Source organism: Kocuria marina, assembly GCF_000786655.1.
GTDB classification, from domain to species: Bacteria; Actinomycetota; Actinomycetes; order Actinomycetales; family Micrococcaceae; genus Kocuria; species Kocuria marina_A.
In genome coordinates this window covers 288,358-403,700 of record NZ_JROM01000016.1, presented here as the reverse complement: position 1 = coordinate 403,700, position 115,343 = coordinate 288,358, and the positions used below count along the sequence as shown (strand labels likewise).

91 protein-coding genes, 1 tRNA gene and 2 pseudogenes (2 of these 94 only partly in view) are annotated in these 115,343 nt (G+C 67.7%); 56 read left to right on the top strand and 38 right to left on the bottom strand.

What is annotated here, in order from left to right; translation table 11 throughout:
• From coaE to AS25_RS04430, 4 genes are all read left to right on the top strand, one after another.
• Positions 1-262, top strand: partial view of a dephospho-CoA kinase gene (gene coaE / locus AS25_RS04445; RefSeq protein ID WP_052160688.1) — the end only. 365 nt of this gene lie to the left of the window's left edge; 262 of the gene's 627 nt are visible here — the last part of the coding sequence; its start codon lies off the left edge, out of view; the stop codon is at positions 260-262.
• 62 nt (positions 263-324) lie between these two features.
• Positions 325-2,472 (top strand): excinuclease ABC subunit UvrB, encoded by a 2,148-nt coding sequence (uvrB, locus tag AS25_RS04440; protein ID WP_035962083.1) that lies wholly within the window; start codon positions 325-327, stop codon positions 2,470-2,472.
• A 104-nt stretch (positions 2,473-2,576) separates the two neighbouring features.
• The gene (locus tag AS25_RS04435; protein ID WP_035962081.1) at positions 2,577-3,788 is read left to right on the top strand and encodes a TerC family protein; all 1,212 of its coding nucleotides are present in this window, start codon (positions 2,577-2,579) and stop codon (positions 3,786-3,788) included.
• A 331-nt stretch (positions 3,789-4,119) separates the two neighbouring features.
• Positions 4,120-5,502, top strand: a complete 1,383-nt coding sequence (locus AS25_RS04430; RefSeq protein ID WP_084117993.1) for a TerC family protein — start codon at positions 4,120-4,122, stop codon at positions 5,500-5,502.
• Positions 5,503-5,562: 60 nt separating this feature from the next.
• Here AS25_RS04430 and AS25_RS04425 read toward each other — a convergent pair whose 3' ends face one another.
• From AS25_RS04425 to AS25_RS04405, 5 genes are all read right to left on the bottom strand, one after another.
• The gene (locus AS25_RS04425) at positions 5,563-6,063 is read right to left on the bottom strand and encodes a hypothetical protein (RefSeq protein ID WP_035962080.1); all 501 of its coding nucleotides are present in this window, start codon (positions 6,061-6,063) and stop codon (positions 5,563-5,565) included.
• Positions 6,060-6,788 (bottom strand): sigma factor-like helix-turn-helix DNA-binding protein, encoded by a 729-nt coding sequence (locus tag AS25_RS04420; RefSeq protein WP_035962078.1) that lies wholly within the window; start codon positions 6,786-6,788, stop codon positions 6,060-6,062. The genes AS25_RS04425 and AS25_RS04420 overlap by 4 nt, the downstream gene beginning before the upstream one ends.
• An 85-nt stretch (positions 6,789-6,873) precedes the next feature.
• Positions 6,874-9,486, bottom strand: coding sequence for a DEAD/DEAH box helicase (locus AS25_RS04415; RefSeq protein ID WP_035962076.1), 2,613 nt, complete (start codon positions 9,484-9,486; stop codon positions 6,874-6,876).
• 135 nt (positions 9,487-9,621) lie between these two features.
• Positions 9,622-10,608, bottom strand: coding sequence for a bile acid:sodium symporter family protein (locus tag AS25_RS04410; RefSeq protein ID WP_253270470.1), 987 nt, complete (start codon positions 10,606-10,608; stop codon positions 9,622-9,624).
• Entirely contained in the window at positions 10,605-11,261 is a 657-nt protein-coding gene (locus AS25_RS04405) for an MBL fold metallo-hydrolase (protein WP_035962074.1), read from the bottom strand. Before AS25_RS04405 ends, AS25_RS04410 begins: the two co-directional genes overlap by 4 nt.
• 320 nt (positions 11,262-11,581) lie before the next feature.
• On the opposite strand from AS25_RS04405, the gene AS25_RS04400 reads away from it, so the two are divergent.
• The 13 genes from AS25_RS04400 to secG all read left to right on the top strand — a co-directional run bounded on the left by AS25_RS04400 (position 11,582) and on the right by secG (position 27,588).
• Positions 11,582-12,133, top strand: coding sequence for a MarR family winged helix-turn-helix transcriptional regulator (locus AS25_RS04400; RefSeq protein ID WP_035962072.1), 552 nt, complete (start codon positions 11,582-11,584; stop codon positions 12,131-12,133).
• A complete protein-coding gene (locus AS25_RS04395; protein WP_052160687.1) occupies positions 12,130-13,938 on the top strand; it encodes an MDR family MFS transporter in 1,809 nt (602 codons plus the stop codon). Before AS25_RS04400 ends, AS25_RS04395 begins: the two co-directional genes overlap by 4 nt.
• A gap of 200 nt (positions 13,939-14,138) precedes the next feature.
• Positions 14,139-17,246, top strand: a complete 3,108-nt coding sequence (gene uvrA / locus AS25_RS04390) for an excinuclease ABC subunit UvrA (protein WP_437123707.1) — start codon at positions 14,139-14,141, stop codon at positions 17,244-17,246.
• Positions 17,243-17,932, top strand: a complete 690-nt coding sequence (locus tag AS25_RS04385; RefSeq protein ID WP_035962070.1) for an HAD family hydrolase — start codon at positions 17,243-17,245, stop codon at positions 17,930-17,932. The genes uvrA and AS25_RS04385 overlap by 4 nt, the downstream gene beginning before the upstream one ends.
• A 14-nt stretch (positions 17,933-17,946) precedes the next feature.
• Positions 17,947-18,633, top strand: coding sequence for a lysophospholipid acyltransferase family protein (locus AS25_RS04380; RefSeq protein ID WP_052160721.1), 687 nt, complete (start codon positions 17,947-17,949; stop codon positions 18,631-18,633).
• Positions 18,626-20,689: an excinuclease ABC subunit UvrC gene (gene uvrC / locus AS25_RS04375; protein ID WP_035962068.1), complete on the top strand. Its 2,064-nt coding sequence runs from the start codon at positions 18,626-18,628 to the stop codon at positions 20,687-20,689. The genes AS25_RS04380 and uvrC overlap by 8 nt, the downstream gene beginning before the upstream one ends.
• A gap of 58 nt (positions 20,690-20,747) precedes the next feature.
• Complete coding sequence (rapZ, locus tag AS25_RS04370) at positions 20,748-21,665, top strand: RNase adapter RapZ (RefSeq protein ID WP_035962066.1); 918 nt, start codon at positions 20,748-20,750, stop codon at positions 21,663-21,665.
• Positions 21,666-21,692: 27 nt separating this feature from the next.
• The gene (locus AS25_RS04365; protein ID WP_156960891.1) at positions 21,693-22,766 is read left to right on the top strand and encodes a gluconeogenesis factor YvcK family protein; all 1,074 of its coding nucleotides are present in this window, start codon (positions 21,693-21,695) and stop codon (positions 22,764-22,766) included.
• 51 nt (positions 22,767-22,817) lie between these two features.
• On the top strand, positions 22,818-23,807 hold the full coding sequence (whiA, locus tag AS25_RS04360; protein ID WP_035962064.1) for a DNA-binding protein WhiA: 990 nt from the start codon (positions 22,818-22,820) through the stop codon (positions 23,805-23,807).
• A 237-nt stretch (positions 23,808-24,044) separates the two neighbouring features.
• Complete coding sequence (gene gap / locus AS25_RS04355) at positions 24,045-25,052, top strand: type I glyceraldehyde-3-phosphate dehydrogenase (protein WP_035962062.1); 1,008 nt, start codon at positions 24,045-24,047, stop codon at positions 25,050-25,052.
• Between the two features lie 85 nt (positions 25,053-25,137).
• Positions 25,138-26,361 (top strand): phosphoglycerate kinase, encoded by a 1,224-nt coding sequence (locus AS25_RS04350; RefSeq protein WP_216594104.1) that lies wholly within the window; start codon positions 25,138-25,140, stop codon positions 26,359-26,361.
• A gap of 96 nt (positions 26,362-26,457) precedes the next feature.
• Positions 26,458-27,276 carry a triose-phosphate isomerase gene (gene tpiA, locus AS25_RS04345; RefSeq protein WP_035962058.1) on the top strand — a complete coding sequence of 273 codons (819 nt, stop codon included), beginning with the start codon at positions 26,458-26,460 and terminating at the stop codon, positions 27,274-27,276.
• Between the two features lie 57 nt (positions 27,277-27,333).
• On the top strand, positions 27,334-27,588 hold the full coding sequence (gene secG / locus AS25_RS04340; protein ID WP_035962057.1) for a preprotein translocase subunit SecG: 255 nt from the start codon (positions 27,334-27,336) through the stop codon (positions 27,586-27,588).
• 198 nt (positions 27,589-27,786) lie between these two features.
• Here secG and pgl read toward each other — a convergent pair whose 3' ends face one another.
• The 6 genes from pgl to tkt form a co-directional block, all read right to left on the bottom strand.
• Complete coding sequence (gene pgl, locus AS25_RS04335) at positions 27,787-28,593, bottom strand: 6-phosphogluconolactonase (RefSeq protein ID WP_035962054.1); 807 nt, start codon at positions 28,591-28,593, stop codon at positions 27,787-27,789.
• Positions 28,586-29,608: a glucose-6-phosphate dehydrogenase assembly protein OpcA gene (locus AS25_RS04330; protein ID WP_035962466.1), complete on the bottom strand. Its 1,023-nt coding sequence runs from the start codon at positions 29,606-29,608 to the stop codon at positions 28,586-28,588. Before AS25_RS04330 ends, pgl begins: the two co-directional genes overlap by 8 nt.
• Positions 29,605-31,143 (bottom strand): glucose-6-phosphate dehydrogenase, encoded by a 1,539-nt coding sequence (gene zwf / locus AS25_RS04325; protein ID WP_035962051.1) that lies wholly within the window; start codon positions 31,141-31,143, stop codon positions 29,605-29,607. Before zwf ends, AS25_RS04330 begins: the two co-directional genes overlap by 4 nt.
• 33 nt (positions 31,144-31,176) lie before the next feature.
• Positions 31,177-32,781, bottom strand: coding sequence for a phosphoglucose isomerase-related protein (locus tag AS25_RS04320; protein WP_035962049.1), 1,605 nt, complete (start codon positions 32,779-32,781; stop codon positions 31,177-31,179).
• A 120-nt stretch (positions 32,782-32,901) separates the two neighbouring features.
• Positions 32,902-34,008 (bottom strand): transaldolase, encoded by a 1,107-nt coding sequence (tal, locus tag AS25_RS04315; RefSeq protein WP_035962046.1) that lies wholly within the window; start codon positions 34,006-34,008, stop codon positions 32,902-32,904.
• 79 nt (positions 34,009-34,087) lie between these two features.
• Positions 34,088-36,199 (bottom strand): transketolase, encoded by a 2,112-nt coding sequence (tkt, locus tag AS25_RS04310; RefSeq protein ID WP_035962044.1) that lies wholly within the window; start codon positions 36,197-36,199, stop codon positions 34,088-34,090.
• Between the two features lie 421 nt (positions 36,200-36,620).
• Here tkt and AS25_RS04305 point away from each other — a divergent pair, with 421 nt between their 5' ends.
• Both AS25_RS04305 and AS25_RS04300 read left to right on the top strand, forming a co-directional pair.
• A complete protein-coding gene (locus tag AS25_RS04305; protein WP_052160719.1) occupies positions 36,621-37,517 on the top strand; it encodes a heme o synthase in 897 nt (298 codons plus the stop codon).
• Positions 37,518-37,691: 174 nt separating this feature from the next.
• Positions 37,692-38,615 (top strand): dihydrodipicolinate synthase family protein, encoded by a 924-nt coding sequence (locus AS25_RS04300; RefSeq protein WP_035962042.1) that lies wholly within the window; start codon positions 37,692-37,694, stop codon positions 38,613-38,615.
• Between the two features lie 16 nt (positions 38,616-38,631).
• On the opposite strand, the gene AS25_RS04295 is transcribed toward AS25_RS04300, so the two are convergent.
• The 3 genes from AS25_RS04295 to AS25_RS04285 all read right to left on the bottom strand — a co-directional run bounded on the left by AS25_RS04295 (position 38,632) and on the right by AS25_RS04285 (position 41,548).
• Complete coding sequence (locus tag AS25_RS04295) at positions 38,632-39,657, bottom strand: COX15/CtaA family protein (protein ID WP_052160686.1); 1,026 nt, start codon at positions 39,655-39,657, stop codon at positions 38,632-38,634.
• A gap of 95 nt (positions 39,658-39,752) precedes the next feature.
• Complete coding sequence (locus AS25_RS04290; protein ID WP_253270469.1) at positions 39,753-40,553, bottom strand: ABC transporter permease; 801 nt, start codon at positions 40,551-40,553, stop codon at positions 39,753-39,755.
• Positions 40,550-41,548 carry an ABC transporter ATP-binding protein gene (locus AS25_RS04285; RefSeq protein WP_035962040.1) on the bottom strand — a complete coding sequence of 333 codons (999 nt, stop codon included), beginning with the start codon at positions 41,546-41,548 and terminating at the stop codon, positions 40,550-40,552. Before AS25_RS04285 ends, AS25_RS04290 begins: the two co-directional genes overlap by 4 nt.
• A gap of 234 nt (positions 41,549-41,782) precedes the next feature.
• Here AS25_RS04285 and AS25_RS04280 point away from each other — a divergent pair, with 234 nt between their 5' ends.
• From AS25_RS04280 to AS25_RS14115, 6 genes and pseudogenes are all read left to right on the top strand, one after another.
• A complete protein-coding gene (locus AS25_RS04280) occupies positions 41,783-42,544 on the top strand; it encodes a helix-turn-helix transcriptional regulator (RefSeq protein WP_035962038.1) in 762 nt (253 codons plus the stop codon).
• Complete coding sequence (sufB, locus tag AS25_RS04275) at positions 42,541-44,016, top strand: Fe-S cluster assembly protein SufB (RefSeq protein ID WP_035962036.1); 1,476 nt, start codon at positions 42,541-42,543, stop codon at positions 44,014-44,016. The genes AS25_RS04280 and sufB overlap by 4 nt, the downstream gene beginning before the upstream one ends.
• A gap of 1 nt (position 44,017) precedes the next feature.
• Positions 44,018-45,310, top strand: a complete 1,293-nt coding sequence (gene sufD / locus AS25_RS04270) for a Fe-S cluster assembly protein SufD (RefSeq protein ID WP_052160685.1) — start codon at positions 44,018-44,020, stop codon at positions 45,308-45,310.
• Between the two features lie 98 nt (positions 45,311-45,408).
• Positions 45,409-46,173, top strand: a complete 765-nt coding sequence (sufC, locus tag AS25_RS04265) for a Fe-S cluster assembly ATPase SufC (protein ID WP_035962034.1) — start codon at positions 45,409-45,411, stop codon at positions 46,171-46,173.
• Between the two features lie 31 nt (positions 46,174-46,204).
• Entirely contained in the window at positions 46,205-46,564 is a 360-nt protein-coding gene (locus AS25_RS04260) for a metal-sulfur cluster assembly factor (protein WP_035962032.1), read from the top strand.
• Positions 46,565-46,887: 323 nt separating this feature from the next.
• Positions 46,888-47,058 (top strand): annotated as a pseudogene (locus tag AS25_RS14115) (alpha-hydroxy-acid oxidizing protein); the annotation flags it as partial.
• A gap of 72 nt (positions 47,059-47,130) precedes the next feature.
• On the opposite strand, the gene ypfJ reads toward AS25_RS14115, so the two are convergent.
• From ypfJ to AS25_RS04240, 4 genes are all read right to left on the bottom strand, one after another.
• Positions 47,131-48,036: a KPN_02809 family neutral zinc metallopeptidase gene (gene ypfJ / locus AS25_RS04255; protein WP_035962030.1), complete on the bottom strand. Its 906-nt coding sequence runs from the start codon at positions 48,034-48,036 to the stop codon at positions 47,131-47,133.
• 99 nt (positions 48,037-48,135) lie between these two features.
• Positions 48,136-48,753 (bottom strand): energy-coupling factor transporter transmembrane component T family protein, encoded by a 618-nt coding sequence (locus tag AS25_RS04250; protein ID WP_035962028.1) that lies wholly within the window; start codon positions 48,751-48,753, stop codon positions 48,136-48,138.
• Positions 48,750-49,493 (bottom strand): energy-coupling factor ABC transporter ATP-binding protein, encoded by a 744-nt coding sequence (locus AS25_RS04245; protein WP_084117991.1) that lies wholly within the window; start codon positions 49,491-49,493, stop codon positions 48,750-48,752. The genes AS25_RS04250 and AS25_RS04245 overlap by 4 nt, the downstream gene beginning before the upstream one ends.
• Positions 49,494-50,126, bottom strand: a complete 633-nt coding sequence (locus AS25_RS04240; protein ID WP_035962026.1) for a biotin transporter BioY — start codon at positions 50,124-50,126, stop codon at positions 49,494-49,496. It abuts the gene before it with no gap.
• 347 nt (positions 50,127-50,473) lie between these two features.
• Between AS25_RS04240 and AS25_RS04235 the strand changes: the two genes are divergently transcribed.
• A complete protein-coding gene (locus tag AS25_RS04235; protein WP_035962025.1) occupies positions 50,474-52,072 on the top strand; it encodes an ABC-F family ATP-binding cassette domain-containing protein in 1,599 nt (532 codons plus the stop codon).
• A gap of 115 nt (positions 52,073-52,187) precedes the next feature.
• On the opposite strand, the gene AS25_RS04230 is transcribed toward AS25_RS04235, so the two are convergent.
• The 4 genes from AS25_RS04230 to AS25_RS04215 form a co-directional block, all read right to left on the bottom strand.
• Entirely contained in the window at positions 52,188-53,297 is a 1,110-nt protein-coding gene (locus tag AS25_RS04230) for an alcohol dehydrogenase catalytic domain-containing protein (protein ID WP_035962023.1), read from the bottom strand.
• 109 nt (positions 53,298-53,406) lie between these two features.
• Positions 53,407-54,381: an SURF1 family cytochrome oxidase biogenesis protein gene (locus AS25_RS04225; RefSeq protein ID WP_035962021.1), complete on the bottom strand. Its 975-nt coding sequence runs from the start codon at positions 54,379-54,381 to the stop codon at positions 53,407-53,409.
• Positions 54,381-54,833 (bottom strand): hypothetical protein, encoded by a 453-nt coding sequence (locus AS25_RS15205; protein ID WP_172644400.1) that lies wholly within the window; start codon positions 54,831-54,833, stop codon positions 54,381-54,383. Before AS25_RS15205 ends, AS25_RS04225 begins: the two co-directional genes overlap by 1 nt.
• A gap of 57 nt (positions 54,834-54,890) precedes the next feature.
• The gene (locus AS25_RS04215) at positions 54,891-55,361 is read right to left on the bottom strand and encodes a DUF3099 domain-containing protein (RefSeq protein WP_259864961.1); all 471 of its coding nucleotides are present in this window, start codon (positions 55,359-55,361) and stop codon (positions 54,891-54,893) included.
• A 160-nt stretch (positions 55,362-55,521) separates the two neighbouring features.
• Between AS25_RS04215 and fabG the strand changes: the two genes are divergently transcribed.
• From fabG to AS25_RS04200, 3 genes are all read left to right on the top strand, one after another.
• Positions 55,522-56,247 (top strand): 3-oxoacyl-ACP reductase FabG, encoded by a 726-nt coding sequence (fabG, locus tag AS25_RS04210; RefSeq protein WP_035962016.1) that lies wholly within the window; start codon positions 55,522-55,524, stop codon positions 56,245-56,247.
• Between the two features lie 43 nt (positions 56,248-56,290).
• Positions 56,291-57,046, top strand: coding sequence for an SDR family oxidoreductase (locus AS25_RS04205; protein WP_035962015.1), 756 nt, complete (start codon positions 56,291-56,293; stop codon positions 57,044-57,046).
• A gap of 146 nt (positions 57,047-57,192) precedes the next feature.
• A tRNA-Leu gene (locus AS25_RS04200) sits at positions 57,193-57,278 on the top strand.
• A 224-nt stretch (positions 57,279-57,502) separates the two neighbouring features.
• Here AS25_RS04200 and AS25_RS04195 read toward each other — a convergent pair.
• Positions 57,503-58,258, bottom strand: coding sequence for a TVP38/TMEM64 family protein (locus AS25_RS04195; RefSeq protein WP_253270467.1), 756 nt, complete (start codon positions 58,256-58,258; stop codon positions 57,503-57,505).
• Positions 58,259-58,436: 178 nt separating this feature from the next.
• On the opposite strand from AS25_RS04195, the gene AS25_RS04190 reads away from it, so the two are divergent.
• The 5 genes from AS25_RS04190 (at position 58,437) to AS25_RS04170 (ending at position 64,438) form a co-directional block, all read left to right on the top strand.
• Positions 58,437-60,668, top strand: a complete 2,232-nt coding sequence (locus AS25_RS04190; RefSeq protein ID WP_084117990.1) for an MMPL family transporter — start codon at positions 58,437-58,439, stop codon at positions 60,666-60,668.
• A gap of 110 nt (positions 60,669-60,778) precedes the next feature.
• Positions 60,779-61,708 (top strand): phosphoserine phosphatase SerB, encoded by a 930-nt coding sequence (gene serB, locus AS25_RS04185; protein WP_035962013.1) that lies wholly within the window; start codon positions 60,779-60,781, stop codon positions 61,706-61,708.
• A 66-nt stretch (positions 61,709-61,774) separates the two neighbouring features.
• Complete coding sequence (locus tag AS25_RS04180) at positions 61,775-62,557, top strand: ABC transporter ATP-binding protein (RefSeq protein ID WP_035962011.1); 783 nt, start codon at positions 61,775-61,777, stop codon at positions 62,555-62,557.
• 9 nt (positions 62,558-62,566) lie between these two features.
• Entirely contained in the window at positions 62,567-63,472 is a 906-nt protein-coding gene (locus AS25_RS04175; RefSeq protein WP_035962009.1) for a sulfite exporter TauE/SafE family protein, read from the top strand.
• Positions 63,473-63,607: 135 nt separating this feature from the next.
• Complete coding sequence (locus tag AS25_RS04170; RefSeq protein ID WP_035962007.1) at positions 63,608-64,438, top strand: TrmH family RNA methyltransferase; 831 nt, start codon at positions 63,608-63,610, stop codon at positions 64,436-64,438.
• Positions 64,439-64,577: 139 nt separating this feature from the next.
• Here the strand turns inward: AS25_RS04170 and AS25_RS04165 are convergent, their stop codons facing one another.
• Both AS25_RS04165 and AS25_RS04160 read right to left on the bottom strand, forming a co-directional pair.
• On the bottom strand, positions 64,578-66,578 hold the full coding sequence (locus tag AS25_RS04165; RefSeq protein WP_172644406.1) for a S8 family serine peptidase: 2,001 nt from the start codon (positions 66,576-66,578) through the stop codon (positions 64,578-64,580).
• 195 nt (positions 66,579-66,773) lie between these two features.
• Positions 66,774-67,034, bottom strand: a complete 261-nt coding sequence (locus tag AS25_RS04160) for a type B 50S ribosomal protein L31 (RefSeq protein WP_035962003.1) — start codon at positions 67,032-67,034, stop codon at positions 66,774-66,776.
• A gap of 150 nt (positions 67,035-67,184) precedes the next feature.
• Here AS25_RS04160 and AS25_RS13730 point away from each other — a divergent pair, with 150 nt between their 5' ends.
• The 11 genes from AS25_RS13730 to AS25_RS04105 all read left to right on the top strand — a co-directional run bounded on the left by AS25_RS13730 (position 67,185) and on the right by AS25_RS04105 (position 83,151).
• Positions 67,185-69,212 (top strand): hypothetical protein, encoded by a 2,028-nt coding sequence (locus tag AS25_RS13730; RefSeq protein WP_156960890.1) that lies wholly within the window; start codon positions 67,185-67,187, stop codon positions 69,210-69,212.
• Complete coding sequence (gene lplAB, locus AS25_RS04150; RefSeq protein WP_035962001.1) at positions 69,213-70,277, top strand: lipoate-protein ligase LplAB; 1,065 nt, start codon at positions 69,213-69,215, stop codon at positions 70,275-70,277.
• A 144-nt stretch (positions 70,278-70,421) separates the two neighbouring features.
• Positions 70,422-71,444 (top strand): LCP family protein, encoded by a 1,023-nt coding sequence (locus AS25_RS04145; protein WP_035962425.1) that lies wholly within the window; start codon positions 70,422-70,424, stop codon positions 71,442-71,444.
• 116 nt (positions 71,445-71,560) lie between these two features.
• Entirely contained in the window at positions 71,561-72,976 is a 1,416-nt protein-coding gene (locus AS25_RS04140; RefSeq protein ID WP_253270466.1) for a glycosyltransferase family 4 protein, read from the top strand.
• Positions 72,973-74,928, top strand: a complete 1,956-nt coding sequence (locus AS25_RS04135; RefSeq protein WP_084117988.1) for a glycosyltransferase family 4 protein — start codon at positions 72,973-72,975, stop codon at positions 74,926-74,928. The genes AS25_RS04140 and AS25_RS04135 overlap by 4 nt, the downstream gene beginning before the upstream one ends.
• Positions 74,921-75,823 (top strand): ABC transporter permease, encoded by a 903-nt coding sequence (locus AS25_RS04130; protein WP_253270465.1) that lies wholly within the window; start codon positions 74,921-74,923, stop codon positions 75,821-75,823. Before AS25_RS04135 ends, AS25_RS04130 begins: the two co-directional genes overlap by 8 nt.
• A complete protein-coding gene (locus AS25_RS04125; RefSeq protein WP_253270464.1) occupies positions 75,813-76,775 on the top strand; it encodes an ABC transporter ATP-binding protein in 963 nt (320 codons plus the stop codon). Before AS25_RS04130 ends, AS25_RS04125 begins: the two co-directional genes overlap by 11 nt.
• Positions 76,772-78,697 (top strand): glycosyltransferase family protein, encoded by a 1,926-nt coding sequence (locus tag AS25_RS04120; RefSeq protein ID WP_035961999.1) that lies wholly within the window; start codon positions 76,772-76,774, stop codon positions 78,695-78,697. Before AS25_RS04125 ends, AS25_RS04120 begins: the two co-directional genes overlap by 4 nt.
• A gap of 88 nt (positions 78,698-78,785) precedes the next feature.
• Positions 78,786-80,033 carry a UDP-N-acetyl-D-mannosamine dehydrogenase gene (gene wecC / locus AS25_RS04115; protein ID WP_035961997.1) on the top strand — a complete coding sequence of 416 codons (1,248 nt, stop codon included), beginning with the start codon at positions 78,786-78,788 and terminating at the stop codon, positions 80,031-80,033.
• A gap of 80 nt (positions 80,034-80,113) precedes the next feature.
• On the top strand, positions 80,114-80,464 hold the full coding sequence (locus AS25_RS04110) for a hypothetical protein (RefSeq protein WP_035961995.1): 351 nt from the start codon (positions 80,114-80,116) through the stop codon (positions 80,462-80,464).
• Positions 80,428-83,151 (top strand): glycosyltransferase, encoded by a 2,724-nt coding sequence (locus AS25_RS04105; protein WP_253270463.1) that lies wholly within the window; start codon positions 80,428-80,430, stop codon positions 83,149-83,151. Before AS25_RS04110 ends, AS25_RS04105 begins: the two co-directional genes overlap by 37 nt.
• Before the next feature lie 317 nt (positions 83,152-83,468).
• Here AS25_RS04105 and AS25_RS15605 read toward each other — a convergent pair.
• From AS25_RS15605 to wecB, 8 genes and pseudogenes are all read right to left on the bottom strand, one after another.
• Positions 83,469-84,558, bottom strand: a pseudogene (locus AS25_RS15605) (IS3 family transposase).
• Between the two features lie 123 nt (positions 84,559-84,681).
• Positions 84,682-86,904 carry a hypothetical protein gene (locus tag AS25_RS14550; protein WP_156960889.1) on the bottom strand — a complete coding sequence of 741 codons (2,223 nt, stop codon included), beginning with the start codon at positions 86,902-86,904 and terminating at the stop codon, positions 84,682-84,684.
• Positions 86,901-88,253, bottom strand: a complete 1,353-nt coding sequence (locus tag AS25_RS04090; protein ID WP_172644405.1) for an ATP-grasp fold amidoligase family protein — start codon at positions 88,251-88,253, stop codon at positions 86,901-86,903. The genes AS25_RS14550 and AS25_RS04090 overlap by 4 nt, the downstream gene beginning before the upstream one ends.
• Before the next feature lie 106 nt (positions 88,254-88,359).
• Positions 88,360-89,343: a glycosyltransferase family 4 protein gene (locus AS25_RS04085; RefSeq protein WP_035961992.1), complete on the bottom strand. Its 984-nt coding sequence runs from the start codon at positions 89,341-89,343 to the stop codon at positions 88,360-88,362.
• Entirely contained in the window at positions 89,343-90,767 is a 1,425-nt protein-coding gene (locus tag AS25_RS04080) for a glycosyltransferase family protein (protein ID WP_035961991.1), read from the bottom strand. The genes AS25_RS04085 and AS25_RS04080 overlap by 1 nt, the downstream gene beginning before the upstream one ends.
• Positions 90,768-91,285: 518 nt before the next feature.
• Positions 91,286-93,271: a hypothetical protein gene (locus AS25_RS04075; RefSeq protein WP_052160682.1), complete on the bottom strand. Its 1,986-nt coding sequence runs from the start codon at positions 93,269-93,271 to the stop codon at positions 91,286-91,288.
• A gap of 117 nt (positions 93,272-93,388) precedes the next feature.
• Positions 93,389-94,735 (bottom strand): UDP-glucose dehydrogenase family protein, encoded by a 1,347-nt coding sequence (locus tag AS25_RS04070; protein WP_035961989.1) that lies wholly within the window; start codon positions 94,733-94,735, stop codon positions 93,389-93,391.
• Positions 94,736-94,777: 42 nt separating this feature from the next.
• The gene (wecB, locus tag AS25_RS04065; protein WP_035962390.1) at positions 94,778-95,914 is read right to left on the bottom strand and encodes a non-hydrolyzing UDP-N-acetylglucosamine 2-epimerase; all 1,137 of its coding nucleotides are present in this window, start codon (positions 95,912-95,914) and stop codon (positions 94,778-94,780) included.
• A gap of 353 nt (positions 95,915-96,267) precedes the next feature.
• Between wecB and AS25_RS04060 the strand changes: the two genes are divergently transcribed.
• On the top strand, positions 96,268-96,993 hold the full coding sequence (locus AS25_RS04060) for a hypothetical protein (RefSeq protein WP_052160681.1): 726 nt from the start codon (positions 96,268-96,270) through the stop codon (positions 96,991-96,993).
• A gap of 64 nt (positions 96,994-97,057) precedes the next feature.
• On the opposite strand, the gene AS25_RS04055 is transcribed toward AS25_RS04060, so the two are convergent.
• From AS25_RS04055 to glgC, 4 genes are all read right to left on the bottom strand, one after another.
• Complete coding sequence (locus AS25_RS04055; protein ID WP_035961984.1) at positions 97,058-98,755, bottom strand: ABC1 kinase family protein; 1,698 nt, start codon at positions 98,753-98,755, stop codon at positions 97,058-97,060.
• A 17-nt stretch (positions 98,756-98,772) separates the two neighbouring features.
• Positions 98,773-99,951 carry a hypothetical protein gene (locus AS25_RS04050; RefSeq protein WP_035961982.1) on the bottom strand — a complete coding sequence of 393 codons (1,179 nt, stop codon included), beginning with the start codon at positions 99,949-99,951 and terminating at the stop codon, positions 98,773-98,775.
• Between the two features lie 115 nt (positions 99,952-100,066).
• Positions 100,067-102,763: an aminopeptidase N gene (gene pepN / locus AS25_RS04045; protein ID WP_035961980.1), complete on the bottom strand. Its 2,697-nt coding sequence runs from the start codon at positions 102,761-102,763 to the stop codon at positions 100,067-100,069.
• A 208-nt stretch (positions 102,764-102,971) separates the two neighbouring features.
• Entirely contained in the window at positions 102,972-104,216 is a 1,245-nt protein-coding gene (glgC, locus tag AS25_RS04040; RefSeq protein ID WP_035961978.1) for a glucose-1-phosphate adenylyltransferase, read from the bottom strand.
• A 178-nt stretch (positions 104,217-104,394) separates the two neighbouring features.
• On the opposite strand from glgC, the gene glgA reads away from it, so the two are divergent.
• The 5 genes from glgA (at position 104,395) to AS25_RS04015 (ending at position 108,258) form a co-directional block, all read left to right on the top strand.
• On the top strand, positions 104,395-105,588 hold the full coding sequence (glgA, locus tag AS25_RS04035; RefSeq protein ID WP_035962379.1) for a glycogen synthase: 1,194 nt from the start codon (positions 104,395-104,397) through the stop codon (positions 105,586-105,588).
• A gap of 77 nt (positions 105,589-105,665) precedes the next feature.
• Complete coding sequence (locus AS25_RS04030) at positions 105,666-106,124, top strand: YflT domain-containing protein (RefSeq protein ID WP_052160680.1); 459 nt, start codon at positions 105,666-105,668, stop codon at positions 106,122-106,124.
• Between the two features lie 369 nt (positions 106,125-106,493).
• Positions 106,494-106,745: a hypothetical protein gene (locus tag AS25_RS04025; RefSeq protein ID WP_035961976.1), complete on the top strand. Its 252-nt coding sequence runs from the start codon at positions 106,494-106,496 to the stop codon at positions 106,743-106,745.
• Positions 106,746-107,431: 686 nt separating this feature from the next.
• Positions 107,432-107,881 (top strand): DUF3054 domain-containing protein, encoded by a 450-nt coding sequence (locus AS25_RS04020; RefSeq protein WP_084117985.1) that lies wholly within the window; start codon positions 107,432-107,434, stop codon positions 107,879-107,881.
• Between the two features lie 95 nt (positions 107,882-107,976).
• On the top strand, positions 107,977-108,258 hold the full coding sequence (locus tag AS25_RS04015) for an Lrp/AsnC family transcriptional regulator (RefSeq protein ID WP_155384267.1): 282 nt from the start codon (positions 107,977-107,979) through the stop codon (positions 108,256-108,258).
• 113 nt (positions 108,259-108,371) lie between these two features.
• Here the strand turns inward: AS25_RS04015 and trpD are convergent, their stop codons facing one another.
• Positions 108,372-109,427, bottom strand: a complete 1,056-nt coding sequence (trpD, locus tag AS25_RS04010) for an anthranilate phosphoribosyltransferase (protein WP_035961971.1) — start codon at positions 109,425-109,427, stop codon at positions 108,372-108,374.
• A gap of 175 nt (positions 109,428-109,602) precedes the next feature.
• Here trpD and ctaE point away from each other — a divergent pair, with 175 nt between their 5' ends.
• The 5 genes from ctaE to AS25_RS03975 all read left to right on the top strand — a co-directional run.
• Entirely contained in the window at positions 109,603-110,241 is a 639-nt protein-coding gene (ctaE, locus tag AS25_RS04005) for an aa3-type cytochrome oxidase subunit III (RefSeq protein WP_035961970.1), read from the top strand.
• Positions 110,242-110,298: 57 nt separating this feature from the next.
• A complete protein-coding gene (gene qcrC / locus AS25_RS04000) occupies positions 110,299-111,090 on the top strand; it encodes a cytochrome bc1 complex diheme cytochrome c subunit (protein WP_035961969.1) in 792 nt (263 codons plus the stop codon).
• 70 nt (positions 111,091-111,160) lie between these two features.
• Positions 111,161-112,255 (top strand): cytochrome bc1 complex Rieske iron-sulfur subunit, encoded by a 1,095-nt coding sequence (qcrA, locus tag AS25_RS03995; RefSeq protein WP_035961968.1) that lies wholly within the window; start codon positions 111,161-111,163, stop codon positions 112,253-112,255.
• Positions 112,255-113,922 carry a cytochrome bc1 complex cytochrome b subunit gene (qcrB, locus tag AS25_RS03990; protein WP_035961967.1) on the top strand — a complete coding sequence of 556 codons (1,668 nt, stop codon included), beginning with the start codon at positions 112,255-112,257 and terminating at the stop codon, positions 113,920-113,922. The genes qcrA and qcrB overlap by 1 nt, the downstream gene beginning before the upstream one ends.
• A gap of 882 nt (positions 113,923-114,804) precedes the next feature.
• Positions 114,805-115,343, top strand: partial view of a hypothetical protein gene (locus tag AS25_RS03975; RefSeq protein ID WP_437123704.1) — the 5' portion only. 112 nt of this gene lie beyond the right edge of the window; only the first 539 of its 651 coding nucleotides appear in the window; it begins with the start codon at positions 114,805-114,807; the stop codon falls past the right edge of the window.

Here is a 115,343-nt window from a genome sequence, read left to right as displayed (position 1 = left end):
CCACGACATCCCGCTGCTCGTGGAGACCGGTCAGCACGAGGCGATGGACGAGGTGCTCGTGGTGCAGGCGCCCGAGGACGAACGGGTGCGGCGGATGGTCGAGGACCGCGGGATGAGCCCGGAGGACGCCCGCCGCCGGATCGCGGCCCAGGCCACGGACGAGCAGCGCCGAGCGGTGGCCACGGCCGTCCTCGACAATTCCACGACCATCGAGGACCTGCTCGCGCAGGTGGACGAATGGTGGCGCACGCGGGTCCTGTGAGCCGTCCCGGGGCGGTGCGAGCCGCCCGGATCCGTGTCTGAGTCGGCGCGTACGCTGGGGCCATGTCGCTCGCGCAGAAGATCAATCGTGTGGTCGCCCCGTTCGAGGTCGTGTCCGAGTACCAGCCCGCCGGTGACCAGCCCAAGGCCATCGCGGACCTGTCCCGCCGGATCAAGGGCGGGGAGAAGGACGTGGTACTCATGGGCGCCACGGGCACGGGTAAGTCCGCGACCGCCGCGTGGCTCATCGAGGCCGTCCAGCGGCCCACGCTGTTGCTCGTGCAGAACAAGACCCTGGCCGCCCAGCTGGCCAACGAGCTGCGCGAACTGCTGCCCCACAACGCCGTCGAGTACTTCGTCTCCTACTACGACTACTACCAGCCGGAGGCCTACGTCCCCCAGACGGACACCTTCATCGAGAAGGACTCCTCGATCAACGAGGAGGTCGAGCGGTTGCGACACTCCGCCACCAATGCCCTGCTGACCCGCCGCGACACCGTGGTGGTCTCCACCGTGTCCTGCATCTACGGTCTGGGCACCCCGGAGGAGTACGTCAAGCAAATGGTCACCCTGGCCGTGGGCCAGGAGATGGACAGGGACACCCTGCTGCGTCAGTTCGTGAACATGCAGTATGTGCGCAACGACGTGGACTTCCACCGCGGGACGTTCCGCGTGCGCGGGGACACCGTGGAGATCATCCCCATGTACGAGGAACTCGCGGTGCGTATCGAGTTCTTCGGGGACGAGATCGAGGCGATCTACACGCTGCACCCGCTCACGGGGGAGATCGTAAACGAGGAGCAGGAGATGTACGTCTTCCCCGCCTCGCACTACGTGGCCGGTGCGGAACGCATGGCCTCGGCGATCGAGTCCATCCAGAAGGAGCTGCAGGAGCGGCTGCAGGAGCTCGAGTCGCAGAACAAGCTCGTGGAGGCCCAGCGGTTGCGCATGCGCACCACGTACGACCTCGAGATGATGGAACAAATGGGCTACTGCAACGGGATCGAGAACTACTCGCTGCACATTGACGGCCGCCCGCGCGGTTCCGCTCCCCACTGTCTGCTGGATTACTTCCCGGACGACTTCCTGCTCATCATCGACGAGTCCCACGTGACCGTGCCGCAGATCGGTGGCATGTACGAGGGGGACATGTCCCGCAAGCGCACGCTGGTGGAACACGGCTTCCGGTTGCCGTCCGCCATGGACAACCGCCCCCTGAAATGGGACGAGTTCCTGGAACGAATCGGGCAGACCATGTACATGTCCGCGACCCCGGGGCCGTACGAGATGTCCAAGGTGGACTCCGTGGTGGAGCAGATCATCCGCCCCACGGGACTCGTGGACCCCCAGGTGATCGTCAAACCCACCAAGGGTCAGATCGACGACCTGCTGGAACAGATCGAGTTGCGCGTGGAACGCGACGAACGCGTCCTGGTGACCACGCTGACCAAGCGCATGGCGGAGGACCTCACCGAGTACCTCATGGAACACGGTGTGCGGGTCCAGTACCTGCACTCGGACGTGGACACCCTCAAGCGCGTGGAACTGCTGCGGGACCTGCGCATGGGCACGTTCGACGTCCTCGTGGGCATCAACCTGTTGCGCGAGGGCCTGGACCTGCCCGAGGTCTCCCTCGTGGCCATCCTGGACGCGGACAAGGAAGGCTTCCTGCGTTCCACCACGTCCCTGATCCAGACGATCGGTCGCGCCGCCCGTAACGTCTCGGGTGAGGTCCACATGTACGCGGACAAGATCACCAATTCCATGAACGTTGCGATCGAGGAGACCAACCGCCGCCGGGAGATCCAGGTCGCGTACAACGAGGAACACGGGATCGATCCGCAACCGCTGCGCAAGCGGATCGCGGACATCACCGATCAGTTGGCACGCGAGGACGAGGACACCCGCACCCTGCTGGCCCAGCGCGCCGCCGCCAACAATCACACCGCTCCCGTCAAGGGCGGTAAGGGCAAGGCCACAGGCAAGGCCACGGGCAAGGATCAGGCCGCGGCCGCCGCGGAGTCCAAACTGCTGCGCGACGGTGTCGCGGCCGCACCCGCCGAGGACCTCGTGGATCTGATCGAGGACCTCAGTGAGCAGATGCGCAACGCCGCCGCCGAGCTGAAGTTCGAGCTGGCCGGGCGGCTGCGGGACGAGATCGCGGACCTCAAGAAGGAACTGCGGCGCATGAAGGACGCCGGCCACGCGTGAGCCGATCGCACCCCTTACGGCGAGTTGTTAGTCAGGTAAACTTCCCAAGTTACCCAGCCCGTTCCCGGGCTGCTGCATGCTTCGTTCTCGCCTAAAGGGTACTCGTGGAAGTTTCCGGTCTGCAATGGGGGATCACCATCGCGGTGATCGTGGGGTTGCTCGCGTACGACTTCATCTTCCACGCGCGTAAACCGCACGAGCCCAGCATCAAGGAAGCGGCGCTGTGGACCAGCCTGTACGTGTCCCTGGCCCTGATCTTCGGGCTACTGATCCTGTTCTGGGACGGTCCGGGTTTCGCGGCGCAGTACTACGCGGGTTTCGTGACCGAGCAGGCCCTGTCCGTGGACAACCTGTTCGTGTTCCTGATCATCATGGCGTCCTTCAAGGTGCCCCGCGCGGATCAGCAGAAGGTGCTGTTGTTCGGCATCGTGGTGGCGCTGATCGCCCGCACGGTGTTCATCTTCATCGGCGCGGCCGCGATCAACCGGTGGTCCGCACTGTTCTACGTGTTCGGACTGTTCCTGCTCTACACCGCGGGCAACCTGGTCAAGGGTGAGGTCACGGACAAGGACGAGGGGGACGAGGCCAACAACGTGATGGTGCGCCTGGCCAAGCGCTTCCTCAAGACCACGGACGAGTACGACGGCGACAAGCTGTTCACCGAGGTCGACGGCAAGCGCGTGATGACCCCCATGCTGCTGGTCATGGTGGCCATCGGGCTCACGGACATCATGTTCGCCCTGGACTCCATCCCCGCGATCTTCGGTCTCACCCAGGAGACCTACATCGTGTTCACCGCCACGGCGTTCTCGCTCATGGGTCTGCGCCAGCTCTACTTCCTGATCGACGGTCTGCTGGACCGGTTGATCTACCTCTCGTGGGGTCTCGCGATCATCCTGGGGTTCATCGGCGTGAAGCTCATCCTGCATGCGCTGCACGAGAACACCCTGCCGTTCATCAACGACGGCGAGCCCGTGCATGTGGTCGAGGTGACCACCGGGTTCTCCCTGGCCGTGATCCTGGGTGTGTTGGTCGTGACCGTGCTCGCGTCCCTGTTCAGCCCCAAGGGCCGCGCGGTGCGCATCGTCAACGGTGCGCGCGACTGGGCCGAACGCTACCTCGACCTCCCCGAGGACGCCCCGCGGGACGAGCGGGTCGAGGCGGCCGAGAAGATGACCAAGTACCGGGACCTCCTTCCCACCGTGAAGGAGAAGTACCGGGACGAGCTCATCGAGTCCGAGGCCCGCTACCACGACCTGCTCGAACGGGCCCACGGCCTTAAGCAACACCGGATCGCGGAGACCGGGACCCGCTGAGCCCGCGTCCCGTATCAGGGTCGCACCGCCCTTCGCACCCGGCCTTCACACCGGACCCGATTGAGGGTCTCCCGCCCGGGCCCGCACAAGGCCCCTGTCACGCCCCGCCGGTGCACCGGCGGGGCGTGATCCGTCACCGGGTGCTTCGACCCCCGGAAACCGGTATGCTCTTGCCTGATCAAGGGAGTATCCCACCATCTCCGTGCACGTCAGTACGTCGGGCGCCGTCGCCGGGCCGGGCACGGACCACGCGGCACCCCGTCCTCCACGCGAGGGTCGGCGCGTGGGGGAGAGACTTGTGCAATACACCTCACCCACAAGGAGACCCTCCGTGGAGATCACATCCTTCCAATGGGGCATCACGATCGCCCTGATCGTGGGCCTGTTGGCTTACGACTTCATCTTCCACGTGCGCAAGGCGCACGAACCGTCGATCAAGGAAGCCGCGATCTGGTCCGCGGCGTACGTGGGCATCGCGTTGCTGTTCGGCTTCGTAATCCTGTGGCTGGACGGCCCCACGCTCATGGCCGAGTACTACGGCGGTTACGTCACGGAGAAGGCGTTGTCCGTGGACAACCTCTTCGTGTTCCTGATAATCATCGGCTCGTTCGCGGTGCCCCGGGCGGAACAGCAGAAGGTGCTGCTGTTCGGCATCATCTTCGCGTTGATCGCCCGCACGGTCTTCATCTTCATCGGCGCCGCCGCGATCAACACCTTCGCGTGGGTTTTCTACCTCTTCGGCCTGATCCTGATCTTCACCGCGGGCAACCTGATCAAGGGCGAGGTCACGGACGACAAGTCGGACGAGGCCAACAACATCGTGGTGCGCCTGGCCAAGAAGGTCTTCCACACCACGGACTACTACGACGGCGACAAGCTGTTCACGAGGCACAACGGCAAGCGCGCGCTGACCCCCATGCTGCTCGTGATGGTTGCGGTCGGTGGCACGGACATCCTCTTTGCCCTGGACTCGATCCCCGCGATCTTCGGCCTCACGCAGGAGCCGTACATCGTGTTCACGGCCACCGCGTTCTCCCTCATGGGTCTGCGCCAGTTGTACTTCCTGATCGACGGTCTGCTGGACCGGTTGATCTACCTCTCGTGGGGCCTGTCCATCATCCTCGCGTTCATCGGTGTGAAGCTCATCCTGCACGCGCTGCACGAGAACACCCTGCCGTTCATCAACGACGGCGAGCACGTGGCCGTCGCCGAGATTGGGATCGGCACGTCCCTCACGGTGATCATCTCCGTGCTCGTGCTCACCGTCCTCATCTCGCTGTACAGCCCCAAGGGCCGCGCGCTGCGCACCATCCAGAAGACGCAGGACCTCACCGAGAAGTACCTGGCTCTCCCGCAGGACGCGGACGCCGAGGAGCGTCACAAGATCGCCGGGGAGCTCGCGCGGCTGCAGAAGCGTTTCCCGCGGATCTCGGAGAAGCACAAGAACGAGCTGATCGATTCCCGCGCTCGGTTCCGTAAGATGCTCGAGACCGCCCGGGGTCAGCACCGCGAGTTCGAGGAGACCGGCCGGGTGCAGACCCCTTCCCCGGACTTTGCCGAAGAGAGCCACCGCGACGACACCGCCTCCCCGGCCGCCCCGGGGGCCAACACGGGCAAGGCCGCTCCGGCGGGTGAAGCGGCCGCGGACGCCACGCCGGGTGCGGGGACCGCCCGCGGCGACTCCTCGGGCGGGGGCTCCACCGCGGCGCGGTAGCCACCCGGCTGCCCGAGGCGTACGACGACGCCGCTCGAACCGGTCCGCGGGGCCCGTTCCCTATCCTGGGAACGGGCCCCGCGGCGTCGTGCACCACAGCGCAGCACCGGCGAACAACGCGGCCCATAGCAGGGACACGAGGGTGCCGATGATGAACTGTTCGCGCTGCTGGGCGTTGGTGAACTCGCCGTAGCGGGCCAGGCCCTTGATCGCCACGACCACGCCGATCCCGGCGACCATGCCCGTGAGCAGCGAGACGATGGCGCCGGCGCGTTCCAGCGCACCGATGACCAGACCTCCGCGCAGCGGCGGGTCCACGGGTTCCGCCGTGGCCTCGGAGTCGTCCCACGGGCTCTTCGCCGGACGCAGGCGTTCGTGGGAGACGTCTGCGAAACGGAAGACCCCGCGCACCACAGGGTCGCCGGACAGGGCCCCGGCGATCAGCAGCGCGGGATAGGCCCATTCCCGGGGCACGGTCCCCGCGAGCACGGTCCAGATCGCGGTGGTCAGCACCAGGGCTGCGGGGAGGACCGCGGTGGTGAGCGGGCGCAGGAAGCTCACGCGTCACCGCCCGAGGTGGTGTCGCCGCTCGAGGCGACATCCTCCGGCGAGGAGACGTCCTTCAATGGGTGGGCGTCCTGCGAGGAGGTGGCGTCCTGCGCTGAGGGGGCCGCGGCGTCCGGAGCGTGGCCAGAGGGGGAGTGCTCGTCCGCGAGTCGGAACAACGCCTCGAGGGTCTCGTGGACCGTGTGTTCCTCGTGCCACAGCGCTGCGCTGAGCCGCCGGGACACCGAGGACTGGGTGATCCCGAGCCCCTCGGCGATCTCCTGTTGCGTGAGCCCCCGGTCGGCGAGTTCCGTGGCCTGCGCCCCGGCCTCGGAACGCCGGGCCCGCACGGCGCACACCAGATCCACCACGCTGCCCGCGCGCCGCGCCCATTCGTTGCCGGCCACGACCGGACGGCCGCGCTCCTTCGCGGCGTTCACGGCATCCCGCGCCGCCACGAAGGCCTCGCCCGTAGCTTCGCGCACGGACGACGGCAGGGGGTCGTCCACCGCGCCGATGCCCACGCCCACGTGCCAGTGCCCGGCGTCGGCGAGCGCGAGGACCGCACGGACGATCGCGGCGGCGTCGTCGTAGAGCGCCTGCAGCTCATCGCCCGCGCTGATCTCCCAGTCGAGGACCGGGCGGGGGAGTTCCTCCTGCAGAGCCGTGCGCTGCCGTCCCATGTGCAGCTCGGCGGCGCGGCCGCGGGAATCGCGGCGGTCGATCGTCAGGGCGAACACGAACTCCTCCTCACCCTATGCATCCTAAAGTGCATATTATCCGATGATGCGTCTCCACATGCATGGCTTCCGGGATGACCGGTGCTCAGCGTCTCGTGTCGGTGATGGGACCCACGTTGTCCACGAGGACCACGGGGAAGCCGTCCTCGTCCGACGCCGCGAGGTCGACGCGCGCGTTTATACCCCAGTCGTGGTGCCCGTCCGGATCGTCGAAGACCTGCGTGACGGTCCAGAACCCGGTCATTCCCTCGGGGTCCTCGGTGATGCGGATCAGAGACGGCCCGCGGGACTGGGCGTCCGTGTAGATGTCCTCGTACTCGTCGAAGTACGTGTCCATCGCGTCCGCCCAGCGGTCGCGGTCCCACCCGGTTCTCTCGTCCAGGGCCCCGAGCACCTTGTCCTTCTCCTGCGCGAACAGTTCCACGCGCTGGAACAGGGCATTACGCACCATCACGCGGAACGCACGGGGGTTCGCGGTGACGCCTTCCGGCTGTTCGGCCACGAGTTCCTTGAGGGAGTCCGCGCCCGTGCCCATGGGGGATTCCTCCCCGGAGGCCAGCTTCTCCCATTCGTCCAGCAGGGAGTTGTCGGTCTGGCGGATGCTCTCCCCGAGCCATTCCACCAGGTCGGTGAGCGACTCGGTCGTGGCGTCCACCGGGACCGTCTGGCGCAGGGCCTTGTACGCGTCCGAGAGATAGCGCAGCAGGATGCCCTCGGAGCGGGCGAGACCGTAGAACTGCACGTAGTCCCCGAACGTCATGGCGCGCTCGTACATGTCCCGCACCACGGACTTGGGGGAAAGCTCGAACTGTGCGACCCACGGGGCGGAGGATCGGTAGGTCTCGAACGACTGCTCGAGCAGTTCCCGCAACGGCTGGGGGTACGTGATCTCGTCCAACTCGCGCATGCGTTCCATGTACTCGAGGCCGTCGGCCTTCATGGTCGCGAGCGCCTCGCCCTTGACCTTCTTCTCCTGCAGGTTCAGCACCTGGCGCGGTTTCTCCAGCGTGGCCTCGATGACCGAGACGACATCGAGCGCGTACGTCTCCGACTCCGGGTCCAGCAGGGTGAGCGCGGCCAGCGCGAACGGGGACAGCGGCTGGTTCAGCGCGAAGTTCTCCTGCAGCTCGACCGTGAGCCGGTAGCGGCGCCCGGTCTCGTCCGGCTCATGCAGGCGTACGACGACGCCCGCGCGCAGCAGTTCCTTGAGGATCGCGAGCGCCTGGCGCAGCAGCAGGCGTTGGCGCGGCCGTGGTTCGTCCACGCTCGTGAGCAAGCGGTACCCGGCGCCGATGTTGTCCCCGGGCCGCTGCAGCATGTTCAGGACCATGGAGTGGGTGATCGCGAAGGAGGACGTGAGCTGTTCGGGCTGGGCGGCCACGAGCGACTCGAACGTCTTACGGCTCCAGGACACGAAACCCTCCGGCGGCTTCTTCTTGGGCACCTGACGCAGTTTCTTCTGATCGTCCCCGTGCTTGGCCCGGGCCTTGGCCATGGCGCGTTCGTTCTCGATGACGTGCTCGGGGGCCTGGACCACCACGGTCCCCGCGGTGTCGTAGCCGGCGCGGCCCGCGCGGCCCGCGATCTGGTGGAACTCGCGGGCGCTGAGCCGGCGGGTGCGGCGACCGTCGAACTTGGACAGCGCCGTGATCAGCACGGTGCGAATGGGCACGTTGATCCCCACGCCTAGGGTGTCCGTCCCGCAGATCACCTTGAGCAGCCCGGTCTGGGCGAGCTGCTCCACGAGGCGGCGGTACTTGGGCAGCATGCCCGCGTGGTGCACCCCGATCCCGTGCCGCACGAGCCGGTTGAGCGTCTTGCCGAAGCCCGCGGAGAAGCGGAAGTCCTTGATCAGCTCCGCCACGCGCTGCTTCTCGTCCTTGCTGAGGACGTCCACGGACATCAGGTTCTGGGCCTGTTCCGCGGCCTGCAGCTGCGAGAAGTGCACCACGTACACCGGGGCCTGGTGGGTGCTGAGCAGTTCCTCGAGCTCCTCGTGGACGGGGCGCTCGGAGTAGTAGTGGTGCAGGGGGATGGGGCGTTCCGCGGAGGAGACGAGCGCGGTGGAACGGCCCGTGGTCTCGTTCAGGCGGTTCTCGATGCGGGTGACGTCCCCGAGGGTCGCGCTCATGAGCAGGAACTGCGCCTGGGGCAGTTCGATGAGCGGCACCTGCCACGCCCAGCCGCGCTGGGGATCGGAGTAGAAGTGGAACTCGTCCATGATCACCACGCCGAGGTCCGCGTCCGCACCCTCACGCAGGGCCACGTTCGCGAGGATCTCCGCGGTGCAGCACACGATCGGGGCGTTCTGGTTGACCGCGGAATCACCCGTGACCATGCCGACGTTCTCGGCGCCGAAGATCTCGCACAGGTCGAAGAACTTCTCGGACACCAGGGCCTTGATGGGCGCGGTGTAGTACGAGCGAGCCCCGCGAGCGAGCCCCGCGAAGTGCGCGGCCACGGCCACGGTGGACTTACCCGATCCCGTGGGGGTCGCGAGGATCACGTTGGACCCGTTGGCGACCTCCAGCACGGCTTCGTCCTGGGCGGGGTACAGCTCCATGTCCCGTGAGGCGATCCAGCCGAGGAACCCCTCGTAGATCTCGTCCTCGCTCAGGGGGTTGGACGCGAAATCACCGCGCAGGTACCGGTGCCCGGGGGCGGAGAGATCGGGGGCCAGGGAATCGAGGAGTTTCATCCCCGTCAGCCTATCGGCCCCCGCGGACACGCACACGGGCGCGTCCGCGGGGGTGCCAGGGCGACGTCGCCCGCTCACCGCAGTGCCGGGCGGCTGGGTCGACAGTGGCCGGGTGCGCCCGACGCCGCGACGTCGTCAGATGTTCGCGCGCCGCGCCGCGGCCGAATCCGCCCGACGGCACAGCAGCGCGAAGACCGCGCCGGAGAGGTTGTGCCACACCGAGAACACCGCGCCGGGCAGGGCCGCGAGCGGGGACATGTACTGCGCCGCGAGACCCGCGGCGAGTCCGGAGTTCTGCATGCCGACCTCCACCGCGGTGGTCCGGCGCACGGGAGCCGGCTGTCCGGTTACCCGGCCGACCGCGTAACCCAGCAAATACCCGAGCACGTTGTGGATCGCGACGGCGGCGAGCACGAGCAGTCCCGCCTGGATGATCTTGTCCGCCGAGCCAGAGACCACGACCGCCACGATCACGGCGATGCCGAGTACCGAAACCCACGGCAGCACGGGTAGCAAACGCTCGACCACGCGGGGTAGCGTGAGGCGCACCACGAGTCCCGCGAGCACGGGCAGGAGGACGATCAGGGCGATCGACGTGGCCATGGCGGCGCCGTCGAGCGGCATATACGCGCCCGCGAGCCACAGCGTGAGGAACGGGGTGAGCAGCGGGGCGAGCAGCGTGGAGATGGACGTCATGGTCACGGACACAGCCACGTCACCGCGGGCCAGGTAGGACACCACGTTGGAGGACGTGCCGCCCGGGGCGCAGCCCACGAGGATCACGCCGGCCGCGATCTCCGGGGGCAGTCGCAGCAGCCAGGTCACGAGCAGCGCGATGATCGGCATGAGGACGTACTGGGCCAACACACCCACGACGATCGGGACCGGGCGCTTGGCCACGAGCGCGAAGTCCACGGGACGCAGAGTGAGTCCCATCCCGAACATCACGAGACCCAGCAGGGGATTCGTCCAGCCCGCGGCCTGGTGCACCGTGGGGGCGAACGCGTATCCGACCACCCCGCCCGCGAGCACCAACAGGGGGAAGGCCAAGACGGCGACGTACGCGGCCCGGTCCGCCGTGTTACGCGCCGGGGCCGCGGCCCCGGACGAGGCGGCGCTCACCAGCCGCGTTCTTTCCACTCCTGCAGGTGCGGGCGTTCGGCGCCCAGGGTCGTGGGGACACCGTGGCCCGGGTGGATCACGGTGTCGTCCGGGAACTCGTCGAAGATCCGCTCGGTGACGTCCTGGTAGAGCTGCTGGAAGTCATCGGGGGAGTTCGTCTTGCCGAGACCGCCGGGGAAGAGGGAGTCACCCGAGAAGATGTGGGCGGGCCCGGACGGGTCCCGGTACACCACCGCGATGGAGCCTGGGGTGTGCCCGCGCAGCTCGATGATGTCCAGCTCGAAACCGTCGAGTTCGGCGGTGTCCCCGTTCTCGAACGTGATGTCCATGGGCACCGAGATGTCGTTCTCGTCCGCGGCACCGCACGCCGTCATGGCCTCCGAATGCGAGGCCACGGACTCCAGCGCGCGCACGTGGTCCCAGTGCGAGTGGGTCGTGATGATCAACTGCAGGTTCCCCCAGTCTGAGCAGTCCCCGGACCCGGCGGCCACGAGACCGGCGATGGCGCGGGCGTCGTCCGCGGCGTCGATGAGCACCTGCGTGCCGTGCTCCTTGGAGGTGAGGAGGTACACGTTGTTGTCCATCTCGCTCACCGAAATGCGGCGGATGGTGATGTCGGCGAGTTCCGTGATCTCGGTCTGGGTAGCGATCATGCCCACGATTCTAGGCCGCCGAGTCACGCCGGGCTAATACGCGCCCGCGCGTCCACGCACCCTGTGGTGGAGACGACACGCCCGGGGGATGGACTCCCGTGCCGGACGGATATATAGTTGCGCGAAGCAAATAAATGAGCTGCGGGGTGCGTGAGCGACGCGATCTCCCGACCGAGCGGCGTCGTCCGCCGGAACGCGCGAGCGCCGGACCGAGCGCGACGAAACGCGCACATGGGCCCATCGCCGTGCGAGTACGCACTGACTCGGCCCGCACCGGTCATGGAAGGCGCACCCCCGGCACCCGAGGAACGGGGGAGTGGATGGGCGTGTCACACGCGACCGCCGAGGAGCTCGTACGCGACTTGTTCGAGCTGCAACGCGTGACCCGCAAGGTGCTCAAGGCAGCGGCGCTGCACCGGGAACTGTCCATGGTGCACACCAACATCCTGAGCTATCTCGCGTGCGTGCCCGGACGCCGGGCCAAGGACATCGTGGCCGAGTCCGGCCTCGGGGCCTCGGGGATGAGCCGGCACCTGAGCGCCCTCGAACACTTCGGGTACGTGACCCGCACCCGGGACCTCGAGGACGGACGCGCGCAGATCGTGGAGATCACCCCCGAGGGTCGCAAGGCCCTCGAGGCGAACCTGCGCGCGGACGCCGAGACCCTCGTCGCCCGCCTGGGCGACCTGGGCGAGGACGAGGCCGAACGCACGCGCTCGGACCTCAACCGGCTCACCGAACTCTTCCTGACATCACTGGGCATGTCCCGGGTCACGGCGGCCACGACCGCGCCGGAACCCGGGGCGCAGCCCGGATCCCCGCACCCCACGGCGCCCGGTGACCCCGGTCGCGGAAAGGAGAACAGCCCGTGACGGCAGCCCAGGACACGCGCGGCAAGGCGCGTGCTACGCGAACGAGCGACCAGGAGCACCGGGACGTCCTGCGGGCGTTGACCGGCATCCTGGCCGCGTTCTTCATGGCCATGGTCACCCTGACCATCATCGGCACGGCTCTGCCCGTCATCATGGCGGACCTGGGCGGGGACCAGACGGCACTGTCCTGGACGGTCACCGGCACCCTGCTGGCCAATGCCGTCACGACCCCCGTGTGGGGCAAGCTGGCGGACCTCTTCGACAAGAAGAAGCTGCTGCTCATGGCCATCGCGATCTTCGTGATCGGTTCCGCCGCCGCGGGTCTCGCGGGGTCCATCATCATGCTCGTGGTGGCCCGCGTGATCCAGGGCGTGGGCATGGGCGGCCTGATGGCGCTGGCCCAGACGATCCTGGGCACGATCATCCCGCCGCGCGAGCGCGGCCGGTACGCCGGGTACATGGGCGCGGTCATGGCCGTGGCCACGTCCGTGGGCCCGCTGTTGGGCGGGCTGATCGTGGACGCGTTCGGGTGGCGCTGGTGCTTCCTGATCCCCGTGCCGCTGTCGATCCTCGCGGCCGTGCTGATTGTGCGCACGCTGCACCTGCCCGAGACCACGCGTGAGACGGCGCCCAAGGTGGACTTCCTGGGCATGGCCCTGCTCGCGGTGGCCACGTCCTCCCTGCTGTTGTGGGTGTCCTTCGCGGGCAAGCTCTTCGACTGGGGCTCGTGGGAGTCCATCCTGCTGATCGCGGTGGGCGTGCTCAGCACCGTGGCGTTCATCCTGGTGGAACGGCGCGCGAGCGAACCGACCATGCCCCTGCACGTGGTCACCGAGCGCACCACCGTGCTCGCGATTATCGCGGCGATCGCCACGGGTGCCGCCATGTTCGCGTCCACGACGTACCTGGGCCAGTACTTCCAGTTGGGCCAGGGCTACACCCCCACCGAGTCCGGGCTGCTCATGCTCCCGCAGGTCGTGGGATCGTTCCTGGGTTCCATGATCGCGGGCCAGCTCATCACGCGCTTCGGCCGGTGGAAGCGGGTGTTGATCGTGGGCGCGGTGATCCTCGCGATCGGTCTGTTCCTGGCGTCCCAGCTGACCCACACGACGCCCGCGTGGCTCGTGGGCATCTTCATCTGCCTCGTGGGTCTGGGCGTGGGCACGCTGAACCAGAACCTCGTGCTCGCCGTGCAGAACACCGTGGGCCTGAAGGACATGGGCTCCGCGTCCTCCGCGGTCGCGTTCTTCCGCACCGTGGGTGGTGCGGTGGCGGTGTCCCTGTTCGGGGCGCTGCTCACGCGCCACCTCTCGAGCGAGATGTCCCGGTTCGCCGCGGACCACGGTCTGGATGCCCACCAGACGCCCGACGCTGCGTCGATCGACCTCGCGGGGCTGCCGCCGGCCGTGCTCGAGGCCATTCGTGAGGCGTACGGGACCGGGACCGGGCTGCTGTTCCTCGTGGCCGGGATCGCGTCGCTGGTGACCCTGGTGTGCGTGCTGCTCATGAAGGAGGTGCCGCTGCGCACCACGGTGGACGTCGCGGAGGTGGACCCGGAGACGGGTGAGATCACCATGGTCACCAAGCGCGTCAACCCCGTGGAAGCGGCCGGGCTGCGCATGCAGCACGCGGAGACCGGTGAGCTGCCCGTGGTCGATCCCAAGGCCTCCGGGCTGCGGCGCTCCCACGGCGAGCGCGCCGAGGAGACGGCGCGTTCGGCCCGCGGGGCACACGCCGCACCGGTCGAGCCCGACGTCGCGGGTACCGCGCACCCGCATCCCCACCCGAGGCACCGGGCCGAGTAGGGTGCCCCGCTGCCGGGCGGCTCTCCCGCTCGTAGGGGACATGACGGACGACGGCGCAGCGCACGATCCGGCCGGGAGGTCGCATTGCGCGCTGCGCTGATTCGTCCCCGGACCCGCTCGTCGTGTCGGCCCCTGGTAATAGAGTGACTGCCGTGTCTGAGCAAACCCGCCGAACCCCCAGTGACCGTCCGTCGAGCTCCGTGCTCGCGGAACGAGTGGCCCACGACCGTGCCCCGCGCACCCGCGCCTCCGGTGTCTCGGACCTGACCGAGATCGTGGTGCAGGGTGCCCGCGAGCACAACCTCAAGAACGTGGATCTGACCATCCCCCGCGATTCCATGGTCGTGTTCACGGGATTGTCCGGGTCCGGGAAGTCCTCCCTGGCCTTCGACACCATCTTCGCCGAGGGTCAGCGCCGCTACGTGGAGTCGCTGTCCTCCTACGCCCGGATGTTCCTGGGCCGCGTGGACAAGCCGGACGTGGACTTCATCGAGGGGCTGTCCCCGGCGGTGTCCATCGACCAGAAGTCCACCTCGCGCAACCCGCGCTCCACGGTGGGCACGATCACCGAGATCTACGACTACATGCGTCTGTTGTGGGCACGGATCGGCCACCCGCACTGCCCGGTGTGCGGTGAGCCCATCACCAAGCAGACGGCACAGCAGATCGTTGACCAGCTGCTCGAGCTGCCCGAGCGCACTCGGTTTATGGTGCTCGCCCCCGTGGTCAAGGGCCGCAAGGGCGAATTCCAGGACCTGTTCCAGCAGCTGAGCACCCAGGGGTACGCGCGCGCCGTCGTGGACGGCGAGACCGTCCAGCTCGAGAACGCGCCCAAGCTCAAGAAGCAGTACAAGCACACGATCGACGTGGTCGTGGACCGCCTCACCGCCAAGCCGGACGCCCGGCAGCGGCTCACCGACTCGGTCGAGACCGCCCTGAACCTCGCGGACGGACGCGTGGTCATCGAGCTCGTGACCCGCGAGGGCGAGCAGTCCCCGTGGCACGAGACCCGCCGCACGTTCTCCGAGAACCTCGCGTGCCCCAACGAGCACGAACTGCAGACGGACGAGATCGAACCGCGCTCGTTCTCGTTCAACGCCCCGTTCGGTGCGTGCCCCGAGTGCGACGGCATCGGTTCGCGCCTCGAGGTGGACGAGGACCTCGTGGTGCCCAACCCGGACCTGTCCCTCGTGGAGGGCGCCATCGCCCCGTGGTCCCTGGGCAAGGCCACGAGCGACTACTGGAACCGGCTGCTCGCCGGACTCGGGGAGGAGGCCGGATTCGACCTCGTGACCCCGTGGAAGGGCCTGCCGACCAAGGCACGCAAGGCCATCCTGCACGGCAAGGACTACAAGGTCACCGTGGCCTACCGCAACCGGTGGGGTCGCGAGCGCCGGTACACGCAGGGCTTCGAGGGTGTGTTCGGTTACATCAAGCGCAAGCACGAGGAGACCGAGTCCGATCACGCCAAGGACCGCTACGAGCAGTACATGCGCCAGGTGGCGTGCCCCGAGTGCGGGGGAGCGCGGCTGAATCCCACGATCCTCGGGGTCACCGTGGGCGGGAAGAACATCGCCGAGGCCACCCGCCTGCCCATGCGCGATTCCCTCGCGTTCTTCCAGCAGCTGGACCTGGACACCCGCGAGGCAAAGATCGGTGATCAGGTGCTCAAGGAGATCATCGCGCGCCTGACGTTCCTGATCGACGTCGGGCTGGACTACCTCAACCTGGAACGGGCCGCGGCCACGTTGTCGGGTGGGGAGGCGCAACGCATCCGGCTCGCCACCCAGATCGGTGCGGGGCTCGTGGGCGTGCTCTACGTCCTGGATGAGCCGTCCATCGGGTTACACCAGCGCGACAACCGCCGGCTCATCGACACCCTGCTGCGGCTGCGGGACATGGGCAACACCCTCATCGTGGTCGAGCACGACGAAGACACCATGCGTGAGGCCGACTGGATCGTGGACGTGGGTCCGGGAGCGGGCGTGCACGGCGGTGACGTGGTCCACTCCGGGACCTACGACCAGCTGCTCGAGAACCGCCGGTCGATCACGGCCGACTACCTCACCGGGCGCAAGCTGATCGAGGTCCCCGCGAAGCGGCGTCCCGTGGACAAGAAGCGCCAGCTCACGGTCGTGGGCGCGCGGGAGAACAACCTGCAGAACCTCACGGTGGACTTCCCGCTGGGGGTCTTCGTGGCGGTCACGGGCGTGTCCGGTTCCGGGAAGTCCACGCTCGTCAACGACATCCTCTACACGAGCCTGGCCAATCAGCTCAACGGCGCCAAGCAGGTGCCCGGGCGTCACAAGCGCATCGACGGGCTCGAGCACCTGGACAAGGTCGTGCACGTGGACCAGAGCCCCATCGGGCGCACCCCGCGCTCCAACCCGGCCACGTACACGGGCGTGTTCGACCGGATCCGCAAGCTGTTCGCGGAGACCCAGGAGGCCAAGGTCCGCGGCTACCAGCAGGGCCGGTTCTCGTTCAACGTCAAGGGCGGGCGCTGCGAGGCGTGCTCGGGTGACGGGACGCTGAAGATCGAGATGAACTTCCTGCCGGACGTCTACGTCCCGTGCGAGGTGTGCAAGGGTGCGCGCTACAACCGCGAGACCCTCGAGGTGCACTACAAAGGCAAGAACATCGCCGAGGTCCTGGACATGCCCATCGAGGAGGCGGCGGAGTTCTTCGCGCCGTTCACCGCGATCGCGCGCTACCTCACCACGCTCGTGGAGGTGGGCCTCGGGTACGTGCGGCTGGGCCAGCCCGCCACCACGCTCTCCGGCGGTGAGGCGCAGCGCGTCAAGCTCGCCGCGGAACTGCAGAAGCGTTCCAACGGGCGCACGATCTACGTCCTGGACGAACCCACCACGGGTTTGCACTTCGAGGACATCCGGAAGCTGCTCATGGTGCTGCAGAGCCTGGTCGACAAGGGCAACAGCGTCATGACCATCGAGCACAACCTGGACGTCGTGAAGTCGGCGGACTGGATCGTGGACCTGGGCCCCAACGGGGGTTCCGGCGGTGGCACGGTCGTGGCACAGGGCACCCCGGAGCAGGTCGCACGCAACAAGGACAGCTTCACGGGGCAGTTCCTGCGCGAGGTGCTGGAACACTCCGCCGCCCGGGAGGCCGCCCACCGCACCGACGCGGACGGCACCGCGAGTGCTGGCGACGCCGCGGGCCCGGGGGACGTTGCAGACCCGAGCAGCACCGGGGACGGTGCGGACGCCCCGGATGACGGGGAACCGGCCGACGAGGCGCAGGAGAACCGGCAACGCGCCGGGACCGCGGTGGGGGACCGGGCATGAGCGTCCAAAGCGCCATCGTCCTGTGGGACCTGGACGGCACGGTCCTGGATCCCGCCGGGGCGATCACGGACGGGATCGCCGACGCCCTGCGCTCGTGCGGCTTCACGGTGCCCGAGAACCTCGGGCGCTTCGTGGGACCGCCGATCGGGGAGTCCCTACGCCGGTTCACGGACGTCCCCGAGGACCGGATCGCGGAGGTCGTCTCGGTGTACCGCGCTGGGTACCTCGCGGAGGGCCTGGACCGCTCGCGTGTCTACCCGGGTGTCCGTGAGGTGCTGGGGGCGCTGCGCGAGCGCGGCGTGCGTCAGGCCGTGGCCACTCAGAAGCCCGAACACATCGCCGTGGAGGTCGTGTCGCGTTTCGGGCTGGACGAGTACTTCGAGACCGTGAGCGGCGCCGCGGACGATCTCGCGCAGCCCGGCGGTGGGTCCGGGCGCCTGCACGACAAGCCCGCGATCATCGGGGAAGCACTGCGGCGCATGGGCGCGCTGCCCCCGGACCCCGCACGCACCGTGATGATCGGGGACCGCAGCTACGACGCCGACGGCGCCCGCAGCCACGGCATCGACTGCCTCGGCGCGGGGTGGGGCTTCGCGCAGCCCGGTGAACTGCAGGACGTGTGTGCCGCTGTCGCTCGTGAGCCCGGGGATTTGGCACACTTGCTCCAGCAATATACGGACCGGTAGGGGAGCCAGCAGTGATCACGAAATACGACCTGACCAAGGCCTCGGTGGCGCGCGCCCTGCGGCTGCTGTGTCGTCCCGTGATCACGGGTCTGGAGAACCTCCCGCAGGACGGCCCCGTGATCATCGCGTCCAACCACCTGTCCTTCCTGGACTCGGTCATCATCTCCGCGTTCATGCCCCGCCGGGTCAAGTTCATCGCCAAGGCGGAGTACGTCAACAGCCCCGGGATCAAGGGCAAGCTCATGCGCGAGGCCTTCGAGTTCATCGACATCATCCCCGTGACCCGCGGTCAGCAGAGCGAGTCCGTGGCGGCCCTGGATCCCGCCGTGGAACACCTCAAGCAGGGCAACGTGTTCGGGATCTACCCGGAGGGCACGCGCTCTCGGGACGGCTACCTGTACCGCGGTCACTCCGGCGTGGCCTACCTGGCCTACGTCACGGGCGCCCCGGTGGTGCCCGTGGGGCTGATCGGCACCCAGCGGCTGCAACCGCCCGGGGCCACCATGATCCGCCCCGCCAAGTTCGAGATGCACGTGGGGGAGCCCATCCCCACACCGGAGTCCGGGGGTCACCAGACGGGCAAGCTGCGCAAGGCCCACGTGGAGCAGATCATGACCACGATCGCGGGACTGTCCGGGCAACCGCGCAAGGACGTGTACAACGTGTCCCCGTCCGCGCAGAGGGACGCCGGGCGTGGCTGATCCGGCGAGCTACAAGCCGGCCCGGCAGGACATCCCCACCAATCCGGGCGTCTACCGGTTCCGGGACGAACACGGCCGCGTGATCTACGTGGGCAAGGCCAAGAACCTGCGCAACCGGCTCTCCTCCTACTTCGCGCCGCTGCACCAGCTGGCGCCCAAGACGCGCACCATGGTCACCACGGCCGCGGCGGTGCAGTGGACCGTGGTGGGCTCGGAGTTCGAGTCCCTGCAGCTCGAGTACACGTGGATCAAGGAGTTCGCGCCCCGGTTCAACATCGCCTACCGGGACGACAAGTCCTACCCGTACCTGGCGGTGACCATGTCCGAGGACGTCCCACGGGCCATGGTCACGCGCGGGGAGAAGAAACCGGGCAACCGCTACTTCGGTCCCTACTCCCAGGCGTGGGCCATCCGGGACACCCTGGACGCCCTGTTGCGGGTCTTCCCCGTGCGCACGTGCACCAAGGGTGTGTTCCAGCGCGCCGAGCGCAGTGGCCGGCCGTGCCTGCTGGGTTACATCGACAAGTGCTCGGCGCCGTGCGTGGGGGAGATCTCCCGCGAGGACCACCGCCGGCTCGCCGACGACCTGTGCCGCTTCATGGCCGGACACGCCAAGCCGTACATCCGGGAGCTCACGCGGCAAATGAACGAGGCCGCCGAGCGTATGGACTTCGAGACCGCTGCGGCACGCCGCGACGACGTCGGCGCGCTCGAGCGGGCTTTCGAGCGCAACACGGTGGTGCTCGCGGACACCACGGACGCGGACTTCTTCGCGATCGCCGAGGACGAGCTCGAGGCCGCGGTCCAGGTGTTCTACGTGCGCGGCGGCCGGATCCGCGGTCAGCGCGGGTGGATCACCGAGAAGGTCGAGGATGTCACGACCGCCCAGCTCATGACCCACCTGCTGCAACAGGTCTACGGCGAGGCGCAATCGGAACTGGCCCCCGCGCCGTCGGCCCTCAGGAAACAGACCGCGGGCGGGAGCACGGACGTGGTCGCCAAGCACCGCCGCACGTCCGAGCTCGCGTACCGCCAGGACACGATCCCGCGCACGGTGTACGTGTCCGCGGAACCGGACGAGGCGGACGAGCTGCGCAACTGGCTCAGTGAGCTGCGCGGTTCCCAGGTGGCCATCCAACGGCCCCAGCGCGGTGACAAGGCGCAGCTGCTCGAGACCGTCGCGGAGAACGCGCGCCAGGCGCTGGCCCTGCACAAGTCCCGCCGCGCGGGAGACCTGACCACGCGCTCGGCGTCCCTGCAGCAGTTGCAGGAGGCCCTGGACCTCCCGGACGCCCTCATGCGCATCGAGTGCTACGACATCTCCCACGTTCAGGGCACCAACGTGGTCGCGTCCATGGTCGTATTCGAGGACGGTCTGCCGCGCAAGTCGGAGTACCGCAAGTTCTCGATCACTGGCGACGCCGCACGGGACGACACCGCGTCCATGTACGACGTCATCCACCGCCGGTTCTCCCGCCACCTCGAACAGCAGCGCCGCGCCGCGGAGAAGGGCATGCACAGCGGGGAGGTGGCCCCGGACACCGACGACGCGCCCGCGCGCGCCTTCGCGTATCCCCCCAATCTCGTGATCGTGGACGGCGGCCCGCCCCAGGTCGCGGCGGCCCAGCGCGCCCTGGACGACCTCGGCGTGGACGACGTCCACGTGGTGGGTCTGGCCAAGCGGCTCGAAGAGGTGTGGGTGCCCGACGACGAGTTCCCGGTCATCCTGCCCCGCGCCTCGGAAGGGTTGTTCCTCATGCAGCGCGTGCGCGACGAGGCCCATCGTTTCGCGATCACGTTCCACCGGCAGAAGCGCTCCAAAGCCATGACGGTCTCCGCGCTCGACGACGTGCCTGGGCTGGGCCCGGCCAAGCAGAAGGCCCTGCTCAAGCACTTCGGCTCGGTCAAGAAACTGCGCGCCGCCACCGCGGAGGAGATCCTCGAGGTCAAGGGCTTCGGGCCCGCGTTGGCCACCAAGGTCGCGCAGACCCTCGGGGGCGGCACCGAGGCCCGGGAGCCCGCTGTGGACACCGAGACGGGCGAACTGCTCGACTGAAACTGGTCTACCCTGGAAACGAACCCTGCAGTCGGAAGATCAGGCGGTCCGTGACCACATGAGCAGCCCACCCCCGGAAGCCACGCCCTCCACCCTGGAACCGGTGAAGCCCCCCACGGCGGAGTTGCTGATCGTGACCGGGATGTCCGGGGCGGGTCGCTCCACGGCGGCCAACGCGCTCGAGGACCTCGGGTGGTACGTCGTGGACAACCTGCCCCCGCAGATGCTCGGGACGCTGGCGGACCTCGTGTCGCGGACCCCGCAGACCCTGCCCAAGCTCGCCGTGGTGATCGACGTGCGTGGCAAGGCACTGTTCAACGACATGCGTGAGACCCTCGCCGCGCTCGAACGCTCGGGCGTGGAGTTCTCGGTGCTGTTCCTCGAGGCCTCGGACGAGGTGCTCGTCTCGCGCTACGAGCTCCAGCGCCGCCCCCACCCCCTGCAGGCGGGCGGCCGGATCCTGGACGGGATCCGCGCCGAGCGCGAGCTGTTGCGCGATCTGCGCGAGACCGCCGACTCCGTGCTGGACACCTCGTCCTTCAACGTGCACGCGCTGACCAAGGCCGTCGCGGACATGTTCTCCACGAGCGGTCCGGTGGTGCTGCGACTCACAGTCATGAGCTTCGGGTTCAAGTACGGCGTGCCCGCGGACGCGAACTTCCTCGCGGACGTGCGTTTCATCCCCAATCCCCACTGGGTCCCCGCGTTGCGCCCACGCACGGGCAAGGACCCCGAGGTGCGGGACTACGTCTTCGGCCACCCCGGCACGCCGACCTTCGTGGACCGCTTCGTGGCCATGCTCGAACCGGTGTTCGCCGGCTACCGCACCGAGAACAAGCACTACGCGAGCATCGCCATCGGGTGCACGGGAGGCAAGCACCGTTCCGTGGCGATCACCGAGGAGGTCGCGCGGCGGCTCAGCAAGTCCCCCCGCGTGACCGTCAACATCCAGCACCGGGACCTGGGCCGAGAGTAGTCCCGCCCCCCAGAAATTACGGATTCCATGACTAACTTTCCTCCGACGGGTGCGTTGCCCCGGTTGCCGCTGAGCAGCCGACGCGACGTGGACCCCTACCACTCGTTGGACGCCTCCGCGCGCGCGTCCCTGACGGATGCCGATTCCGTGGTCGCCCTGGGTGGCGGTCACGGGTTGTCCGCGAGCCTGTCCGCCTTGCGTCTGCTAGCGCCGGACCTCACGGCCGTGGTCACGGTCGCGGACGACGGCGGATCGTCCGGTCGACTGCGCAACGACCTGGGCGTCCTGCCGCCCGGCGATCTGCGGATGGCGCTGGCGGCGCTGTGCGACGACTCCCAATGGGGTCGCACGTGGAGCGACGTGATGCAGCACCGGTTCAGCATCAAGACCCACCCGGACGAGGGTCTGGACAACCACGCCCTGGGGAACCTGCTGATCGTGACGTTGTGGGAGCTGCTCGGCGACCCCGTGGAGGGACTGCGCTGGGCCGGTGCGCTGCTGGGTGCGCGCGGCCAGGTGCTGCCCATGAGTTGCCTCCCGCTCGTGATCGAGGGGGATGTCTCGCCCGGGAGCAATCCCACGCAGGAGTGCCCCCCGGAGAAGATTACGCGCACCGTCACGGGCCAGTCACGGCTCGCCAAGGAGGCGGACGTGTGCAACGTGCGCCTGTCCCCGGCGGATGCCCCCGCGTGCCCGGAGGCCGTCACCGCGATCGAGGAGGCCGCGTGGGTCGTGCTCGGTCCCGGGTCATGGCACACCTCCGTACTGCCGCACCTGTTGCTGTCCGAACTGCGGGACGCGATCTGCCGGTCCCCGGCCAAGCGTCTCGTCACGCTGAACCTCTCCCGGGATTCCGAGACCCTCAGCATGGGATCGGGGGACCAGCTGCGCGTGCTCAAGCGCTACGCCCCGGACCTGCGTCTCGACGTGGTGCTCGCGGACCCGTCCGCCGCGGAGTCCCCCAAGGACGTCGAGGCGGCGGCCGCCCAGCTCGGCGCCGTCGTGCACTGGGACTCGCTGCGGGACACGAGCGGCAGTTCGGTGCACAACCCCTTCAAACTGGCCGCGGCCTATCAACAGATCATGAACGCGCAGCGCTGAGCGGGAGCCCCCGCCGCGCAGCACACGTACTCGGCAAGGAGATCGACAACCATGGCATTGACCGCTTCGGTCAAGGAAGAACTCTCGCACCTGCAGGTGCGCAAGTCCGCGGTGCGCGCGGCGGAGCTCTCGGCGCTGTTGCGCTTCGCGGGCGGGCTGCACATCGTGGGCGGGCGGATCGTGGTGCAAGCGGAGCTGGACACCGAATCGGTCGCGCGCCGCGCGGCACGCGCCGTGGGGGAGGTCTTCGGCCACGAGTGCGAGCTCGGGGTGATCAGCGGCGGTGGTCTGCGCCGGGACCGTACGTGGGTCGTGCGGGTTGCCCGCGACGGTGAGGCGCTTGCCCGGCGCACCGGGTTGCTGGACGCCCACGGTCGTCCCGTGCGCGGTCTGCCGCCCACCGTAGTCAACGGCAGCGTCGAGGAGTCCGCCGCCGTGATCCGAGGTGCCTTCCTGGCCCACGGTTCGCTCACCGAACCGGGGCGGGCCGCGGCGATGGAATTCACGTGCCCCGGTCCCGAGGCGGCGCTCGCGCTCGTGGGTTCCGCGCGTCGGCTGGACGTGCTCGCCAAGGCGCGGCAGGTGCGCGGGGCGGACCGCGTCGTCGTGCGCGACGGGGACACGATCGCCACGCTGCTCACGCGCCTGGGCGCGCACCGCGCGCTGCTGCAGTGGGAGGACCGCCGGATGCGCAAGGAGGTGCGCGCCACGGCCAACCGGCTCGCGAACTTCGACGACGCCAACCTGCGCCGCTCCGCGCAGGCCGCGGTCACAGCGGGGGCCAAGGTCGAGCGTGCCCTGGACCTGCTCGGGGACGACGCCCCGGAGCATCTGCGGGCCGCCGGCCGGCTCCGGGTCGCCAACAAGCAGGCGAGCCTGGACGAGCTGGGTCGGTTGTCGGACCCGCCCCTGACCAAGGACGCGATCGCCGGGCGGATCCGCCGACTGCTCGCCATGGCGGACCGCCGTGCCGAGGAACTGGGTGTGGCCACGACCGCCGAGTTCGCCGCGCACGCTGGGTCGGAACAGCGCCGCGCATAGTAGCGCCCGCAGGCAACACGCCGGTGCTGTGGGTTTGTGTGGGGTTTACGGGAGAGTCGCCTGAATCTGCGTCGAGCCCCTGTCGAACCGCGTCAATTCTCGGTAGAATAAAACCGGAAGACCCGGCGGGCCTCGGACAACGTCGAGAACAGAGTGTGGGATTTCTACCGTTTGGTTTGGATCCCACATCTCGACGGACCGGTACCCGCCAACCCCCGACAGACAGAGGAGATCGCAGTGACAGTCAAGGTTGGCATCAACGGTTTCGGACGGATCGGACGCTGCTTCGCGCGGGCCCTGTACAACGAGCACGGCCACGACATCGAGTTGGTCGCGGTGAACGACCTCACGGATCCGGAGACCTTGAAGCACCTGTTCGAGTTCGACTCCGTCATGGGCCGGCTCGGCGCGGACGTCACCCTGGACGGTGACATGATGACCGTGAACGGCCACCAGGTGAAATTCCTGGCCGAGGCCGATCCCTCCAAGCTGCCCTGGGGCGAGCTCGGCGTGGACATTGTGATCGAGTCCACTGGCAGGTTTACGACCGGCCCCAAGATGCAGGCGCACCTGGACGCCGGTGCCAAGAAGGTCGTGCTCTCCGCACCGGGCAAGGAAGTGGACGGCACGTTCGTCTACGGCGTGAACCACGAATCCTACGACTCGGCCAGCATGAACCTGGTCTCCGCCGCGTCCTGCACCACCAACTGCCTCGCGCCGCTGGCCAAGGTCATCAACGACGAGTTCGGCATCGAGCGCGGTCTCATGACCACGATCCACGCCTACACGGGTGACCAGCGCCTGCACGACGCCCCGCACAAGGACCTGCGCCGCGCCCGCGCCGCCGCGCTGAGCATGATCCCCACGACCACCGGTGCCGCCGCCGCCGTGGGCCTCGTGCTGCCCGAGCTCAAGGGCAAGCTGGACGGCTTCGCCGTGCGCGTCCCGGTTCCCACCGGCTCGCTCGTGGACCTCACCGTGGACGTGGAGAAGGACGTCACGGTCGAGTCCGTGAACGCCGCGATCAAGCAGGCCGCCGAGGGCCCCTACAAGGGCATCATCGAGTACTCCGAGGAAGCGCTCGTCTCCAAGGACATCGAGGGCTACGACGTCTCCACCGTGTTCGACGCGCCCCTGACCAAGGTCATCGACAACCAGGTCAAGGTCATCGCGTGGTACGACAACGAGTGGGGCTACACCCTGCGTCTCGTGGACTTCGTCTCCCACGTAGCGGATAAGCTCTGAGTCAGACCGCTCAGTGGCGCCGGTGCCCGCAGGTACCGGCGCCATTGTCATCAGTACGGCATCACCACAGGAAGGGATGACGGATATGGCCAAGTCACTGGACGATCTCATGGCGGAGGGGGTCGCGGGTCGCCGCGTGCTCGTGCGCTCGGACCTCAACGTTCCACTTGACGGTTCCACCGTGACCGACGACGGTCGCGTGCGCGCGTCCTTACCGGTGCTCACCAAGCTCGCGGATGCCGGCGCACGCCTGATCGTCATGGCGCACCTCGGGCGCCCCAAGGGCACCGTGGACCCCAAGTACTCGATCGAGCCGGCCGCCGCGCGCCTGGCCGAGCTCGCGGACGCGGACGTCGTCGTCGCTTCGGACGTGGTGGGTCAGGACGCCCACGAGAAGGCCGAGGCCTTGCAGGACGGACAGATCCTCGTGCTCGAGAACGTGCGCTTCGACCCGCGCGAGACGTCCAAGGACGACGCCGAGCGGGAGGAGTTCGCGGCCGAGCTCGCGTCCCTGGCGGGGGAGAACGGTGCGTACGTGGATGACGCCTTCGGGGCCGTGCACCGCAAGCACACCTCCGTGTACGACATCGCGCGCGCGCTGCCCGGTTACCTGGGTGACCTGGTCAAGACCGAGGTGGACGTCCTGCGCAAGGTTATCTCCGATCCCGAGCGCCCGTTCGTGGTGGTCATGGGTGGGTCCAAGGTCTCCGACAAGCTGGCCGTGATCGACAACCTGATCGGTAAGGCGGACTCGCTGCTCATCGGCGGCGGCATGGTCTTCACGTTCCTCGCGGCCCAGGGTCACGCGGTGGGTTCGTCTCTGCTCGAGAAGGACCAGATCGACACCGTCAAGGGTTACCTGGACCGCGCCGCCGAGGCGGGCACCGAGATCGTGCTGCCCGTGGACGTTGTGTACGCCTCCGAGTTCTCCAAGGACGCCGAGCACGAGGTCCGCCCGGTCTCGGACATCGAGGGTGGGAAGATCGGTGACTCCGGCCTGGGCCTGGACATCGGCCCCGAGTCCGCCGAACTGTTCGCGCGCACGATCGCCGAGGCGAAGACCGTGTTCTGGAACGGCCCCGTGGGCGTGTTCGAGATGCCGGCGTTCGCCAACGGCACCAAGACCGTGGCGCAGGCCCTCGTGGACTCCGACGCCATGAGCGTGATCGGCGGCGGCGACTCCGCCTCCGCCGTGCGCAACCTGGGATACCGGGACGACCAGTTCGGCCACATCTCCACGGGGGGTGGCGCGTCGCTCGAGTACATCGAGGGTAAGGAACTGCCGGGCCTCGTGGCGCTGGGCGCCTGAGCCGCCACACACCGTGATGCGTGGGGCCCGCCGCCGCGGACCCCACGTGCCCGCCCCCGTCCACAGCCACGCCGCACGACCGAAGGAGATCCAGCCATGACCACCCAGACCAACGGTGTCTTCGACCGCACGCCCCTGATCGCGGGCAACTGGAAGATGAACATGGACCACACGCAGGGCATCGCCCTGCTGCAGAAGCTCGCGTGGACGCTCAAGGACGCCAAGCACGACTTCTCCCGCGTGGAGGTCGCGGTGTTCCCCCCGTTCACCGGCCTGCGCTCCGTGCAGTCCCTCGTGGACGGCGACGGACTGCAGATCGCCTACGGCGCCCAGGACCTCTCCGACCAGGACTCCGGGGCATACACGGGAGACATCTCAGGCCAGTTCCTGGCCAAGCTTGGGTGCCGTTATGCGCTCGTGGGGCACTCCGAACGGCGGAGCATCCACGCCGAATCCGATGAGCAGTGCCGCGACAAGGTCCGCGCCGCGATCCGTCACGGCCTGACCCCCATGCTGTGCATCGGCGAGGGTCTCGAGCAGCGCCAGGCCGGTGAGCACGTGCAGTACACGCTCGAGCAGTTGCGCGGGAGCCTCGCCGAGCTCAACGCCGGCGAGCTCGAGGGCCTCGTGGTGGCCTACGAACCGGTGTGGGCCATCGGCACGGGGGAGGTGGCCGGACCCGAGGACGCCCAGGAGATGGCCCACGCGATCCGCGCGGAACTCGAGTCGCTGTACGGCGAGGACTTCGCGAAGGCCACGCGGGTGCTCTACGGCGGTTCGGTGAAGTCCTCGAACGTCGCGAACATCCTCGGGGGAGCGGACGTGGACGGCGCCTTGGTGGGCGGTGCCAGTCTGGACGCGGAGGAATTTGCTAAGATTACCCGGTTCGAGCAGCACCTGGTCACCGACCAGTGATCCCCTCCGATCGCTGACGGTTGACCCGCCCCCGAGATTCGTGAATCGAGGCTATTCGTGGAGATCCTCCAGATCGCCCTCCAGGTGATCATCGTGGTCACCGGCATCCTGTGCATCATGTTCGTCCTGCTCAACAAGGGCAAGGGCGGCGGTCTGTCGGACATGTTCGGTGGCGGGATGACCCAGTCGCTGAACACCTCCGGCGCCGCGCAGAAGAACGTGGTGCGGATCACCACCGTTCTGGCGATCGTGTGGGTCCTGGCCATCGTGAGCTACGGCCTGCTGATGCGCTTCAGCGGCCCGGGGGTCTGAGACCCGCCGCACGCGCACCGGCTGATCCGGTCGCCACGACTCGGCACAGCACAAGAACTCGGCACAGCAGAAGAACTCAGTAGAGCAGACGACGTCGGCCCGGACCTGAAGGTCCGGGCCGACGTCGTCGTATCCGGGGTGCGGTGTCGTCCCGTACGTGCCGGGTGACGGGCCGGGCCCGGGGGCGGGATCATGGGCTCAGCCCGCGGTCCCGCCCGGGGCCGGGTCGGGGTCCTCGGGCATGCCCGGGAGGGCGTCCTCCGTGACGAGCCACAGGGTCTCCCGGGTCCCGCGTACCGCGCTGGCCGGGGCCTCGGTCGCGGTGATCTCCGGCCGTCGGATCGTGGCGAGGGCCTCGGCCTTCGCGGCACCGGCGACCAGCAACCAGACCCGCTGCGCGGAATTGATCGCTGGTAGGGACATGGTGACGCGGGTGGGCGGCGGTTTGGGGGAATCCTCGACCGCGAACACCGGGGCGTCCGTGCGCAGGACGTCCTCGCGGCCCGGGAACAGGGACGCCACGTGGGTGTCCGGGCCCAGGCTCAGCAGGGCCAGATCGAAGACCGGCAGGCCCGTGTCGGATCCCTCGTTCTCGGCCGCCGCGGCGAGTTCCTCGACGTAGTCCTCGGCCGCGGCATCGGCCGACGCGATCTCGTCCGAGCCCGCCACGGGGTGCACGCGGTCCCACGTCAGCTCGTGGGTCTCGTCCCACGCGTCCGCGGCCTGGACACCGTTGCGTTCGCCGTCCGCACCGGGCAGGAACCGCTCGTCCGACCACCACACGTTCACGCGCGACCAGTCGATCACGGCGGCGTCCGGGTGGCCGGCCAGCTCACCGATCACGCGGATCCCCATGCTCCCGCCGGTCAGCACGAGGGTGGCCTCCCCGCGTTCGTCCTGGGCGTGCTCGAGCACCTCGAGGACGCGCCGGGCGGTGTCCCAGGCAAGGCGTTCGTCACCCTCGTGCGGGACGAGTCGCGGTTCCGGGCGGGACGGCTCACTCATCGCCGGCTCCCTCGGCCGATGCGGAAGCCGAGGCATCGTGGCCCTGCACCGCGGTGTTCTCGGAAGGCTCCGCGGCCTCCTCACCGACGGTGCGGGTCGTGATCCGGGCACTCGCGAGCCCCGAGGTGATGACCTCGCCGTAGACCTCGTCCGCATCCAACCGTCGCAGTTCCTCCGCGAGGCACGCGTTGAGATCCCGCACGGGCATGGCGATCTGCTGATCCGGCTGACCCGGCTGGGACAGCACGGCCACGGTGCGGCCGGGGCGGTGCAGCTGCACCGATCCGTCATCGGTGACCAGGCACACGCGGTCGAGACTCCGCCGGGTGTCGTCGGTGATGATGGTCGCCGGGGCATCGAGCTTGCTGGACAGCCACACCCCCAACAGCACCATGGACGGGGCCACCGTGGAGCCCTCGAGCACGATCTCGCGCACCTTCACGGGCCCCACCTGGTCCAGGACCGCAGCGAGCTGGATGCGCCAGTTGGTGATCCGCGTCCAGGACAGGTCCGTGTCCCCGGGGCGGTACTGCTGGGACAGTTGTGCCAGGGACTCGAAGGGTGCGGGCGCACGCGAGGAGTCGGTGATCCTGCGGTGGGCGATGCACCCGATCGAGCTCGTGCTGGGATTCTCGGGGAAGTCGTGCGGCCACCACGCCACGATGGGTGCGTCCGGCAGCAACAGCGCGGAGACCAGGGTCTCAGTGGGTTCGGCGAGCTCGCCGTAGCCGTGCAGCAGGATCACCTCGGACGCGCCGGCGTCCCCGCCCACGCGCAATTGCGCGTCCAAGCGGGTCTCGTCGGTGCGGGAGTGCGCTACGTGCACGATGATCCGGCACGGGTGCTCGTGACTCGCGTAGTTCGCGGCCTCGACCGCGACCTCCGAGTGACCGGCCTGCGCCAGGACCACGAGCGTCAGCACGCGGCCCAGCGTCACCACGCCGTTCTCGTCCCGCAACTGATTGAGTTTCTTCTCAATCTTCGCCGCGGTGGTGTTCTCCATCTGAACGATCACGGTCGCCTCCAAACTCGCCCGTCACGGGCCATCAACTCGTGCGCCGAGTCCGGTCCCCACGAACCCGGTGCGTACGGCTCGGGCATGACGCGCTGCTCGGCCCAGTGCTCCTCGAACGGGTCCAGGATCTTCCAGGACAGCTCCACCTCGGAGTGGTCCGGGAACAGCGGGGGCTCGCCCAGCAGGACGTCGAAGATCAACCGCTCGTAGGCCTCGGGGCTCGACTCCGTGAACGCGTGGCCGTAACCGAAGTCCATGGTCACGTCCCGGATCTCGGACTGGGTGCCCGGGACCTTGGAGCCGAAGCGGATGGTCACGCCCTCGTCCGGTTGGATCCGGATCACGATCGCGTTCTGACCGAACTCGTCGTTGTCCATGTCCCGGAACAGCAGGTTGGGCGACTTCTTGAACGCCACCGCGATCTCGGTGACCCGCCGGCCCAGCCGCTTCCCCGCGCGCAGGTAGAACGGCACGCCCGCCCAGCGGCGGTTGTTGATGTCCACGCGCAGTGCGGCGAAGGTCTCCGTACGGGAATCCGTGGGGATGTCCTTCTCCTCGTGGAAGCCCTTGACGTAGTCCCCGCCCTGCAGCCCGGACGTGTACTGGCCCAGCGCGGAGTGCTTCCCGAGGTCCTCGGGCAGCACCACGGATTCGAGTACCTTGGCCTTCTCGCGGCGCAGGTTGTGCGCCGTGAAGGACGCGGGTTCCTCCATGGCGGTGAACGCGAGCAACTGCAGCAAGTGGTTCTGGATCACGTCCCGGGCCGCGCCCACGCCGTCGTAGTAGCCGGCGCGCGAACCGATCCCGATCTCCTCGGCCATGGTGATCTGCACGTGGTCCACGTAGCGGGCGTCCCACAAGGGCTCGAACATCTGGTTCGCGAAGCGCAGCGCCAGGATGTTCTGCACCGTCTCCTTGCCCAGGTAGTGGTCGATGCGGAACACGCTGTCCGCGCGGAACACGCGTTCCACGATCGCGTTGAGCTCCCGTGCGGATTCCAGGTCGTGCCCGAAGGGCTTCTCGATGACCACGCGTCGCCAGCCCGTGCTGTCCTCGCTGTCGGCGAGGTCGTGGTCCGCGAGCTGTTGGCACACCACCTCGAACGCCTTGGGCGGAATCGAGAGGTAGAACGCGTGGTTGCCGCGGGTGCCCCGGTCCCGATCGAGCTCGTCGAGGGTCTGCGCGAGCCGGTGGTACGCGTCGTCGTCGTCGAACTCGCCGTGGACGAAACGCAGACCCGAGGCGAACTGGTTCCAGAGGTCCTCGTTGTAGGGCGTGCGCGCGTGCTCGGCGACGTGTTCCTTGACGTACTCGGCGAACTGGGCGTCGTCCCAGTCCCGCCGGCCGAACCCCACGAGGGAGAAGGCCGGCGGGAGCAGGCTACGGTTGGCCAGGTCGTACATGGCCGGTAGCAGCTTTTTCTTGGCGAGGTCACCCGTGACGCCGAACAACACGAGGGCCGACGGCGCGGCGACCCGGGTCAGGCGCCGGTCGCGGGGATCGCGTAGCGGGTTGCAGTTCTTGTTGTCAGGCACGCGTGTTCCTGTTCGTTCGCGGTTGGTGGCGGGTCACAGCTCCGATGCCACCCTGAGCAGCTGCGCGACACCCTCGGCCCGGTCCGTGAGCCGCAGCCGCACGACGGGACGGTGGTGATCGCTCAGCACGCCAGCGTCGCCGTCGGCCTGCGCGCCGATGAGCTCACCGAACGTGAACGGGATCCCGGGGATGTCCACGTCAGTGTCCGTGGCCGCGGTGATCTGCAGGTAGACACCCTGCTCGGGGCCGCCCTTGTGGTACTGACCGGTGGAGTGCAGGAACCGGGGTCCCCAGCCGAAGGTCACGGGACGGCCCGTGTGCCGTGCGAGCAGATCGCGGATCGACTCGAGCTGCGCCCACTCGAGACGGTCGAAGTACGCCTGCACGCTCACGTAGCCGTTCTCGGGCAGCTGGGCGAGCAGCGCGGCGAGCGCCTCGGGCACGGTCGTGGCGCCGTCGAGGAGCTGTTCACTGCCGCGGATCTCGATCGCGCCGTCCGTGGCAGCGGCGGGGGAGGGCTCGGGCTTGGCGGCCAGCAGCTCGCGCGTGGCGGCCTTGGCGGATTCCACGTCCGGCTGGTTGAACGGGTCGATGCGCAGCAACTGCCCGGCCACCGCGATCGCGACCTCGAACGCCATCATGAGCCCGGCCAGGGAACCGGCCACGCGCACGCCCTCACCCTGTTCCTCCGTGACGGACTCGTCGTCCACGAGCGAGACCACCAGGACGTCGGGGGCGCCCGACGTCACTTCGGGAGCGGCGTCGTCCACGACCACGGGCAGCACACCGGTGCCGGACTTGCCCGTGGACTCGGCGATCAGCTGCTCGGCCCAGTCCGCGAAGCCCACGAACGGTGCGCCCTGGTTCACGAGCACGATCTTGTCGCGCAGCGGGGACGTCCCGCCCAGGGCGGCGCCGAGCTGCAGACCGATGTTGTTCTCGTCGTCCTCGCGCAGCATCTCGGTGGCCTCTTCGGCGTCGTCGAGCAGCGCCGCGACGTCCACGCCGGCGAGCCCCGACGGCACGAGGCCGAACGCGGTGAGCGCCGAGAAGCGTCCGCCCACGTTCGGGTCCGCGGTGAAGACCTTGCGGTAGCCCGCCTCACGGGACGCGGAGTCCATGGGGGAACCGGGATCCGTCACGACCACCACGCGCGACGGCGCGTCGATGCCCGCGCGCTCGAACGCGTCCACGAACACGCGCCGGGCGGAGTCCGTCTCGACCGTGGACCCGGACTTGGAGGAGACCACGAGCGCGGTGTGCTCGAGGTCCTCGAGCGCCTTGGTGACCATCTCCGGGTCGGTGGAGTCCAGCACGAACAGGTCCACCCCCGCGCTGCGCGTGATCACCTCGGGGGCCAGGGACGAACCGCCCATGCCCGCGAGTACGAAACGGGTCACGCCCTCCCGGGCGAAGTCGTGGCGCAACTGCTCGATCTCGGGCACCAGGGGGCGCGAGACGCGCACGGCGTCGGTCCACCCGAGCCGGATCGCGGCCTCCTCCTGCGCGGCGGAGCCCCACAGCGCGGGGTCCTGGTCGAAGAGTTTGGACGCGAAGTTCTCGGCGACCAGACGCGGGACGTGCGTATCGATCGCCTCACGCGCGGCGCCGGCCGCCTGCAATGACAATGAGCTCACGGGGAGCCTCCTCGGAACTGGGTTTTCGGACAACGACGCCGCGGCGCGGCTCCGACCCGACGCTCACCGGGCGGGTGCCCGGCGCGGGATCGCAGCCGCGACGCAGTGGCTGGGTTCGGCTCAGCGGGCCTCGTCGAGGGCAGTGCGCACCGTGGCGAGCAGCTCGTCCCAGGACTTGTCGAACTTCTTCAGCCCCTCGGTCTCGAGCTGGTCCACGACCTCCTCGTAGGAAATCCCCTGCTCGGCCACGGCGTTGAGCACGTCCGTGGCCTGTTGGTAGGTCCCCGTCACGGTGTCACCGGTGATCTCGGCGTGGTCGTAGGTCGCGTCCAGGGTCTTCTCCGGCATGGTGTTCACGGTGTTCGGGGCCACGAGTTCGCTCACGTACAGCGTGTCCGGCAGCGACGGGTCCTTGACACCCGTGGACGCCCACAGGGGACGCTGCGGGTTGGCCCCGGCCGCGGCCAGGCGCTTCCAACGCTCGGTCTCGAGCTGCTCCTCGTAGACCTGGTAGGCCAGGCGCGCGTTGGCGAGACCCGCCTTACCCTTCAGGGCCTTGGCCTCGTCCGTGCCCACGGCGTCCAGACGCTTGTCGATCTCGGTGTCCACGCGGGAGACGAAGAAGGACGCGACGGAGTGGATCGTGGAGAGGTCCTTGCCGTTCTCGAGCGCTTCCTCGAGGCCCTGCATGTACGCGTTGATGACCCCGCGGTAGCGGTCCAGCGAAAAGATCAGGGTCACGTTCACGGAGATGCCCTCCGCGATCGTGGCCGCGATCGAGGGCAGGCCCTTCTCGGTGGCGGGGATCTTGATCAGCGCGTTGGGCCGGTCGATGGTCTGCGAGAGCTTCTGGGCCATGGCGGACGTGGCATCGGCGTCCTGGGCCAGGCGGGGGTCCACCTCGATGGACACGCGGCCGTCCACGCCCTGGGTGGCCTGGGCGATCGGGGTGAACAGGTCGCACGCATCGCGCACGTCGTCGGTGGTGATCCGGAACACGGCGTCGTCCACGGAGGTGCCGGCCTTGGCGAGCTCCGCGACCTGTTCGCGGTAGGACTCACCGTCCGCGAGTGCCGCGGCGAAGATCGTGGGGTTGGTGGTCACACCCACCACGTTCTTGGTGTCGATCAGTTCCTGGAGGTTCCCGCTCGTCAGGCGCTGGCGGGAGAGGTCGTCGAGCCAGATGGAGACGCCGGCGTCGGAGAGTTTCTGGGTGGGAGTCGTCATGATGTCCTCACTTCATGTCGAAGGATTCTGGGGACGTCGCGGGCGGCCCGGGCGGGCCGCCCGCGACGTGGGACGGGGTTCAGCGCGCGGCGGCGATGGACTCCTCGGCGGCCTGGGCCACGGCCTCGGCGGTGATGCCGAACTCGCGGTACAGGGTCTGGTAGTCGGCGGATTCGCCGAAGTGCTCGAGGGACACGGCGCGTCCGGTGTCGCCCAGCAGGTCGTTCCAGGACATCCGGATCCCGGCCTCCACGCTCACGCGGGCCTTGACGTCGGACGGGATCACGGAGTTGCGGTAGTCCTCGTCCTGGGCGTCGAACCACTCGCGGCACGGCATGGACACCACGCGGGCGGAGACACCCTTGGCCTTGAGCTGTTCGCGGGCCTCCACGGCGAGCTGGACCTCGGAGCCGGTGCCGATGAGCACCACGTCCGGGGCGCCCTCGGTGTCCGCGAGGACGTACCCGCCGCGGGCCACGCCCTCGGCGGAGGCGAACTTCTCCCCGTCGTGATCCGGGTGCAGGTCCTCGCGGGCGAACGTGGGCAGGTCCTGGCGCGTGAGCGCGATCCCGGCCGGGTGCTCGTGGTGCTCGAGGATGGTCCGCCACGCCACGGAGGTCTCGTTGGCGTCCGCGGGGCGCACGACGTCGAGCCCCGGGATCGCGCGCAGCGCGGAGAGCTGCTCCACGGGCTGGTGCGTGGGGCCGTCCTCACCCAGGCCGATCGAGTCGTGCGTCCACACGTAGATCGAGGGCACGCGCATGAGCGCACCCAGGCGCACGGCCGGACGCTGGTAGTCCGAGAAGATCAGGAACGTACCGGAGTACGCGCGGGTCTGGCTGCTCATCACGATGCCGTTGACGATCGCCGCCGCGGCGTGCTCGCGGATCCCGAAGTGCAGGACGCGACCGTACGGGGACCCGGACCACTGGGCCGTGGAGCGGGCCTCGGGGATGAAGGACTTCGCGTTGTCGATCGTGGTGTTGTTCGACCCCGCGAGGTCCGCCGAACCGCCCCACAGCTCGGGGAAGGTGTCCGCGATGGCGTTGATGACCTGACCCGAGGCCTTGCGGGAGGCCACGGCCTTGCCCGCCGGGAACGTGGGGAACGCGTCCTCATAGTTCTCGGGCAGTTCCTCGTTCTTGATCCGGTCGTACAGCGCGGCCTTGTCCGGGTGGGCCTCACGCCATTCGGCGAAGGACTTCTCCCACTGCGCGCGCTCCTGCTTGCCGCGTTCGCCGACCTCGCGCACGTGCTCGAAGATCTCGGGTTCGATCTGGAAGGACTTCTCCGGGTCGAAGCCCAGGATCGTCTTGGTCGCGGCGACCTCCTCCTCGCCCAGCGCGGAACCGTGCACGCCACCGGTGTTCTGCTTGGTGGGGGCGGGCCAGCCGATGATGGTGTTCAGGGCGATGATCGAGGGCTTGTCCGTGACCTTGGTGGCCGCGACGATCGCGTCGTAGAGCCCCTGGACGTCTTCCTTGTACTCGCCGTCGTTGCGCCAGTCCACGCGCGTGGTGTCCCAGCCGTAGGCCTCGTAACGCTTGAGGACGTCCTCGTTGAACGCCACGTTGGTGTCGTCCTCGATGGAGATCTTGTTGTCGTCGTAGATCACCACGAGGTTGCCGAGCTCCTGGGTGCCCGCCAGCGACGACGCCTCGGAGGTGATGCCCTCCTGCAGGTCACCGTCGGAGGCGATCACGAACACGGTGTGGTCGAACGGGGAGGTGCCCTGAGCGGCGTCGGCGTCGAACAGACCGCGCGTGTAGCGCTGCGCGTACGCGAAACCCACGGAGGACGCGAGCCCCTGACCCAGCGGACCCGTGGTGATCTCGACACCCGTGGTGTGGCGGTACTCGGGGTGACCCGGGACCTTGGAACCCCACGTGCGCAGGGACTCGAGGTCCTCCATCTCCAGGCCGTAGCCGGAGAAGTACAGCTGCAGGTACAGGGTCAGGGACGTGTGACCGGGGGAGAGGATGAACCGGTCACGCCCGGTCCAGCGGTCGTCGGAGGGGTCGTGCCGCATGATCTTCTGGAACAACAGGTACGCGACCGGGGCCAGGGACATGGCGGTGCCGGGGTGGCCGTTGCCCACCTTCTGCACGGCGTCCGCGGCGAGCACACGAGCGGTGTCCACCGCACGGGCGTCCTTCTCGGTCCAGTTCAACGGTTGATCGAGGTTCGGCACGGTGACGCGCCCCTTTCCTAGACGGCTTGTGCGGTCACGATCCGGAACACTCCGCCGCGGACTCGGCCGCGACGATCGGCCCGGAACGCATGTTCCGGGATCAACCTTAGTCCGGTGGGACGCTGCGTGGCAGGGACGACCGCGGCCCGCGCCACGGGCACACGCGCGTGCCGGACATCACCCCGGCGTGGGCCGGGACCGGCGGCTATACTGGTGACCGGGTATAGGTGCGCGTGCGGCGCGCCCGCCCCAGGCACTCCCGGCGCACGGCCGGGCCACCCACGTTCTTTGGAGCATTGATTCCGTGAATCACCTTGACACCGCGACGCACCCGGAATCCCACGGATCCCACGCGCCGCACGGACACGGAGTGACCGGGACCCGCATCGGAACCGTGGAGCCCGTGGGGTATCAGGGCAAGATGACCGTGGGTCGTAAGCTCAAAGCGTACGTGGCGCTCACGAAACCCCGGATCATCGAACTGCTCCTCGTGGCCACCGTGCCCACCATGTTCTTCGCCCAGCAGGGCGTCCCCGATTTCTGGCTCGTGCTCAACACCCTGATCGGCGGCGCGCTCGCAGCCGGTGCGGCGGGTGCGTTCAACTGCTACATCGACCGCAACGAGGACCGGCTCATGAGGCGCACCGCCAAGCGCCCGCTCGTGACCGGCGAGGTGGGGGACCGCGAGGCCCTGATCTTCGCATGGGTGCTCTCGGTCGTGTCCGTCGCGTGGTTGACCCTGGGGGTCAGTGTCCTGTGCGGTGTGCTCGGCGTGGTGGCCATCGCCCTGTACGCGGTCTTCTACTCGATCGTGCTCAAGCGCCGCACCGCCCAGAACATCGTGTGGGGCGGGATCGCAGGCTGCATGCCCGTATTGATCGGCTGGGCCGCGGTGCGCGGGACCCTCGAATGGCCCGCGTTCGTGCTCTTCGCGTTCATCTTCCTGTGGACCCCGCCGCACTACTGGCCGCTGTCCATGAAGTACGCGGAGGACTACTCCCGCGCCGGCGTGCCCATGCTCGGTGCGGTGGACACCGCACGCACCGTGGGCGCCCAGGTGGTGCTCTACGCGTGGGCCACCGTGATCTGCTCGCTGCTGTTGATCCCCGTGGGTGACGCCGGGTGGGTCTACGGTGTGATCGCCCTGATCTCCGGCGGCTGGTTCACGTACCACTGCCACAAGCTCTACGGCCTGGCCCGCGCCGGCAAGCCCACGCTCAAGCAGGCCATGTACGTGTTCCACGGCTCGATCGCCTACATCACCTTCGTGTTCGTGGGCGTGGCCCTGGACCCGTTCCTGGGCGGGCCCATTTTCTGACCCGGGCCGTTACCGTCGGAGCCCTTCGGGCTTGCGTCTCGCCCGGCCCGCTCCAGCGCGCGGGATCCCGTCCGGGCGTTACCGCGGACGACGACGCCGCCCGCCCCTCGTTCTCGACGTCACGCACGGGCTGGGTGTCCTGGAAAGCTGGTTAGGGTCACCTAAAATGGGTCCATGTTCTCCATGACCTTCTCCGGTGTGATCGCCTACCCCGTGACCCCCTTGCTCCCCGGTGGCGGGCTGGACCTGGATTCCCTCGAACGCAGTGTCGCGCAGCTCGCGCACAGCGGGGTGTCCGGGATCGTGGTGCTCGGGACCTCCGGTCTGTTCGCCTACCTGGACCCCCAGGAACGGGCGCAGGTGGTCCGCACGGCCGTGGACGCGGCGTCGGGCTCGGGAACGCCCGTGGGCGTGGGGATCTCCGCGATCACGACGCGGGAGGTCATGCAGTTCGCGTACTCCGCGGAGAACAACGGTGCGGACGGCCTGGTGCTGAGCCCGGTGAGCTACATCCCGCTGGTGTCCCAGGAGATCGCGGACCAGGTGGAGACGGTCGCCTCCGCGGTGTCCCTGCCGTTGTGCCTGTACAACAACCCGACCACCACCGGGTTCACCTACCCGGTCGAACTGGCTTCGGAGTTGTCGTGGCTGGACAACGTGGTCGCGTTCAAAGACACCGCGGCCTCCGGTCGGCTCTTCCACTCCCGGCAGCTGCTCTTCGCGCAACAGGCCGAACCGGGCACCGTACACGGTGTGAGCCGCGACCAACTCATCGTGGACGATTACCCGGGCGCGGCGTGGCACAGCGGCATGGCGGCGTTGCTCGCGCCCGAGTTCGCGGCCTTCCACCGCGCCGTCGCGGAGGGCCGCGCGGACGACGCCGCCGCCTGGAGCGCCGCGCTGCGTCCCCTCATGCACCTCATGAGTCAGGAACGGCCCCTGTCGGTGCTCTACGCGTTGGCGGAGGTGTGCGGTGTGCGCACGAGCGCTCCCCGCCGCCCCCTGCTGCCCATTCCGTCCCACAGCAAGCGGCTGCTCTCGGACGCCGTGGAGCGGCTGCGCTCGTCCGCACCCTCGGCGACCTTCGTCGCAGAATAAGCTCGGTGCCTCGCGATCAGCGCACGGTGTGCGCGGGCGTGGCACGAGCGGCGTCGTCGGCGGGCTCGTCGATGGGTGCCGCGTACTCGTGGGTGTCCTGTGCGAGGTAGACGCTGAACGAGACCACCCGCGTGGCCGCCCAGATCAGCACGGCCGAGAGCACCATATGCAGGGCCACGGCGGGAACCGGGACCCCGTTGAAGTACTGGTAGTACCCCAGCAGCGCCTGGGCCACGATGACGACCGCCATGATGAGGTACGCGTTGCGCAGCACCCGGGGCAGCGACTTGACGAGGGTCAGGGCGATGCCCGCGATCACCGTGAACGTCAGGAGGTAGACCGGGATGGCGTGGGCCCGGGCGATCATCACGGAATCGAACGCGAGCCGCGCGCTGTCCTCGTCCCCGGCGTGGGGGCCCGTGCCCGTGACGAGCGTTCCCAGGTAGAGGATGACGGCGGTGAGCACACCCGTCAGCGCGCCGAGAACGCGCACGGCGGAGTGCGAGCTGTGCAGCTGACCCGGTCGCTGCTGGTACGCCACCACCGAGAGCCCGTCCCGGCGGGTGTTGAGCACGAGCAGGGTGGCCAGGCTGATCATGACGGCCGAGATGAGGTAGTGCAGGCCCACGATGAGCGGGTGCAGGTCCGCGTGCACGGTGATGCCGCCGATCACGGCCTGCAGGGGGATGCCGATCAGCAGGAACAGCGCCAGGCGGAAGAGCTTGGGGTGCTCGTGACGCAGTTTGAGCACCGAGAGGAACGTGAGCACGGCGACCACGGTCAGTACGAAGGTCAGCAGACGGTTGCCGAACTCGATCAGCCCGTGCACGCCCATCTCCTGCGTGCTGGTCCAGGAGTCGGCGGTGCAGCGCGGCCATGTGGGGCAGCCCAGACCGGAACCCGTCAACCGCACGAGCCCGCCCGTGAGGATCAACAGCGAGTTGGTCAGCAAAGATGCGACCGCGAGTCCCCGCACCCACGGGGTCACGGTGGCGGGCCACCAGAACGAATCGGTGGCGGTGCGGCGGGCGACATCAGACATGACGGAGCATCCAAGGGCAGAAGGAACGGAACCCTCCCAGTGTAGCGAGAACACCGTGGGAAACCCCTGGGCGGGGCGGTCTCACGCGGGTGAGCTCACACCCACTTGAACCACGCGACCGTGGCGGCCCAGCTGAGCACGGCCCACGCGGCGAGCACGAGCAGGGGCACGGGGGGGACGGTGCCCAGTAGGAAGCATTCCCGCAGCGCCTCACCGGCCCCGGAGGACGGCAACCACGCCACGAGCCACGAGAGCCACCCCGGCAGCACGCTCACCGGGAAGAGGACACCGCCGGCCGCGGCGAGGGCGACCCACACGACGTTGAGCACGGCCAGGGTGGCCTCCGCGCGCAGCGTCCCCGCGATCAGCATCCCCAGCCCGGTGAACGCGAGTGCCACCAGGATCAACAGGGGGATCGACCCCAGCACGGCCTGCCACGTGGGCCGCCACCCCAGCGGCACGGCCACGGCCGCGATCACCGCGTACTGCACCGCGAGCACGGCCAGAATGGCCAGCAGCTTGCCCGCGATCAGCCCCGCGCGGCCCAGGGGAGTGGTCGAGAGATAGCGCAGCACCCCGTAGCGGCGGTCGAAACCGGTCTGGATCCCCTGTCCGGAGAACGCGCTCGAGATCACGCACAGCACCAGGATCCCGGGCACGGCCACGTCCACGCGGGATGCGTCCCCCACGCGGTAGCCGTCCAGCAGGTCGGTCACGGTCAGGGCCACGAGTGCCATGACGGGCAGGATCAGCAGAAGCAGCAACTGTTCGCCGTTGCGGATCATGGTCATGGTCTCGAAGCGCGCCTGGGCGAGCACGCGCCGGGGCAGGGACGCGGCCCCGCCATGGGACGACGCCGCTGCGGTCACCGAGGACTCGTGGGTCGAGGTGCTCACGGGGCATCCCGCCCGGAGACTTCCAGGAAGACGTCCTCGAGGGATCGGGGTTGCACGCTCAGCGCCTCCGGCAGGTTGTCGTTCTGTGTGGCCCACGCGGTCAGTTCGCGGATCCGCTGGGCGTCCAGCGGGCCGGTCAGGGTCACGGTGCGGTCCTGGACGCTCCATTCGACGTCGTCGAAGCGCGGGGTGCGCCAGGGCGGGTCCGCGCGCAGCAGGCCCGCGTGTTCCTTGGCCAGGGTGATGCTCATCACGAGCGGTGCGTGGCGTTCGGCGCTGACCAGTTCCGCGACGGTTCCCTGCGCGGCGACCGTGCCCCGGTCCACGATGTAGACGTAGTCGGCCAGGCGGGCGGCGTCGTCCATGAGGTGCGTGGTCAGGATGATGCACACTCCGCTGTTCCGCAACCGCCGGATCAGGTCGAAGACGATGTGGCGCGAGCGGGGGTCCAACCCGGCCGAGGGTTCGTCCAGGAACAGCACGTCCGGGCGGCCCACGAGGGCCGCGGCCAGGGCCACGCGTTGCTTCTGCCCGCCGGACAGGCGCCGGATCCCCGTGGTCAGGAACGATTCGATGCCCAGCAGCTCCACGAGTTCGGCCACGGGCACGGGGTCCGCGTAGAGCCGGCTGACGTGGCGCAACAGTTCCCCGGGGCGCACGGACTGCGGTAGACCGCCGTCCTGGAGCATCACGCCCACGCGCGCCCGCAACGCGGGGGAGGCGTGCCAGGGGTCCTCGCCGAGCAACCGGACGCTGCCCGAGGTGGGGCGCTGCAGCCCCTGGGCGCACTGCAGCGTGGTGGTCTTGCCGGCCCCGTTGGCGCCGAGCAGCGCCGTGATCTTCCCGTGTTCGGCGGCCATGCTCAGCCCGCGCACGGCCCGGACGGGCTCACCCCGGCCCTCGAAGGTCTTCACGAGGTTCTCGATGTGCAGGGCGGGACCGGTGTCGGTCGTGGTCGCCGGGGACGTGGGAACGGGGTCGGGGTGGATCTGCACCCGGACAGTCTAGAACGTCCGTCCCGGTACTGGCTGAAGGGTTCCCCGAAGGGTCTTGGGCCCCGGTTCCCCTATCGGAGCCGTTTGGCCGGGAATGGATTAGGACATACCCTCGTTATGTATTGCGTGTCCCACCACGAGGGTTTTTACGCTGCATGGCGCTCACCCGGTGGGATCGACGCGGACGCCGCGCCCCGAGCCAACCGTCATCACTCGAAGGATGTTGCACCGAGCATGAGTTCACCTGCCACGGACCGCGGTGCGGTCCGCACGGACCAGGATGACACCACCCGTTCCCGGGTGCTCTCGTTGGTGCTCGCCCACGGTCCCATCTCCGCCGCCCAGATCGCCAAGGACCTGGGGTTGACCCCCGCCGCCGTCCGGCGCCATCTGGACGCGCTCGAGGCCGAACAATTCATCGAGGTCTCCGCCCTGCGCAGCGCGCAATCGGGCGCGGGGCGCCCGGCCCGGCGCTACGTCGTCGCCCCCGGAGGCCACGAACAGCTCGGCCACGACTACCTGGGACTCGCACACCGTGCGCTGGAGACCATGCAGCGCGTGGGCGGTGAGGAGCTCGTGCGAGCGTTCGTCGCCGAGCAGATCGAGCGCATGCGCGAACGCTACCGCCCGCAGGTCGAGGCGGCCGGGCCCGACGTCGACGACCGCCTCAACGCTCTGACCGCGGCCATGAGCCGCGACGGCTTCGTGGCCTCGCACACCACCGTGACCCCGCGAGGACCCAAGGGCGTGACGCTGCGCTCGGCGCAACTGTGCCAGGGCCACTGCCCCATCCAGGACATCGCGAGCGAGTACCCCGAGTTCTGCGAACAGGAAACCGCGCTGATCTCCGAACTGTTGGACGTGGACGTCCGCAGGCTGTCCACCATGGCGGCCGGCGCCCACGTCTGCACCACACACGTCCCGCTGCAACTGCGCACTGCGGGTCACTCGAATTCCACCAACCACACAACCGCACGACAGGGAGGGTTGTCATGACCGAGCGCATTGTGCCCGCGGAGACCGCGGGCAACACGTCAGGTGACACCACGATTTCCGAGATCCTGGAGATGAACCCGGAGCTCGAGGGGATCGGTCAGTACCAGTACGGCTGGGCCGACAAGAACGACGCCGGTGCCTCCGCGCGCCGCGGCGTCAACGAAGAAGTGGTCCGGGACATCTCGGCCAAGAAGAGCGAACCGGACTGGATGACTCAGCTGCGGCTCAAGGGTCTGAAGTTCTTCGACCGCAAGCCCATGCCCACGTGGGGTGCGGACCTGTCCGGGATCGACTTCGACAACATCAAGTACTTCGTGCGCTCCACCGAGCAGCAGGCCGGCTCCTGGGAGGAGCTGCCCGAGGACATCCGCAACACGTACGAGAAGCTCGGCATCCCCGAGGCGGAGCGCAACCGCCTCGTGGCCGGTGTGGCCGCGCAGTACGAGTCCGAGGTCGTGTACCACCAGATCCGCGAGGACCTGGAGCGCCAGGGCGTGATCTTCATGGACACGGACACCGCGCTGAAGGAGCACCCCGAGTTCTTCGAGGAGTACTTCGGCACCGTGATCCCGGTGGGCGACAACAAGTTCGCCGCTCTGAACACGGCCGTGTGGTCCGGCGGATCGTTCGTGTACGTGCCCAAGGGCGTGCACGTGGACATCCCGCTGCAGGCCTACTTCCGCATCAACACGGAGAACATGGGCCAGTTCGAGCGCACGCTGATCATCGCGGACGAGGACTCCTACGTCCACTACATCGAGGGTTGCACCGCCCCCATCTACAAGACGGACTCGCTGCACTCCGCCGTGGTGGAGATCATCTGCAAGAAGAACGCCCGGGTGCGCTACACGACCATCCAGAACTGGTCCAACAACGTGTACAACCTGGTGACCAAGCGCGCGATCGCCCACGAGGGCGCCACCATGGAATGGGTGGACGGCAACATCGGTTCCAAGGTCACCCAGAAGTACCCCGCGGTCTACATGACCGGCGAGCACGCCCGCGGCGAGACGCTGTCGATCGCGTTCGCGGGTGAGGGCCAGCACCAGGACACCGGGTCCAAGATGGTGCACATCGCCCCGAACACGTCCTCGTCAATCGTGTCCAAGTCCGTGGCCCGTAACGGCGGTCGTTCCGCGTACCGCGGCCTGGTGCAGGTGCGCGAGGGCGCCAAGCACTCGAAGTCCAACGTGGTGTGCGACGCCCTGCTCGTGGACACGATCTCCCGCTCGGACACCTACCCGTACGTGGACATCCGCGAGGACGACGTCACCATGGGTCACGAGGCCACGGTCTCCCGGGTCTCCGAGGAGCAGCTGTTCTACCTCATGCAGCGCGGTCTGCCCGAGGACGAGGCCATGGCCATGATCGTGCGCGGGTTCGTGGAGCCGATCGCCCGCGAGCTGCCCATGGAGTACGCGCTCGAGCTGAACCGTCTCATCGAACTGCAAATGGAAGGATCCGTTGGCTGATATGTCCACCACTGATCAGACCGCCCAGGACACCACCGAACAGGTGAACGGGGTCCCCACCGGTGAGGACCGCGTGGCGATTCCCGGGATGAGCCAGGAGGGCGAGACCCTCCAGGAGGGTCGTAACCAGGCCGGTGAGCCCGAGATCAGGCACACGGAGCACGGTGACATCTCCGGTGTCCCGGATTCCTCGCGCGCGGGTCGTTTCACCTCCTACGACGTCGCGGACTTCCCGCCGCTGAGCACCAAGCTCGAGGACTGGCGCTTCACCCCGATCAAGCGCCTGCGCGGGCTCGACGACTCCGCCCTGGACGGGCCCGCCCCGGCCGTGTCGGTCTCCGGCGGCGACGGCGTGGAGCTCACCACGGTCTCCCGCGAGGACTCCCGCATCGGCTCGGTGGGCATCCCCGAGGACCGGGTCTCCGCTAACGCGTGGTCGAACTTCCGCGAGGCCACCGTGCTCAGCGTCCCGCGCGACGCGCAGGTCAGCCAGCCGGTCATCGTCACGATCACGGGTGAGTCGGCCGAGCCCGCCGCCCAGCACATCGTGATCGAGGCCGGGACGAACTCCCGCGCGCTCGTGGTGCTGCGCCACGTGGGCTCCGCCGTGCTGTCCCAGAACGTGGAGTTCTCGGTCGCGGACGGTGCCAACCTCACGGTCGTCTCGCTGCAGGAATGGGACGACGACGCCGTGCACGCCTCCTCGCAGCAGGCGAGCCTGGGCCGCGACGCGACCTTCAAGCACGTGCTCGTGAGCCTCGGTGGGGACCTCGTGCGGGTCACCCCGTCCACCCGCTTCACCGCTCCCGGTGGTGACGTGGAGATGTACGGTCTCACGTTCGTGGACGACGGCCAGCACCTGGAGTCCCGGTTGTTCGTGGACCACTCCGTGCCCCGGTGCCGTTCCCGCGTGACCTACAAGTCCGCGCTGCAGGGTGAGAACGCCCACGGCGTGTGGGTCGGGGACGTGCTGATCCGCGCGGAAGCGGAGGGCACGGACACCTACGAGCTCAACCGCAACCTGATCCTCAACGACGGCCCCCGCATGGACTCCGTGCCGAACCTCGAGATCGAGACCGGCCTGATCGCCGGCGCCGGTCACGCCTCGACCACGGGTCAGCTGGACGACGAGCACCTGTACTACCTGATGTCCCGCGGGATCCCCGAGCAGGACGCGCGGCGCCTCGTGGTGCGCGGGTTCCTGTTCGAGATCATCCAGCAGGTGGGCGTCGAGTCCCTCGAGGAACAGCTGCGCGCGTCCCTCGAGGACGAGCTGGCCCGCACCGAGAACTGAGCGCCCGGCCCACGCGCCGCGGCAGTTCCCATCCACGACCTTCCCGCATCCGGCTCGCGAACCGATCGGGTGCGCACGAACACTAGGAGAATCGCTTCATGTCAACTCTGGAGATCAAGGACCTCCACGCGTCCGTCATCCTGGACGACGAGACCACCAAGCCCATCCTCAAGGGCGTGAACCTGACCATCAATTCCGGTGAGGTGCACGCGATCATGGGCCCCAACGGTTCCGGGAAGTCCACGCTCGCCTCCACGATCGCCGGTCACCCCAAGTACCAGGTGGACTCCGGGTCCGTGACCCTGGACGGTCAGGACGTGCTGGAGATGTCCGTGGACGAGCGCGCCCGCGCCGGGCTCTTCCTGGCCATGCAGTACCCCGTGGAGATCCCGGGCGTGACCACCTCCAACTTCCTGCGTTCGGCCAAGACGGCGATCGAGGGCGAGGCCCCGTCCCTGCGCACGTGGACCAAGGACGTGCGCACCGCCATGGACAAGCTGAAGATCGACAACGACATGTTGCAGCGCAACGTGAACGAGGGCTTCTCCGGTGGCGAGAAGAAGCGTCACGAGATCCTGCAACTCGAGATCCTCAAGCCCAAGATCGCGCTGCTGGACGAGACCGACTCCGGTCTGGACGTGGACGCCCTCAAGATCGTCTCCGAGGGTGTCAACCGCGCCCTGCAGGAGGACAACACGGGCATCATGCTCATCACCCACTACACGCGGATCCTGCGCTACATCAAGCCGCAGTTCGTGCACGTGTTCTCGGACGGGCGCGTGGTGGACCAGGGTGGTCCCGAGCTCGCCGACCAGCTCGAGAACGAGGGCTACGACCGCTACGTGCAGGCCCCCGCCAAGTAAGTCCCCGCACACCACTTCAGAGGAGGTCGCGATGAGCGATTCCACCGAGACCGTCACGGCGGAGACCCCCGGTCCCAATGGCCAGGCGTCGCTTGCCGAGATCACGGATCTGTTGAAGAACGTGATCGACCCCGAGCTGGGTGTCAACATCGTGGACCTGGGGCTGCTCTACGGGCTGGCCTACCAGGATGACGATTCCCTGCGTCTGGACATGACGCTCACCACGGCCGCGTGCCCGCTGCAGGACGTGATCGAGGAACAGGTCGCCCAGAACCTGGCCCCCACCGTGGACGAGTGGCACGTGAACTGGATCTGGATGCCCCCGTGGGGTCCCGAGCGGATCACGGAGGACGGACGCGATCAGATGCGGGCTTTGGGCTTCAACATCTGAGTCGATGCGTGTCGTGAGGGCGCGGGGTGAACCACCCCGCGCCCTCACGCGTACCCGGACCCCTCCCGCATGACTCGGATGCGCAGAGCCCCGAGCAGCCATGTGCTCGGCCCCCATCCGAGGGTTCCATGGCGCGGGCGGTGCTACGTTCGGATCCGACGCTCATGTCGGGCCCGCGGCCCACGTCCGGATCGGGAGATGCTCCCTGCAACGCCAACTACCCCAGCTGACCGAATTGAAACCCCTCATGCGCCTCGGCTCCTTCCACCCGGATCGCACCCACGGGGTTCACGCGGTTCATGCATGCGGGGGGTGAGACCGGGGGCGTGCTCACCGCCGACGACGCCCGCCGGGCCCTGAGCGTGGGCGCCGACGGGCTGGTGGTCTCGAACCACGGCGGCCGGCAACAGGGCCGGGCCCCGGTGTCCCTGACCGCGCTGGCCGAGGTACGCGACGAAGTGGGCCCGGACGCGCCGCCCGGACCCGACACCGGGGCGCCGGTCACCTGTGTTGCCCCGGTGCGGCTCGTCCGGGGCGTGCCGCACCGGATGACGATGTGTGAACGGTTACGTCAGGGCCCCAGGACGTTTCAGGTCCGAGGCGGTGAACGTGTTGCACGCGCGGATGTCCCCGGTCTGGTAGCCGGTGAGGAACCACGCCTGGCGCTGCGCCGAGGTGCCGTGGGTGAAGGACTCCGGGTTCGCGCGACCCTGGGTGGTCTCCTGGATCCGGTCGTCACCGATCGCCCCGGCCGCCTCGATCGCGTCGGCGAGCTGCGTGCGCGTGATCGGTTCCAACTGGACGGCCCCGCCGGGCTCGGTCGCGTGATGCGCCCACATCCCCGCATAGCAGTCGGCCTGCAGCTCGGTGCGCACGGCGGCCGACGTCGCGCCGTGCGGGTCCTGCTGCGCCCGGCCCAGGGTGCCCTGCAGGTTCTGCACGTGGTGCCCCACCTCGTGCGCCATGACGTACTCCTGGGCCAGGGCGTCGGCGTCGGCGCCGAACTGGCTGCGCATCTGGTCGAAGAAGCCGGTGTCCAGGTAGACCGTGGAGTCCGGCGGGCAGTAGAACGGGCCGGTCGCGGAGGACGCCTGGCCGCAGGACGTGGAATCGGTCCCGCGGAACAGTTCCACCTGCGGCAACGAGTACTTCTTGCCCGTGGCCTCGAGGAAGTACCCTCCCCAGAACTGGTCCAGGGACTGGACCGTGGCCACCATGCGGCACTCGGTGTCCCGGTTGGCGTCCTCGCCCGTTCGGCAGCGGTCCGCGAGCCCGGAGTCCACCTGTTGCGTGCTCTGGGTGTCGTCCTGATTGCCGCCAGTGAGCGCATCGATGCCGTCCTGGCCGAAGAACTGTCCCGCGAGCAGCAGCAGGACGGCGCCGCCCAGCCCGCCTCCCACGGCGATCCCGCGGCCACCGCCGCCCGAACCCACGCGGCCGCCGTTGAGCTGGGAGTTGTCATTGAAACTCATGGGGGAAGCATAGGGCCCCACCGGGGCAACCGTGCGGTACGGGGCCGTGGCGCAGCGACGTGGCGCGTCGGACGGCCTCCGCGTCGCGTGCGCGGGGGCTCACTCGAGTCCGCGCGCGGCGAGCGCCTCCCCGGTGCGGTGCGCGTAGTCCACGGTCGCGATCACGGCCGGTGTCACGAGCTGCACGGGGGACGGGCGCACGGTGCGTGCCGCGGCGGCGTCGCGCAGCCCGGAGAGCACGCCGAACAACCAGGGCACCGAACGGATCATGAGTGAGACCGCGAGCCCCACCCGCTCGGGGTCCACACCCAGCCGGCGCAGCGGTGCGCACAGGGTGACCAGGCCGTCGATGAGTCGGGGCAGCGGTGTGGTGGTGATGAGCAACCGGGTGATCCCCACGACGGCCAGCAGGGAGAGCACGACGTCCGCCGCGCGGGCCGGACCGTTGGCCACGAGGTGGTAGAGACTCAGCACGCCCACGAGCAGCAGGAGTGGGCGCAGGGAGCGGGCCCACCGCCGTAACCCCAAACCACAGACCGCGGACACCACCGCGCTGAGCGCGAATGCCGCGAGGGACACCGGCCACGCGCGCACGGCCATGATCGCCACGCACGCGCCGAGCAGCACCACGGTCTTGAGCCACAGGGGACTGCGATGCAGGATCGAGGTCCCGGGGACGTACGTGCCCAGCAGGTCGTCGGCGCGCGACCTCCTCACGCAGTCTCCCCGGGGAAACCGTGCGCGCACCACGCGCGGTACCGGGGGAGCACGAGCTCGGGCGGACCCTGATCGAGGATCCGCGCCTCGTGGACCACGACCACGTGCTCGGCGCTCTCGGCGAGGTCGAGGTCGTGAGTGCTCACAAGTTGCTGCTGGGGTAATCCGTCCAGCAGCTCTCGCAGCTTGAGGCGATTGCGCAGGTCCAGCAACGTGGTGGGTTCGTCCAGGATGAGCACCCGGGGTTCCACGGCGAGCACGGCGGCCAGCGCCACGAGCTGGCGTTCCCCGCCGGAGAGGTCGAACACGCTGTGGTGTGCGCGGTGCTCAAGCCCCATGCGGCGCAGCCAAGACAGGGCCTGCTCAGCGCGTTGCACCCGGTCCGGGACGCGACGCCGCAGGGACAGTTCGATGTCCTCGAGCGGTGTGGGCATCAGGATCTGGGAGGCCGGATCGGTGAACACGAACCCCACGAGCGAGCGAGCCTCCCGGGGGAAGGCCACGGGGTCCACGCTGCCCGTGAGCACCACGCCCGAGGTCGGGGTCACGAGCCCGTTGAACAGCCGCAGCAGCGTGGACTTGCCGGAGCCGTTGAGCCCGACCACCGCGGTGCGCGGCGCGGTGAACTCACACGTGACCCGGTCCAGGACGGTCACGGGACCCGCGGGTCCCTCCGCCGTGACGGTGACGTCCGCGCAGTACAGGGGCTCGGAGGAGCCCGGTCGTCGTGCGGGCTGCACTCAGAGGACCGCCCCGGCCATCCGGGGGAAGGCACGGTGCACGGCCACCGCGATCAGGGCCGCCACGAGTGCCTTAACCAGGTCACCGGGGACGAACGCGAGATCGGTGAGCAGCGCCGCCCGAAGGGACAATCCCGCGGTGAGCATCATGCCCACGATGCCCATGACGTGGGAGAGCACGAGACCAGCGAGCGCCGCACCGAAGAGCGTGATCACCAGCCCGCCACGGCGTTCGGGGGCGGCGGAGGTGGAGCCGGCGCGGCGTCGTACGCGTTCGGCGCGCACGCTGCGGTGGGCGAGCGCACCCACGAGGGCGGCGGCGAACGGGAAGGAGAGCAGATAGCCCACGCTGGGCCCGCCCAGGACGGCCGGTCCGCCCACGAAGCCGGCGAACACCGGGACGCCGAGCAGACCCACGATCACGTACAGCGCCAGGGCGGCGAAGCCGCGGCGGCTCCCGAGGATCATGCCGGTCAGGTACACCCCGAGGGTCTGCAGTGTGATGGGCACCCCGAGCGCACCCACGGGGATGGCGGGAGCGAGCGCGAGCACGCACGTCAGCGCGGCGAACACGGCGATGTTGGCCAGGTCGAATGAGGTCACGGTGCGGGTGTCGCGCGCGGGTGCTGTCATGGTCCGCAGTCTAGTGGAGCCCGGTGGTATGGGCCGACGGCGCCCGCCCACCCTCGCTCGCCCGACCGCTCCTGCTCATCCGGCGGGTCACACGGCCCGTGCACCGCGCCGACACCTCACGGGACGACGCTGCATGGGTCGCGGGTGCCCCGCGCGCCGGCAGCGCCCGCTCATCGAGTGGATTTGCGACCGTGAGTAGACTGGTGCGGGATCCCGCAGCGACGGGATTTCTGTCTGTCCCGGGTGCGTTCATCCGGAGCGATCCACGAAGCGCCGCACGCCGAGCACGGTGTGCGGCGTCGTCCCGGGACCACTCACTCGACCGCCCCACGAAAGGCCCTGCACCGTTGATCACCGTCACGAACCTCGAACTGCGCGCCGGCGCGCGATTGCTCATGGACGAGGTGAACTTCCGGGTGGACAAGGGCGACAAGGTGGGCCTGGTCGGGCGCAACGGGGCTGGCAAGACCACCATGACCAAGGTGCTCGCGGGGCTCACGCTGCCCGCCGCGGGTGAGGTCACGCGGTCGGGATCGATCGGGTACCTGCCGCAGGACCCCAAGGTCGATGACATGGACCAGCTGGCCCGGGACCGCATCCTGTCCGCGCGTAACCTCGCCGGTGTGATCACCAAGCTGCGCCGCGCGGAGGAGGAGATGGCCTCCGAGGACGACGCCGTGCGGGCCAAGGCCATGCGCCGCTACGACCGCCTCGAGTCCGAGTTCCTGGCCGGCGGCGGCTACGCCGCGGAGTCCGAGGCCGCGACCATCACGAGCAACCTCAACCTGCCCCAGCGCGTGCTTGACCAGCCCCTGCGCACGCTCTCCGGTGGGCAGCGTCGCCGTGTGGAGCTCGCCCGGATCCTGTTCTCGGACGCGGACACCATGCTCCTGGACGAGCCCACCAACCACCTGGACCACGACTCGATCGTGTGGCTGCGCGAGTTCCTGCGTTCCTACCAGGGCGGGGTCCTCATGATCTCCCACGACGTGGACCTCATGGAAATGGTCGTGAACAAGGTGCTGTACCTGGACGCCAACCGCTGCGTGGTGGATGTGTACAACATGACGTGGAAGAACTACCTCCAGCAGCGCGACCAGGACCAGGCCCGCCGCAAGCGTGAACGCGCCAACGCGGAGAAGAAGGCCGGGGTGCTCATGGACCAGGCCAACAAGATGCGCGCCAAGGCCACCAAGGCCGTGGCCGCCCAGCAGATGATCCGCCGAGCCGAACGGCTCATGGCCGGGATCGAGGGTGAACGCGTGCAGGACAAGGTCGCGGCCATCCGCTTCCCCAAGCCCGCCGATTGCGGCAAGACCCCGCTCATGGCCAAGGGCCTGTCCAAGTCCTACGGCTCACTCGAGATTTTCACCGATGTGGACCTCGCGATCGACCGCGGTTCCCGCGTGGTCGTGCTCGGGCTCAACGGCGCGGGCAAGACCACGCTGCTTCGCATGCTCGCGGGCCAGGCGGACCCGGACACCGGCGAGGTGGTCGCGGGTCACGGCCTGAAACTCGGCTACTTCGCGCAGGAACACGACACCCTGGACACCGAGCGCACCGTCCTCGAGAACATGAAGAGCGCCGCACCGGACCTGCAGGACACCCAGGTGCGCACGATCCTCGGCTCGTTCCTGTTCCAGGGCGACGACGTGGACAAGCCCGCCGGGGTGCTCTCCGGCGGCGAGAAGACGCGACTCGCACTCGCGACGCTCGTAGCGTCGTCGGCGAACGTGCTGCTGCTGGACGAGCCCACCAACCACCTGGACCCCGCGTCCCGGCGGGAGATCCTCAACGCGCTGCACAGTTACGAAGGCGCCGTGGTCCTGGTCTCCCACGACGAGGGCGCCGTGGAGGCGCTCGAACCCGAGCGCGTGGTCATGCTCCCCGACGGCGTGGAGGACCTCTGGAGCCAGGACTACCAGGACCTCATCACCCTCGCGTAGCACGGGCGTCCAGCTGCGGCCGCCGGAGGACCAACGGGCCTGGCGCGCCGCGGGACTTTCCGCGGCGCGTACGGTGCGGGGACGTACACCGCTCCCGCACCCGGCGCGGCGGGGCTCAGTTCTCGAACAGTACGACCTGGCGCACTGCTCGGCCCTCGGCGAGGGCGTCGAGACCCTCGTTGATCTGCTCGAAACCGATCCGCTGGGAGATCAGCTCCTCAATGGGTAGCTTCCCCTCCCGCCACAGTCCCAGGTACACGGGGATATCCCGCGAGGGGACCGCCGAACCCAGGTAGGAACCCACGATCGTGCGCGCCTGCGCGGTGAGCCCCAGCGGGGAGATCGTGGACCGGGCGTCCGGCGAGGGCAACCCCACCGTCACCGTGATGCCCCCGGGCGAGGTCGCCGCGACCGCCGTCTCGAACGCGCGGGGGTGGCCCGCGGCCTCGATCACCACGGCCGCCGTCACCCCCTGCTCGGCGAGCTCCTCGGGGGAGTACACCGCGCTTGCTCCGAGTTCGACGGCGCGCGCGAGCTTCTCCGGGTTCGCGTCCACCCCGATCACCGGGCCCTTCTCGAGCGAGACCGCGGTCAGCAGCGCAGCCATGCCCACGCCGCCCAGACCCACGATGAGCACCGTGTCACCGTCGTCTGGACGGCCCGCATTGATCACGGCGCCGCCGCCCGTGAGCACCGCGCAGCCCACCACGGCGGCGATCTCCGGGGGCACGTCCTTGTCCACGGGCACCACCGATTGGCGGTTGACCACCGCGTGGGTCGCGAAACCCGAAACCCCCAGGTGGTGAAACAGCTCCTCCTCACCGCGGTGCAATCGGCGGGCATCGCCGGGCAGCAGCCCGGCGTCGTTACTGCGGGAACCGGGACCGCACGGCAGCTTCCCGTCCGTGGCGCATTGGTCGCACTCCTCGCAGCGGGGCAGGAACACGGTCGTGACCTGGTCACCCACGGCGATGTCCGTGACACCCTCACCCACCGCCTCCACGATCCCGGAGGCCTCGTGTCCCAGCACCATGGGCGTGGGACGCACCCGGTTGCCGTCCACCACGGACAGGTCCGAGTGACACAGTCCCGCCGCCCGGACCTGGATCAGCAGCTCGCCCGGACCGGGGTCCGCGAGCTCCACCTCCTGGAGGCGCAACGGATGGGACTCGGCGTACGGGCGCGGCAGCCCGATCTCCTCGAGCACGGCGGCGGTGATCTTCACGGCGACTCCTTCATCACGGGTGACCCGTCCGACAAGGCAACGTCCGCTCGGGCGGACCGCCCGCCTGGACGGCTCCCTCGGGTGCCGTAAGCGGGCGCGGGTCTGCGTCTCAGTGTCGCCTGTCGGCCTCGAGGGCGTCCAGCAGGGCGTCCTCCTCGTCCTCGTTGCTCACGCCGGTGGAGGCACGACGCCGCTTGGGCCGGTACAGCGACTTCAGGTGCGCCGGCATGTCGTCGGCCATCTGCAACTGCCGGATGATCAGGGACTCGTCCATTTCCCCGATGTAATTGCCGTCGGCGTCGTAGTACTGCGCCAACCGGCGTTCCACCTCCGCGGCGTACGCCCGATCCCACTCCAGGTTCTTCACGTGCTGGCGCGCCGAGTACCCGTACGCCACGAACACCAATACCGCGAACGCGTACCACTGCAGCGAGTACGACAGATGCGGGCCGTACTCGATCGCCGGGCGCTCGCCGGCCTGCGGTGTCACGCTCGCGGGGGGATCCTCGGCGATCAGTTCGCCGTACCCGCCCGTGGCCAGGGCGCCGCCCCACTGCTCGGCGAAGGCCGGCAGGTCGATCGAGGCTGCCTGCCCCTCGGGCGCACCGCGGTCCACGGTGCCCTCCGTGGGGCGCAGCCGGGCGGTCACGGTCACGGTCCCGGACGGGGGAGGGGGCACCGCGGAGGGCATCCCGTTCGCGGAGTCGTCCGTGGGGATCCAGCCGCGGTCGATCGCGATCACGGGTCCCTCCACGGTGCGGAACGGGACCAGGACGTCGTAGCCCACGCGCCCGTCATGCGGGCGGTTGCGGATCAGCACGGTCTCCTCGGGCAGGTACGTTCCCCGCAGCTGCACGGGGTGCCACGTCCGGGAGTCGTCGTAGTCCTGGAACAGCGGGATGCCGCGGGCGGAGTCGTACGCCGGGGCGTCGTAGTTGTTGCTGATCTTGGCGTTCTCCGCGACCAGGTGGTCGTTGCGGGACATCTGCCAGTGGGCCAGGTAGAGGCACAGCACCGCGGCCACGCAGCACAGCGCGAACCAGCCGAGCCACGTGGGGGTGCCCAGGAACTTGTACTTGCGCATCAGTGCGTGCGCCCCGATCCCTCGGGTCGGACGACGCCGCTGTCCCCGGCCCCGGCGCGGCCGTCACCCGCGCCGGGCTCGTGCGAAGAGTCCTTGTGCGGTGAATCCTCGCCCGTGGGATCCCCGGGTGAGGTCCGGGGCGGGGAGTCCTGGCTCGCAGCGGCGTCGGGCGTCGCGTCGTCGGGGGCCCCGAACGGGGTGATCGTCTTCAGGAAGCCGCGCTGGCCCAGGAAGTCGGCCAGGTGCTCCCGGTGCTCGTCGCACGCGAGCCACGCCTTGCGGCGCTCGGGGGTGTGCACGCGGGGGTTGTTCCACAGCAGGGTCCACTGCGCGGGTCGCGAACAGCCCCTGCGCGAGCACACGGCCTCGGGGGCCGCCGCGCGGGGGCGGGGTGCGGCGTCGTCGGGCGCGGGGCGTTGCGGGTCCAGAGAGCCGAGCAGATCGAATCCCACGGTGAAGAAGTCCTCCCGGAAATCGTGCGGTGCGGTGGGCGCGGGGGCGGGCCCGCTTCAGTTGCGGCGCGTGGCCGCGCGGGGCGGGGGCAGTTCGCGCTGCGGGGGCGGGACGGTGTACTCCCCGTCCACGACCACGGTCTCCGGGTCCGGTGCCCGCTCCTGCGTCTCCGCCGTGGTGGGCAGCTCGGTGCGCGTGGGCGGGCGGTACGCGGAACCCGAACGTTCGGAGCGGTCCGCGCCGCGGTTGGCCATCATGACCGCGAGCCACGGCAGGATCGCGGCGCCCAGCACGAGCAGGATCCGCGCGATCAAGTTGTCGATCAGCACCACTCCGATGATGCACACCACGCGTAGCGCCATCTGGAAGGAGTAGACCTTCATGCGGTGCGCCATGTCGGTGGTGTGCGGATCCGCCGCCGAGGTGATCGAATGAACCTCGGTGGAACCATGCGACTGCGGCTGGGAACGTGAGATGGGAACCGGTCCTTCGGCGAACGATCTGGGGGTGTACCCGCGGGGCGACACTGCCACGGCTGACTGTGAGCGTACTGACCATTGTCTCACCGTTGTGTGTGGCGCCCAAGCGGGGGATGTCCGCCGGTCAGAGGCCGGTTAGGATGCTGTGATGTCTTGATACGAGGGTGCGCTTCCCCCGCCGCGCCCGCCCCTCCACGGAAGGTCCACCATGTCTGACCAGTCCTTCGCCGCTCGCACCGTGCTCGTCACCGGAGGCAATCGAGGTATCGGCCGCGCGATCGCGGAACGGTTCATCGCCGCCGGGGACAACGTGGTGGTCACCTCGCGCTCCGGTGGGGACGGACCCGACGGCGCGTACACCGTGCAGGCGGACGTCACCGACACCGCCTCCGTGAACGCGGCCTTCCGGGAGATCGAGGGGAAGTTCGGTCCCGTGGAGGTACTCGTGGCGAACGCCGGGGTCACCAAGGACACCCTGTTGGTGCGCATGAAGGACGCCGATTTCCAGGACGTGATCGACACCAACCTCACCGGCGCGTTCCGGGTGGTGCAGCGCGCGACCAAGGGGTTCATGCGACTGAAGCACGGCCGGATCATCTTCATCTCGTCCGTGGTGGGGTACACGGGCGCGCCGGGTCAGGTGAACTACGCGTCCTCCAAGGCCGGCCTGGTCGGCATGGCCCGCGCCATCACCCGCGAACTCGGTTCCCGCGGGATCACCGCCAACGTGGTGGCCCCCGGCTACATCGACACCGCCATGACCCATGAGCTCTCCGACGAGGTCAAGGACAACTACCTCTCCATGATCCCGGCCCAGCGTTTCGGGCACGTGGAAGAGGTCGCCGGAGCGGTGGAATACCTTGCCTCCGACGCCGCGGCCTACGTCTCCGGCGCTATCATCCCCGTAGACGGCGGGTTGGGCCTGGGGCACTGATACCGCCGATTCCCGCACCCGCACCCCTCGAAGGAGAAACCGCATGAGTTCAGTGGCAGGCAAGACCGTGGTCATCACCGGATCCTCGCGAGGCGTGGGCGCGGACACCGCCAAGATCCTCGCCGGTGAGGGCGCCAACGTGGTGGTCAACTACCGTCAGAAGGCCCCCCGGGCCAACAAGGTTGTCAAGGAGATCACGGAGGCCGGCGGCCACGCGATCGCCGTGCAGGCGGACATCACGGACGCCGAGTCTCGCGCGGGTCTGTTCCGTGCCGCCGTGGACGAGTTCGGTGGCGTGGACGTGCTGATCCTCAACGCCTCCGGGGGCATGGAGACCGAGATGGGCGAGGACTACGCCCTGCGGCTGAACCGTGACGCCCAGAACGACACCCTCACCGAGGCCCTGCGGGTGCTTCCCGAGGGTGGCCGCGTGGTGTTCGTCACGAGCCACCAGGCGCACTTCATCAACGACGTGGAGACCATGCCCGAGTACGAGGCCGTGGCCAAGTCCAAGCGCGCCGGCGAGGACACTCTCACCGCGCGTGTGCCCGAGCTGCAGGACAAGGGCATCGGCTTCGTGGTGGTCTCAGCGGACATGATCGAGGGCACCGTCACGGCCACGCTGCTCAACCGGGCCCGCCCGGGAGCACTCGACGAGCGCCGCGAGGCCGCCGGGAAGCTCTACACCGTCAATGAGTTCGCCCAGGAGATCGCCGCGATGGTCACTGCGGACGTCCCCACCGGTCACGTGGAACTCGTGGGTGGCGCGGAGGACTTCCTGGCGCAGGCAGGTCGGTAGCACCCGCACCGGGCCGTGCTCCCGAGGAGTGCACGGTTCGGCCCCGGTCGAGTTCGAACGGACCGCGCAACTGTGGTAGGTTTCTTGTCGTTGCCACGGGCCGAGAAGGTTTCCGGGAGATCGGAAACGCCGCGGTTCGGACACCTGCGCGGGTGGCGGAATAGGCAGACGCGCTAGCTTGAGGTGCTAGTCCTCGTATTAGAGGGTGGGGGTTCAAGTCCCCCCTCGCGCACACGATTCGGGAAGCCCCCAATCCGGAGACATGAGTTCCGGGTCGGGGGCTTTTCGCATGCCCGCCCGAACGCCCGGGGCGGGATGCGTCTCGGGGGCGGGGTGCGCTAAGTACATCTGAGGCCCGAAACCGCACCACATCAGCCGTGGAGCCTGCCGTATCGGGGCACAGATGTATGTGGGCCGGGGCGGACCCGGTCAGGCGTCGGCGGTGCCCTCCGCCGGCTAGTGCCCTCTGCGGTTCTGCGCGGCCACCGAGCGCCAGCGGCGAAACGCGATGATCGTTGCCACGACACTCACCAGGCACGCCACACCGAACACGATCAGGTGTGCCCACGTGGGATCCGTGGCCAGCGCCCCGAGCCCCACGAGGGCCACCTGTCCGGGGATCACGGTCAGGGCACTCGCGGAGAGGAACACGCTCTGGGAGATTCCCAACGCGCCGCATCCGTAATTGACCGGCCAATAGGGGATCCCGGGGGCCAGTCGAAGCGTGGCCACAGCCTCGAAGCCCGCCCCGGTGAGGTAGTTCTCCACGGTGTCCGCGTGCTTGCCCATGATCTTGCGGGTTGTCTGCTTCCCGAGTCCCCGCGCGAGCCAATAGCCACCCCAGCCGCCGATCAGCGCGGCCACGACGGAGAACACGCTGCCCAGGGTTGCACCGAAGAGCACGCCGGCCGTGACCGCCATGATCGTCACGGGGATCGGGGTCATCGCCACGAGCGCGTAGATCAGGATGAATACGAGCCACCCGGCCCAGCCGTACCCGTCGATCGTGGCCTCGAGCTCGCCCTGGCTGGGCAGGTCCACGGTGAACGCGAGCCACACCATGAGGACGAGCACCAGGATCAGCGCGGCGTTGCGGGCCCACGTGACCCAGCTGCTCATCGAGTCGCCGTCGTCCGGGCCGGAGGATGCGCTCGAGGCCTCCCCGGTCGAGGAGTCGTCCCGGGAGGGTTCGGGCTGGAAACGGGTGGCCACGGGCACCCACTGTACGACCAGCATCCACGGGCGGGCGTTTGTGGCCCCCGATGACCGCGAAGGTGACGGGTGTACCCCCTACGATGGGAGCAGCTGCCCGCAGCGCAGCGTCGTCGGAGTCGGCCCCGCGGGGGCACGACCGGTGACCACCCTCGCGCCGAGACCCCACAGGTGAGACATGCCCAGTAGCCCCACCCGCCCCGTCCCCGAGCACGCGGAAGACGCCAAGAGCGCCGGTCCGGAGGCGGGCGGAAAGCGGCCGAGCTGGGTGCGCCGGCTCATCCCCGTGGTGCTCGTGCTCGCGTGGCTGGGCGTCATGGGTGTGGGCGGGCCCACGTTCGGCAAGCTCTCGGACGTGGTCTCCAACTCGCAGGCGGACTTCCTGCCCGTGGACTCGCAGGCCACGCAGGTCCAGGACCGGCTCGGGGAGTTCCAGGACTCGGATGGGGTGCCGGCCATCGTGGTCATGGAGTCCGAGGACGAGATCACGCCGCGGCAACTGCGCGCGATCGGGACGAAGGCGCAGGCCCTGGGTGAGATCCAGGACGTCCTGGAGGTCTCCCCGCCCATTCCGAGCGAGGACGGCAAGGCGGTGGAGATCATCGCCCTGGTCAGCTCGGAGGCGGACACCGGCACCGTGGTCGAACACCTGCGCGAGCGACTGGCCGAGGACACCCCCGAGGGGCTCACGGTGGCCGTGACGGGTCCGGCGGGACTCGTGGCGGACCTCTCGGCGGCGTTCGCGGGGATCGACGGGCTGTTGTTGATCGTGGCCCTCGTGGCGGTGCTCGTGATCCTGGTGATCGTCTACCGCTCTCCGCTGCTGCCGTTCCTGGTGCTGCTCACGAGTGTGGCCGCGCTGTGCGGGGCGATCATCACCGTCTACTTCCTGGCCCAGCAGGGCTGGATCGATCTCAGCGGGCAGACGCAGGGGATCATGTCGATCGTGGTGATCGGTGCGGCCACCGACTACGGGCTGCTCTACACCGCGCGGTTCCGCGAGGCCCTGCACCACACGCCGTCGCGCTGGACCGCGACCCGTATGGCCTGGAAGGGCACCGTGCCCGCCGTGCTGGCGTCCGGGACCACGGTCATCGCGGGTCTGTTGTGCCTGCTGTTCTCCGCCCTGACCTCCAACCGCGGCGTGGGTCCGGCCACCGCCATGGGCGTGGTCTTCGCGATCCTCGCCGGTCTCACGCTGCTGCCGGCGCTGCTCGCCCTGTTCGGTCGGGTGGCCCTGTGGCCCAAGATGCCGCGCGTGGACGAGAACCCCGAGACCCACGAGCAGGCCATGAACCCCTACGACCACAAGGGGCTGTGGCCCTCCGTGGCGCGCCTCGTGGACCGGAGGTCGCGCGCGGTATGGCTCGCGTGCGCCGTCGTGCTGGGCGCCGCCGCCGTGGGCGCGAGCCAGCTCGACGCGGACGGCGTCCCGCAGTCCGAATTCGTGCTGGGGGAGTCCGAGGCCCGCGACGGTCTGGCGGTCATCGAGCGTCACTTCCCGGGCGGCGCGGGGGATCCCGTGTACGTCCTGGCCCCGCAGGAGGACGCCCAGGCGGTTGCCGAGCGGTTGTCCCAGGACGACGACGTCGCGTCCGTCGCGTTCACCGCCCAGGACTCCCCGAGCGGGACCCTGCCGTATCCCACGCCGCAGGGCGGACCCCTGGCGAACGCGGAACCCACCGTGAGCAACGGGGACGTACTGATCCAGGCGACCCTCACCTACGCGTCCGACTCCGAGGAGGCCCAGGCCACGGTCACCCGCTTACGCGACGATCTCGCCGGGATCACCCCCGACGCGAAGATCGGCGGGACCACCGCCGTGCAGGTGGACACGATCGCCGCGTCCGAACGTGACCGCGCGCTGATCATCCCCATCATCCTGGCGGTGATCCTGCTCATCCTCATGGTGTTGCTGCGCAGCATCCTGATGCCCGTGCTCTTGATCGCCACCACCGTGCTGTCCTTCTTCTCCGCGCTCGGCGTGGCCACCCTGGTGTTCCACCTCATGGACATCAACCAGGCAGACCCCACCGTGCCACTGTTCAGCTTCGTGTTCCTCGTGGCGCTGGGGATCGACTACAACATCTTCCTCATGAGCCGCGTGCGCGAGGAAGTCGTCACCGCGGGCCACCGCAAGGGCGTGCTGGCCGGACTCATCACCACCGGCGGGGTCATCACCTCCGCGGGCATCGTGCTGGCCGCGACGTTCGCCGCGCTGGCCGTGCTGCCCATCCTGTTCCTGGTGCAGCTGGCCATCATCGTCACGATCGGCGTGCTCATGGACACGATCATCGTGCGCTCGCTGCTGGTGCCCGCCCTGGCCCTGGACATCGGCCCCCGCTCGTGGTGGCCCTCGCGCGTGGGCACCCCCGGGAAGCACCGCGCCCTGCCGACGACGCCGCGCTGAGTCTTCCTAACGCCGCTCGGCTTACGTGCCCGAGGCCCGGGAACGGGCCGAGGGGCGTCGTGCCGGTGCCTTCTTTGTGCGCGCTTCCGCGGGGCCGATAAACTGCGACCATGTCCCTGAACTGTGCTGTCGTCGCCCTGGCCGTGTCCCCGGAGGACGGTGCCACCGAAGCCGTCCTCGACGCCGTGGAACGTGCCGGTGCCGTGGTCGAGACGCACAACTGGGTGCGGGTCACGGGGACCGCGTCGGACGGGCAGGCTGCGGACGTGGAGGGCTACAACGCCCTGACCGTGCGCGTGCAGACCGAGGACCCGCAACAGTTGCGCCGCGCCCTGCAACCGGACCCGCAGCGGCAGTTGCTGCCTGGGATCGACCTCAACGTGGTGCCGCACACCTGGTTCGACCAGTCCCGCAAGAAGCTCGTGGTGCTGGACGTGGATTCCACGCTCATCCGCCAGGAGGTCATCGAACTGCTCGCCGCCCACGTGGGCCGCGAGGCGGAGGTCGCCGCGGTCACGGAACGGGCGATGCGCGGTGAGATCGACTTCGCGGCGTCCCTGCGCGAGCGCGTGGCCGTCCTGGAGGGACTGCCCGCCTCGGTGATCGACGACGTCGCTGCCGCCGTTCGGCTCTCGCCCGGAGCCAAGGTGCTCGTGCAGACCCTGTTGCGCGAGGGACACGCGGTGGCCGCGGTCTCGGGCGGCTTCAGCCAGGTGCTGGACCCGCTCGCGGCGCGCCTGGAGCTCACGCGCGCGGCCGCGAACGAGCTCGAGATCCACGATGGCGTGCTCACGGGACGCGTGGCGGGGCGGATCGTGGACCGCGCCATGAAGGCGGAGGCTATGGGTCAGTGGGCCCAGGAATTGGGCGTGGCACCGGAGGACGTCATGGCCGTGGGGGACGGCGCCAACGACATCGACATGGCCCACGCGGCCGGGCTGTCCGTGGCGTACCGGGCCAAGCCCGCGCTGCGGGAGGTCGCGGACACCCAGGTGAGCATCCCCAACCTGGACGCCCTGCGCTTCTTCCTGGATCTGTGACCGAGCCGGGCTGCCACGGAGCGCCGGACCGCGAACCGGCGCGCGCGGGGCACTAGAGTTGCCGTCATGAGTTCAGTGCTTGATCTGGTGGACGTCACGGTGGTCCGCGGCGAGAAGACCCTGTTGGACGGCGTGAACTGGACCGTGCGGGACGGGGAACGGTGGGTCATCCTGGGCCCCAACGGCGCGGGTAAGTCCACGCTGTTGTCGATCGCCGCCGCCCGGTTGCACCCCACGCGCGGCATGGTGGACATCCTCGACGAGATCCTCGGCGCGGTGGACGTCTTCGAGCTGCGTCCGCGGATCGGCGTGAGCTCCGCACCCCTGGCCGGTCAGATCCCGCACGCGGAGACCGTGGCCAACGTGGTGCTCACCGCGGCGTACGGCGTCACGGGGCGCTGGCGCGAGGAGTACGACGACGCGGACGTCCAGCGCAGCGAGGAACTGCTCGAGGTCTGGGGTCTGGGGGCCCTCCGTGAGCGCAAATACGGAACCCTGTCCGAGGGGGAGCGCAAGCGTGTCCTGATCGCCCGTGCCCTGATGACCGACCCCGAACTGTTGTTGCTGGACGAACCCGCCGCCGGCCTGGATGTGGGAGGCCGCGAGAAGCTCGTGCAGCGCCTCGACGAACTCGCCCGGGACGAGGCCGCCCCGGCCATGGTCATGGTGACCCACCACCTCGAGGAGGTCCCGGACGGGTTCACCCACGCGCTGCTGTTGCGTGAGGGTGCGATCGTGGCGGCCGGTCCCGTGGCGCAGGTGATGACGCAGAAGAACCTCTCCCACACCTTCGACATGCCCCTCAAGCTGGTGCGCGTGGCCGATCGTTACGCGGCGTTCGCCCGCTGATCCGCCTCCATGCTGACACTGTCCTCCGCCATGGTCCCCGCGGAGTTCTTCGGTTCCGGCGGGACCGTAGGCTTCGAGTGGTGGCAGGTGCTGCTGATCCTCGTGGCCGGCTTGTGGGCCGGGACGATCAACACCATCGTGGGGTCCGGCACGCTCGTGACGTTCCCGGTGCTCGTGACCATGGGGGTTCCCCCGGTCACGGCGTCCATGTCCAACGCCATGGGGCTGATCGCCGGTAACCTCACCGGCGCGTGGAGCTACCGCAGTGAACTGCGTGGGCTGACCCGCACGCTGTTGAAACTGCTGCCGTGTTCGATCCTGGGCGGGGTGATCGGCGCTTCCCTGCTGCTGCACCTGCCCGAGGAAGTCTTCGGTGTGGCCGCGCCCGTGCTGATCGTGGTCGCGCTGCTGTTCGTGGTGTTCCAGCCCAAGCTCCAGGCCAGGGTCCGCGAGCGCAAGGAACGTCAGGCGCGGGACGCCGCGGCCGGCGGCCTGGATGCCCCGCGGGCGGGGAAGACGGCCACGGACACCGAGGCCGTGGACCGGTCCAAGCAACCCTTGATGTTGTACGTGCTCGTGTTCTTCGCGGGCATCTACGGTGGGTACTTCGTGGCCGCGCAGGGCGTGTTGCTCGTGGGCATCCTGGGTGTGTTCCTGCTGGCCCCGCTGCAATCGGCGAACGCGGTCAAGAACGCCCTGGTCGCGGCGGTGAACATCGTGGCGGCGGTGTCCTACGTGCTGCTCGCCTTTGACCGGATCAACTGGTGGGTCGTGGTGTTCATCGCCCTGAGCTCCACTCTGGGGTCGTGGTTGGGCGCCAAGATCGGTAAGCGGCTGTCCCCGATGGTGCTGCGCACGGTGATCGTGGTCCTGGGGCTCGTGGCCCTGGCCAACATGGTGTCCAGCCTGCTCTGACGCACCCCCGACCGTACTCTGAGCCCGCCGCGCCGGGTCGGCCCGTCTCAGGCCCTCCCGGATCCCACGCACCGTCCAGGCGCACGCACGGCACGCACCGGAACGAACCCCGACCCCGACACCCCAGGAAGACCCGTGACCTCACCCGCACCCCTGTCCGAGCGTCTCGTCCAGCTGAGCGACCCCGCCGATCCCCGCGTGGCCGACTACACGAGCCTCACGGACGTGTCCCTGCGCCGCAAGCTCGAGCCCGAGCGTGGGCTGTACCTCGCGGAGTCCTCCAAGGTGCTGCGCCGTGCCATGGACGCCGGGCACCGGCCACGCTCCTTCTTCATGGCGGAGAAGTGGCTGGACGGGCTCCGTGACGTGCTGGAGGCTCACGACGTGCCCGTGTACGTGGGCACGGACGAGGTGCTCGAGCAGATCACCGGTTTCCACCTGCACCGCGGGGCGATGGCCGCGATGCACCGGCCGGCGCCGCTGCCCCTGGAGAACGTGCTGGCCTCCGCGCGGCGCGTGGCCATTCTGGAGGACATCGTGGACCACACGAACGTGGGGGCGATCTTCCGTTCGGCGGCGGCCCTGGACGTCGACGCCGTTCTGGTCACCCCGCGCTGCGCCGACCCGCTCTACCGCCGTGCCGTGCGGGTGTCCATGGGAACCGTGTTCCAGGTCCCGTGGGTGCGCCTGGAGCACTGGACCGCGGATCTGCAGCAGGTCAAGGATGCAGGGTTCCTCACGGCGGCCCTCGCCCTGTCCGACGACGCCGTCACGGTGGACGAGCTCGCGGCCGAGCACCCGGAGAAGTTGGCGCTGATCCTCGAGACCGAGGGCCAGGGGCTGAGCGCGGCCACGCTGCATCACGCCGAGCGGCACGTGATCATTCCCATGAGCCACGGCGTGGACTCGCTCAACGTGGCCGCGGCGAGCGCGGTGGCGTTCTGGGAGACCCGCCCGCGGGACTAGCTGCACGGGCGGCGGGGCGGTGGCGCTGCGCCGTCGGCGGATGCGGGGTGGGAATGTCCGCAGGGCGGCTCCCCGGGAAGGGAACCGCCCTGCGGCGTTGTCGATGTCCCTCACGAGGGAGGGGCGACCGGGGGAGGGGTCAGCGGGTGGTCCACACGCCGCGCTGGGGGGTCCAGTGGGCGGTCACGCCGTTGGAGAAGCGCTGGAGCACCTCGCCGCCGCTGCGGTATTCATCCGTGACGGGCCAACCCCATCCGCGTTCGAAGCCCGCGCGCTTCCACGCGCCACCGATCCCGCCGGTCTCCTTCACGGCATGAGGGCCCGTGGCGGGGGTCCACAGCACCTTGGTGAGCGAGGACCCGTTGCGGAAGAGCTGGTAGGCGCCGCCGGGGACCCGGCGCTCGTCCGAGCTGGGGTACCCGTAACCGCGCTCGCGGCCGGCGGAGATGAACCTGGAACCGATGGCCGTGGGGTTCTCCACCACGTAGGCGCCCGTGGAGCGGCTCCAGTAAATGGTGGTCTTGCGTCCGTTCTTCACGAACTCCTGGTAGCGACCACCGTTGGCGGCGTTGGCCTCGTTCATCACGGGGTTGCCCCACTTGGCGGCGCCACCGGTGGCACGCCACTTGGAACCGATCCCACCCGCGGCGGTGTAGGACGCCTGGACGGTGGTGCGAGGCGTGACGGCGCGCACGGCGGCGGCGGGGTCCAGGTTGAGCGAACCCAGCGGGCCGCTCGCGGTGGAGGTCAGCAGCTGCTCGATCCGCGCAGGGGTGAGCCCGGGGTCCCGCTGCTTCATGAGCGCCACGGTGCCGGAGACCAGTGGGGTGGCCATCGAGGTCCCGTAGAGGTTGCCGTACGTAGGAGCACCCGGGACCGTGGTGCCGGAGTTGAAGGTGGAGAGCATGGGGTTGGCGGCGGTCCCGCCCGGGGCCAGGATGTCCACGACCGCGCCGGTGTTGGAGTAGCCGGCGGTGTAGCCCGTGGTGTCCGAGGCGCCCACCACGATGGTGTTCGCGCAGTTGGCGGGAGCCGTGCCACCGGCGTTGACCGAGCTGTTGCCTGCGGCCACGACCACGGGGACCTTACGGCTGACCGCGGTGTTGATCGCGTTTTGCATCGTGGTGCCGCACTGGCCCGGGTAGTTCAGGGACAGGTTGATCACGGCCGCGGGATTGCGGTTGGCCGACTGTCCGGCCACGGGAGCACCCGCGGACCACGAGATGCCGTCAGCGATGTCCGAGACCCACCCATTGGTGCACTTGCCGAGCACACGCACGGGGAGGATCTTGGCGCCGGGTGCCGCGCCGCTGATCCCCGCACCGTTGTGGGTCACACCGGCGGCGAGTCCGGCCACGTGGGTCCCGTGCCACGAGGAGTTGCGGGCTCCCGCGGAGCACTCGCCGGGAGCACTCCAGTCACCCTCGTCGCGGGGGTTGGCGTCACGCAGGTCGTAGTCGCGGGAGAGGTTCGTGTCGTTGATGAAGTCCCGTCCGGGCACCACCTTGGAGTCCAGGTCCCCGTGCGGGGTGATCCCGGTGTCCAACACGGCGATGGTCTGTCCGTTGCCGCGGGACATGTCCCACGCGGCGGGGAAGTTCACGCCGCCCTGCTGGGGGAGCAGGCTCCACTGGAACTGTGTGTAGGTGTCGTTGGGCACCCAGGACGCGGAGGCGAGCCTGTCCGCTTCCGCGTATTCGACGGCGGGGTTCGCCTCGATCTCGCGCACGAGGTCCTTCTGCTCGGACTCGTCCAACTCGCGGTCCAGTTTGATGACGTCCGCTCGCGCGGTGGTCTGCTTGACGTGTTCCTCGACCTCGGGGGTCTTGGCGTCACCCAGCGCCTGCTGGGCGGCGGTGTCCACGACCTTCTCCTTGGCGGCCTCCGGGGCCGCTGTGTCGCGGAACTTCACGATCACGCGATCGGATTCGGTGGGCGGATCCGAGGGCACCGTGGCGGCGGGGGCATCCGGGCCGGCGGCCGGGTTGGTGGGTGCGGCCACGGCGGGTTGTGCCGTCAGTGCCAATGCGGCGGTGACGGCGAGAGGCAGGACCGCGCGGCGCACCAGGGCGCCCATGGAACCAATCGACGGAGGAGTTGTGGCAGGGGGCAGGGGGGAGTGCAGGTGTGCAGAACTCATAGGTGGGGGAGACCTTTCGGTGGTCCCGGCACGAAAGAGGGGGGAGCACCGGAACCTGGGGGGATAGAGCCTTGACCATCCTAGGGGAGAGATCACATTTTGGTGACGATTACATGTTTCATGTCGCCACGTGCCCGCACACGACGACGCCCGGCCCACCGAAGGGTGGACCGGGCGTCGGGGGAGAAGTCGGACTTACTTGCCGGACTTCCCGAAGTTCGCGAACCGCTGGTTGAAGCGCTCCACACGACCGGCGGAGTCCATGATGCGCTGCTTGCCGGTGTAGAACGGGTGTGACTCGGAAGAGATCTCCACCTCGATGATGGGGTACTCGTTGCCGTCCTCCCACGTCTCCGTCTTGGAGGAGGTGGCGGTGGAACGGGTCAGCACGACCTTGCCGGACGCGAGATCGCGGAACAGGACCGGGTGGTAATCCGGGTGAATGTCAGCCTTCATGGTGTCAACCTTCTGTAGGTGTCTGGATTTTGCCAGGCACGGCGTTGCTCGGATGCGGCGCACCCGAACGTGGGCACACCAACGCACTATGATACGCCCGTGGCGACGCACAGTCGATCCGGGCCGCGCGCATCCCGGTACGCTGGGCCCGTGAGGACCTCCCCCCGCCCTCCCGTCACCCCGGGGCGCACCGCACCGTCACCCAATCCGTCCCGTTCGTCGCAGGCCCCCGCGTGCTCCGGGCCGAGCGCATCGTCCCTCCCACACCGCACACTCCCGGTACGACGCCGCGCGCTCGCCATCCTGAGCACCGTCCTGTTGGGCGCGACCGCCTGCGCGGGACCGCAGCCCGACCCGTCCGCGTCGTCGGCGCCCGAGCCCACCGGACCCGTTCCCGGGGTGGCCCGTAATGCGCCGTTGCATGCCGTGGACCCGGGTCTCGTGGTGGCCGCCCGGGACATCCCCGAGACCTATCCGGGGAGTGCACCCCGGGACGGGGATCCCACAGCCCGGGTGACCCTGGGCCGGACGAGTCCCGGGGACGAGGACTACCGGCACGGTTCCGTGGGGCTGTCCTTGGAGTCCACGGATCTGGCGGACCCTCGGCTGGAGGAGGACAATCACGACCTCGTCTCGATCCTGCAGTCCCTCCATGAACCGACCCTGCGCTTCGGTGGCAACTCCACGGACCGGCGGTTTTTCTTCACCTCGACCGACGAACCGATCCCCACCGAGTGGCCCCTGGCCAAGGGGGAGAAGATCACGAAGGTCACCCCGACGGACCTGGAACGCGTCGCGGCCCTTGCCCGCCGTACGGGGACCTCCGTGATCCTGAGCGCCAACCTGGCCCGCTACGACCCGGACCGGGCGGCAGATCTGGCGGCGCACGCGCGTGCGGCGTTCGGGGACCGGCTCGTGGGGCTGATGATCGGTAACGAGCCCAACGGGTTTCACCGGGGCTCGGACGATCCCCTCAACGTCAAGGGACCGGAGTGGAACCGGACGGTCTACGCTCGTCAACTCACCGCCTACGCCCGCGCGGTGCACCGGAAGGTTCCGCACCTGCGCATCGTGGCACCGGGGGCCTATTCCGATCCGTGGTGGGAAGTCGCCGCCGGGGCCCCGGGCACGGCTCCCTTCGCGCTCGCACTGCACCAATACCCACTCTCCGAGTGTGGGACGCGATGGACCCGGCAGAAGCCCACGGTGACCAACGCGGTGGCCCCGCAGACCCGCGAGCGCGTGGACGCCCTGGTCTCCCGCGCCCGCTCCGCGGCGGACGAGCACCGCGTACCGCTGTGGATCACCGAGACCTCGCTGTCCTCGTGCCCTGGCGGGAACCAGATCACGGAGACCCTGGCCGCGGCCGTCTACCATGCCGACTACTCGATGCGTGTGCAGGCCCTGGCCGCGGAGCGGGTCACCGCGCACTCGTCCCTGGGCCCGTGTCACGGCGGCCCGCCCATGTCCCCGCTGTGCTCGGACGGCACCGTGGGCTCCCCGGGCGAGCGCTTCGGGCTGCGCGCCAACGGCCTCGCGCTCGCGTTGATCGCGAGCATCCCGCAGGGCACCATGACGCCCGCGCGCGCCGGTTCCGAGGACCTCACCGCATTCGCGGTCAGCCACCCGGACGGGAGCACCTCGCTCGTGCTCTCCGACTTCCGGGACCCGGCCACCGCGGGCCCCCGCACCACCACGGTGCGCACACCCGCCGCGGTGCAGCGCGTCACCCAATCCCAGCTGCGCGGCGGCTCGTGGCGGGCCACCGCCCCGGCGGGCGACGCCGCGGACCCGCACGGCGCGTCCGGGAGCCCCTCGGCGCAGGGGACGGGGGCTCCCGCACCGGACGACGCCGCGGCGTCGTACCCCGCGGACCCGCGCGTGCACCTGAGCGTGGAGAACGCCCTGCGCCCCGCGGACGATGACGCGGTGAGCGTGGACGGCTACGGCCTGCCCATCACCCCGCCCGCGGACCGACCCGAGGTCGCTGGGGTGCGGTCGGGAGCGACGTCGTTCGCGGTCTCGCTGCCCCCCGGCACCACCACGGTGCTTACCATCGAGACAAAGCACGCCACGGCCCGGCCGAGCGCCACCGCATCACCCTCCGGGGACGGAACCCCCGCCCCGAAGGCCACATCGGGGACGCCCCGAGCCACCACACGCAGCGGAGGTCAGTGAATGAGCACGACGAGCGCGCACGGGGAGTACAAGGTCCCCGGCGGGAAACTGGTGGTCGCGGACTTCGACGTCACGGACGGACACCTGGAGAACGTCTCCATCAACGGGGACTTCTTCCTGGAACCGGACGAGGCGCTCGCGGACATCAACGCGGCCCTGACCGGTCTGGCCGAGGACACCGCGCCGCAGGACATGATCGAGCGGATCGAGGCGGCCGTGCCGCGCGACGCCGTGTTGTTCGGCTTCGACGCGCGCGCCGTGGTGATCGCGGTGCGCCGAGCGCTGGCCCGGGCCACGAGCTGGTCCGATCACGCGTGGGAGGTGATCCCCGCGCAGGTGCGCCCCACGCTCGAGAACCTTGCGCTGGACGAGGTGCTCGCCAAGGAGGTGGGCGCGGGACACCGCAACCCCACGCTGCGGATCTGGGACTGGGACGAACCGGCGGTGGTGATCGGCTCGTTCCAGTCCGTACGTAACGAGGTGGACCCGGAAGGGGCCGCGCGTCACGGGGTACAGGTGGTACGCCGGGTCTCCGGGGGCGGGGCCATGTTCATGGAGGCCGGCAACTGCATCACGTACTCGCTGTACGTGCCGCAGACCCTGGTGGACGGGATGAGCTTCGCGGATTCCTACCCGTTCCTGGACGCGTGGGTCATGCAGGGCTTCGCGGACCTGGGGGTCGAGGCGTTCTACGTACCGCTCAACGACATCGCCACACCCCAGGGCAAGATCGGGGGAGCGGCGCAGAAGCGCTTCGCCAACGGCGGGATGGTGCACCACGTGACCATGAGTTACGACATCGACGCCGAGAAGATGACGGACGTGTTGCGCATCGGTAAGGAGAAGCTCTCGGACAAGGGCACCCGTTCCGCGAAGAAGCGTGTGGACCCGTTGCGACGGCAGACGGGGATGGCCCGCCGGGACGTGATCTCGGCGCTGACCCGCACGTTCACGGAACGCTACTCGGCCGGTGTTGGTAAGGTCTCAGACAGCGAACTCGCCGCCGCCCGGGAGCTGGTGGAGCACAAATTCGGTACCGAGGCATGGATTCACCGCGTGCCCTAGGTACTATGTGCGAAAGCAACCAGTGGCCAATTGGCCATTGGTCCGCCCCGCCGGGACGTGATCCCCAGCGTCGCCGTGGCGGCAGCGCTGCCCGGTGAGTGTCGCTCGATTCCGATCCCCCCACCCACGGAGTGCCACGTGTCCATGAACCAGTTCGAGTTCGACGAAGAACAGTCCCGCCCGCGCGGAAAACACACCGGACGCAACATCCTGCTCACGGTGCTGGCCCTCCTGCTGGTGGTGGGCGTGGTCGCCGGTCTGTTCGTGTGGAACCTGGGCCGCAACTTCGACCGCGGGGCGTCCACCCTGGAATCGGCGTTCCCCGAGGAGTCGGCCCGCCCGGCCAAGGGCTCCGCCCAGGACGCCGGCACCACCGTGTTGCTCCTGGGTTCGGACAAGCGCCCCGACGGCGTGAACCCCAACGTCACCGGCTCCCGCGCGGACTCCATCATGCTGCTGCACGTCCCCGAGGACGGGGGGCAGATGTACGTCATGTCCATCATGCGCGACACGTGGGTGGACATCCCCGGGGTGGGGGAGTCCAAGATCAACGCCGCCCTGGACCACGGCGGGATGCCGTTGATGGTCGAGACCATCGAGCAGAACTTCGGGACCCGCGTGGACGAGGTCGCGCTCGTGGACTTCGCGGGCTTCGAGGGCCTCACCAACGCCCTGGGCGGTGTCACGGTCAACGTCCCCGAGGCCTTCACCTCCCAGGACGGACACCGCTTCGAGGCCGGACCCCAAAAGCTGAGCGGGGAACAGGCGCTCGCGTTCGTGCGGGAGCGCTACGCGTTCGCGGACGGTGACTACCAACGGGTGCGCAATCAGCGCGCGTACCTGCAGGCCATGATCAACAAGCTCGTCAGCGCCGGCACCCTGACCAATCCGCTGAAGCTCAACGAGGTGGTCAAGGAGATCTCCCCGTACCTGACCGTGAGTGACGGCCTCACCTCCGGGTGGATCGCCCAGCAGGCCCCCAAGCTCGTGGGCCTGAGCAGCAGTGACATCCACATGTTCACGGTGCCCAACAACGGCGTGGGCACCTCCGCGGACGGCCAGTCGATCATCGTCGCGGACACCGACGCCATGCAACGGATCGGCAAGGCCATCTCCGACGGCACCCTGGACCAGTACGCCACGTCCCTGGACCAGCAAGGCCAGTAACCGCTCGACCACCCCCATCCCGACTCGTGACCCCCCGCGAGAGGCCCATGAACCGCACACAACCCCCCGCAACCGGTACCTCACCGGGTGACCAGCCCCCGTTGAGGGTGCTGCTCATGGCCAGTTCCTACTGGCCCGAGCACTCGCCGCCCCAGCGGCGGTGGTACTCGCTCGTGAGCCACCTGCGGGAGCGGGGGTGGACCGTGTCCGTGGTGTGTCCCGTGGCGCACTACGGGGCGGGCCCGGACTACTCGACGCAGACGCGCGGTCGGGCGTGGCGGCGGCAGGCGGGGTTCCTGGGTGAACACATCTACCGGGTGCCCTACGTGTTCCTCGGGGACAATCGTGCCGGGAAGTTGCTGGACCAGCTCGTGAGCGCGGCCGCGTCCGTGGCGCGCGGGCTGTTCACGGGCCGCCAGAACGTCGTGGTGGTCACGGCGCCGTCGTTACCGTTGCTGGCGTCCGCGTTGCTCGTGGCGCGCGTCAAGGGGATCCCCCTGGTCGTGGAGATGCGGGACGCGTGGCCCAACCTGGCCGAGGACGCCTCCCTGGTGCGCGGCGGGTCCAAGTCCGTGGTCAACCGCGCCGTGGTGTACGTGCAGAACCGCGCGGACCTCGTGGTCACGGTGACCCAGGGTTTCGCGCGCACCCTGCGCGAACGAGGGGTGCACAACGTGGTCACGGTGCGCAACGGCATCCTCCTGGAGCGCACACCGCAGCTGCCCCCGCCCCCGGCACGACGGCGGGGGCTGCGGGTGCTGTACCTGGGCAACCACGGCGAGTCCCAGTCCCTGGACCGGCTCATCCGCGCCGCCCACCTGGCCGGGAACTCGGTCCGTCTCACACTCGTGGGTCACGGCAGCCGCAAGCCCGCGCTGCAGCAACTGGCACGCCGACTGGGCGCGAACGTGGAGTTCCTGCCCCCGGAATACCGCGAGCGCGTGTTCGAGCGCTACCGGGACGCGGATTCGGTGGTGATCTCCCTGCGCGACGACTGGAAGTCGTTCGAGGACACCATCCCCTCCAAGACCTACGAGGTGCTCGCCGTGGGCCGGCACATCACCGCGGTCGTTCGCGGCGAGGCCGCCCACGTGCTCACCGACGCGGGTGAGGGGGACATCGTCGCCTCGGACCCCGAGCAGATCGCGGCCCTGTGGCGCGCGCTCGAGGCCGACCGTTCGCGGCTCGTCCCCAGCGGTTCCGGCCGGGAGTGGGTGCGGCACAATGCGGACTACGCGGACCTGTCCGTGCAGTACGACCAGCACTTGCGCGCCACCGTCCGTGAGTACTCGCGCGTGTGCGGCCAGGGGGTGTTGCCCCGCCTGGGTAGGGTGCTGCGTGCCGTCACGCGCGGCGTCGCGGGGGCGGGTTCGCGCGAGTCGCCGTTCACCGCCCGCACGGCCGACGGCGGAGCGGCGCAGGGTCGTCCCGCCGTCGAGGCGGATTCCGGCACCCCTGATACCGACCACGCCTCTCGACGCCAGGGCGTCGCGGGCGGGAGCCTCGGTGGCGTCGAGCGGATGGCCTCATGAGTTCACGGCGCCGCGAACGGTCCCGTGAGCTCGCGGTCAACGCGTGGCTCACCGCGCGCACGGTCGGTCAGCACGTCACCGACGATCCCGTGGTCTTCTGGTTGCAGGTCTCCCGCCGGCTGCCGCGACGCTGGGTCACCCCCGCGACGCGCGTGCTGGCACGCCTTCCCGGCCTGCGGTGCCTGTCGGCCCGGGCCACCGCGTTCCACGTCCTGGGTGACGACGACGCCGCTCGCGCCGCCCTCTCCCGCGCCCTCGCCTCCGCGGGGGATCCGGGTCATGGGCACCGAGAACGCGCGCAACCGGATCGAGTACGCTCGGGCCACCACCGGCCGACAACGGCACCGAGCACCCGGGTGCGCCGAGGCAGGGGCGGGGGCACACCGGCGTCGTTACGCGGCGGCGCTGAAGTGGCCCTGAGCATGGGGGACACCGAGCTCACCGCACGGTTGCTCGCCGCGATCCCCGCCGACCACCCGGGGGCGGCCGCGACCTGCGCGCGCCTCGAGTGGTACCACGGCAACGTGGACCCCGCCGTGGAGGTGCTGCGCGACGCCGAGGCCCACGGCCGGGCCACCCGCGGTGAACGAGCCCTCGCGCGCCGCCTGGCTGCCGAACGGGACCTGCTGGGCGACTTCTTCCCGCGGCTGGAACCCGTGCGCGATTATCGGCCCAGGGACCGCACCGTGCTCTACGCCGTGACCAACTCCCTGCCGCACACCGCGAGCGGCTACGCGCAGCGCTCGCACTCGTACCTCACCGCACTGCGGGACGAGGGGTGGGATGTGCATGCCATGACCCGCCCGGGATACCCCGTGCAGGTGGGCAAGGTGCTCGCCCGCCACACGGACGTGGTGGACGGTATCCCGTACCACCGCGTGCTCCCGCGGCGGCTGTCCGCGACCGCCACGGGACGCGTGCAGCAACATGCGGAGGCGCTGCTGGAGCTCGCGCTGCGCACGCGGCCCGCTGTCCTGCACACCACGAGCCACTACGTCAACGCGTTGGCCGTGCATGCGGTGGCCGAGGCCTTGGGGATCCCGTGGGTCTACGAGGTCCGCGGGTTGCTCGCAGACACGTGGGCCGCGACCCGTCCGCCGGAGGCCCTCACGTCCGAGCGCTACGAGCGCTTCCAGGCTCGCGAGGCGTGGGCCGTGACCACCGCGGACCGCACCGTGACGCTGGGATCTGAAATGGCCCGGCGACTCGAGGAGCTGACCGCCTCGGCATCCGCCTTCGACATCCCCCTGCGCGTGGACCTGGCCCCCAATGCCGTGGGCGGGGCCCTCGTGGAGACTTCGCCCTCCCGGCACGACGCCCGCGCCGCCCTGGGCCTCGCCCAGGAGACATTCCTGATCGGCACCGTGACCTCCGTGGTGGACTACGAAGGCATCGATGACCTGTTGCGCGCCGCGGCCCGGCTGCGGCCGCATATCCCCTCCCTGGGGGTGCTCGTGGTGGGGGACGGCGTGGCCCGCCCCGCCTTGCAGCGACTGACCCGCGAGCTCGGTCTCGAGGACGTCGTGACCTTCACCGGCCGCGTGGACCGAGCCCTCGCACCGCAGTACACCGCGGCCCTGGACGTCTTCGTGATCCCGCGCAAGGACCGCTCCGTGACCCGGGCGGTGACCCCCCTGAAGCCGGTCGAGGCCATGGCCGCCCGCACCGCCGTGGTCGCGAGCGACCTTCCCGCCCTGCGCGAGACCGTGCGCCCGGGGGAGACCGGACTCCTCACACCCCCCGAGGACCCGGACACCCTTGCCGAGACCCTGCTCGGCCTGGCCCGGGACCCCGAGCACCGCGAACGCCTCACGAGCGCCGGGCGGGACTGGGTGCTCGCGCACAGGACGTGGCGGGTGATCGCCCAGCAAGCATCCACGCGGTATGGTGAATTGAATGAAGACGTCCCCCGGACGGCTACCCACCCCCCGAGGAGACCGACGCATGACTAGCAACACCGCCCAGGTCAGCGGGGGACACGGGCGACCGGAGGACCGCATCGTCGAGACCTTCGACCCCACCGCGATGCAGGCCGTGGGCGCCCGCCCACCGCTGCGCACGTACCTCAAGGACCTGTGGGGCTCCCGTCACTTCATCCTGTACGACGCCCGCGTCCGCCTGGCCGTGAGCCAGGACCACACCCTCCTGGGCAAGGCGTGGATCGTGCTCAACCCGCTGCTGCTGGGATTCACCTTTTACGTGATCTTCGGCCTGCTACTGCGCACGGGACGCGGCATCGACAACTTCGTGGCGTTCATCGTGCTCGGTCTCACGATGTTCATGTACAGCTCCCGTTCCGTCGTTTCGGTCTCCCGCTCCATGACCTCCGCCAAGGCGCTGGTGCGCGGGTTCATGTTCCCGCGCGCCGCGCTCACGCTGTCCATCGTGGTCCGGGACGCCATGACCCAGCTCTACGCGCTCGGGGTCATCCTGGTGTTCCTGTTGATCGTCCCGCCGCTGGAGCCGATCTCGTGGACGTGGCTGTTGCTCATCCCGGTGTTCGTGCTGCAGACGATCTTCAACTGGGGTCTGGGCATGCTCCTGGCCCCGGCGGTGCACCGGATCCCGGACGTCTCCAACATCCTGTCCTTCTTCATGCGGCTGTGGATGTACGCCTCCGGGATCTTCTACGACCCCTCACGCTTCGTGAGCGACGAGCGCGTCCTGGCCCTGTTCCACTTCAACCCCCTGTACCAGGTGCTCTACATCAGCCGCGACCTGGTGCTGCGCGCGCAGGTTCCCAGCTGGTCCTCGTGGGCCGTGTTGGTCACGGCTTCCCTCGGGATCCTGATCATCGGGTTCCTGGTGTTCTGGCGCAACGAGGAGAGCTATGCGGATGAACGCTAGGCACGACGACGTCGCGTCGCACGCCCCGGATGCGTCGGGCCTTTCCGCGGAGCGCGCCAACTGCGCACCCGCCCCCGGCGACGGCGCTCCCGCACCTGCGCGGGAACCCGGCGCCGGGCCCGCCGTGGTGATCGACCACGTGAGCATGATCTACAACGTCACCTCCACGGGCGGCGGGGACGAGGTCCCTGTCTCGGCGCCGGTGCGCTGGGCCCGACGCGCACTCGGGCGGCCCCCGATCGTGCAGAACCTGGCCGTCCACGACGTCACGCTCGCGGTGCACCAGGGTGAGTTCGTGGGCTTCATCGGGCGCAACGGTTCCGGGAAGTCCACGCTCATGAACATCGTGGCCGGGCAGATGAATCCCACGTCCGGGCGGGTCTACTCCGTGGACACCCCCGTGAAACTGGGGGTCAACGTTTCCCTGGTTCCAGCGTTGTCGGGGGAGAAGAACATCCGCCTGGGTTGCCTGGCGCAGGGCATGCACCCGCGCCGGGTGGACGAGATCCTGCCGGAGCTAGTGGAGGTCGCGGCGCTGGGCAAGGCCATCCACTGGCCCATGAAGGCGTACTCCTCCGGCATGGCCGCGCGCTTGCGCTTCGCCGTGGCCACCGCCACGGACCCGCACATCCTCATCCTGGACGAGGCCCTGTCCACCGGGGACGCCCAGTTCCGCGAACGCGGGCAGGCCCGCATGGCCCAGATCCGCGAACAGGCCGGGTGCGTCCTGTTCGTGTCCCATTCCATGGCCGAGGTGCGGGAGATGTGCACCCGGGTGGTGTGGCTGGACCAGGGGGACATGCTCATGGACGGGGACCCCGAGACCGTCACGGAGGAGTACGAGCGGTTCATGAAGCAGCTCGCCGCCGGCAACAACCTGGCCGCCCACAAACGCAAGTTCGAGCTGATGGATCGGCTCGTGCGCACTGAACTGCGGGAGATGCACGCATGAGCCCCCGCTCGCTGACCGGTGATCTGCGCACCCAGTTGTGGCACCTGCGCCACGGCGGGGTGTCCCAGTGGCGGACCTATCGGCGCAGGGCGGGGCTGCCCGCGGGGCCGTCCGCGAGCGCCGTCGTCACCGGAGCCGGCCGCGACGCCGCCTCCGCCGGGAACGACGGCGCGCAGCGCACGGTCTCGTTCGCGGCGCAGGAGTGGCCCGAGCGCGCACCGGTGCGCGGGGACCTCACCGCGGCGGTGATCCTGGACGACTTCTCTCTGCGTGCTTTCCACTACGAGTGGCATCAGGTGGTGCTAACGCAGCGTGACTGGCGCGCCGAAGTGGCCGCGCAGCCCGTGGACCTGTTATTCGTGGAGTCCGCGTGGCACGGCAACGCGGACGAGTGGCAGTACCAGCTCACCGGGACCTCGGGCGTGAAGGAGTCGGTGCGCGAGCTCGTGGCCCACTGTCGCGAGCAGGGGATCCCCACCGTGTTCTGGAACAAGGAGGACCCGCCGCACTACGACGACTTCCTGGAGTGCGCGCGACTGTTCGACGTCGTTCTCACCACGGACGTCAACAAGATCCCGGACTACCACCGGGACCTGGGCCACGACCGCGTGGGGGTACTGCCCTTCGCCGCGCAACCCGCCGTGCACAACCCCGCGCGGCCCCGGCACGGGTTCCACGAGCGGGACGTGGCCTTCGGGGGGATGTACTTCGCCCACAAGTTCCCCGAGCGGCGCGAGCAGATGGACGTGCTGCTCGGCGGCGCACATGATGCCTCGGCGAAACTTGACAGGGGGCTCGAGATCTTCTCCCGCTACCTGGGCCAGGACGAGCGCTACCAGTTCCCCGAGCCCCTGGACCAGCATGTGGTGGGCTCGCTGGGTTACGACCAGATGCTCACCGCCTACAAGGCGTACCGGGTCTTCCTCAACGTGAACTCGGTCGTGGATTCCCCGTCCATGTGCGCGCGGAGGATCTTCGAGATCACCGCGTGCGGCACCCCCGTGGTCTCCACACCGTCCGAGGCCGTGCGACGGTACTTCTCCCACGACCAACTGTCCGTTGTTGCGGACCGCGAGCACGCCGCGGACGTCATCCGTGCCCTCGTGCGCAGCCCGGAACTCGCCGACCGCATGGTCCACCGCGCGCAGCGCGAGATCTGGGCGCAGCACACCTACACGCACCGCGTGGAGACGATCGTGGAACGCGCCGTCCCGCAGCTCGCCGTCGCCCGCACCCGGCCCAGCGTCACCGTGTTGCTGTGCACCAACCGCCCGCATCGACTCTCGGACGCCCTGCGCGGGATCGCGGCCCAGGTGGACGTGGAGCTGGACGTGGTGCTCGTGGCCCACGGCTTCGACCCCCGCGCGCGGGACGTCCAGCGCGTCGTCGAGGACTGCGGGATCCAGCGCGTGACCACCGTGGCCGCGGACGCGTCCCTCACGCTGGGGGAGTGCCTCAACCTCGCGGTCGAGCACGCCACCGGGGACGTGCTGTCCAAGATGGACGACGACGACTACTACGCCCCGCGTTACCTCGCCGACCTCCTGGACGCCCTGCGTTACGCGAACGCGGACGTGGTGCGCAAGCAGGGGCACTACATGTACGTGGAGTCTCAGGACGCCACCCTGGTGCGCTTCCCACACCGAGAGCACCGATACACGGACTTCGTCATGGGGCCCACGATCACGGGCTACCGCGAGGTCTTCCGGCAGATCCCGTTCCAGCGGCGCAGCACGGGGGAGGACACCTCCTTCCTGGCCGCGGTGCGCGAAGCCGGCTACGTCATCTATTCGGCGGACCGCTTCAATTTCATCCAGTTCCGCGGCTCGGACAGCCACACGTGGCAGGTGTCCGACGCCGCTGCGCTGGCCTCGGGACGTGTCGTCATGTTCGGGGACAGCACCCGTCATGTGACGATATGATCCTAAGGATTCTGCATGTTTACGTTGAAAATGAATGGAAGTTCCGGTCAATCGGAACGAACCATCAACCGCGTGGTGAGGTGCGTCAATGAGTGAGCCGTTGGAAGTCGTGTTCGTGGGGCTGGGGTACATCGGGTTACCCACCGCCGTAGTCATGGCGAATCACGGGGTGCGGGTCCACGGCGTGGACGTGAACGCCTCCGCGGTGGAGCGGATCCAGCGCGGCGAGGTCACGATCGTGGAGCCGGGGCTCGAGGAGCAGCTCAAGAAGGCGATCGATAGCGGCCAGCTCACCGCGACGACCGAGATGCAGCACGGTGACGCGTTCGTGATCGCGGTGCCCACCCCGTTCAAGGAGAACTACGAGGGCGACCTGTCCTACATCCTCTCCGCCGCGGAATCCATCGCTCCGCAGCTGCGCGGGGACGAGACCGTGATCCTCGAATCCACCTCCCCGCCGCGCACCACCCAGACGCTCGCCCGTAAGATCATGGAGCTGCGGCCGGACCTGTCCCTGGACGGCGAGGACGGCAAGCCCGTGGTGTACTTCGCGTACTGCCCCGAGCGCATCCTGCCGGGCAAAGCACTCGAGGAACTGATCAGCAACGACCGCATCATCGGCGGCAGCACCCCCGAGGCCGCGCGCCGCGCCAAGGAGGTCTACGCGTCCTTCTGTCAGGGTGAACTGCTCGCCACGGACGACGTCACGGCGGAGATGTCCAAGCTCACGGAGAACTCGTTCCGTGACGTAAACATCGCGTTCGCCAACGAGCTGTCCCTGATCGCGGACAAGCTGGGCATCGACGTATGGGAGCTCATTGAGCTGGCCAACCACCACCCGCGGGTGAACATCCTGCAGCCGGGCCCCGGCGTGGGCGGGCACTGCATCGCGGTGGACCCCTGGTTCATCGTGGCGGCGGACCGGGAGAACTCCAACCTCATCCGCACCGCCCGCGAGGTCAACGACGGGAAGCCGAAGTGGGTCATCTCCAAGGTGGAGGAAGCCTGCTCCCACGTGGAGTCCCCGGTGATCGCAGCCCTGGGCCTCGCGTTCAAGGCCAACATCGACGACCTGCGTGAATCCCCGGCCATGAACATCACCAAGGACCTGGCCGAGCACGTGAGCCACGCGACCGTGCTGGCCGTGGAGCCCAACGTCAAGGAACTGCCCCAGGCCCTGCAGGGTCTGGGCAACGTGGAGTTCGCCGAGTACCAGGACGCGATCGAGCGCGCGGACGTGGTGTTGCTGCTCGTGGACCACGACGAGTTCAAGGCTCTGCCCGCGACCGCCCTAAAGGGCAAGGCCGTGGTGGACACCAAGGGTCTGTGGCGCTGAGGCGCTGAACCCGCGGCGACGCCCCCCGAACCACACGCCGCCACGGGAACGGGCCGCAGTCCACCCAGCAAGGAGAAGACGTGAGCATGGAGCGCGACGGGGACCAAAAGTCTCTGGGGAAAGAGGTCAGTGACCTGCTGTCGATTCAGACGCAGAAGGTCCAGCACCTGAGCCGAGATCTAGCGCGATCGTACGAGAAGGAGTTGAGGTTCTTCGAGAACCTCGAGCAGCGGGACCGTCAGCTAAGAAATCAGGAACGCCAGTATCTCAAGAAGATCTGGTGGCTGGAGTCGGAACGCCGCAGGTTACTGGAGGAGAACGAACAGTTGCGTAACCGGTCTTCACAAGGCGGGGCGAATGCACGGGTAGCAATCCACCGGGCTCGTAGGTGGGCGTGGCACGCGCGGAAGGCGGTTCGGGCATGGCGATGATCAGTCACGAGGTGGCCAAGCGCAAAGCCAAGGTAAAACGCCTGATCCAAGGCCTCGAGAAAACCCAAGACCGAGCAGCAGCCGACCACGCGTGGTTCACCTCCGCGAGCTTCCGCGCGGCCGTCGACCGCCGCGACGTAGCGCGGCTGGCGCCTGTCCGGTCCGCAGCGGATGTGCAGGCGATTCTTTCCAGCAACGGCCAAGCGGAGCGCATCGAGGAGATGGTCAGGGCCGCGCAGCAGCTGCCGGATTATGCAGGGAGCAGAACACTTTCACCTCATCCTGCTCGTGTCGCAATGATTGCCGACGCGTTCCTCTTCGAGACGTTCGAGCAAACTGCAAACATCACTTACCTCACGCCCGAGAACTTCCGGACTGTGGCGCAGAACAGTGACGTCTTGGTGATTGCGTCCACGTGGCGCGGGCGCTACGAAGACTGGCACGGGACGTCCACAGCCCCCGGTCTTGTCCGCACTGAGGTGATCCCCGCCTTCCGCGCCAACGGCGTACCGATCGTCTTCTACTCCAAGGAAGACCCGCCCAACTACGTGCGATTCCGGCCGCTGGCCGCTGAGGCCGATGTGGTCTTCACCTCCGCGCAGGACATGATCCCCGCTTACCGCAAAGATTGTCCCAATGTCTCTACCGTGCAATCTCTGACCTTCGGGGCGAACCCCTACCTGCATACGCCCATAGGATCTCGCCGTCTCCAACGTCAAGAAGTGCTCTTCGCCGGCTCATGGCTGAGCCACAAGTATCCGCAGCGACGGCGGGACGCAAAGGTTCTCTTTGACGGTGTGCTGGGCACTGATCGCGAGCTGCTGATCGTGGATCGTAACTCGCAGCTCGGTGATGAGCGTTACTACTTTCCTCAGTCGTACCTCGAATTCGTCGGACCAGGGGTCGAGCACAGAGCGCTGATGAAGTTGCAGCGCACCGTGGATGTGCATCTGAACCTGAACTCTGTGTACGCATCGCCCACGATGTACGCCAACCGGGTCGTTGAGCTGCAGGCCATGGGAAAGTTCGTACTGTCTAACTACTCGATGGCAGTCAATGACCTCTATCCAGAGGTGCAGCTAATCGACCGACCGGGGGAGGTGGGGCACGTACTGGATGCCATGTCCGGCCACGACCTGTACCGAGCACAGACCGATGGGCTTCGACGGGTGTGGACCCATGACACTGCCTGGCAGCGGATGGGAGACATTCTTGCGGCTGCGGGAGCCCCCGTGCGGTCCTTGAGTGAAAGCACAGCTTTAGTGGCCTCGGATCAGGATCTCCCTTGGGCTCGCGAGTTGGCGACCATGCAGAGTCACCCGGTGGACGTGGTCTCCGTGGCCGATGTCCCAAGGGCGGTCGAAGATTTCGACGCCCTAGTCCCTGTGGCATCCGACCTGCAGTACAGCGCGGACCACGTGCGCGACCTGCTCAACGTCTTCCGCTACGCCGACGTGGACTTCGCCACGAAGAATGGCTACGAAGAGGCCGACGCGGTGGTCTCGGAGGACGACCACGAGCTCGTGTCTCGAGCGGCCTCTGCCCAGCGCAGTGCAATTCGCACTGAGAACGCCGGTGTGCTCCAAATGTGGCTCCGAGATGGTGAGGTCGCGGGCGTGGGATACTCGACTGCCCCCTTCGGAGCGGGTCCTCGACGCACCTCGCCCATTGCTTTGGCTCAGCCAAATTCTTACGATCTCACCGTCGTTGTGCCCGTCTACAACAACGGTGCGCACCTGCTGTCGAAGTGCTTCCGATCATTGAAACGCTCAAGCGTCTTCCAACGCATGGAGATCCTCCTCATAGACGACGGATCCACCGACGGTTCCACCCGCACGACCGTCGCCGAACTGGCCGACCGGTACTCCAACGTCACGGCGCACTTCTACCCCGAGGGGGGATCCGGAAGCGCATCCCGGCCGCGCAACCGCGGGCTGGAACTGGCCAGTGCCGAGCACATAACGTACCTCGATCCGGACAACGAAGCCCTCAACGACGGCTTCGCCAGTCTTCTGGAACTTGCGCGGGAGACCGGGGTCGAATTCGCCATCGGAAATATGGTGAAACTGTCCACGTGGCGGCGCCTCGTGAACAATGTTTCCCTGCTCAACAAGAACCTCACACCGAACGACGACGGCACCCTGTCGGTACCCGAGGACGTGATGGCGCGGACACGGTTTCAGCCCATGAGCATTCAGGCGCTTATCGCGAGGACCAGCTGGTTGCGGGAAATCGGCCTGCATCAACCAGTGGGCGCACTTGGTCAGGACTCCCTGGCTTTCCAACAGATGCTTTCTCAGGCCACGCGCATCGCAACCGTCCCCGTACCCATTCACGTGTACTACGGGGCCGTCTCCAACTCGATGGTGAACACCGTGGGGCCAGGTTTTTTCCGGAAGTACCTCCCACTCGAAAGGTACAGGAAGCAGTGGCTCGAGTCCGAGGGACTGCTGGAGGACTACTGCCGGCTGCGAGTGGACCCGTTCTTCGACGGGTGGCTCGTGAAGAAGTTCAACACGAGTGTTCGTCCAGAGGACAAGGAAGTTTGCAGAGCTCTACTCGACGAACTGTGCGCCCTGTATGGCGTGGTCCTCGAACCAACCGATTCATCAGATCCCCTCTCCGCGCTTAGAGTGGCAGAAAGGGGTTCCACAGGCACGGAGCCGCCTCCCAACGCGGCATTCTGACCGAGTAACCGCTACGAGCTTATCCTCGCGGGGTAAACGTGCAGACCGCGTGTCGCATGGGAGACGACAACTCTGGGGCGCAGGGGGCCTGACCCGGTCGCCACCGTTGGCACAGGTGACCTGGCGCCGGTAATGGACAGCATAGGCCACTCATACTAAGTCGCTTCCCGGCAGACCCACTTACACAGCATGGCTTGTTTGGAGGAACCTCCTCGACCGGCAGTCGACCGTAGTTCCTCTTCCCGCCATTGTGACGGAGTGGATCGTCCTGGGTTTCATGCCGCTGCTGCTTGAGTCCGGACGGGACTGTGGCACGATCAGGTGGCAGTGGTTAGGCAGCCAAATCGGCTGCTGTGGTCATGATGGTTTTCGAACTCGATCGGCATCAATCGCCCGAGCTGGTCCTGACGTCGGCGGCGGTGGTACGTTCGTTCCAGGTGACGATCGCTATGCAGCGCCTCTCATGTCGTCCAGGTTCGGCGGTCGAGGACGTTCTTCTGCAGTAGCGCGAAGAAACTTTCCATGGCCACATCGACGCCGTCAGCACGCCTGCGGGCTACGGCCGAATCCCGCGCTGCCACAGCCACACTCGACGTCACCCGATCTCTGATCGAGTAGCCGACAATGCGCCCGGAACACACGTCCTTGACCGCGCACAGGTACAGCTTGCCTTTAGCCGTCCAGTGCTCCGTGATATCGCTCAACCACACCTCGTTCGCGTGATCGGCGACGAATTCGTGCCGCGTCACACCATGCTCATCAATGATCGCGAGCAGGTCGTCGTGAACGGGCGGGCCGGGCTTCTTTCCATTCTTGCCGCGCTTCTTGCCGGAGCTCGACCACCACGCGTTCGCTGAGCACAGCTTCCACGCCGTCCGGGCCGACATCGCGGCGCCCCGGGTGAGGGCTTCTTCGTGGAGGTAGCGGTAACCGAACTCCGGGTCCTCACGGTGAGCATCGGACAGCGCGTTCGCGCGATGCGCGTGGTCCCACTCGGCCTGGGTGACCGGTTCGGTGCATCATCGGTAGTACTGCTGGCGACACAGCTTCAGTACCGGCACGTGAGCGCCACCGAGATTCCCTCGGTAGCCAGCTGCGTCACGAGCGGGAAGATCCTTTTCCCGGCAGGTTGGCCTGACTCAGGTACGCGGCCGCGCAGCGCAGGACCTCGTTCTCTTGCTCGAGCAGGCCGATGCGCCGGCGTGCGTCGCGTAGCTCGTGGGACTCTGGGCGGCTGACGCCGGGTTTGTTGACGTCGTCGATGTCGGCTTGGCGCATCCACTTGTTCAGCATCATCGCGTGGACGCCGAAGTCCTTGGCGATCTGAGCGAGGGTGACGCCCGCTTCACGGGCGCGCGCGACACGCACGACGTCGTCACGGAACTCTTGAGGGTAGGGCTTGGGCACGGTGATCATCCTTCCAGGCCGACCCCCGTCGGCCAGCCAGGTTCGGTTCACCTATCCGTGCAGCAATCCCCTGGGATACCCCGGTCTGCACCCATGTAACCAACGCCAGAACACCCATCTAGCCTAAGAGACCCCTGGCAGCTTTACATTCGCGACGTCTCCATTGATGTATTTGATCGCGATATCTTTGAAAAGAGGGTTGTGACCCGAAGCCTGGTGCCGGTATTTGAAAACCCGGATATTTGAAGCGGACTGTGGGTTATCTTTAATAAATTGTTCCATCAGCGGCAATTCCACAGAGCTGTCATGCTTCGACGCCAAATTGACCAGGTAATCTATCTGAGGGGAAGTGTTGCCGGATTGAATCAATTTTAAGACGCTTGTGGTGGTTGGCCATTTCATACGAATATCTGCAGGCATCAGATTGTCGAATCGCGCTGACCGTAACGCATTGACTGCGCCGGTCATCCAGAGAGTCCAATCCAGTTGAGCGTTGTTAACAACTGCTCTCGACCCCGGGTCGTAATGGCATAGACCAATCGACATGAAGCCGCCTCCAGATGAGCCGAAGTAGATACGCTGGCTCGCCTGAGCTGTACCCAAAACCTCGGCAAGTTGATGGACCACCACGGATATGTCCGGTATGCACCAGCATGTCTGAGATAAATGTCCCCAGGACAAGCCCAGAGCCTCAGGCCCCACGGTCCCCGGATCACAGACAAAAATCTGATGACCGACCACCGACTCCCACCAAGTGCTCCGCTGAAACACAGGTGCCCTATTGGAGCGATTGAGATCCACGGCCCCGTTGGAAAATACTACGGTCCGATCCGCAAATTTACGCCTTACAACAAGCAGCGGTATCGTACAGCTACTAGTGACCACATTTAATCGCGTCGGGGTATCAACCGGAAATACCGTTGAAGATAAACTCGGAATATCTTTTATTTCAATCCTGGGGCTATCATCCGGAGAAGCAACCTCGGCGGGACCCTTCGGGTTCTTGGCGTCTGAACTATTGTTCCACAATATTTCGGGCCGCCACTGGTCGGCCTGGGGGACACGATTGTTGTTATAAGACGTCAACAAAACTCTCCGGAGCGCCACGTTTTCGCCAGGAGGAAATATAATTCGTATCCCTCGTACTACCAGATGGCTTGGTACATAGGTCCGCAGGACGGAGGCCCCGCCAGAGCGAAACACAAAGGTTGATTCGTAACCTGAACTGGTTGCCCGGAGACCATAAATATATTGGCCATTGGAATTAGAGTCCAGGATCAATTCAATCTTGCCTTTCCCTGGACTATGTCCCGTGAACTCTACGTCCGCATTCACTTCCAGAGTTTCAGTGACTCCCGCGTTGAGCGCGAACGCCGCTTGGTCCACCCCCTGAATTAGACCCGTAAATAATTCCTGTTGAGCGGGTGAAGATTGATACTTGGCGATTGCGTAAACGTCATTCTTGTTCTCGAGTAGCCGAGATTCCTTCACAGCGGGAAAAATGGATCCCTCTCGCAAGCGGGATACGAGCTCATCAAAGAACTCCAGAAGAAATTGAGGGGATGGCGCAGCATGCCCGGATCCCCAGTACCTGATGAGCGTTCGAACATTCAAGTGCCTACTTGCCGCCTCAATGAGCGGGATAAGATGCTGCTCTACATGGTGCTTGTCATTTATATTTACCAAGCAATATGCGAAATTATCAGTTCCGTCCGCATATCGTGCCGTCAAATCGAAGTTCTTGGGATTATCGCCCTCCGATGCCGGAGAATTCGACTCCACCCAGCACGTTTTGTAATAATTGTCCCTGAACGGACTTTCATACTTGTCGATATTAGTTTGGGGGTTTCCTGCCACCGCGACACTGCCAGGGAACTTGGTCGAATAATTGAGCGCAGCGTGCCCGCCCCCCGAGATCCCAAAAAATATCAAGTGGTCAGGGTCTGTTGCATTGACGAAATGCCGGATAATACCCTCGACAGTATTAGTATAGTCAAAATTTGCTTCACCTATATACCAAGCAAGCCGAAGGTTCTCATGCAGATACAAGGTGGCATCGTGAATGAATACGAAGTTCGCCTTGTTCACCAGTTTCCAGCTATTGAACATGGATGTGCCGTTGAACCCTGGGCGTTTTCCGCCCGCGGGTGCTCCGGCACCATTGAAACAGACGATGGTGACATCCGACTGCTGATTCCAGAAGAGGACGTCCGTGTACACGTCAGCCCGGTGGCGAATGCTGTACAAACCAGACGCGCTCTCGTCTGAACGCAGCAGGGAGTCCAACGAGTCAAATTCCTTGCGATCGGACTCGTACTTGGAGAGGTCACGTGTGATAGCTGTCAATGCGTCTCCTCGGAAACGGAAGCGGCGTGCACTTTGCGTGCGATGTCCAACGACGTGCTGAGTGCTAACTTGTCTCCGTTGCCGAAGAAGAAGTTACCCGGGCTGGGAGTGACTTCTCCAAAGACAGGACCGTCAGCCCCCAAATACATGTCGATTCTCGTGAAGTCGAACCCCGTGGCACGGTAGATGTCGGTTGCCATGTCCAGCAGGTCAGACCAGGCATCAGGTTTCGGCATCTCTGTCACGTGACGGTAGTGGGTGTTGGTCCACACTGGATTCGGGTGGGTGACGACACCGTGGGGATCCGTCCAGTGGCAGTAGATGCCGCCGTTGCGACGTTCCCCCATCATGGCGAGGACAGGGGCGTCTCCGCTGAAGAAGAACTTGTAGTCCACTCGGACGGGGTGGCCTTCGACGTCGAGGACGGGGTCCTCGATGAGCAGTCCCCGAGAGACTGCGTCGTCCGAAAGACGGCGAAGGGCATCAGCCTCCAGGTCTCGCAGGTCCTCGAGCTCCATGCCCTGTGGTGAGCCGGGGGACACCAGGGAGGCACCGTTCGTGTGCAGAATCTTGACGCCCATGGAGGAGCTACCCCTTACAGGCTTCAGGACTCCAGCGGTAGTGAAGTGTTCAAGGCGCAGTTCTCCCGGATCGTAGATCACGTCTCGAAGCCGGGCTACGGGAAATCCGTGGCTGACCGCCCACTCTTTTGATTCAAGTTTGTCCAGAATCCAGTCAGGAGATCCCCCCGCTCTGCGCAGACGATCCATGGCGAGAGCCACCAGGCCCTGGTATGTCGTCTGCGCGCGGTCGAGGGTCTCCTCCGGTACCTGGGCGCCAACGGCCTCCTTGATCTTTTTCAACGCGCCCAGGGACTGCCGCATGATCAGTGCCTTGGCGACCAGGTGCTCCACGACTCGGGGTGTGCTGAGGGGGGAGGCGCTCGGAGGGCCCGAGGGGAGATATTCGAAATGGGACTCCCGCGCAAGACGGCTACGGCCGAACAGCTTCAACCAGGAGTCGTTGCGCGGGCCGTTGGATCCGCTCTGGATGCGCGGGTAGCTCAGGAGTGTCAGCGGCGTACCGGAGCCCGAGTCCACGACGCCCAGAGCGTTCTCGGGGGGAATGTCTTCGCCCACGGAGCGCGGGAACAACAGCAAGACGTCCAGGCCCGCGCGGCTGGTGCTCCACGACACGGCGTAGGGGATCGCCCCGGCCTCCGCGATGACCACGGTGGCCGCCGAAGTGGTTGCTTCGGCGCGGCCGCAGAGGGCCACCAGCTGCCGGTCCGCCTCGTTGAGCCAGTCGTCGCCGTCCCAGGCCCAGCTGGGATCGGGGGTCAGTTCCAAGCAGCCCGGCCCCGACCGGCGGCTCACCGGCCCTCCGGGAGCTTTAGGATCGCGGATGCGGATGATAATTCCTGACGCAGTGTCGGGAGACATCTGTGGCAAGCGTTCAAGCGGTGTGGACGGGTGCACCGGACACCTCCAGAACAGCGCGTGACAGTGCGGGAACGTCTCCGACCGGGATGAGCCGATGCGCTGTGCCAGAGTCTGGGACCTCCGAGATGCCGCCCACACGGTAGGCGGCAGCAGGCAGTCCGCAGGCGAGTGCCTCCGCCACCGAATATCCGAAGGACTCGGCCAAGGACGTGCTCACCAAAACACCTCCGCGGTCCCGTGCCCAGGTGTACAGCGAAGCGAGGTGTCCCTGGCTGAGGTTGAGGAACGTTCGCAGCTTTTGGTCGACGCCGTAGGCCCGGGCTTCCAGGAGCGCACGAGCGAGCCGCTGCGGTTCGCTCTCCAAGGACACGATCGAGACAGGCACGAACTCCTCGGGAAGGGACGCAACAACACGGAGAAAGTCGTTGAAGTTCTTGCCCTTGTCGAAACGGCCAATCCACAGCAGGGGAACCGCGTGGTCACCAAGGTCCATGTCGGCAGCCGGCACCTCCTTGTGGAAGGTGAGGTGGTCCACAAGGTTGGGCACCGTCACGCATTTATCTGCCCACTGGGCGTCAACGCGTCGCACGACGGCCGCCGTCAGCCACCGGCTCGGTGTCTGAACTGCCACGATGGACTCGAGGTCGAGTCTTTTCAGCTCCTTGTCGATGATTGCCATGTTGGAGGAATGGAATTCGTAGGTCACTCTGCCCGGATGCTCTTGAGCCAGCGCAGATGCCAGTTCGGGCAACGAGGTCACACGTATCTCGTCGAAGTGAGAGTGCGAGGCCACGTACCTGACGGCCGCTTCGAACCGTGCTTCGGGGTAGATGCGAAACGACCCGTTGGGCAGGGTTGCGAAGGAATCCCGCCCGCCCGCGTCGTTCTTGAACAGGAAGTCGAACTGGGAATTCGGATCAGCAGCTGCTCGTGACCGGTAGACGGTGGTCATTCCGCCTTTGCTGCAGTTGGGGTAGATCGAGAGAATGCGTGCCATTAGAGGTCCATTCCTTCCAAGCCGGAAACGGTGACCATCGTGCGAGCTCGGTTCTCCCACCCGGCGCCTACGACGTACTCGTTGATGATCTGCAGCTCACCCTCGGAGAATTCCTCCTCCACGGCCCGCCGCAGCGTCGAAGGAAAGTCCTCAGGACGTTCGTAGACGTAGGTGGAGGGGCAGAGGGCGACCGACCCCATCGGGGCGGTGACCGTGCGCAGCCCGGCCGCAAGGTATTCGTAGATCTTGTTCGGGTCCACCGCGTAGGTCAGCGGCGTGGGCTGGAAGGGAATGATGCCCACGAGCCATCGACGGCAGATCTTAAGGAATTCTTCGTGTGTCCGAGGTCCGAGGTGGGTTACGTTCTCCGGCAGGTCCAGGTTCTTGGGCAGACCATGGCCGATGATCTCGAACTGGAGGTCAGGGTTCGTCACCGCGCAGGTGATGAGGAGGTCCCAGTCGAACCAGGAGTCCGTGAGGTGTCCCATGTAGCCGATGACCCGGTGGTCGAGGCGGGAGGCAAGGGCCTCCGGGGTCCGTAGGGTCGCGCCCTTGGCAATCAGGGCCGGCGGTGCGGCGTTCTGTATCACCACGGGACTGGCCGTGCCGCGAGAAATAATACTCATCTTCTCCGCCAAACGTGGGCTCACGGTCACGATGCTGTCCACCCGTTGCACCACCTGCCGCTCGAGTTCGGGCTCGAACCACTTCGAGTAGCCCACCCGGTTGAATTCCTCCATCTCATCCCGCACCTCGTACATCGTCAGCCATCCTGAGGCCTTCAGGAGATCGATCGTCGTGAGAGCTCCAATATCCGGGAACGAGCTGCAGATGAAAAGGTTGCCGGTGCCGTGCCGGGTGCGGAGCACCTCGTTCACCTGGTCGAGTTCCGTGCGGCTGAACTGGACGATCCCCGTGTCCGTCAGCCGCTGATCATTCTTGATGCTGCTGAACGGGAAGAAGATAACCTCGATCCCAAGTCTTCGATATTCTTCGGCAAGACGGTTGGGGCGCAGTGAAAGCGTGGGGTGTCCTACAGGCGGGGCAGTCGTGTAGAGCACGACGAGGGCCGACTGGGCGGGCAGGTTCCGCAACCACTCCATGTTCTTTACGAAGACGTCGTCATGCGTTTGCCCCTCGACCTCACTCACTCGGGGGGAGTCGAGCACCGTGGTGGCATTACGGGTCTTCCACTGCCGACCGGAGATTTTCAGGGCGGACGCGTCTGCGGGGACCTCAATCTCGATGTCAGTCTTCGATACGTCTGTGCTCGAGCCTGTGGTGAGATAGCAGTAATTTCCGAGTTTGACGTTGATGGCCAGGTCCGGAGATGGATCCAGTGGTTGCTCGTCAGCGTCCTGGAACTCGATCATCGCGAGCGCCGAATTTGCCAAGTCCTGTGTGGAGCTGGTCTCGATCTCCACCCGAAGACGCGTATTCGGAAGTACGGGGACGATCTCCCGCCATGAGTCCAGACTCACACCATAGTGCGTCACCGGGGTGCCCACAGTCAGTGTTCCCTCGCCCTGGACTCGTAGCAGGAGAGAAACTTCCCTGGTGTCGTAAGGTATCTCGAGTTGCGCGGCCGTGGTGCCGTTCCCCGACCAGAATTTTCTGACATCCCGAACGTCGCCTACATAGCAAATCACACACAGTCGTAGCCGCACGTTTCCTCGGTGGATCGCGGCGGGAACGGCCACATGAACCGTGCGACCTGCTTGAGGTGCGAAGGAGGTCTGTGCGGGGGGCGTCCCGAACTTGGAATTATCACGCAGATATCCCAGGTATCCGTGGCTCTCCGACAGCGACTCCACATGGCACTCGTCAGCCTCCTCGCCCGGCCGAAGAGAGAGGGCGGGGGACAGGCTGTGCCAATTCATGCGTGACCTCGGTGTGGGGGGATGCAGGCTGTCCCCATGTTAGGCCACAGCACGGAATATGTTCATGATCCTCGGGGCATCGAAGGACACGGAGCGTCGATCGAGGTCATTGGTCCTGCGCCCGTAGCCGCTCCCTGCCCGCGGTGTCGCGTGATGTGGTGGACCGACGCACGCGTAGCGTTCTCCCACGACGGGATGTCCTGCCTGTCGCGCAGCGCCCTGACGACGACCGCAACGTTGGTAGTTGGTCGGCATTCGTCCACCGAGACTCGGACCGGCCGGCTCACGAGCGCGCCATCCCAGCAGGCGCTAACCTCGCCATCGACGTGGATCTCGTAGCGGAAGTTGTCCCCACCCCTCTGATTGCCGTAGGGCGCGTCGACGGTGAAGGATAGGGTGGAACGGTCCACGTCGGTGGGCACCCGCACCTCGCGAGCGACAGTGGCGCCCGCGAGGAAGTGTCGCTTCGGGATCATGATGACGGTGTCGGTCCGTGCGGTCCTGGTCTCCGACCCGTCCTGGTGCGTGAGAAGCAGAGTTGAGCCGAGATGGTGCGCATCTCTGGGGGTGTCCGCGCCACCGAGCGATTCGTCGCGTTTCTGCTCGTACAGGTTGCGGACGTCGTTCTTGCCGAAGAAGTTCAGGACGGGGTGGGTGTCGTTGATTAGCTCCGAGAACAAGTGTCCACCGTGTCGTGAAACCGGGGGATAGGACAGGCTGATCTCGTAGAGTGCGCGCACATTGATCGGCAGAAGCGTGTCGAACGCAATGTCTGTTTCGTTGAACACCTCTGCCAACCACCGACCACTGCGGACTTCCCAGTAGTAGAGATCGAGGAGATGGTAGTCGTGCAGTTCACCATTCCACTGCCAGTCCACGAGACCCGCTTCAAAGCGTCGACGACGTTCTTCCTCCGGAAGCCCAGTGGATCGCGTTCGTGTCTCCGCCCAGTACACCCCTTTCAGCGCGTCAAAGGTGTTGTTGTCCGCGCGAACACCCCAGTGGGCCCGCCCAATCTCGAACCCGTTGGCCCGAAGGTGGATCGGCTGTCGGTGCCCGAAATTCTGGTAATAGAAGGGCAGCAACCACCGTCCGTGTGAGTGAGGGGTGTTCCGGGACACCACCGGCAGGAGCTCGTCCAGAACGCGGGCGTCCTGCTCTGTTGCTCGGAAGTATTGGTGCTTCAAGCTCACGACCGTCATCAGCTGGTCCACGATCGTCTTGTCCATGGCGAGCGCTCTGCCCCACCTGCTCTGATCGCCTTCGGCAGACGTGTAGGTGAAGAACTCGATGTCGTCGGCGAACTCGAGCAACAATGAGAGCGCCGTCCGGCTGTCAGCTCCTCCCGTGATGGACATGACGAGGTCGTCGTGATGTGTGCGGAGATTTCTGATTTGGGTCGCCCACATGGAGCGAAACTCTTCCCGCCGGTCGTCATCGGACCATTCCGTGTAGCGGTTCGATGCGCGAGGAAAGAACCGTTCGGTGGACCACTGCGGAATCTGCAACTCGTGATTGGGCAGCAGCGGCTTGATGCCCGCGAAGCGCGTGTCGTCCCATGTACCCAGTGAAGCGCGTTGCTCCTGGGCATCGTTTCGTCGGTCGTGGGGGTGCACCTCGTTCAGGAGTGCCAGGTGGGAGGCTACGACCTGGGCCGACTCGGACCAGTAGACGGAGCGGGTGCCGGCCGCGTCGTTGTAGACGGTCAGAAAGTCTGGCGTGCCCTGAAGGATCAGGTGACGTCCACCCAGCCTGTCTAGGGCGTGGTAGAAAGCATCCTGCCCGATGAGCAGGTGCTCCAAAAGGTATCGGGCTGGCGGAGTATCGGGGTTCTGAGGGTCGGCGTTGAGGCACAGTCCGTGGACGAGCACCCAGGCACCTGTCTGGGGGTCGCGCTCGATGGCCGGGGGCTCGTTGCTCGGGTACGAGAAGAACCACCCTTCTGCGGGCAGGTCGGTGCTCGTCCAGGCACCGGGGATGCCATGCGCGTGCTCCGTTCGCAAGCGTCCAAGAACGAAACCCCGGGGGAAGGGTGTCGGAGCCTTCACGTCACTGGTCCTTTCTCGCCGGGGGTGAACCCAGCTGAGGGGGGAGAAAAGGGGGAGAACTTTAACGCGGAGAACAGGTGGGAGAAGTGGCGACAGCGGCGGACATGCGATTGTGCGTCAACTTCGCCGCCCCAACGCCACATACCGCCACCCGGCATACCGCCAGGCGCCGGGGTCCAGCACGTTGCGCCCGTCGATGATCGTGGGGGACTCCACCAGCGACTTCACGGACACGGGATCCATCTCCCGGAACTCCCGCCACTCCGTGAGCAGCAGGGTCACCTGCGCACCGGACACGGCGGCGTCGAGCGAGTCCACGTAGTCCAGGCGGGGGTAGCGCTGGGCGGCGTTGGCGTTGGCTTGGGGGTCGTAGAGGCGCACGTCCGCGCCCATGGAGTGCAGCCGGGCGGCGATGTCCAGGGCGGGGGAGTCCCGGACGTCGTCGGACTCGGGCTTGAACGCCGCACCGAGCACCGCGATCTTGGCGCCATGGAGGGACCCGCCGCATTCCTGGACCGCCAGCTGCACTGTGTATTCGCGCCGTCGCAGGTTGATGTCGTCCACCTCGGCCAGGAACCGCAGGGACTGGTCCAGACCCAGCTCGGAGGCACGGGCGCGCAGCGCGCGGATGTCCTTGGGGAGGCACCCGCCGCCGAAGCCCACGCCGGCGTTGAGGAATTTGCGGCCGATGCGCTCGTCCAACCCGATCGCGTCCGCGAGCGTGCGGATGTCCCCGCCCACGGTCTCGGTGATCTCGGACAGTGCGTTGATGAAGCTGATCTTGGTGGCCAGGAAGCTGTTGGCCGCGACCTTCACGAGCTCCGCGGTGGCGTAGTCGGTCACGATGAACGGGATCCCCGCCTCGAGCTGGTGGGCGTACACCTCGCGCAGCACGGCCTCGGCGGCCTGCGCCGCGGAGGTGGGGCGAGCGGCGTCGTCGTACTCGAGACCCAGGACCATGCGGTCGGGGCGCAGGGTGTCCTCCACGGCGTGACCCTCGCGCAGGAACTCGGGATTCCATACGAGGCTCACGGTCGTCCCGGAGGGCGCCGAGGTGCGGGCCAGTTCCTGCAACCGGGCCGCCGAGCCCACGGGAACAGTGGACTTGCCGGCGATCACGCAGTCGTGGGTCGCCGCGCGGGAGATCTGCTCCACGGCCGAGTCCACGTAGGTCATGTCCGCGGCGTGGCCGTTGCGCTTCTGGGGCGTTCCCACCCCGATGAAGTGCACGTCCCCGAAGGCGCCGGCCTCCTCGTAGGACGTGGTGAAGCGCACCGCGCCCGTGGCCACGTGCTTGCGCAGCAGCTCGGGCAGCCCCGGCTCGTGGAAGGGCACCTGCCCGGTGGAGAGTAGATCGATCTTGGCCTGGTCCACGTCCACGCCGAGCACCTCGTGACCGAGCTCGGCCATGGCCACCGCGTGCGTGGCACCGAGGTATCCGGTGCCGATGACTGTCATGCGCATGAAAAGACCGTGATCCTTCCGTTCGAGGCGAGGGGGCTGGGCTTACGCCTGGGAATCGAAGTCCGCCACGCGCCGGCCCACATCGAACATCTGCTCGATCGCGGCCAGGGAGCGCTCGGCGGCCTTGCCGTCACCGTAGGGGTTCACGGCGTTGGCCATGGCCTGGTAGGCGTCCGCGTCGTTGAGCAGGCGGTCCACCTCGGTCACGATCCGCTCCTCGTCCGTACCGATGAGCTTCACGGTCCCGGCCGTCACGGCCTCGGGACGCTCGGTGTTCTCGCGCATCACGAGCACGGGCTTGCCGAGCGACGGCGCTTCCTCCTGCACCCCGCCGGAGTCGGTCAGCACCACGTGCGCTACGGACAGCATGCGGGTGAACTCGCCGTAGGCGAGCGGCTCGGTCACGACCACATTGGGCTTGCCCTCGATGGCCGGCAGCACCGCCTCGCGCACCACCGGGTTGCGGTGGGCGGGCAGCACGATGGTCAGCTCGGGTTCCGCGTCCGCGATCCGGGCCAGGGCGCGTCCGACGCCGCGCATCGCCTCGCCCTGGTTCTCACGGCGGTGCGTCGTCACCAACAGCACGCGCTTGCCGGAGGACGCGATCTTCTCGAGCTGGGGGTCCGTGAAGGGCAGCTGCTGCTCCACGGTGTGCAGCAGAGCGTCGATCACGGTGTTACCCGTGACCACGATGTCCTCCTCCGTGATGGCCTCGCGCAGGAGATTCTCCTTGGACGTGGCCGTGGGGGCCAGGTGCAGGGACGTGATCTGCGAGGTGATCTTGCGGTTGGCCTCCTCCGGGAACGGGGAGAACAGGTTGAAGGAACGCAGCCCGGCCTCGGCGTGGATCACGGGGATCCCGCGGTAGAACGCGGCGATCGCCGCAGCGGTGGAGGTGGTGGTGTCACCCTGGACCACCACGGCGTCCGGGGGAGTGTCCTCGAAGATGCGGTCCAGACCCTCGACCGTGCGGGTCAGCACACCGTTGAGGGTTTGGCGGGGCTGGATGATGTTCAGATCGTGGTCCGGGGTGATCCCGAAGATCTCGTTGACCTGGTCCAGCATCTCGCGGTGCTGGCCGGTCACGGTGACCACGCACTCGAACTGGTCGCTGTTCTGCAGGGCGGTGACGATGGGAGCCATCTTGATGGCCTCCGGACGGGTGCCGTAAATCGGCATGATCGTGAACACGCAATTTATCCTTACCTCGGCCAATGACGCGTTACGTGAGCCGGGGATCACCCAGCCCGGCCCCACACGCCCTGTACGGCCACAGTCTAAGGGAATACCAGGGTTCACGCGGACAAGATCGGATGATCGTGTCCACCATAGTGGCTACAAATGTACCGGGGAGTAGGGACGATGGTGCTCCTGAGGGTGTCCTACACTGTGTGCATATGAATGCAGGTGTAATGTCGGCGAATACCCCCTAAGAAAACGGTGTTATTGCCGGGAAATGTTCCCCCGAACACCCGGAGCTCGGTGACCTGCATTACGGAAAAAATGTCTCTGCGAGCTCGATGAAAGGCACCGTGGCACGCAACTATCTGGGCACCGTCCCCCCCAAGGCCCGTGTGATCGTCGTCGTCACCTACCGGGATGGCGACGGGCGACAGCTGGCCTTGCCGCAGTCACCGTTGCGCGAGAGCTTCACGGGTTTGCAATTGCTGACCCAGCAGTTGCTCGGGGACGCCAGGGGGATTATCTCTGGGTGGAACCAGGACTTCTCTATCGGCCAGCTGGGCCCATCAGCGTTCGAGATTGAGGTTCGGGCCGAGGCCCCGAAGCGCGTCAGTCTGCGCAGGCCGGCAACCATGACGAAGCACTTAATGGTCCTGAGTCTGCTGGAGCACCTCACGGATGTCTTGATCGACCTCGGGGATGTTGCGTGTTTCATGGCTGGTCATCCGACGGCCCACCTGCGGTACATCGACGGGTACCACGGGCCCTATTACGAGTTCATCCAGGACGGCCAGGCGGTCAAGACGATCGATGCACGCTTGCTGGAGCTGTTGGTGGCCCCGGGGTCCGTGGACGGAATCCGCGCGGTGGTCGCGAACCTCAAACAACCTGGGGTCGCTTATGCGACAGTAGCCAAGCGCGTTCCTGGCCTGTACTACGTGAGCCACGTCCAAGTCCCTGCCAACGAGCACTTACGGGACTTCGCCAACGGAGGGTCGCTTCCGTTCAGTCAAGCGTGCCTGGATGCGGCGCGAGCCCAGGCCCTGTCGGAGCAAACGGCTGACTCATCCTCGTAGAGGGCTTATGACGGGCGGGAGCAGGACTGACCGCCCGGTGGAGCCTCGTGGACCACGTCCGGGCTCAACGCACGGTGCGCTTGGACTTGTTCCCCTGCAGCACCCGCACCACGTGGCGGACGCGTTCCACGTTGGAGGACACGGCGAGATAGCCGCTGAGTGCCGCTACCGTGGACATCCCACCCACGATCAACGGCGTGTGGTACTTCTTCCATCGCTCGGGGTCCGAGGCGATGATGTGCGCAGTGCCGTTGATGGTCGCGGCGATCACGCCGCCGGCCACGACCTGGTGGCCGATCTTGGCGCCGCTCTTGACCAGGGGATCCAGCTCGTCCGTGCGCAGGTGGACGTCGAAGCCGCCGCGTTCGAGCACCACCAGGAAGCGGCGCACGTACTCGGGAACGTCCACGCCCATCTGCACGGCTTCTTCGATCGTGGAGCGCAACCGGTTGAACAGCATGTCCGGGGAGAGCCGGTTGATGATGAACCGCTCCGCGTAGGGCTGCACGGCCGAGACCAGGTCGAAGCCGGGGTCCAGGCCGGTACCCATGGACTCGGCGGTGACGAGCATGCGCAACAGCAAGGCGGACTCGCGCGGGAGCTGTAGCTTGTGGTGGCGCAGCACGGAGATCAGGTCCGCCATGAGCTCGCCCACCCGCACCTCTTCGAGCGGTTTGTTGGCGTAGCGGCGCATCATCACGGAGACGTCGCGTTCCAGGTCCCGCTTGGAGACGTCGTGCTGGCCGCTATCGGTCAAGCCCAGCAGTCCGGTCGCGGCGCGGCGCGGGTTGTTCTGCACGACGCCGAGCAGCAGGGTGATCAGGTGGTCCCGGAACTCCTCACTGAGGTTGCCGACCATCCCGAAGTCGATGATCGCGATCCGCCCGTCCGGCTCCACGAACAAGTTGCCGGGGTGAGGATCCGCGTGGAAGAACCCGTCCTCGAACACCATTTTGCAGATCGCATCCGTGGCCTCCTTGGCCAGCAGGTGACGGTTGACGCCCTCGGCCTCGAGAGCATCGTAGTCGTTGATCTTGACCCCGAACATCCGCTCCATGGTCAGCACGCGGGAGGTCGTGGCCTCCCAGTAGATCTCGGGGATGTGGATCCGCGGGTGGCCGATGAAGTTCTCGGCCATGCGCTGGGAGTTGCGGGCCTCCTGGATGAAGTCCAGTTCGTCCCGCAGGGAGGCGCTGAACTCCTCCACGAGCCCCTCGAGGTCGTAGTCCTGGGCGGCGGTCCAGTAGCGGGCCACCCACGAGGACATGTCCTGCAGGATCTCCAGGTCGCGATTGACCTCGTCGGTCACACCGGGGCGGCGGACCTTGACGATGACTTCGTGTCCCTGGAACACGGCGGCGTGGGCCTGACCAATCGAGCCGGTGGCCACGGGCTCGGGGTCCATGTGCGTGAGGATCTCCTCCGCCTGGGAATCCGGTTCGGCCTCGATCATGGCCCGGATCTGCTCCACGGGGATCGGCGGGGTGTCGTCCTGGAGTTTGAGCAGCTCGTCCGCGTAGCCGGGGGGCAGCACGTCCGGGCGGGTGGAGACGACCTGACCCAGTTTGATGAACGTGGGCCCCAGTTCCTCCAGGGCCATGCGCAGGTGTTCGGGCTGGGAGTGGATGGTCTGCGGATCGATGAGTTTCACGCGCGCCAAGGGGGCCCGCCACTGCGGCTTCAACCCACCGAGAGCGAAGCCGAAGCCGTGCTTGGTGAGCACTTCGATGATCTGGAGGAACCGTTCGCGGCGAGAAATCATACGGGTGGAAGGACCCCTTACAGCGTTCTGTGCAGGTAGAAGGCCATGAATCCGGTGGCCACGGCCACGATCAACACGAGTGTGGTGGCCAATGGTTCCACACCCAGCAGGATGATGCTCACGATCACCAGGATGACCGTGAGCGCGGCGAGCGCCGTGACCACGGGTTTCAGTCCTCTCACCAGTCCGCCCGCGATCCGGGCGGCACTGGACCCGGCAGGGTTGCGGCGGGGTTCACGCGCGGGATCGGGTGCCGCGGGTCGGTTCCGGGCGCCGGGTCGGGCGCGAGCGGGGTCGTCGTCGCCGTGGGCGGCGGTGAAACCGCGGCGCCATTTCTTGGCGTTGCGCCCGCGGTCCGATTCCACGGGCACGTAGGCCGGGGGGACCTCGAAGTCCTCGGCGTCCGGCAGCAGCTCGGGGACGTCGTTGGGCAGGTCCGTGAACCACTGCTGGGGGACCTCGGAGGCGCGGGCGGCCTGCAAGGTCATGGACACCTCGAACGAGGAACCACGAATCGTCCCCCACACGGCGGTGAGCAGATCCTGTTCGAACGCGTAGTGGATGATCGGGATGAACTGCTGGGACATCTGGGTGGACAGGCGGCCCACCTGTTTGCGTTCGTAGAGCACGTCCACGGTGTCCACGGTGAGCCCGTGGGTGTTCTTGACCTTGTTGACCTCGAGGGTGAGGATCACGCGGCCCTCACCGGAGGCGGGCACGATCGAGTGCAGGTACTCGGCGAACTCTTGTTCGTCCAAAACCTTGATCGAGGAGCCCTGGGGCAGCACGGCCGATTGCGCGGGCGCGGTGTTGAGGGGGAACAGCAGGTCCGGGGGAGCGATGCCGATCGTCGCGCGCGCGGCGACCTCCGCCTGTCCGTCCTGGCGCTGTAACTCGGCCTCGAGGTGCAGCGGGACCACCGGGGTGTAGCCGGAGGCGATCACGCGCGAGAGGGGGTGCCAGTAGCGGTGGGCGTCCCCGGAGCTGAGGTGAGCCACCTTGTTCCCGCCCACGCGCACGGACACGGTGCGCGGGTCGAAGGGGTTGTCCGGTTCCAGGACCAGCGCGGCCGTCCCGGTCCACGTCTGCGCCCGGCCCACGGAGAGGCCTCCGAACACCCGCATGATCTCGGTGTCGTAGAAGTTCTCGGTGACGACGTCCAAGGACCCTCGGTCGTTGAGCGCGTAATCCCTCATGGTCTCCCTCGCAATAGCGCCGACGGGTGCTCCGCCGCGGCATCACACCACATGCTAGCCGTTGATCCCAACGCATCGATGTTCATCCGCTCGGTGGACAGCGGACCCCCAGGGTTCACCGGGACAGGCACGCCACCTGCAGTTCCACGGCTCGTTCGGCGTCCGCCACGAGTTCCATCACGATGCGTCGCAGGGCCCCCGGGGCGTCCCGGTGGGCGTCCAACCACGCGTGGGTCTCCCGCACCACGGGGTGTTCCTTCGGGTCCGACGACGCCGTCCGCACCTCGATCGCGCGCGGGTACAGTCCGCGCACCATACGGGTCGCGATCTCCATGGAGTGGGTGTCCCACCATTCGGCGAAGTGGGCGAAGTACTCGGACTCGTAGCGATGCAGCACGGCAGGGGCCGCCAACTGGAAGCCGGAGATCGTGGCGCTCAGCTCGTCGTTGGACAGCTCCCCGGCCACGATCCGCTGCCACGCCTCGTCCTTGGCCCGGTCCGAGCGGATGGCGGCCACGGCCCGGGTGTAGCCCAACCGGCCGTCGCGGGTGGGATCCTGCGCGTGTTCGGTCTCCAGCTCGGAGACCGTGGCGTGACCCGTGGCGGTGAGCGCGGTGAGAAAGGACCAGCGCAGCTCGGAGGACAGGGGCAGACCGGCCACCGTGCCCTCGTCCCCGAGCCACTCCTGCACCTGACGGGCGTAGCTGCCGTCCCGCGCCGCTTCGCGGGCGAAAGCGCGCGCGAGTACCAGCTGCTCACCGGAACCCGCCTGCGCGGCCAGCAGGGCATTGCGCAGGGCCTCGAAGAATTCACGCCGCGAGGCGGTGCGGTACTGGTAGGGCACGTACTCGCCCAGGGCCTGACCCGCGTGGTCCAGCACGGTCGTGAGGATCGCCGCGTGACGCTCCGCACCGCACTCACGCGCCGCCATGGACACGTACTCCCGCGGGGACAGCCGGGCATCGCGCACCGCGGCCCACACCTGCGAGTGCGCCACCGCTCGCGCGAGCGGGTCCTCGATCGCCCCCGCCAGGCGGGTGATGGCCGCAAGCGATTCCGGGTCCGGATGGGCCAGGCAGTACGTGAGGTCAGTGTCGTTGACCAGCAGGAACGACTCGCCGTCCTGGGCCTCGCTGCTCGGGGCGTCGCCTAGACCCGTGACGGGAACGGGCGTGTCCGAGGCCGGCACCCGTACCTCGATGCGCGCCGTGGTCACCACGGCATCGCCATCCCGCGTGTACCGGCCCACGGTCAGCCCGTGCGGACGCAACGACGCCGCTCGCTGCGTCAGTGTGGCGCTCGCCGCCGCGGTGCCGTCCCCTGCGGCGGGGTCACCGGACCCCGCGCCGTCGTGCGTGGAGGGCGCGCCCGGTGCCGCGGCGTCGTCGCCCGCCGAGCCCGGGACGCGGGCCTCCAGGACGGGGACGCCCGTGGTGTGCAGCCACTGCTGGGCCCACGCGCGGACGTCGTGATCGCTGGCCTCGTCCAGGACGCCCAGGAAGTCGTCCAGGCTCGTGTTCTCGAACGCGAACCGGCGGAAGTACGCACGGCACGCGTCCATGAACGCTTCCTCACCCACGAACGCTACGAGCTGCTTGAGCACGGAGGCGCCCTTGGCGTAGGTGATGCCGTCGAAGTTCTGCCGCGCGGCCTCCAGGTCCGGGATGTCCGCGACGATCGGGTGCGTGGTGGGCAACTGGTCCTGGCGGTATGCCCACTCCTTACGGGCGAGCGCGAACGTGACCCACGCGTCCGTGTACTCGGTCGCGTGCACGGACGCGTACGCGCCCATGAACTCCGCGAAGGACTCCTTCAACCACAGGTCGTCCCACCACCGCATGGTCACCAGGTCCCCGAACCACATGTGGGACATCTCGTGCAACAGCGTGTTCGCCCGCCCCGCCAACTGCGCCCGCGTGGCACCCGACGGGAACAGGTACGCCTCCGTGAACGTCACGAGCCCCGGGTTCTCCATGGCCCCCAGGTTGTACTCCGGCACGAACGCCTGCTCGTACTTCCCGAACGGGTACGCGAACGCGAACAACCGCGGGAAGAAATCCAGACCCTGCTTGGTGAGCATGAACAGCTCCTGGGTGTCCATGTACTCAGCGAGCGCCCGCCGGCAGTACAGCGTGAGGGGGATCGTCACGGCCTCGCCCTGGGGGTCGGTGCCGGACCACTCGTCGGTGAACCGGGCGTAGGTCCCCGCCAGGATGGCGGTGATGTAGCTCGAGATCCGCTGGGTGGGGGCGAAGTCGTGGGCCACCGCACCGGGGACGTCGCAGTCGTCGGTGGTGTTCTGCCCCGTGGGGTCCCCGTTGGACGCCGCGAGCCACTCCGGGGGCGTGATCACGGTGAAGTGGTAGACGGCCTTGAGGTCCGGCTGCTCGAACACGGGGAACACCCGGCGGCAGTCGGCGGGCTCGTACTGGGTGTAGAGGTAGACGGAATCGTCCTCCGGGTCCACGTAGCGGTGCATGCCCTCCCCGGAGCGGGAGTACAGCGCACGACCCACCACGTGCAGTTCATTGGCCGTGCCCAGCTCCGGCAACCGGATCCGCGAGCCCTCCACGACATCGTCCACGGCCAGCGACTCGCCGTTGAGTTCCACGGCGCTCACGGTGTCGTGGATGAAGTCGATGAACGTCTCCGCTCCGGCCTCCGCGGTGAAACGCACCGTGACCTCGGTACCGAACGTCGTGGCGCCCGGCTCCCGTGCTCCCGAGAGATCCACCGTGACCCGGTAGTCCTCCACCCGGATCTGCTCCGCGCGCGTCGTGGCTTCTTCTCTGGTCGGTGAGCTGGCTCCCATGCCCCCAGTGTAGGCATCAGCTCGTTCGCGCCCGGTTGCGGCCCGCTGGGCGTGCCGGGCGGACGACGACGCTGCCGTCGGCAACCGCGCGACGCAGCGTCGTCGTGCCCGCCCGGGCTCCCGACCGCGCCCCCGTCCGTGCGTACGACGGCGGCCCCGCTCGCGTGAGCGGGGCCGCCGTGTGGGTGTCGCGGAACGAGCGCCGGAATCAGTTCTGGAAGCGGTAGTTCTTCGGAGCGATCGTCAACCCCGAATCCGTGACCGTGAGCCCGCGGGCGAGATCGCGCTCGCGGTCCAGGCCCACCGTGAACCCGGGCGGGACGACCACGTTCTTGTCCAGGATGGTGCGGTGCACGGTGGCCCCGGCGCCGATCTGCACGTTCTGCATGAGCACGGATTCGGTGACGCGGGCGTCGTGCTCCACCTTGACCTTGGGGGAGAGCACCGAGGAGCCCACGTGCCCGCCGGTGATCAGCACGCCGGGGGAGACGATCGAGTCGAAGGCCACGCCGGCCTGACCGTTGGGCCCGCGCACCGTCCTGGCCGGCGGGGCCATGATCTGGTGCGTGTAGATGGGCCAGTCGTAGTTGTAGAGGTTGAACACCGGCAGCGGACGGATCAGGTCCATGTGGGAGTCGTAGTAGGAGTCCAGGGTGCCCACGTCCCGCCAGTACTGGCGGTCGCGGTCGGTGGAGCCCGGGACGTCGTTGTGGGTGAAGTCGTAGACCATGGCCTCACCGCGGTCCGCGAAGTGGGGCATGATGTCCCCGCCCATGTCGTGGTTGGTGTCCGCGCGCTCGTTGTCCGTGCGCAGCGCCTCCACGAGGGCGTCCCGGTCGAAGACGTAGTTGCCCATGGAGGCGAGGAACGCGTTCGGGTCGTCCGGCAGGGGAGTCGTGGAGTCCGGCTTCTCCACGAACCGGGAGATCCGGGTGGGGTCCTGCGGGTCGGTCTCGATCACGCCGAAGGACTTGACCATGTCCATGGGCTGACGCACCGCCGCCACGGACGCCTTGGCCCCGGACTCGATGTGCTTGCGCACCATGTCCGAGAAGTCCATCCGGTACACGTGGTCCGCGCCCACGACCACCACGATGTCCGGATCGGCGTCGTCGATCAGGTTCATGGACTGGAAGATCGCGTTGGCCGAACCCAGGAACCATTCCTTCCCGCGGCGCTGCTGCGCGGGCACCGAGGTCACGTAGTTGCCCAGCTGCGTGGACAACCGCCACGTCTCGGACAGGTGCCGGTCCAGGGAATGGGACTTGTACTGGGTGAGCACCACGATCTGGAGGTACCCCGAGTTCACCAGGTTGGACAGCGCGAAGTCGATCAACCGGTACCCGCCCGCGAACGGCACGGCGGGCTTGGCCCGGTCCTCCGTCAACGGCATCAGGCGCTTGCCCTCCCCACCGGCCAGAACGATGGCAAGGACCTTCTTGTGTCGTGACATTCGTACCCCTCACTTCCCGAGCCAGTCAGAGCCCTCGCGGACCACAACACGGCGTCGTCTTTGACTGGTCTTCCCCGTCATTGTGTCCCACTCGGCAAGGCGGAACACCGTGTCGCCGGAAGTTTCACGAACTTTTGCACACCTGTGTGCGAGCACCCCCGTGCAGTACGCTCGCAGTGTGCGAGTAGACATCCTGAGCAAAGAGTTCCCGCCGGCCATCTACGGGGGAGCGGGGGTGCACGTGGCCGAGTTGTCCCGCGTGCTCGCGCCGCTCGTGGACCTCAACATCCGCTGCTTCGGAGACCCCCGGCACCCGGACTTCCACGGAGCCCACGTGCAGGCGTATCCCGTGCCGGGTGAACTGGCCGATGCCAACGCCGCCGTGCAGACCCTCGGGGTGGACCTCACCATGATCGGGGACATCCAGGGCGCAGATCTGGTGCACTCCCACACGTGGTACGCCAACATGGGCGGACACCTCTCCTCCCTCATGTACGACATCCCCCACGTGCTCTCCGCCCACTCCCTGGAACCCCTGCGCCCGTGGAAGGCCGAACAGCTCGGCGGCGGGTACCGGGTGTCCAGCTTCGCGGAGAAGACCGCCTACGAGGCCGCTGCCGCGATCATCGCCGTGTCCGACGGCATGCGCCGCGACATCCTCGCCTCCTACCCGGACGTGGACCCCCAGCGTGTACGCACCGTCCACAACGGGATCGACGTCAGCCAGTGGGACCGCGATGAGAACACCGACGTCCTGGACGAGTACGGCATCGACCCCGCCAAACCCTCCGTGGTCTTCGTGGGCCGCGTGACCCGCCAGAAGGGCGTGCCCTACCTCCTGCGCGCCGCCCTGCAGCTGCCGCCCGAGGTGCAACTGGTCCTGTGCGCCGGCGCCGCCGACACCCCCGAACTCGGCGCCGAGGTCAACGCCCTCATCGATCAGCTCAAGACCGAACGCGAGGGCGTGGTGCTCATCGAGAAGATGCTGCCCCGCCGCGCCGTCATCCAGATCCTCTCCCACGCCACCGCCTTCGCGTGCCCCTCCGTCTACGAACCCCTGGGCATCGTCAACCTCGAAGCCATGGCCTGCGGCGCCGCCGTGGTCGCCACCGCCACCGGAGGTATCCCCGAAGTCGTCGTCGACGGCGAAACCGGGCGCCTGGTCCCCATCAAACAGGTCACCGACGGCACCGGCACGCCCCTGGACCCCCAGAAGTTCGTGGACGACTTCGCCGCAGCCCTCACCGACGTGGTCTCCGACCCCGACCGCGCTCGCCGGATGGGTCAGGCGGGACGCACGCGCGCGGAGGAACACTTCTCGTGGGAGTCCATCGCGCAGCAGACCCTGGAGGTCTACCGCTCGGTGCTGTGAGCTCTCGATGCCGTGAGCCCGGTTGATATGGTGGAAGCGGAAAGTTTGCATCATATATACCAAATGTGAGGGGAATCATGGCCTACGAGATCCAGACCGCTGCCGCCAAATACGAGACGATCGCCCGCTTCCGCGATTACGCCGAGGCCCAGGCCGTCGTGGACACGCTCTCCGACCGCGAGTTCGACGTCTCCACCGTCAAGATCGTGGGCGAGGGCCTGCGCTCCGAGGAGTACGTCACCGGTCGCCTGACCAAGGGCCGCGCCGCGCTCGCCGGCCTGGGTTCCGGTGCGTGGCTGGGCCTGTTCATCGGCATCCTCTTCGGCCTGTTCGCCCCGGCGTTCGGCTGGCTGTCCATCATCCTGTGGTCCGTAGTGATCGGCGCCGTGTGGGGCGCGATCTTCGGTTTCGTGGCGCACCTGGCGACCGGCGGGAAGCGTGACTTCAAGTCCGTGCGCACCACCGCCGCGGACACCTACCTGGTGCAGGTCCAGGCCGAGCGCGCCCACGAGGCCATCACGGTCCTCAACCGCTGATTCCCTGCCGGTTCGCGCCCTCCGGCGCGCTCTCGACCGGTTCGCTTAATTGACGACGACGGGCGGTCACCCTTTCCGGGTGGCCGCCCGTCGTCGTGCGTGCGTACCGGCACGTCGACTCCGTCGCCGCGCGGGCGGGGCCGCTTCGGCTGCGGAGTATGCGGGTTCGGATCGTCGTTCGCGCAGCAGGGCCCCGGTACAACGGTCAGGCCCGGCCGTCGGAGACGGACCATGGTCCCCAGCCCGTGGTCAGCCGTCGGCCGGGGCCGCAAGCACCCCGGAGAGTAGCGACTCGACGGCGACTGCGAACGCGTCGTGTGTCTCCTGCAGGGAGCGCGAGCGCACGCGGGGGATGGGGGAGCGGGCGACGTGTGTGTCGTTCTTCTCGCTTTCGCATGGCCCACGGCCACGTCCCGGGTGGAGAACCTGCCCGGGGCGGTAGTCGGTTCGCAGGAGCAGGTCGATGCTGTTACCCAGAAGATGCCCGAGCACCTGCTCGAGCTGCACCCGATGGCCAGCAGAGAGGACGCGGTCAACGGAATCACGTCGTGGGCGGTGTGCGGAGGGATCGCACTGGGACACCACACGACGGAGTGGGCGCTGCGGTCGGCCGAGGGCTGAGGGTGCCGGCGGGAGAGGCCCAGGGACCGTTCCGGCCACTCCACTTTCGGACTACTTTACATAATGTACATTATCGGCCACAGGGGTATGTCAGCAACGACGCTATATGGGGCGAACCCGATTCAGCCTCTGGGAGGCGTGAGATGGCCGTGAGCTCAGGCGGTGACTCGGCCACTCGTCCCATGGGTCACGGCCTGAACGACGCCATGCATAGTTACGGGACGGCGCGTTGCATGACGCTTTTGTTCAACGGGTCCGGATACACATCTCGGGTTTCTGCTCGTGTATATACTCAGTCCGGCGAAGTACGCCATGATGAGGGCACGCGACCCATACCGTCGATGCCACGGGTGCAGCCGGCGATTCCCCCGCGGTGTTCCCCGGCCCGCGGGTGATTTCGGGGCCCGCTCTGGGTGGCTTCTGGATCGTGGAGGTCGCCAGTAAGGCCGGCGCTCTGAAACGTGCAGCCTAAGCATCCGCGGCATGTGGGCAGCCCCTGGAGGTTCGTGCGCTCGCGGGGTGAAGACCCCCCGCTGCGGCGACCTCAGCTGGCCCAGTCCATGAGAGCGTCATAGCGCCTTGGGCCGGTTCTTAAAGTTATAGGTGGAACTCGAACTAAATCCTGCGATTCTCACTGTGAAATTCATCCGTTCGGAAGCTTCCAGAACCCGCCATAAACTGGAGACATGAGCTCGCAACCCCGTCCCGGATCGGACTCCCGCACGTCAGTGGCCTCTCCCCCGCAATCGCCTGGATCAGCTCCTTCCGCCGAGCGAACCACGAGAGCCTGGCCCGTTTTCCTGGCCGTGGACCTGGGTCTGGTGATCGTCTTCGCCGCCATAGGGCGCTCAGCCCACGGTGAGGACGTCCTGGGCATGCTCACCACCGCGTGGCCCTTCCTAGCGGGGACGCTCATCGGGTGGCTCATGGTCCGGGGAGCGCGTCGTCCGGCGGCCGTGGTGCCCACTGGCGTGGTCGTATGGCTGAGCACCGAACTCGTCGGGATGCTCCTCCGTGTTCTCACAGGCGATGGCACGGCGTGGTCATTCGTTCTGGTCAGCCTGGCGGTGCTGGGAGTCTTTCTGGTGGGCTACCGCCTCGTCCTGGCGGGCGTGGCCCGAGTTCGTCGTCGCTGATACGGCCACGACTCCCCTGCCACTGGCCGCTCCGAGACGCCCGCTGCGCCATCGACCCACCGATACAGTGAAGTGACACCGTGGAAAGGAACCCCATGTTCACCGCCATCGTTTTGATCAAGACCTCGTCGGACAGGATTCCCGAGGTCGCCCAGGAGGTCTCGGACATTCGCGGCGTGACCGAGGTCTATTCGGTGACCGGTGAGTGGGACTTAATCGCCGTGGTTCGGGTGCACCAGCACGAACGGCTCGCGGACGTGATCGCCGATCAGCTGTCCAAGGTTGAGGGCGTGGAGTCCACGAACACCAACATCGCCTTCCGCACGTACAGCACGCACGATCTGGATGCGGCCTTCTCCCTGGGGATCGACGACTGACTCCCCGGCCGTAGCACGAACGACGCCGCTCCTCCGGAAACCGGGCGAGCGGCGTCGTCGTCAGATGGTACGGTACCGCACGGACGGACCGGGCGGGAGCCACGACCGGGTGGTCACCGCGCGGCGAACTCGACCCACCGGGTGAGGACGTCTCGCGCCGCACCCGAGTCGATAGACTCGGCCGCACGCCCAACGGCGGCCTCGAAACGCTCGGCGAAGGGAGCATCGGCGCTCTCGTCGATCGCGACGAGCCCGGCGGCGGCATTGAGCAGCACCGCGTTACGCACGTGCCCCTGCAATCCGTCGAGGATGTCGCGCACCACGCCGGCGTTGTAGGCAGCGTCCTGGCCGCGCAGATCCTCGATCGTGGCGCGCGGCATGTCCAGGTCCAGGGGCTCGAGCGTGTGCTCGGTGGTCCGGCCATCCCGCACCTCCCAGATCCGGGACGGCGCCGTGACGGTCAACTCGTCGAGCCCGTCACCGCCGCGGAAGACGAGCGCGCGATCGCCGCGGTTCTGGAACACACCGGCCATCAGCGGGGCGAGGGCCTCGTCCGCGACGCCGATCGCCGAGGCCTTGACCTTGGCCGGGTTGGTGATCGGGCCCAGGAAGTTGAAGGCCGTGGCGACCCCGAGGGCCTTGCGTGCGGCGGCCGCGAAGCGCATGGACGGGTGGAAGGTCTGCGCGAATAGGAAGGTGATCCCCACCTCGCGCGCGGCGCGCTGGACGCGCTCGACGGGCATGTCCAGCTGTACGCCCAGGGCCTCCAGGACGTCCGCCGATCCCGATTTGGACGACGACGCCCGGTTGCCGTGCTTCACGACCCGCACCCCCGCGCCCGCGCACACCAGGGCGGACATCGTGGAGATGTTAACGCTCGAGAGGCGGTCCCCGCCGGTGCCCACGATGTCCAGCGCCGGGCCGGGAACGGAGATGGGGCGGGCGTGAGCGACCATGGCGTCCGCGAGACCGTTGAGCTCGGCCACGCTCTCCCCCTTGGTGCGCAGCGCCATGAGGAAGCCCGCGACCACGGTGTCGGGGACCTCGCCCGCCATGATGTTGTCCATGGCCCAGTAGGACTGCTCCCATGACAGGTCCTCGCCGCGGGACAAGCTCGTCAACACGTCTGGCCAGTGGTTGTTCGTGCGGGAGGCGTTCGAGGTAGTCACGGCTTCGACTCTATCGCGCCGTCACTCCGCGTGACGCAGTACGGCGGCAGGCCGCGGCCCACCGCGGCCCGGCGGACGGGAGGGTCGTCCAGATCACACCTTGGGGACGCGACACGATGCGCTGCGAAGGCCGTGGTGGTTGGTTCGCCACGAGTTTTGGCGACATAATGTCTCTGTGACAACTGCGACTCATACCCCAGCCAAACCGGTGGGCGCGACCATCACTCGCCCCAACCTCACATCCGTGGGCACCATCGTGTGGTTGTCCTCCGAAGTGATGTTCTTCGCCGGACTCTTCGCCATGTACTTCACTCTGCGCGCCACCTCCCCGGAGGTCTGGCACGAGAACACACAGCTGCTCAACGTGCCCATGGCGTTGGCCAACACCATCGTCCTGGTACTGAGCTCCGTCACGTGCCAGTTCGGCGTCTTCGCCGCCGAGCGGCTCCAGCCCCGGCGCACCGGCGGCATCCTCCAAGTCACCAAGTGGGGCATGACCGAGTGGTTCGCCCTGACCTTCCTCATGGGCGCCGTGTTCGTGTCCGTGCAGGTTTACGAGTACGTCGCTCTCGTTTCCGAAGGCGTCACGATCGCCGCGAACGCCTACGGCTCCGCCTTCTACATCACCACCGGTTTCCACGCCCTGCACGTGACCGGTGGCCTGATCGCATTCCTCTTCATCATGGGCCGCGCCTTCGTTGCCAAGCGCTTCGGTCACTACGAGGCCACCTCGGCCATCGTGGTGTCCTACTACTGGCACTTCGTCGACGTGGTCTGGATCGTCCTGTTCGTGCTGGTCTACTTCATCAAGTAGGCCCCCGGGACCGTTCGCCCATTCAAGTTCTAGAACCGAGCAAAAGGAACGTTTGACGTGAAGGCACTCTCACAAAAGCGCCGCCATCCCATGGCAGCCCTCGCGCTGTTGGTCATGGCTTTGCTTCTGACCGGTGGACTCTACGCAGTTGCCACAACCACCAATGAAGCCAAGGCCGACACCACCACGTACTCGGCTCAGGACGTCGAGGAGGGGCAGAAGCTCTTCATGTCCAACTGCTCCACGTGCCACGGCATGCAGGCCCAGGGCACCGACACCGGTCCCTCCCTGATCGGCGTGGGCGCTTCCTCCGTCGACTTCCAGGTCGGGACCGGCCGTATGCCCATGCAGATGCAGGGCCCCCAGGCGCAGGTCAAGCCGCAGCAGTTCAACGACGAACAGACCAAGCAGCTCTCCGCGTACGTGGCTTCCCTGGGTGCCGGCCCCGCCGTCCCCGAGGAGGAGTACCTCGACATCAGCGAGGGCAACTCCGCCAACGGCGCCAAGGTGTTCCTGGCCAACTGCGCCATGTGCCACAACGCCGCTGGCCAGGGCGGTGCCCTGACCCGCGGCAAGTTCGCCCCCTCCCTCATGGGCGTGAGCGAAAAGCACATCTACGAGGCCATGCAGACCGGCCCGCAGAACATGCCGGTGTTCAACGACGCCAACATCACCCCCGAGGAGAAGCGGGACGTCATCACGTACCTGAAGACCCTCGACAACAACACCACCGTGGGTGGCTTCAGCCTCGGCTCCCTGGGCCCCGTGTCCGAGGGCCTGTTCATCTGGACCATTGGCCTGGTGGTCGTCATCGGATTCACCGTGTGGCTGACCTCGCGCTCCGCCTGAGAGCGCCCCGCCGGTACCCACCGGCACCCGAAACAGTATTCACAGCACCAAGAGAAGAATGAGGGACCACATGGGCGACCATCGTGACGGCACTCCCCACAAGAGCGGGGCGGTTGTCACCTCGGACGGAACGGGCACGGAAAACTTCCCCAACCCGGGGCTTCCACCGCACCGCCCCCGCGTGACGGACGTAGATCCCAAGGCCGCGAAGCGAGCTGAACACCAGGTGGTCCTGCTGTTCCTGCTCTCCATCATTGGATCCATCCTTTTCTTCGTGGCGTACTTCGGTATCCGCGTGGACGGTCCTCTGTACGACGCCGTCAACACCGAGCCCACCGCGCAGCTGCGGTTGCAGAACCTGCTGTTAGGCCTCGGCATCGCCCTCGGCATGTTCGGCATCGGTATCGGCGTGGTCCACTGGGCCCGTACTCTCATGCCGGACCACGAGATCGTGGAGATGCGCCACGACCTGCGCCCGGAAGAGGACCGCGCCGAGGCGCAGGGCATCCTGAACACCATCTACGACGAGTCCGGTGTGCGGCGCCGCCCGCTGCTGCGTAATACGCTGATCGGCGCCGCGGTGCTCATGCCCCTCCCCTTCGTGGGGCTGCTCAAGGACCTCGGTCCCACCGACCTCAAGGTCCTGCGCCACACCATGTGGGACGAGGGCGTGCGCCTGGTGCGCGACCCCTCCGGTACCCCCATCAAGGCGTCCGACGTCACTCTCGGTTCCGCGTTCCACGTGGTCCCGGAGAACCTCAGCAGCCTGAGCCACGAAGAGGGCTACCTGGACGAGAAGGCCAAGGCCGTGGTCCTGCTCATGCGGCTGGCCCCTGAGGACGTCAACGTCTCCCCCGAGCGCAGTGACTGGAACGTGGACGGCATCTTCGCCTACTCCAAGGTCTGCACACACGTGGGTTGCCCGATCGCCCTGTACGAGCAGCACACGCACCACCTGCTGTGCCCGTGCCACCAGTCCACGTTCGATCTCACGAACGAGTGCGAGGTCATCTTCGGCCCGGCATCCCGCCCCCTGCCGCAGCTGCCCATTACCGTTGATTCCGACGGCTACCTCGTTGCCCGTAGCGACTTCCACGAACCCGTGGGACCGACCTACTCGCAGCGCGATCTCGCCGTCCAAGACATGCAGGATGAGGCGAACTAATGTCCACATCAACAGACTTCGAATACCGCCCCACGACCACCACGGGCCGGATCGCCAACTTCGTGGACACCCGGGTGGGCGCCTCCGCGATGGTCAAGGAGTTCGGCCGTAAGGTCTTCCCCGACCACTGGTCCTTCATGTTCGGTGAGGTCGCCCTCTACAGCTTCATCATCCTGTTGTTGTCCGGCACCTTCCTGGCGTTCTGGTTCGACCCCACCATGACGTCCCTGCCCTACAACGGCAGCTACGTCCCCATGCAGGGTGTCGAGATGTCCGGGGCGTACGCGTCCACGCTGCACATCTCCTTCGACATCCGCGGCGGCCTCTTCCTGCGGCAGCTGCACCACTGGTCCGCGCTGCTGTTCGTCATGGCGCTGTCCGTGCACATGCTGCGCGTGTTCTTCACCGGCGCGTTCCGCCGCCCGCGTGAGCTGAACTGGGTCGTGGGTTGCGTGCTCTTCATCCTGGCGATCGTGGCCGGCTTCTCCGGCTACTCGCTCCCCGACGACGTGCTGTCCGGTAACGGTCTGCGCATCGCGGACGCGATCGCCAAGGCCGTCCCGATCGTGGGTACGTACATCTCCATGTTCATGTTCGGCGGCGAGTTCCCCGGGCACGCGATCATCGGTCGCCTCTACATCGTTCACGTACTGATCATCCCCGCGTTGATCCTCATGATGATCGTGATCCACCTGTTCATGGTCGTGGTGCACAAGCACACCCAGTTCCCCGGACCGGGTCGCACCGAGAACAACGTCGTGGGCTTCCCCGTGGGCCCCATCTACGCCGCCAAGGCCGGTGGGTTCTTCTTCATCGTGTTCGGCATCCTGGCCGCCATCGCCGCGACCACCACGATCAACGCCATCTGGAACTACGGTCCGTACGACCCGTCCCCCGTGCAGGCCGGCTCCCAGCCGGACTGGTACATGGGCTTCTCCGACGGCGGCCTGCGCCTGATGCCTGGCACCTGGCCGTGGAACTGGGAGTGGAACATCTTCGGCTGGGCGGTTCCGCTCAACGTCCTGCTCCCGCTGGTCCCCATGGCCCTGATGTTCGGTGTCATGTTCGCGTGGCCGTGGATCGAGCGCTGGGTGACCCGCGACAACCGCGTCCACAACATCCTGGACCGTCCGCGTAACGCGCCGTTCCGCACCGCCGTGGGCGCCGCCGGCGTCACCTTCTACGCCATCCAGATGATCGCGGCCAGCGGTGACCTCATCGCCACCCACTTCCACGTGGCCGTGAACGACGTCATCTACTGGCTGCGAGCCCTGTACTTCCTGGGCCCCATCCTGGCGTTCATCATCACCCGCCGCTTCTGCCTGTCCCTGCAGCGCAAGGACCGGGAGATCGTGCTCCACGGCCGCGAGTCGGGCCGCATCCAGGCCCTGCCCCACGGTGAGTTCGTGGAGGTCCACGAGCCCCTGGATGAATACCGTCGCTACAAGCTCGTGAACTTCGAGGACCGCGAGGTCCAACCCGCTCGTGCCAATGCCAAGGGCAAGGTCACGGCGAGTGAGAAGATGCGCGGCGGTCTGAGCCGGATCTTCTTCGAGGACCGTGTGGCCCCCGTGACGCCCGCCGAGCTGGAAGCGGCTCACGGTCATCACGACGCCGAGCCCGCCAGCGTCGGCGCCGACTCGCACAGCGCACAGATCGAGAAGTAGGCCCCGGGCCCAGCTGACTCGATCGCTGATCGGGAGGGCCCGTTCGGATCACATAATCCGAACGGGCCCTTTCCTATGCCTCCAGCCCGGAGCCGGCTGGTCACTGTTCTATGCGCTGGCCTCGGCCTCCGTACGCGGCGTCCCGGAGCTGACGGGCACGGCAAGGGTGACGCTCCCATCCCCATGGATGGTCTGACGATACGGTCCCACGGCGGTGAGCCCCTTGCCTCGAAGTGCCGTGTCCAGCATGAGCCATGCGTCCCCGGTATTGACCGGCCGCTCCCCGAACCGAATGACAGCTGCCGTTCCGGCCCCCGGTGAGGTCACGGGGCGAGTACCCATCATCGGCTCTCCGACGGCCACTGTGACCCGAATTAGCGTCCTGTCGCTCGTTCCGTCATAGCAGAGATGCACCTCCCGCGATTCGATGGCGCCCTGGCCGTTCAACCGCTCGAGAAGGCGAGCCACGGCCCTCGGGATCTCGGTTTCGTCCCGTACCGCTTCCGACATGCCGTGCAACTCGAGCTCCGGCAGGCCTACCAACGCGAGCCCGTGGGCCATCGCTCCCCCTTGCCCTGCAATTTTCCCCATGGGCTCCATGGAACCATTTAACCCATGACACGGTGTCAGCCGAAGCGTCAGCCTCATCCCCGCTCGATGGTGGCCGCCGCCACTGTGGGCAAGAGAGCCCCCGTGACCTTCTTCCTGGCCCTTTCGCCCAGCAGGATGGAGGGGTGCTGACCGGTCGGTGCTCGGCATGATCGTTTGCCCCAGTCGCCGATGATCTGGGGGGTGTTGTCACCGAGGGCCGGTCCGGTGGTCGTGGATCGCTGATAGGGGCGGGATCGCCCCTGGAGGGCCTTCGTAACGTGGATGCTGAGCGTGACCATCCCCCGGTCGGCCAGCATGCTCGTGCAGCAGGGGAGGACAAGGGACTCGGCCCTGTCAGAGCAACCACAACCACCGGTGTTCCTCGGCCTCAACGTCGGCGAGTCCGACCACCACGCCGTGACCGCGGCCGGGAAGACGGTCTACGACAAGGCACCGCCCAACGACGAAGCCCGGCTGCGCGCGATCCTGGATGACCTGGCCGCCCAGATTACCGCCACCTCCAACCGGCTGCGCGGGATGCTCCCCCACATCCACCCGGACCTGGGACGGGTCTTGGGGCCGCGGGTCACCCACCCGGCGGTAGCCGACCTGCTCAGCCGCTACCCGACCCCGGCCACACTGGCCGCGGCCGGTGGCGGGCATGTGCGGGCCAGGCTCAAGAAGCACGCACCCAGGCTGGCCGAGCCCCTCACGAATGAGATCTTCGATGCACTGAGCCAGCAGACCGCGGTGGTGGCCGGGACCGAGGCAGCTGCCCGCTCGAACCGGCGCATCCACCGTCACCTGCTGGATCTCGGGCACCAGATGCA

Excerpts from the sequence above, each read along its gene's own strand:
- AS25_RS04295 (WP_052160686.1), bottom strand. The coding sequence starts at position 39,657 with ATGTCTGATGTCGCCCGCCGCACCGCCACCGATTCGTTCTGGTGGCCC.
- pgl (WP_035962054.1), bottom strand. The coding sequence starts at position 28,593 with ATGAGTGAGCCGTCCCGCCCGGAACCGCGACTCGTCCCGCACGAGGGT.
- qcrB (WP_035961967.1), top strand. The coding sequence starts at position 112,255 with ATGTCCACATCAACAGACTTCGAATACCGCCCCACGACCACCACGGGC.
- ypfJ (WP_035962030.1), bottom strand. The coding sequence starts at position 48,036 with ATGAGTTTCAATGACAACTCCCAGCTCAACGGCGGCCGCGTGGGTTCG.
- sufC (WP_035962034.1), top strand. The coding sequence starts at position 45,409 with ATGTCAACTCTGGAGATCAAGGACCTCCACGCGTCCGTCATCCTGGAC.
- AS25_RS04415 (WP_035962076.1), bottom strand. The coding sequence starts at position 9,486 with ATGAAACTCCTCGATTCCCTGGCCCCCGATCTCTCCGCCCCCGGGCAC.
- sufD (WP_052160685.1), top strand. The coding sequence starts at position 44,018 with ATGTCCACCACTGATCAGACCGCCCAGGACACCACCGAACAGGTGAAC.
- glgC (WP_035961978.1), bottom strand. The coding sequence starts at position 104,216 with ATGTCACGACACAAGAAGGTCCTTGCCATCGTTCTGGCCGGTGGGGAG.
- AS25_RS04140 (WP_253270466.1), top strand. The coding sequence starts at position 71,561 with ATGGCCAGTTCCTACTGGCCCGAGCACTCGCCGCCCCAGCGGCGGTGG.
- rapZ (WP_035962066.1), top strand. The coding sequence starts at position 20,748 with ATGAGCAGCCCACCCCCGGAAGCCACGCCCTCCACCCTGGAACCGGTG.
- AS25_RS04175 (WP_035962009.1), top strand. The coding sequence starts at position 62,567 with ATGCTGACACTGTCCTCCGCCATGGTCCCCGCGGAGTTCTTCGGTTCC.
- AS25_RS04030 (WP_052160680.1), top strand. The coding sequence starts at position 105,666 with ATGGCCTACGAGATCCAGACCGCTGCCGCCAAATACGAGACGATCGCC.
- AS25_RS04260 (WP_035962032.1), top strand. The coding sequence starts at position 46,205 with ATGAGCGATTCCACCGAGACCGTCACGGCGGAGACCCCCGGTCCCAAT.
- AS25_RS04070 (WP_035961989.1), bottom strand. The coding sequence starts at position 94,735 with ATGCGCATGACAGTCATCGGCACCGGATACCTCGGTGCCACGCACGCG.
- AS25_RS04385 (WP_035962070.1), top strand. The coding sequence starts at position 17,243 with ATGAGCGTCCAAAGCGCCATCGTCCTGTGGGACCTGGACGGCACGGTC.
- AS25_RS04055 (WP_035961984.1), bottom strand. The coding sequence starts at position 98,755 with ATGATTTCTCGCCGCGAACGGTTCCTCCAGATCATCGAAGTGCTCACC.
- whiA (WP_035962064.1), top strand. The coding sequence starts at position 22,818 with ATGGCATTGACCGCTTCGGTCAAGGAAGAACTCTCGCACCTGCAGGTG.
- AS25_RS04130 (WP_253270465.1), top strand. The coding sequence starts at position 74,921 with ATGACTAGCAACACCGCCCAGGTCAGCGGGGGACACGGGCGACCGGAG.
- AS25_RS04280 (WP_035962038.1), top strand. The coding sequence starts at position 41,783 with ATGAGTTCACCTGCCACGGACCGCGGTGCGGTCCGCACGGACCAGGAT.
- AS25_RS04020 (WP_084117985.1), top strand. The coding sequence starts at position 107,432 with ATGAGCTCGCAACCCCGTCCCGGATCGGACTCCCGCACGTCAGTGGCC.
- qcrA (WP_035961968.1), top strand. The coding sequence starts at position 111,161 with ATGGGCGACCATCGTGACGGCACTCCCCACAAGAGCGGGGCGGTTGTC.
- AS25_RS04015 (WP_155384267.1), top strand. The coding sequence starts at position 107,977 with ATGTTCACCGCCATCGTTTTGATCAAGACCTCGTCGGACAGGATTCCC.
- uvrB (WP_035962083.1), top strand. The coding sequence starts at position 325 with ATGTCGCTCGCGCAGAAGATCAATCGTGTGGTCGCCCCGTTCGAGGTC.
- tpiA (WP_035962058.1), top strand. The coding sequence starts at position 26,458 with ATGACCACCCAGACCAACGGTGTCTTCGACCGCACGCCCCTGATCGCG.
- AS25_RS04350 (WP_216594104.1), top strand. The coding sequence starts at position 25,138 with ATGGCCAAGTCACTGGACGATCTCATGGCGGAGGGGGTCGCGGGTCGC.
- sufB (WP_035962036.1), top strand. The coding sequence starts at position 42,541 with ATGACCGAGCGCATTGTGCCCGCGGAGACCGCGGGCAACACGTCAGGT.
- AS25_RS04305 (WP_052160719.1), top strand. The coding sequence starts at position 36,621 with ATGACCGTGGGTCGTAAGCTCAAAGCGTACGTGGCGCTCACGAAACCC.
- AS25_RS04225 (WP_035962021.1), bottom strand. The coding sequence starts at position 54,381 with ATGCGCAAGTACAAGTTCCTGGGCACCCCCACGTGGCTCGGCTGGTTC.
- AS25_RS04190 (WP_084117990.1), top strand. The coding sequence starts at position 58,437 with ATGCCCAGTAGCCCCACCCGCCCCGTCCCCGAGCACGCGGAAGACGCC.
- pepN (WP_035961980.1), bottom strand. The coding sequence starts at position 102,763 with ATGGGAGCCAGCTCACCGACCAGAGAAGAAGCCACGACGCGCGCGGAG.
- tal (WP_035962046.1), bottom strand. The coding sequence starts at position 34,008 with ATGACGACTCCCACCCAGAAACTCTCCGACGCCGGCGTCTCCATCTGG.
- fabG (WP_035962016.1), top strand. The coding sequence starts at position 55,522 with ATGTCTGACCAGTCCTTCGCCGCTCGCACCGTGCTCGTCACCGGAGGC.
- AS25_RS04165 (WP_172644406.1), bottom strand. The coding sequence starts at position 66,578 with ATGAGTTCTGCACACCTGCACTCCCCCCTGCCCCCTGCCACAACTCCT.
- AS25_RS04205 (WP_035962015.1), top strand. The coding sequence starts at position 56,291 with ATGAGTTCAGTGGCAGGCAAGACCGTGGTCATCACCGGATCCTCGCGA.
- AS25_RS04240 (WP_035962026.1), bottom strand. The coding sequence starts at position 50,126 with ATGACAGCACCCGCGCGCGACACCCGCACCGTGACCTCATTCGACCTG.
- wecB (WP_035962390.1), bottom strand. The coding sequence starts at position 95,914 with ATGCCGATTTACGGCACCCGTCCGGAGGCCATCAAGATGGCTCCCATC.
- AS25_RS04085 (WP_035961992.1), bottom strand. The coding sequence starts at position 89,343 with ATGGCACGCATTCTCTCGATCTACCCCAACTGCAGCAAAGGCGGAATG.
- AS25_RS04405 (WP_035962074.1), bottom strand. The coding sequence starts at position 11,261 with ATGATCGCTACCCAGACCGAGATCACGGAACTCGCCGACATCACCATC.
- AS25_RS04160 (WP_035962003.1), bottom strand. The coding sequence starts at position 67,034 with ATGAAGGCTGACATTCACCCGGATTACCACCCGGTCCTGTTCCGCGAT.
- AS25_RS04135 (WP_084117988.1), top strand. The coding sequence starts at position 72,973 with ATGAGTTCACGGCGCCGCGAACGGTCCCGTGAGCTCGCGGTCAACGCG.
- AS25_RS04365 (WP_156960891.1), top strand. The coding sequence starts at position 21,693 with ATGACTAACTTTCCTCCGACGGGTGCGTTGCCCCGGTTGCCGCTGAGC.
- serB (WP_035962013.1), top strand. The coding sequence starts at position 60,779 with ATGTCCCTGAACTGTGCTGTCGTCGCCCTGGCCGTGTCCCCGGAGGAC.
- AS25_RS04145 (WP_035962425.1), top strand. The coding sequence starts at position 70,422 with ATGAACCAGTTCGAGTTCGACGAAGAACAGTCCCGCCCGCGCGGAAAA.
- AS25_RS04400 (WP_035962072.1), top strand. The coding sequence starts at position 11,582 with ATGGGCGTGTCACACGCGACCGCCGAGGAGCTCGTACGCGACTTGTTC.
- AS25_RS04120 (WP_035961999.1), top strand. The coding sequence starts at position 76,772 with ATGAGCCCCCGCTCGCTGACCGGTGATCTGCGCACCCAGTTGTGGCAC.
- wecC (WP_035961997.1), top strand. The coding sequence starts at position 78,786 with ATGAGTGAGCCGTTGGAAGTCGTGTTCGTGGGGCTGGGGTACATCGGG.
- lplAB (WP_035962001.1), top strand. The coding sequence starts at position 69,213 with ATGAGCACGACGAGCGCGCACGGGGAGTACAAGGTCCCCGGCGGGAAA.
- AS25_RS04050 (WP_035961982.1), bottom strand. The coding sequence starts at position 99,951 with ATGAGGGATTACGCGCTCAACGACCGAGGGTCCTTGGACGTCGTCACC.
- AS25_RS04125 (WP_253270464.1), top strand. The coding sequence starts at position 75,813 with ATGAACGCTAGGCACGACGACGTCGCGTCGCACGCCCCGGATGCGTCG.
- AS25_RS04300 (WP_035962042.1), top strand. The coding sequence starts at position 37,692 with ATGTTCTCCATGACCTTCTCCGGTGTGATCGCCTACCCCGTGACCCCC.
- AS25_RS04180 (WP_035962011.1), top strand. The coding sequence starts at position 61,775 with ATGAGTTCAGTGCTTGATCTGGTGGACGTCACGGTGGTCCGCGGCGAG.